The sequence below is a fragment of the Vibrio sp. 10N.261.55.F4 genome (assembly GCF_041470465.1).
Lineage (GTDB): Bacteria > Pseudomonadota > Gammaproteobacteria > Enterobacterales > Vibrionaceae > Vibrio > Vibrio crassostreae_C.
Genome location: NZ_JBFRMM010000002.1, coordinates 403,701 through 519,043 on the forward strand (window position 1 = coordinate 403,701; position 115,343 = coordinate 519,043).

Annotated in this window: 105 protein-coding genes, 1 pseudogene, 1 riboswitch and 1 other annotated feature (1 of these 108 only partly in view); of the genes and pseudogenes, 35 read left to right on the top strand and 71 right to left on the bottom strand. The window is 44.8% G+C overall.

Annotation, left to right across the window (positions count from 1 at the left end; genetic code table 11):
• The 3 genes in view from torA to torE are tightly spaced (at most 51 nt apart) and all read right to left on the bottom strand, a layout consistent with a single transcriptional unit that may run on beyond the window.
• Positions 1-2,010, bottom strand: partial view of a trimethylamine-N-oxide reductase TorA gene (gene torA / locus AB4249_RS02560; RefSeq protein ID WP_102320260.1) — the 5' portion only. It extends 453 nt beyond the left edge of the window; 2,010 of the gene's 2,463 nt are visible here — the first part of the coding sequence; it begins with the start codon at positions 2,008-2,010; its stop codon lies off the left edge, out of view.
• Between the two features lie 24 nt (positions 2,011-2,034).
• The gene (gene torC / locus AB4249_RS02565) at positions 2,035-3,216 is read right to left on the bottom strand and encodes a pentaheme c-type cytochrome TorC (protein ID WP_004734592.1); all 1,182 of its coding nucleotides are present in this window, start codon (positions 3,214-3,216) and stop codon (positions 2,035-2,037) included.
• Positions 3,217-3,267: 51 nt separating this feature from the next.
• Positions 3,268-3,450, bottom strand: coding sequence for a trimethylamine N-oxide reductase system protein TorE (gene torE, locus AB4249_RS02570; protein ID WP_017060298.1), 183 nt, complete (start codon positions 3,448-3,450; stop codon positions 3,268-3,270).
• A 437-nt stretch (positions 3,451-3,887) separates the two neighbouring features.
• Here torE and AB4249_RS02575 point away from each other — a divergent pair, with 437 nt between their 5' ends.
• The gene (locus AB4249_RS02575; RefSeq protein WP_102332942.1) at positions 3,888-4,682 is read left to right on the top strand and encodes an ABC transporter permease; all 795 of its coding nucleotides are present in this window, start codon (positions 3,888-3,890) and stop codon (positions 4,680-4,682) included.
• A gap of 354 nt (positions 4,683-5,036) precedes the next feature.
• Here the strand turns inward: AB4249_RS02575 and focA are convergent, their stop codons facing one another.
• Together focA and AB4249_RS02585 are read right to left on the bottom strand one after the other, a co-directional pair.
• The gene (gene focA, locus AB4249_RS02580; RefSeq protein WP_065583873.1) at positions 5,037-5,879 is read right to left on the bottom strand and encodes a formate transporter FocA; all 843 of its coding nucleotides are present in this window, start codon (positions 5,877-5,879) and stop codon (positions 5,037-5,039) included.
• 362 nt (positions 5,880-6,241) lie between these two features.
• On the bottom strand, positions 6,242-7,549 hold the full coding sequence (locus AB4249_RS02585; protein WP_102332943.1) for an ATPase: 1,308 nt from the start codon (positions 7,547-7,549) through the stop codon (positions 6,242-6,244).
• Positions 7,550-7,806: 257 nt separating this feature from the next.
• Here AB4249_RS02585 and AB4249_RS02590 point away from each other — a divergent pair, with 257 nt between their 5' ends.
• From AB4249_RS02590 to AB4249_RS02600, 3 genes are all read left to right on the top strand, one after another.
• The gene (locus tag AB4249_RS02590) at positions 7,807-8,037 is read left to right on the top strand and encodes a TIGR02647 family protein (protein ID WP_017060280.1); all 231 of its coding nucleotides are present in this window, start codon (positions 7,807-7,809) and stop codon (positions 8,035-8,037) included.
• Between the two features lie 114 nt (positions 8,038-8,151).
• Positions 8,152-9,006, top strand: a complete 855-nt coding sequence (locus tag AB4249_RS02595; RefSeq protein ID WP_017067393.1) for an NAD(P)H-binding protein — start codon at positions 8,152-8,154, stop codon at positions 9,004-9,006.
• The gene (locus AB4249_RS02600; protein WP_372102278.1) at positions 8,999-9,664 is read left to right on the top strand and encodes a YdcF family protein; all 666 of its coding nucleotides are present in this window, start codon (positions 8,999-9,001) and stop codon (positions 9,662-9,664) included. The genes AB4249_RS02595 and AB4249_RS02600 overlap by 8 nt, the downstream gene beginning before the upstream one ends.
• Positions 9,665-9,813: 149 nt before the next feature.
• Here the strand turns inward: AB4249_RS02600 and AB4249_RS02605 are convergent, their stop codons facing one another.
• Positions 9,814-10,392, bottom strand: coding sequence for a thymidine kinase (locus AB4249_RS02605; protein WP_017060277.1), 579 nt, complete (start codon positions 10,390-10,392; stop codon positions 9,814-9,816).
• A 98-nt stretch (positions 10,393-10,490) separates the two neighbouring features.
• Positions 10,491-11,876, bottom strand: coding sequence for a cysteine--tRNA ligase (cysS, locus tag AB4249_RS02610; RefSeq protein ID WP_372102279.1), 1,386 nt, complete (start codon positions 11,874-11,876; stop codon positions 10,491-10,493).
• 189 nt (positions 11,877-12,065) lie between these two features.
• On the opposite strand from cysS, the gene AB4249_RS02615 reads away from it, so the two are divergent.
• From AB4249_RS02615 to AB4249_RS02630, 4 genes are all read left to right on the top strand, one after another.
• Complete coding sequence (locus tag AB4249_RS02615) at positions 12,066-12,560, top strand: peptidylprolyl isomerase (protein WP_017060275.1); 495 nt, start codon at positions 12,066-12,068, stop codon at positions 12,558-12,560.
• A 77-nt stretch (positions 12,561-12,637) separates the two neighbouring features.
• Complete coding sequence (gene lpxH / locus AB4249_RS02620; protein WP_017060274.1) at positions 12,638-13,372, top strand: UDP-2,3-diacylglucosamine diphosphatase; 735 nt, start codon at positions 12,638-12,640, stop codon at positions 13,370-13,372.
• Between the two features lie 123 nt (positions 13,373-13,495).
• Positions 13,496-14,713 (top strand): EAL and HDOD domain-containing protein, encoded by a 1,218-nt coding sequence (locus AB4249_RS02625; protein WP_029235889.1) that lies wholly within the window; start codon positions 13,496-13,498, stop codon positions 14,711-14,713.
• 136 nt (positions 14,714-14,849) lie between these two features.
• Positions 14,850-15,362, top strand: coding sequence for a YchJ family protein (locus AB4249_RS02630; RefSeq protein ID WP_017060272.1), 513 nt, complete (start codon positions 14,850-14,852; stop codon positions 15,360-15,362).
• 257 nt (positions 15,363-15,619) lie between these two features.
• Here AB4249_RS02630 and hisIE read toward each other — a convergent pair whose 3' ends face one another.
• The 9 genes from hisIE to AB4249_RS02675 all read right to left on the bottom strand — a co-directional run bounded on the left by hisIE (position 15,620) and on the right by AB4249_RS02675 (position 24,866).
• Positions 15,620-16,270 (bottom strand): bifunctional phosphoribosyl-AMP cyclohydrolase/phosphoribosyl-ATP diphosphatase HisIE, encoded by a 651-nt coding sequence (hisIE, locus tag AB4249_RS02635; protein WP_017060271.1) that lies wholly within the window; start codon positions 16,268-16,270, stop codon positions 15,620-15,622.
• Positions 16,267-17,040, bottom strand: coding sequence for an imidazole glycerol phosphate synthase subunit HisF (hisF, locus tag AB4249_RS02640; RefSeq protein WP_017060270.1), 774 nt, complete (start codon positions 17,038-17,040; stop codon positions 16,267-16,269). The genes hisIE and hisF overlap by 4 nt, the downstream gene beginning before the upstream one ends.
• Entirely contained in the window at positions 17,022-17,759 is a 738-nt protein-coding gene (gene hisA, locus AB4249_RS02645; RefSeq protein ID WP_171736518.1) for a 1-(5-phosphoribosyl)-5-[(5-phosphoribosylamino)methylideneamino]imidazole-4-carboxamide isomerase, read from the bottom strand. Before hisA ends, hisF begins: the two co-directional genes overlap by 19 nt.
• A gap of 43 nt (positions 17,760-17,802) precedes the next feature.
• Positions 17,803-18,417, bottom strand: a complete 615-nt coding sequence (gene hisH, locus AB4249_RS02650) for an imidazole glycerol phosphate synthase subunit HisH (protein WP_017060268.1) — start codon at positions 18,415-18,417, stop codon at positions 17,803-17,805.
• 9 nt (positions 18,418-18,426) lie between these two features.
• Positions 18,427-19,515, bottom strand: a complete 1,089-nt coding sequence (hisB, locus tag AB4249_RS02655; protein WP_017060267.1) for a bifunctional histidinol-phosphatase/imidazoleglycerol-phosphate dehydratase HisB — start codon at positions 19,513-19,515, stop codon at positions 18,427-18,429.
• A 131-nt stretch (positions 19,516-19,646) separates the two neighbouring features.
• Entirely contained in the window at positions 19,647-20,687 is a 1,041-nt protein-coding gene (hisC, locus tag AB4249_RS02660; protein ID WP_017068074.1) for a histidinol-phosphate transaminase, read from the bottom strand.
• A gap of 9 nt (positions 20,688-20,696) precedes the next feature.
• Positions 20,697-21,998: a histidinol dehydrogenase gene (hisD, locus tag AB4249_RS02665; protein ID WP_017065318.1), complete on the bottom strand. Its 1,302-nt coding sequence runs from the start codon at positions 21,996-21,998 to the stop codon at positions 20,697-20,699.
• Entirely contained in the window at positions 21,998-22,894 is an 897-nt protein-coding gene (gene hisG / locus AB4249_RS02670) for an ATP phosphoribosyltransferase (protein ID WP_017060264.1), read from the bottom strand. The genes hisD and hisG overlap by 1 nt, the downstream gene beginning before the upstream one ends.
• Positions 22,895-22,947: 53 nt before the next feature.
• Positions 22,948-23,083: a sequence feature (His leader region), on the bottom strand.
• A gap of 190 nt (positions 23,084-23,273) precedes the next feature.
• The gene (locus tag AB4249_RS02675; RefSeq protein WP_372102280.1) at positions 23,274-24,866 is read right to left on the bottom strand and encodes a Na+/H+ antiporter NhaC family protein; all 1,593 of its coding nucleotides are present in this window, start codon (positions 24,864-24,866) and stop codon (positions 23,274-23,276) included.
• Between the two features lie 112 nt (positions 24,867-24,978).
• Positions 24,979-25,156, bottom strand: a riboswitch (Lysine riboswitch).
• 364 nt (positions 25,157-25,520) lie between these two features.
• Between AB4249_RS02675 and AB4249_RS02680 the strand changes: the two genes are divergently transcribed.
• Positions 25,521-25,931 carry an H-NS family nucleoid-associated regulatory protein gene (locus tag AB4249_RS02680; RefSeq protein ID WP_017060262.1) on the top strand — a complete coding sequence of 137 codons (411 nt, stop codon included), beginning with the start codon at positions 25,521-25,523 and terminating at the stop codon, positions 25,929-25,931.
• Positions 25,932-26,125: 194 nt separating this feature from the next.
• Here the strand turns inward: AB4249_RS02680 and AB4249_RS02685 are convergent, their stop codons facing one another.
• Positions 26,126-27,430 (bottom strand): inosine/guanosine kinase, encoded by a 1,305-nt coding sequence (locus tag AB4249_RS02685; protein WP_017060261.1) that lies wholly within the window; start codon positions 27,428-27,430, stop codon positions 26,126-26,128.
• A 102-nt stretch (positions 27,431-27,532) separates the two neighbouring features.
• Positions 27,533-27,802, bottom strand: a complete 270-nt coding sequence (locus AB4249_RS02690; protein WP_010439986.1) for a hypothetical protein — start codon at positions 27,800-27,802, stop codon at positions 27,533-27,535.
• A 204-nt stretch (positions 27,803-28,006) separates the two neighbouring features.
• Here AB4249_RS02690 and mnmA point away from each other — a divergent pair, with 204 nt between their 5' ends.
• From mnmA to purB, 3 genes are all read left to right on the top strand, one after another.
• A complete protein-coding gene (mnmA, locus tag AB4249_RS02695; RefSeq protein WP_017060260.1) occupies positions 28,007-29,143 on the top strand; it encodes a tRNA 2-thiouridine(34) synthase MnmA in 1,137 nt (378 codons plus the stop codon).
• Positions 29,144-29,186: 43 nt separating this feature from the next.
• On the top strand, positions 29,187-29,804 hold the full coding sequence (hflD, locus tag AB4249_RS02700; RefSeq protein WP_017060259.1) for a high frequency lysogenization protein HflD: 618 nt from the start codon (positions 29,187-29,189) through the stop codon (positions 29,802-29,804).
• A 143-nt stretch (positions 29,805-29,947) separates the two neighbouring features.
• Positions 29,948-31,318 (top strand): adenylosuccinate lyase, encoded by a 1,371-nt coding sequence (purB, locus tag AB4249_RS02705; RefSeq protein WP_017065316.1) that lies wholly within the window; start codon positions 29,948-29,950, stop codon positions 31,316-31,318.
• Between the two features lie 314 nt (positions 31,319-31,632).
• On the opposite strand, the gene htpX is transcribed toward purB, so the two are convergent.
• Positions 31,633-32,496, bottom strand: coding sequence for a protease HtpX (gene htpX / locus AB4249_RS02710; RefSeq protein ID WP_029235495.1), 864 nt, complete (start codon positions 32,494-32,496; stop codon positions 31,633-31,635).
• A 277-nt stretch (positions 32,497-32,773) separates the two neighbouring features.
• Here htpX and AB4249_RS02715 point away from each other — a divergent pair, with 277 nt between their 5' ends.
• A complete protein-coding gene (locus tag AB4249_RS02715) occupies positions 32,774-32,941 on the top strand; it encodes a hypothetical protein (protein WP_017060256.1) in 168 nt (55 codons plus the stop codon).
• Positions 32,942-33,055: 114 nt separating this feature from the next.
• Here AB4249_RS02715 and bioD read toward each other — a convergent pair whose 3' ends face one another.
• Genes bioD through bioB form a run of 4 tightly spaced genes read right to left on the bottom strand, consistent with a single transcriptional unit; the run spans position 33,056 to position 36,790 of the window.
• Positions 33,056-33,739 carry a dethiobiotin synthase gene (bioD, locus tag AB4249_RS02720; protein WP_372102281.1) on the bottom strand — a complete coding sequence of 228 codons (684 nt, stop codon included), beginning with the start codon at positions 33,737-33,739 and terminating at the stop codon, positions 33,056-33,058.
• Entirely contained in the window at positions 33,736-34,539 is an 804-nt protein-coding gene (gene bioC / locus AB4249_RS02725) for a malonyl-ACP O-methyltransferase BioC (protein WP_017060254.1), read from the bottom strand. The genes bioD and bioC overlap by 4 nt, the downstream gene beginning before the upstream one ends.
• Positions 34,540-35,751 carry an 8-amino-7-oxononanoate synthase gene (bioF, locus tag AB4249_RS02730; RefSeq protein ID WP_372102316.1) on the bottom strand — a complete coding sequence of 404 codons (1,212 nt, stop codon included), beginning with the start codon at positions 35,749-35,751 and terminating at the stop codon, positions 34,540-34,542.
• Entirely contained in the window at positions 35,738-36,790 is a 1,053-nt protein-coding gene (bioB, locus tag AB4249_RS02735; RefSeq protein WP_016792500.1) for a biotin synthase BioB, read from the bottom strand. Before bioB ends, bioF begins: the two co-directional genes overlap by 14 nt.
• A 159-nt stretch (positions 36,791-36,949) precedes the next feature.
• On the opposite strand from bioB, the gene bioA reads away from it, so the two are divergent.
• Positions 36,950-38,227: an adenosylmethionine--8-amino-7-oxononanoate transaminase gene (gene bioA, locus AB4249_RS02740; protein ID WP_372102282.1), complete on the top strand. Its 1,278-nt coding sequence runs from the start codon at positions 36,950-36,952 to the stop codon at positions 38,225-38,227.
• Positions 38,228-38,331: 104 nt separating this feature from the next.
• Here bioA and AB4249_RS02745 read toward each other — a convergent pair whose 3' ends face one another.
• The 6 genes from AB4249_RS02745 to lrp form a co-directional block, all read right to left on the bottom strand.
• Positions 38,332-38,598 carry a DksA/TraR family C4-type zinc finger protein gene (locus AB4249_RS02745; RefSeq protein WP_372102283.1) on the bottom strand — a complete coding sequence of 89 codons (267 nt, stop codon included), beginning with the start codon at positions 38,596-38,598 and terminating at the stop codon, positions 38,332-38,334.
• A 221-nt stretch (positions 38,599-38,819) separates the two neighbouring features.
• Entirely contained in the window at positions 38,820-40,127 is a 1,308-nt protein-coding gene (serS, locus tag AB4249_RS02750) for a serine--tRNA ligase (RefSeq protein WP_372102284.1), read from the bottom strand.
• 142 nt (positions 40,128-40,269) lie between these two features.
• Positions 40,270-41,625, bottom strand: coding sequence for a replication-associated recombination protein A (locus AB4249_RS02755; protein WP_017060249.1), 1,356 nt, complete (start codon positions 41,623-41,625; stop codon positions 40,270-40,272).
• A gap of 64 nt (positions 41,626-41,689) precedes the next feature.
• Entirely contained in the window at positions 41,690-42,286 is a 597-nt protein-coding gene (gene lolA / locus AB4249_RS02760; protein WP_017060248.1) for an outer membrane lipoprotein chaperone LolA, read from the bottom strand.
• 75 nt (positions 42,287-42,361) lie between these two features.
• Positions 42,362-45,532, bottom strand: a complete 3,171-nt coding sequence (locus AB4249_RS02765) for a DNA translocase FtsK 4TM domain-containing protein (protein WP_372102285.1) — start codon at positions 45,530-45,532, stop codon at positions 42,362-42,364.
• Positions 45,533-45,695: 163 nt separating this feature from the next.
• Positions 45,696-46,190 (bottom strand): leucine-responsive transcriptional regulator Lrp, encoded by a 495-nt coding sequence (gene lrp / locus AB4249_RS02770; protein WP_004734558.1) that lies wholly within the window; start codon positions 46,188-46,190, stop codon positions 45,696-45,698.
• Positions 46,191-46,346: 156 nt separating this feature from the next.
• On the opposite strand from lrp, the gene ald reads away from it, so the two are divergent.
• Entirely contained in the window at positions 46,347-47,471 is a 1,125-nt protein-coding gene (gene ald / locus AB4249_RS02775) for an alanine dehydrogenase (protein WP_102332952.1), read from the top strand.
• A 155-nt stretch (positions 47,472-47,626) separates the two neighbouring features.
• Here the strand turns inward: ald and AB4249_RS02780 are convergent, their stop codons facing one another.
• Complete coding sequence (locus AB4249_RS02780; protein ID WP_372102286.1) at positions 47,627-48,829, bottom strand: methyltransferase; 1,203 nt, start codon at positions 48,827-48,829, stop codon at positions 47,627-47,629.
• A gap of 140 nt (positions 48,830-48,969) precedes the next feature.
• Entirely contained in the window at positions 48,970-49,944 is a 975-nt protein-coding gene (gene cysB, locus AB4249_RS02785; protein WP_017060244.1) for an HTH-type transcriptional regulator CysB, read from the bottom strand.
• A 322-nt stretch (positions 49,945-50,266) separates the two neighbouring features.
• On the opposite strand from cysB, the gene AB4249_RS02790 reads away from it, so the two are divergent.
• Together AB4249_RS02790 and miaE are read left to right on the top strand one after the other, a co-directional pair.
• A complete protein-coding gene (locus AB4249_RS02790; RefSeq protein ID WP_017060243.1) occupies positions 50,267-51,031 on the top strand; it encodes a hypothetical protein in 765 nt (254 codons plus the stop codon).
• A gap of 143 nt (positions 51,032-51,174) precedes the next feature.
• Positions 51,175-51,930: a tRNA isopentenyl-2-thiomethyl-A-37 hydroxylase MiaE gene (gene miaE, locus AB4249_RS02795; protein ID WP_017060242.1), complete on the top strand. Its 756-nt coding sequence runs from the start codon at positions 51,175-51,177 to the stop codon at positions 51,928-51,930.
• A gap of 104 nt (positions 51,931-52,034) precedes the next feature.
• Here miaE and pyrF read toward each other — a convergent pair whose 3' ends face one another.
• The 11 genes from pyrF to AB4249_RS02850 all read right to left on the bottom strand — a co-directional run bounded on the left by pyrF (position 52,035) and on the right by AB4249_RS02850 (position 63,625).
• Complete coding sequence (gene pyrF / locus AB4249_RS02800) at positions 52,035-52,730, bottom strand: orotidine-5'-phosphate decarboxylase (protein ID WP_061031782.1); 696 nt, start codon at positions 52,728-52,730, stop codon at positions 52,035-52,037.
• A gap of 124 nt (positions 52,731-52,854) precedes the next feature.
• Positions 52,855-54,030 (bottom strand): lipopolysaccharide assembly protein LapB, encoded by a 1,176-nt coding sequence (lapB, locus tag AB4249_RS02805; RefSeq protein WP_017060240.1) that lies wholly within the window; start codon positions 54,028-54,030, stop codon positions 52,855-52,857.
• A 12-nt stretch (positions 54,031-54,042) separates the two neighbouring features.
• Positions 54,043-54,315: a LapA family protein gene (locus AB4249_RS02810; RefSeq protein ID WP_017060239.1), complete on the bottom strand. Its 273-nt coding sequence runs from the start codon at positions 54,313-54,315 to the stop codon at positions 54,043-54,045.
• Between the two features lie 129 nt (positions 54,316-54,444).
• Positions 54,445-54,729 carry an integration host factor subunit beta gene (gene ihfB / locus AB4249_RS02815; protein ID WP_017060238.1) on the bottom strand — a complete coding sequence of 95 codons (285 nt, stop codon included), beginning with the start codon at positions 54,727-54,729 and terminating at the stop codon, positions 54,445-54,447.
• A gap of 121 nt (positions 54,730-54,850) precedes the next feature.
• Positions 54,851-56,521 (bottom strand): 30S ribosomal protein S1, encoded by a 1,671-nt coding sequence (rpsA, locus tag AB4249_RS02820; protein WP_010439921.1) that lies wholly within the window; start codon positions 56,519-56,521, stop codon positions 54,851-54,853.
• 106 nt (positions 56,522-56,627) lie between these two features.
• Positions 56,628-57,308, bottom strand: coding sequence for a (d)CMP kinase (cmk, locus tag AB4249_RS02825; protein WP_372102287.1), 681 nt, complete (start codon positions 57,306-57,308; stop codon positions 56,628-56,630).
• Positions 57,309-57,587: 279 nt separating this feature from the next.
• Positions 57,588-58,334: a 3-deoxy-manno-octulosonate cytidylyltransferase gene (gene kdsB / locus AB4249_RS02830; RefSeq protein WP_102494312.1), complete on the bottom strand. Its 747-nt coding sequence runs from the start codon at positions 58,332-58,334 to the stop codon at positions 57,588-57,590.
• The gene (locus tag AB4249_RS02835; RefSeq protein WP_004736429.1) at positions 58,334-58,513 is read right to left on the bottom strand and encodes a Trm112 family protein; all 180 of its coding nucleotides are present in this window, start codon (positions 58,511-58,513) and stop codon (positions 58,334-58,336) included. The genes kdsB and AB4249_RS02835 overlap by 1 nt, the downstream gene beginning before the upstream one ends.
• On the bottom strand, positions 58,494-59,501 hold the full coding sequence (gene lpxK / locus AB4249_RS02840) for a tetraacyldisaccharide 4'-kinase (RefSeq protein WP_372102317.1): 1,008 nt from the start codon (positions 59,499-59,501) through the stop codon (positions 58,494-58,496). Before lpxK ends, AB4249_RS02835 begins: the two co-directional genes overlap by 20 nt.
• Positions 59,502-59,514: 13 nt before the next feature.
• The gene (msbA, locus tag AB4249_RS02845; RefSeq protein WP_102321278.1) at positions 59,515-61,263 is read right to left on the bottom strand and encodes a lipid A ABC transporter ATP-binding protein/permease MsbA; all 1,749 of its coding nucleotides are present in this window, start codon (positions 61,261-61,263) and stop codon (positions 59,515-59,517) included.
• A 31-nt stretch (positions 61,264-61,294) separates the two neighbouring features.
• Positions 61,295-63,625 carry a DNA internalization-related competence protein ComEC/Rec2 gene (locus AB4249_RS02850; RefSeq protein WP_372102288.1) on the bottom strand — a complete coding sequence of 777 codons (2,331 nt, stop codon included), beginning with the start codon at positions 63,623-63,625 and terminating at the stop codon, positions 61,295-61,297.
• Between the two features lie 17 nt (positions 63,626-63,642).
• Here AB4249_RS02850 and AB4249_RS02855 point away from each other — a divergent pair, with 17 nt between their 5' ends.
• A complete protein-coding gene (locus tag AB4249_RS02855) occupies positions 63,643-64,155 on the top strand; it encodes a DUF2062 domain-containing protein (RefSeq protein WP_017060232.1) in 513 nt (170 codons plus the stop codon).
• Between the two features lie 205 nt (positions 64,156-64,360).
• On the opposite strand, the gene lolE is transcribed toward AB4249_RS02855, so the two are convergent.
• Genes lolE through lolC form a run of 3 tightly spaced genes read right to left on the bottom strand, consistent with a single transcriptional unit; the run spans position 64,361 to position 67,499 of the window.
• Positions 64,361-65,605, bottom strand: coding sequence for a lipoprotein-releasing ABC transporter permease subunit LolE (gene lolE / locus AB4249_RS02860; protein WP_017072111.1), 1,245 nt, complete (start codon positions 65,603-65,605; stop codon positions 64,361-64,363).
• Positions 65,606-66,298 carry a lipoprotein-releasing ABC transporter ATP-binding protein LolD gene (lolD, locus tag AB4249_RS02865; protein WP_017060230.1) on the bottom strand — a complete coding sequence of 231 codons (693 nt, stop codon included), beginning with the start codon at positions 66,296-66,298 and terminating at the stop codon, positions 65,606-65,608.
• Complete coding sequence (lolC, locus tag AB4249_RS02870; RefSeq protein ID WP_102429154.1) at positions 66,291-67,499, bottom strand: lipoprotein-releasing ABC transporter permease subunit LolC; 1,209 nt, start codon at positions 67,497-67,499, stop codon at positions 66,291-66,293. Before lolC ends, lolD begins: the two co-directional genes overlap by 8 nt.
• 227 nt (positions 67,500-67,726) lie before the next feature.
• Here lolC and AB4249_RS02875 point away from each other — a divergent pair, with 227 nt between their 5' ends.
• The 4 genes from AB4249_RS02875 to AB4249_RS02890 all read left to right on the top strand — a co-directional run bounded on the left by AB4249_RS02875 (position 67,727) and on the right by AB4249_RS02890 (position 73,278).
• The gene (locus AB4249_RS02875; RefSeq protein WP_017065300.1) at positions 67,727-68,296 is read left to right on the top strand and encodes a hypothetical protein; all 570 of its coding nucleotides are present in this window, start codon (positions 67,727-67,729) and stop codon (positions 68,294-68,296) included.
• A gap of 6 nt (positions 68,297-68,302) precedes the next feature.
• A complete protein-coding gene (mfd, locus tag AB4249_RS02880) occupies positions 68,303-71,764 on the top strand; it encodes a transcription-repair coupling factor (RefSeq protein WP_372102289.1) in 3,462 nt (1,153 codons plus the stop codon).
• Between the two features lie 63 nt (positions 71,765-71,827).
• Positions 71,828-72,595: a peptidoglycan binding protein CsiV gene (locus AB4249_RS02885; RefSeq protein ID WP_372102290.1), complete on the top strand. Its 768-nt coding sequence runs from the start codon at positions 71,828-71,830 to the stop codon at positions 72,593-72,595.
• 137 nt (positions 72,596-72,732) lie between these two features.
• Complete coding sequence (locus AB4249_RS02890; protein WP_017060225.1) at positions 72,733-73,278, top strand: GNAT family N-acetyltransferase; 546 nt, start codon at positions 72,733-72,735, stop codon at positions 73,276-73,278.
• A gap of 111 nt (positions 73,279-73,389) precedes the next feature.
• On the opposite strand, the gene AB4249_RS02895 is transcribed toward AB4249_RS02890, so the two are convergent.
• The 7 genes from AB4249_RS02895 to hinT form a co-directional block, all read right to left on the bottom strand.
• The gene (locus AB4249_RS02895) at positions 73,390-74,679 is read right to left on the bottom strand and encodes an NAD(P)/FAD-dependent oxidoreductase (RefSeq protein ID WP_009847154.1); all 1,290 of its coding nucleotides are present in this window, start codon (positions 74,677-74,679) and stop codon (positions 73,390-73,392) included.
• Between the two features lie 512 nt (positions 74,680-75,191).
• Positions 75,192-75,731 (bottom strand): alpha/beta hydrolase YcfP, encoded by a 540-nt coding sequence (gene ycfP / locus AB4249_RS02900; protein ID WP_009847155.1) that lies wholly within the window; start codon positions 75,729-75,731, stop codon positions 75,192-75,194.
• Positions 75,732-75,839: 108 nt separating this feature from the next.
• On the bottom strand, positions 75,840-76,694 hold the full coding sequence (locus AB4249_RS02905) for a phosphotransferase (RefSeq protein ID WP_017060224.1): 855 nt from the start codon (positions 76,692-76,694) through the stop codon (positions 75,840-75,842).
• Between the two features lie 205 nt (positions 76,695-76,899).
• Positions 76,900-77,490, bottom strand: coding sequence for a penicillin-binding protein activator LpoB (gene lpoB, locus AB4249_RS02910; protein ID WP_004736264.1), 591 nt, complete (start codon positions 77,488-77,490; stop codon positions 76,900-76,902).
• Positions 77,491-77,576: 86 nt separating this feature from the next.
• Positions 77,577-77,960 carry a YcfL family protein gene (locus AB4249_RS02915; RefSeq protein WP_017060222.1) on the bottom strand — a complete coding sequence of 128 codons (384 nt, stop codon included), beginning with the start codon at positions 77,958-77,960 and terminating at the stop codon, positions 77,577-77,579.
• Positions 77,960-79,351, bottom strand: a complete 1,392-nt coding sequence (locus AB4249_RS02920; RefSeq protein ID WP_108121520.1) for a COG3014 family protein — start codon at positions 79,349-79,351, stop codon at positions 77,960-77,962. The genes AB4249_RS02915 and AB4249_RS02920 overlap by 1 nt, the downstream gene beginning before the upstream one ends.
• 296 nt (positions 79,352-79,647) lie before the next feature.
• The gene (gene hinT / locus AB4249_RS02925; protein ID WP_017065295.1) at positions 79,648-79,998 is read right to left on the bottom strand and encodes a purine nucleoside phosphoramidase; all 351 of its coding nucleotides are present in this window, start codon (positions 79,996-79,998) and stop codon (positions 79,648-79,650) included.
• A gap of 277 nt (positions 79,999-80,275) precedes the next feature.
• Here hinT and AB4249_RS02930 point away from each other — a divergent pair, with 277 nt between their 5' ends.
• Together AB4249_RS02930 and AB4249_RS02935 are read left to right on the top strand one after the other, a co-directional pair.
• Positions 80,276-82,267 (top strand): methyl-accepting chemotaxis protein, encoded by a 1,992-nt coding sequence (locus AB4249_RS02930; protein WP_372099806.1) that lies wholly within the window; start codon positions 80,276-80,278, stop codon positions 82,265-82,267.
• 197 nt (positions 82,268-82,464) lie between these two features.
• The gene (locus AB4249_RS02935) at positions 82,465-83,631 is read left to right on the top strand and encodes a DUF1887 family protein (RefSeq protein ID WP_019822442.1); all 1,167 of its coding nucleotides are present in this window, start codon (positions 82,465-82,467) and stop codon (positions 83,629-83,631) included.
• Positions 83,632-83,844: 213 nt separating this feature from the next.
• On the opposite strand, the gene udp is transcribed toward AB4249_RS02935, so the two are convergent.
• The 4 genes from udp to AB4249_RS02955 all read right to left on the bottom strand — a co-directional run bounded on the left by udp (position 83,845) and on the right by AB4249_RS02955 (position 89,456).
• On the bottom strand, positions 83,845-84,603 hold the full coding sequence (gene udp, locus AB4249_RS02940; protein ID WP_017065292.1) for a uridine phosphorylase: 759 nt from the start codon (positions 84,601-84,603) through the stop codon (positions 83,845-83,847).
• A gap of 282 nt (positions 84,604-84,885) precedes the next feature.
• Positions 84,886-87,243 carry a zinc/cadmium/mercury/lead-transporting ATPase gene (locus AB4249_RS02945; protein WP_372102291.1) on the bottom strand — a complete coding sequence of 786 codons (2,358 nt, stop codon included), beginning with the start codon at positions 87,241-87,243 and terminating at the stop codon, positions 84,886-84,888.
• Positions 87,244-87,396: 153 nt separating this feature from the next.
• On the bottom strand, positions 87,397-88,860 hold the full coding sequence (locus AB4249_RS02950; RefSeq protein ID WP_372102292.1) for an MATE family efflux transporter: 1,464 nt from the start codon (positions 88,858-88,860) through the stop codon (positions 87,397-87,399).
• 179 nt (positions 88,861-89,039) lie between these two features.
• Positions 89,040-89,456, bottom strand: a complete 417-nt coding sequence (locus AB4249_RS02955; protein WP_017060213.1) for a CBS domain-containing protein — start codon at positions 89,454-89,456, stop codon at positions 89,040-89,042.
• Between the two features lie 301 nt (positions 89,457-89,757).
• Here AB4249_RS02955 and AB4249_RS02960 point away from each other — a divergent pair, with 301 nt between their 5' ends.
• Together AB4249_RS02960 and AB4249_RS02965 are read left to right on the top strand one after the other, a co-directional pair.
• Complete coding sequence (locus AB4249_RS02960) at positions 89,758-89,991, top strand: hypothetical protein (RefSeq protein WP_017060212.1); 234 nt, start codon at positions 89,758-89,760, stop codon at positions 89,989-89,991.
• A gap of 167 nt (positions 89,992-90,158) precedes the next feature.
• Positions 90,159-90,455 carry a hypothetical protein gene (locus AB4249_RS02965; RefSeq protein WP_029235295.1) on the top strand — a complete coding sequence of 99 codons (297 nt, stop codon included), beginning with the start codon at positions 90,159-90,161 and terminating at the stop codon, positions 90,453-90,455.
• Between the two features lie 97 nt (positions 90,456-90,552).
• Here the strand turns inward: AB4249_RS02965 and AB4249_RS02970 are convergent, their stop codons facing one another.
• Entirely contained in the window at positions 90,553-91,539 is a 987-nt protein-coding gene (locus tag AB4249_RS02970) for a glycosyl transferase family protein (protein WP_372102293.1), read from the bottom strand.
• A gap of 167 nt (positions 91,540-91,706) precedes the next feature.
• On the opposite strand from AB4249_RS02970, the gene AB4249_RS02975 reads away from it, so the two are divergent.
• Both AB4249_RS02975 and AB4249_RS02980 read left to right on the top strand, forming a co-directional pair.
• Positions 91,707-92,315 carry a TetR/AcrR family transcriptional regulator gene (locus AB4249_RS02975; RefSeq protein ID WP_017066785.1) on the top strand — a complete coding sequence of 203 codons (609 nt, stop codon included), beginning with the start codon at positions 91,707-91,709 and terminating at the stop codon, positions 92,313-92,315.
• A 123-nt stretch (positions 92,316-92,438) separates the two neighbouring features.
• Positions 92,439-92,933 (top strand): peptidylprolyl isomerase, encoded by a 495-nt coding sequence (locus AB4249_RS02980; protein ID WP_017060208.1) that lies wholly within the window; start codon positions 92,439-92,441, stop codon positions 92,931-92,933.
• A 130-nt stretch (positions 92,934-93,063) separates the two neighbouring features.
• Here the strand turns inward: AB4249_RS02980 and AB4249_RS02985 are convergent.
• The 5 genes and pseudogenes from AB4249_RS02985 to AB4249_RS03005 all read right to left on the bottom strand — a co-directional run.
• Positions 93,064-93,180, bottom strand: a pseudogene (locus AB4249_RS02985) (cytochrome c); the annotation flags it as partial.
• Positions 93,181-93,222: 42 nt separating this feature from the next.
• Positions 93,223-94,089 carry a DMT family transporter gene (locus AB4249_RS02990; protein WP_017060207.1) on the bottom strand — a complete coding sequence of 289 codons (867 nt, stop codon included), beginning with the start codon at positions 94,087-94,089 and terminating at the stop codon, positions 93,223-93,225.
• Positions 94,090-94,199: 110 nt separating this feature from the next.
• Entirely contained in the window at positions 94,200-95,297 is a 1,098-nt protein-coding gene (locus AB4249_RS02995; protein ID WP_372102294.1) for an alkene reductase, read from the bottom strand.
• Between the two features lie 14 nt (positions 95,298-95,311).
• Positions 95,312-95,689, bottom strand: coding sequence for a lactoylglutathione lyase (gene gloA, locus AB4249_RS03000; protein ID WP_017084654.1), 378 nt, complete (start codon positions 95,687-95,689; stop codon positions 95,312-95,314).
• A gap of 236 nt (positions 95,690-95,925) precedes the next feature.
• On the bottom strand, positions 95,926-96,861 hold the full coding sequence (locus AB4249_RS03005; protein ID WP_017070445.1) for a LysR family transcriptional regulator: 936 nt from the start codon (positions 96,859-96,861) through the stop codon (positions 95,926-95,928).
• A 773-nt stretch (positions 96,862-97,634) separates the two neighbouring features.
• Between AB4249_RS03005 and AB4249_RS03010 the strand changes: the two genes are divergently transcribed.
• The 4 genes from AB4249_RS03010 to AB4249_RS03025 all read left to right on the top strand — a co-directional run bounded on the left by AB4249_RS03010 (position 97,635) and on the right by AB4249_RS03025 (position 102,166).
• The gene (locus tag AB4249_RS03010; RefSeq protein WP_372102295.1) at positions 97,635-98,246 is read left to right on the top strand and encodes a magnesium transporter; all 612 of its coding nucleotides are present in this window, start codon (positions 97,635-97,637) and stop codon (positions 98,244-98,246) included.
• Positions 98,246-99,235, top strand: a complete 990-nt coding sequence (locus tag AB4249_RS03015) for an HlyD family secretion protein (RefSeq protein ID WP_372102296.1) — start codon at positions 98,246-98,248, stop codon at positions 99,233-99,235. Before AB4249_RS03010 ends, AB4249_RS03015 begins: the two co-directional genes overlap by 1 nt.
• Positions 99,236-99,545: 310 nt before the next feature.
• Positions 99,546-101,522 (top strand): alkyl sulfatase dimerization domain-containing protein, encoded by a 1,977-nt coding sequence (locus tag AB4249_RS03020; protein WP_372102297.1) that lies wholly within the window; start codon positions 99,546-99,548, stop codon positions 101,520-101,522.
• 155 nt (positions 101,523-101,677) lie between these two features.
• Positions 101,678-102,166, top strand: a complete 489-nt coding sequence (locus tag AB4249_RS03025; protein WP_017060200.1) for a hypothetical protein — start codon at positions 101,678-101,680, stop codon at positions 102,164-102,166.
• Between the two features lie 77 nt (positions 102,167-102,243).
• On the opposite strand, the gene cyoE is transcribed toward AB4249_RS03025, so the two are convergent.
• From cyoE to AB4249_RS03060, 7 genes are all read right to left on the bottom strand, one after another.
• Positions 102,244-103,116: a heme o synthase gene (cyoE, locus tag AB4249_RS03030; protein WP_372102298.1), complete on the bottom strand. Its 873-nt coding sequence runs from the start codon at positions 103,114-103,116 to the stop codon at positions 102,244-102,246.
• A gap of 7 nt (positions 103,117-103,123) precedes the next feature.
• A complete protein-coding gene (gene cyoD, locus AB4249_RS03035) occupies positions 103,124-103,435 on the bottom strand; it encodes a cytochrome o ubiquinol oxidase subunit IV (RefSeq protein WP_017066633.1) in 312 nt (103 codons plus the stop codon).
• The gene (gene cyoC / locus AB4249_RS03040) at positions 103,435-104,070 is read right to left on the bottom strand and encodes a cytochrome o ubiquinol oxidase subunit III (protein ID WP_080967339.1); all 636 of its coding nucleotides are present in this window, start codon (positions 104,068-104,070) and stop codon (positions 103,435-103,437) included. The genes cyoD and cyoC overlap by 1 nt, the downstream gene beginning before the upstream one ends.
• Positions 104,042-106,117 carry a cytochrome o ubiquinol oxidase subunit I gene (gene cyoB / locus AB4249_RS03045; protein ID WP_017066634.1) on the bottom strand — a complete coding sequence of 692 codons (2,076 nt, stop codon included), beginning with the start codon at positions 106,115-106,117 and terminating at the stop codon, positions 104,042-104,044. Before cyoB ends, cyoC begins: the two co-directional genes overlap by 29 nt.
• Positions 106,118-106,122: 5 nt before the next feature.
• Entirely contained in the window at positions 106,123-107,019 is an 897-nt protein-coding gene (gene cyoA, locus AB4249_RS03050; protein ID WP_372102299.1) for a ubiquinol oxidase subunit II, read from the bottom strand.
• A 707-nt stretch (positions 107,020-107,726) separates the two neighbouring features.
• Entirely contained in the window at positions 107,727-110,825 is a 3,099-nt protein-coding gene (locus AB4249_RS03055) for an efflux RND transporter permease subunit (RefSeq protein ID WP_372102300.1), read from the bottom strand.
• 8 nt (positions 110,826-110,833) lie between these two features.
• Entirely contained in the window at positions 110,834-111,955 is a 1,122-nt protein-coding gene (locus AB4249_RS03060; RefSeq protein ID WP_372102301.1) for an efflux RND transporter periplasmic adaptor subunit, read from the bottom strand.
• A gap of 236 nt (positions 111,956-112,191) precedes the next feature.
• Here AB4249_RS03060 and AB4249_RS03065 point away from each other — a divergent pair, with 236 nt between their 5' ends.
• Positions 112,192-112,806 (top strand): TetR/AcrR family transcriptional regulator, encoded by a 615-nt coding sequence (locus tag AB4249_RS03065; RefSeq protein WP_372102302.1) that lies wholly within the window; start codon positions 112,192-112,194, stop codon positions 112,804-112,806.
• Positions 112,807-112,824: 18 nt separating this feature from the next.
• Here AB4249_RS03065 and AB4249_RS03070 read toward each other — a convergent pair whose 3' ends face one another.
• Positions 112,825-113,736: a LysR family transcriptional regulator gene (locus AB4249_RS03070; RefSeq protein ID WP_372102303.1), complete on the bottom strand. Its 912-nt coding sequence runs from the start codon at positions 113,734-113,736 to the stop codon at positions 112,825-112,827.
• A gap of 156 nt (positions 113,737-113,892) precedes the next feature.
• Here AB4249_RS03070 and AB4249_RS03075 point away from each other — a divergent pair, with 156 nt between their 5' ends.
• A complete protein-coding gene (locus AB4249_RS03075) occupies positions 113,893-114,198 on the top strand; it encodes a monooxygenase (RefSeq protein ID WP_102429136.1) in 306 nt (101 codons plus the stop codon).
• Between the two features lie 76 nt (positions 114,199-114,274).
• Entirely contained in the window at positions 114,275-114,649 is a 375-nt protein-coding gene (locus AB4249_RS03080) for a hypothetical protein (protein ID WP_229648059.1), read from the top strand.
• A gap of 84 nt (positions 114,650-114,733) precedes the next feature.
• On the opposite strand, the gene AB4249_RS03085 is transcribed toward AB4249_RS03080, so the two are convergent.
• Positions 114,734-115,261 carry a cytochrome b gene (locus AB4249_RS03085; protein ID WP_372102304.1) on the bottom strand — a complete coding sequence of 176 codons (528 nt, stop codon included), beginning with the start codon at positions 115,259-115,261 and terminating at the stop codon, positions 114,734-114,736.
• Between the last annotated feature and the right edge of the window lie 82 nt (positions 115,262-115,343).

Sequence of the window (115,343 nt, forward strand, 5' to 3'; positions counted from 1 at the left end):
GCCTGGACCACCGTGTGAACGTTCAGATTTCTCGAACCACATTGGGTGTTCTTGACAGTGCTCGTAACCCATGTTGCCAACAGTACGGCTTGTGATTTCGATGAAACCAGAAGGCGTGCCTAGTGCGTTGATCTCTGGATCTTCACGGAATGAAGCGTGACGAGTCCATGGCTTACCTTTGCCGAAGTCTAGGAAACCTTTCTCCCAGAACTCAGCAAACTCAGGCATTTCGAAGCTACCTTCGTTTGATGCGCGACATTCGTCGTACAGAGATTTAACCCACTGCATTTCGTCCATACCACGCGTGTAATCGTCGTAACGACCCCAACGCTTAGTTAGGCTAGACATGATCTCGAAGTCAGTCTTAGACTGGAACAGAGGATCCACTAGCTTGTGCATTGCGATCAAACCACGGCCAGAGTATGCGCCATAACCATCAATATCGTTTCGTTCCCACTGAGTACATGCAGGAAGCACGATGTCAGAGTGACGACAAGTTGCAGTCCAAGCAAAATCAACAGCCACTACAGTTTGTAGGCTCTTGAATGCTTTACGCATCTTGTTGCGATCTTGGTGGTGGTGCCACGGGTTGTTACCACTAAATACCATCATCTTGATATCAGGTAGTGTTACCGTTGAACCATTCGCTTTGATCTTCTTACCAGGCTCTAGCAAGCTATCAACCCAACGAGCAACTGGGATTACGCGGCTGTAGCCGTTGTAATCTGTGTTGGTGTACTTAGGTGATTGACCTTGGTCGATGTTCAGCGGGAAAGAACCCGGAGCAGCGAAGCCAGTTGAAGATACACCGATACCAGAGTAGTGGTGACCGTAAGAGATACCACCGCCCGGTAGACCAATTTGGCCAACCATTGCTGCGATAACTGCACACATCCAGTAAGGCTGTTCACCGTGCTCTTGACGTTGGATACTCCAACCAACAAGAATCTGTGTACGACCGTTAACCAGCATCTTAGCGAAGTCACGAATAGAGTCCGCGCTTGCGCCACAGATAGCCGAAGCCCACTCTGGTGTCTTCTCAACTCTGTCTTTCGTTTCACCTTGAACGTACTTGATGAAATCTTCAAAACCTAGACAGTAAGTTTCGATGAACTTCTTGTCGTATAGGCCTTCGTTGTAAAGAACGTGAGCAACACCAAGCATGAACGCCACATCAGTTTGTGGGTTGATGTACATTTGCTCGTTTTCTAGGTAACGGCCTGTTTTGTTTTTAACAGGGTCAACAGAAACAACGTTGATCTCTTTCTTAGCAACTTTTTCTTTCAGCTGTTCTAGGTATGCGAACGACTCGTGCGTCTCACATGTCCAACCTACTTGCAGGTTTTTAACTGGATCGTTACCCCAAAGAACAATGTTGTCACTGTTTTCTAGGATAAGTTCCCAAGATGTACCTTGCGCGTAAACTTCAGTCGAACCTAGCACGTAAGGCATGATCGTTTGACCAGCACCTGTTGAGTAGTCACCGATTTTCTTCACAGAGTAACCGTGAAGTGCCATTGCACGTTGCATGTGGTTAGTACAGCTGTGGAACTGACCAGTTTGTCTCCAACCAGTTTGACCGGTGTGAAGCGCCCATGGACCGTAATCTTTCTGTACGCGCTCTAGTTCACGGTAAACAAGGTCTAGTGCCTCATCCCAAGTCACACGAATAAAGCGGTTGTTACCACGCGTATCTGCGCTGTATTTATGCTTCTTCAACCAATCTAGGCGAACCATTGGGTAACGCACACGTGATGGGCTGTAGATAATACCTTTAATACCTTTCAACATCTCAGTTGGGTGTTGATCGATTTCTAGGGGTTTAATTTCTTGTACTTTACCCGCATAAACACGAGCTCGGAATGCACCCCAGTGAGAACCAGAGACTTTCCACGCGCCGTCTGTTTCTGCAGCAGACGCTGATGCCGACGCCAATAAGCTTGGACCGATAACCGATGCCGCACTTGTAGTAGCGACACCTTTCAGAAAACTTCTTCTTGTAATTGCCATTGTGTTACTCCAATTGACGTCTTATTAGTGATGGCCTTCAGAAAAATCTGATGAGTGCTTCTGTAGATACTTAAGAACAAGTGCTTCTGTATCTGTATCGAAGTTAACGAACGCAATCATACCATCTAGCATGCCTACCCAACCGTTAGCGCTGAAGTGAGCTTCATCTGGCTGTGAGTGACACGTTGAACAGTTAGATTGGTACGCTTGACCAGCTGCGTTCCAGATTGGATCGAAGTTATCAACCATAGACTCTTTCTTCATCCAAAGTGCTAGGTTAACTTCTTCCCAAGGAAGACCAGTTAGCTCATCTTCTTTCTTCTCACCAACAGTGATTACGTCACTTTGAGATACTTCTTTCGTCAAGATTGCAGTCGAGATGTTCATACCGAAGTCTTCTTGGATTACACGTCCGAAGCCTTTCGCTTTACGCCAACCGTCGATTTGAATCTTAATCATGTCGCCTTTTTCGTCGATCACTGCAACTTTACTTGCAGGGCTTAATAGACCCGCTTCAACTGTTGCTGTCTCATCCGTATACATTGGTAGGTGACGAATAGAGATTACGTCTGAACCATTTGCGTAAGATGTGCTGCTTGCTACATTTTCTAGCTCGCCAACAATACCGCTCGCTGATGCCATATCTAATGGAAGGTTGTGAGCAATACCTTTGTGACAGTCAACACAGCTTTGATCACGCTCTGCCGCGTTCTTCATCTGGATACGCGCTGTTGGGCGCATGTTTTCGAAATCCATTGAATCGTAGTTGTGGCAGTTTTTACACTCTAGAGATTTGTTCGAAGAGAAGCGATCCCATTCGTGTTTAGCCAGTTCGATACGACGAGCTTCGAATTTCTCAGGCGTATCTAGGTCACCAAATACTTGAGCGAATACTTCTTTAGAAGCTTGCATCTTACGAGCGATTTTTGCTGTCCATTCATGTGGAACGTGACAGTCAGGACAAGTAGCACGTACACCAGAAGTGTTTTTCCAGTGAACCGTTTCTTGTAGTTCTACGTATACGTTGTCACGCATGGTGTGACAGCTTACACAGAATTCTTCTGTATTTGTGTGCTCTAGAGCTGTGTTAAAACCGCCCCAGAAAATAACACCGGCGATAAAGCCACCCATAGTTAGTACACCAAGACTGATGTGTACTGCTGGGCGAGTCATTGTGCGCCATAATTTAACTAAAAATGATTTCATGTTTAGCTCTCTTAAATATTGATTTTAAAAAATGTTGTTACTTAGAGGGCATTACATGCCGCCGTGAGCACCTGGAGGTCCGAATACAAACACTTGCAGTGCCCAAACTAGGAAGCCGTAACCGCCTACAAAAGCCACACTTAATATTGGGAAGAGAACCACCGCGATGAAGAGGAAAGACTTCCACTCCAGCGAATGTTTTTCGCTAGTTTCAATTTTATTAACATCACTCATACATTTTGCCTATTTTGTATTTAGTAATTTCGAGTAACCCATTCTATGGGGCTAAAGTTCTTAAGTATCTAACGACAAATTTTAGACCATACTCAAAGTAGGGTTCAATCAAATCTCCCGTTATAACCCTTGCTAATCAATACTTTTTTGAGCTCATCCAAAGTTGTTTTTAGTTAAACAAAGTTATTAAAAAGTATTAACAAATGTGAAGAATTAAGTATATTTCACAAATGTTAAATTCCAACACCTGCGCAACCGTATTGTAACCAATTTTAACGTTTTACCTACTAAGTAGTAGCCAAAAATGCCTCAAAAAACCAATATTTTGTGGTTTGATTGTTAAATTATTGATCGTTTTTCGAATCGATGACTTTGCAGTTGAAATGCATCATTTGGCACTTTCATATATGATAGAAGCCTTATTAAAAGGAAGCATTATGCAAGACGTTATTGATATATCTTGGTGGCAATTATTGTTTTTCAGTTCACTTCTCTTGCTGCCAATTGTAATCAACTACAAGCTAAAACTTGGCCTTGGCAAAGAGGCTTCTATCAGCATCATTCGCATGACTGTTCAGCTATTTCTGGTTGGCCTCTACCTAGAATACCTGTTCACTTTGAATAGCTTGTGGGTCAATTTACTGTGGTTATTTACGATGATTATCGTTGGGGCAAGCTCGATTGTTGAAAAGTCCAAGTTACCCCGAAACCTCTTGTTAGTCCCAGTCGCTGTGAGCCTAGCGGTAACCTGTGTACCCATTGTCTTGTTTATCTGCTTATTCATCATTAAACCAACACCGGTTTTTAACGCACAGTACTTAATCCCTATTGCAGGGATGCTGTTAGGTAATAGCTTAAGCAGTAACATCGTGGCATTGCAGAACTTGTTCGGTGCTTTTGAAACGCAGAAATCAGAGTACGAAGCGGCTATCGCTTTAGGTGCCTCTCCTTCCTATGCTGCAGCGCCTTTTGTGCGTAATGCTATACAGAAAGCGATGTCTCCTATTATGGCCTCAATGGCAACCACAGGCTTGGTAACGCTACCAGGAATGATGACAGGACAAATCTTAGGGGGTGCTTCACCAATGATCGCGATTAAGTATCAACTGATGATCATGTTGGCTATTTTCGTGATGATGAGCTGCTCCTTAGCGCTTGCACTTCACCTATCGTTAAAGACTTCTCTGACCAAAGAAGGGCGAGTTCTCGCTCAAATACAGCCTTCAAAATAACCTCCCGACTCATCTTAGATCTGGTTACTCACTGAATTTGATACAGGTTATCCACAGAAATTGTGGATAACCAAATCAATATAGATCCTTTTTTGTCCATTTCGGCTCGCGCAAAGATCATTGCCATTGATCCTTGGGTTATTTCAAAGACATATACACACGTGCAGAACTGCGTTGTTAAGCGTTCAAATGATAATTTAAGAATTCAACGAGTAAGTTTTCCACAAATAAAAAACGGCCTGCAATGCAGGCCGTCTTGTAAATGTCATAAGTCAGTTCAATGTTTCCACTCTGAGCTTTAACTAATCTTGTCACTGAGCTAGTCACACAAGCTTTGTTGATCCGCCATCTTTATTAATCGCGTAAATAAATCAACCAATACCACATGCCAACAAAGATACCGCCGCCGATGATGTTACCGATAGTAACGGGCAGCAAGTTGTTCATCAGAAAGTCCATCATGTTTAGGTCAACATAGTCTGCTGGATTAGCCCCTGTCATTGTCCAGAATTCAGTTGGAGCAAATGTTTTGATACCGATAGCTAAAGGAACTTGGAACATATTCGCAATACAGTGCTCAAAGCCCGATGATACAAACATCGCGACAGGTAAAATCAGTACTGCAATTTTGTCAGTCAGTGTTCGTCCACTAAACGTCATCCATACCGCGATACAAACCAATACGTTACACATGATGCCAAGCGCGATAGCTTGGATAAAACCATGGTGCATTTTGTGCTGAGAGATGGCCATGGCATTCAAACCCACTTGCCCATGGTCGAACATGTACTGTTTAGTCAGAAGCATGCATGCCACTAGCAATAAAGCACCAATAAGGTTACCGATATAAACGGTCGCCCAGTTCTTTACTAGGGTTCCCCAGCTAATCTTGCCACTTGCACGAGCAACAAGAGTGAGCACCGAACTGGTAAATAGTTCACCGCCAGTAACAACAACGAGGATTAGGCCCAAGCTAAATGCAAGGCCACCTAGGACGCGAGTAATACCCCAAGGTAAATCACCAGCGCCAGTGGTTACAATTGTGTAGAACACAAACGCAATACCGATATGTATGCCAGCTGAAATCGCTAGGAGAAAAGATTTGGTTGGATCTTTGGTTGCTTTACCTACGCCAATATCTGCAGCGCGCTCAGCCATTTGTGGCGGTAATAATGAGTCAAATTGGTTTAGATTCATGATGATTTACATTTTGAAACATGTTGTCGGGAGCGCGATAATCCTCTCTTTCATTTCTGAATTCAAGAGCTATTTGGGACTCAAAATACCTCCCACAACCTTGTGGAAAGGAAATAGCCCAAGTTATTCAAAATTCATACGACTTTAGTAGTAAAAAGAAAACTATGCTGAATGATTAGTTATCAGCATAGAAAATAACACATCTATAAATATCAACAAGTTACGTTAAAAATAAAAGAATAACGTACACTAAAATGGCTCACAGAGCGCTTTTATTTCTAGATTTTGACATAGATCAACAGAACGTAAAAAAGCGCCCTAAGGCGCTTTTAACTCAATCACAAATAAAGAAATTAGTGATGCTAAACCGAAGGTTCAATCACTTCTTCTGATGATTGTTCTAGGGTTGAATCCTCTAGAGTAGATTCAACAGCTGGGGACATCACATCAGAGTCACTTTCGTTGGCCACTTTGCCACCTAAGCTTTTCAAACTATCCACTAACTCTTCTAAGCTTTTAATGTGAGCATCACTCTTGGTAATCTGCTCACCGAGCAACTCACTGTGCTTGGTCGCTTCAACCAATTTCTGTGTTTGTTTCTGATTCTCACTTTCTAACTTAGCGAGTCGTTCAGTCAAAGTTTTAATCTCTGACTTTAATGACGCCGTCATGTCTGAGCCTTTCAGCGCTTTAACACTCGCTACAATTTTTTGAGACTGAAGGCGCAATACAACATCACGGTGATCTTCATCATTAACCACTTGTGAAATGCTCAGCAACTGATTCTCTGCATTCAAAACCGATTGTTCGAACTTGTCGCCTTTTACACTCGCGAGCACTTTTACTTCATGAGCGACACTGCGCACGTGGTTCAACTCAAACTCCGCAGCGTGTACCGCATCTTCAATGATCGACTTTTCACGGGGACTGGCTTTGACTTGGCTTTCTGCCAAAGCAATTTGAGATGCTGCTTTAGCAAACGTCAGTGGAGCAACGTCATCGAAATCTTCATCTTCCAAGAACTCTAATTCGTTCTTCAAAGGTTCGATGTATTTCTTATGTGCCACTTTGACTTCTAGTAAGCGAGCATTGTTAAGAAATTCCACCTGCGCTTCTTGAGCGTCTTCAAGCTCATCGACCAGAACATACTCAAACAACTCGCTGTATTCTGAATACAAACGTTTGTAGCTCGAGGTAAACATGGTATCTGCGCCAAGAAACTTCAGGTAATCCATTTGGACAATCGAATCCGCGAGTACTCGATCAGCCTTCTTCTTTAACACTAAGATCGAGTCATAGTTTGATTTGATCAAAGCGATTTTTTCATCGAAGGCTTCAGCGTAAGTTAGGCTCGAAAAAATGGAGTAACTCTTGGTTATCCGAGTTTCGTCTTTAAGTAAGTCCGCATAAATGCTTTCAGCATCATCCCATGCGTCTAATAGTTCATTGTAATTCTCTGGTGCATAGAGAGATAATTGAGCATGGTCTTCAAGCTTAACTTCCCATTCGGAGTAAACGCTTTGGACAGACTGAAATGAACGGACCTCTATTGTCGATTCATTATTGTTGTTTGTGGTTTGGTTCGCGTCTGTCTGCTCTGAGGGTGTACTTTGACAACCTGAGATAGCAAATAGCATACTGATCGTTAATGCTACTTTGTTCGCTCTCACTTATGCATATCCTTTTTATACAATATTCGCTCAATGCAAATTATTTCTAGTCACAATATATTACAACCACTTAGCAATAAACATCACTGATGATTTAAGTGGGTGCAAATCACCCAATATAACCAAAATAAACTCATCACTCGATGATTAATCAATCAATTTGGTATCACTTATCAATTCTCTTTATTTGCTATTGCCTGAGCCGAGAATGCGCACTAAGGTGAAGGTAGAGAACGTTATGAATATATAGGTCAATTATGAAGTACAACGCTGAACATATTGCTGATTTAAACCTCCTTCTTCAATTTGATGTAAGTAGTGCAGCTACTGGAATTAAAGTCCATCAAGAGGCAGCTCAAGAAACTCAAGACGCTGTTAAGCGCCTATTCGAAAAAAACCTTTGTACTCAGCCAGACGGCGGTTACCTAACAGATGAAGGTATCGAGATGGCAGAGCGCGCAGACAAGCTTCTTCGCGTACTAAACTAAAGCTCCATTGTTCTAGTAAAAACTCCACTTGCTTCGGCCGTGGAGTTTTTTCATTTTTGGGCAAAGCTTTGTTAGGCTTATTGTAAATTCGTCATTTGCAGTTGTGAGGAACACATGGCTTCTATATTTATTGTCGGTGCAGGATGGGTAGGTGTACCTTTATCTGAACATTTAGAAAAACATGGTAACCGAGTAGTGGTCACGAAAACGACCCAAGCGGGAGCAGATGCCATTGGTAGCGAACAAATTCCATGTGAAGTGTTTAGCTTTGATTCATCCGATCCACAACAGACTATCGGGCGACTCTATTCATTGTTACTCGAAAACAACACTGAAATTGTGATTGGCAGCTTCCCTCCTGGCTTTAGAAAAGGAGCAGGACAAGAGTATGCCGACTACTGGCAGCAACTCACCAATTCATGCCAAAAGGCCAACATTAAAAAGCTCATTATGGTTAGTTCAACTACGGTATACCCAACTAAGCCGGGTGTGCTGAACGAGCTGGATGCATCACTCCCTCTTTCGACCTCAGATAACGAGCACGCGTCTTTATTTTCCGATAACGCACGAATCATGCTGCAAGCTGAACAGTCAGTGATTGATTCCGGTATCGACTACACCATTCTTCGCTTTAGTGGCTTAATCGGCCCAAGCCGTCACCCATCACGCTTCGCAAGCAAGTTAAAGCAAGTCAGCACTCAAGCTCCAGCCAACATGCTGCACCTTGATGATGCAATTGGTGCTGTCGATTTCGCTATCAGTCAACTGCACAATGAAATAGTTAACGTGACCACACCAAATACAGTCAGTAAGGCGGAGTTTTATGCCGCGGCACTGAAAAGCGCCAACAGCAGTGAGCCTCTGCCCGCTGTTGTTGATACCCCAGACAAGTTAATCTCTTCGAAGAAGATTCTCGACTTAGGTTATTCATTTAAATTCGAATCCACACTGGACGCACTTCATGACTGAACAATCTATTGCTAACAAAAATCCCAACATAAAACTGCATCGCTCAGTCGACACCCTTTGGAACTTTATGTCGATGGGTCACAAGGTTACGCCTTCCGACTGTATCTTTGTATTGTGTAGCAACGATACTCGCGTAGCTGAATATGCAGCCGAGCTTTATCACCAACAGATCGCGCCTTACATCGTTTTTTCTGGCGGTGTGGGACGCTTTACCGAAAGAAGCTTTGAACGCTCAGAAGCAGAAACATTCGCTTCTATCGCACGAGATTGTGGCGTGCCTGACTCTGACATTATCATAGAGAAACACGCAACAAATACTGGGGAAAATGTACGATTCACTCATGAGTTGCTGACAGAAAAAGGGTTATCGCCGAAAAGGCTAACCTTAGTTCAGAAGCCCTTCATGGAGAAACGTACCTACGCAACCTTCAGTAAACAATGGCCTGACGAAACTTCCGAGATTACCGTGACGTCGCGATGGCAAACTTGGGATGATTACTTTAACGAAGAGTTGCCGTTAGATATGGTGTTAGGCGCATTAATTGCTGATTACGAGCGAATCAAATCCTACCCAGAGAAAGGCTTTCAGATTGAGATGCCGATCCCCGACGACGTTGACCACGCCTATCAAGCATTGAAGATGCTCGGTTTCGAATAAGCAAAAGTTAGACTTTGAACAAAGTAAAAGCTCGGCAGGAAATAAAACAAAAGCTCGGCTTGGAAGAAAGCAAAACACTGGCCCAATAAACAAAAACGGTGACACTTGGTCACCGTTTTTCGTTCTTTCGCGTTAGCAAATAGAGCTGCTTATTTACCTAACGCTTCTTTGTAGTGCAGACGGCAAACAGAAACGTATTTGTCGTTACCGCCAATAGCCACTTGGTCGCCCTCAGCAATCGCCACACCGTGCTCGTCGGTACGAATTACCATGTTCGCTTTACGGCCACAGTGACAAATTGTTTTAAGCTCAACAAGTTTATCTGCCCAAGACAGTAAGTAACGGCTACCTTCAAACAGTTCACCCAGGAAATCGGTACGTAGGCCGTAACAAAGTACAGGGATGTGCAGCTTATCAACCACTTCTGTTAATTGGTACACCTGCTCCTTCGATAAAAATTGGCACTCATCGATCAAAACACAATGACGCTTTTCTTCCTCATTGAGCTTTTTGATCGCATCAAACATGTTGGTGTCATTTTTAAACAGCTGAGCTTCAGATTGCAGACCAATTCGTGAGCTCACTTTACCGATACCATAGCGATCGTCCAAAGCTGCCGTAAAGATCACTGGCGTCATGCCACGCTCTTGGTAGTTGAATGAAGATTGAAGAAGTGTTGTTGATTTACCCGCATTCATTGCCGAGTAATAAAAATACATCTGAGCCACAGAAATATTCCTGTTAATTAAAAGTTGAAGATAGAAAAGGTGAAAATAGAGAATTCGTGCTAGAAAAAAGGGCTGAAAATCAGCCCTTTTTATAAGATTTACTTACGACGCCAAGTCGTACCTTCTGGGCCATCTTCCAGAACAATACCCAACTCGTTTAGCTTATCACGTGCAAGGTCGGCATTTGCCCAATCCTTTGAAGCACGAGAGTCGTTACGCAGTTTGATCAACGCTTCGATTTCAGCCACTTCGTCGTCGTTACCTGCCGCATCACCTTGTAGGAAGGCTTCTGGCTCTTGGTGAAGAATACCGATGATGTCTGCTAGTTCACGCATCAATGCACCCAGTCCGCTTGCTTTTTCAATGCTTTCAGGCTTGATACGGTTGATTTCACGAGCCATTTCAAACAGTACTGAATAAGCTTCAGGTGTGTTGAAATCATCGTTCATCGCTGTAGAGAATCGAGTCACGTACTCTTCGCCACCGGCAGGAGCGGCTGTAAGGTCTAGGCCACGAAGTGACGTGTATAGACGCTCTAGTGATGCGCGAGCTTGGTTTAGGTTATCTTCGCTGTAGTTTAGCTGGCTACGGTAGTGACCAGACATTAGGAAGTAACGTACCGTTTCAGCATCGTAATGTGCTAGCACGTCACGGATAGTGAAGAAGTTACCCAGTGATTTAGACATCTTCTCTTTGTCTACCATCACCATACCACTGTGCATCCAAGTATTTACATACTGAGTGCCGTGCGCGCAGCAAGACTGTGCGATTTCGTTTTCGTGGTGAGGGAACTGCAGATCTGAACCACCACCGTGGATATCGAAGTGGTTACCAAGAATAGACGAGTTCATTGCTGAACATTCGATGTGCCAACCTGGACGACCCGGGCCCCATGGCGATTCCCATGTAGGTTCACCTGGCTTAGACATCTTCCAAAGAACGAAGTCTAGTGGGCTGCGTTTTGCAGATTCAACATCAACGCGAGCACCCGCTTGAAGCTGCTCAAGATCTTGCTTAGAAAGCTTACCGTATTCGTCAAACTTCTTAACTTCGAACATCACGTCACCGTTGCTTGCAACGTAAGCAAAGCCACGTTGAATTAGCTTTTCTACTAACTCAATGATCTCTGTGATGAATTCAGTCGCACGAGGCTCGACATCTGGGCGTTTCATGTTCAATGCATCGAAGTCCGCGTGCATTTCACCGATCAGACGCTCAGTCAGAGAGTCACAAGACTCACCGTTTTCGTTAGCGCGTTTGATGATTTTGTCATCGATATCTGTGATGTTACGAACGAAATTCAAATCGTAACCAAGGTAACGAAGGTAACGAGTTACTACGTCGAAAGAAACGAACGTACGACCATGACCAATATGACAGAGATCGTATATGGTTACCCCACAGACATACATGCCGACTTTGCCAGCTGTAATTGGTTTGAATTCCTCTTTCTGTCTTGTGAGCGTGTTATATATCTTCAGCATGATCTCTATCTATTTTATGGATTAATCAAAATAAGCTCGCAGTATAACAAGTCATACCTTAATAGGTAATCCCTAAAAACAGGAATTACCTCAAACATCCGAGTTAAGTTAATGATTTGGTGATTTGAAAGTCTGCCAACATGCGCTAGAATTCGAACTTCATATTAAAAAGACAGTAAGGTAACAATCATGATCATCCTTCACACAAATTTTGGTGATATCAAAGTTCAACTTAACGAAGAAAAAGCACCAGAAACAAGCGCAAACTTTCTACAGTATTGCCGTGACGGTTTCTACGACAACACACTATTCCACCGTGTTATCGATGGTTTCATGATTCAAGGCGGCGGCATGACTTCTGGCCTTAAAGAAAAGGCAACTCGTGCAACGATCAAGAACGAAGCAAACAACGGTCTAGCGAACAAAGTTGGTACGCTAGCAATGGCTCGTACTATGGAACCGCATTCAGCCAGCTCTCAGTTCTTCATCAACGTTAACGACAACTCTTTCCTAAACTTCCGTAGCGAAAGCCTAGACGGTTGGGGCTACTGTGTATTCGCAGAAGTTGTTGAAGGCATGGACATCGTAAACAAGATTAAAGGTGTTAGCACTGGTTCTATGGGTATGCACCAAGATGTACCTCTAGAAGAAGTGATCATCACTGGTACTACAATCGAAGCTTAATTCATCGCTTTCGGTTAGTATTGATGAGCCGATAAAATCAGGATATAGGGAGCGAATCGCTCCCTTTTTTTAGACCTATGAAAACATATTTTATATCAGATCTGCACCTTTCTCCGTCACGAGAAGACATCACAGACTGCTTCTTAACCTTTATGAAGAAAGAAGCCGTAGAAGCGGATGCACTTTACGTATTAGGTGACCTTTTCGAATTCTGGATTGGTGACGATGATAAGAGTGAATTCGCGACTTCTATCCGCCAAGCGTTTATCGACTTAGTGAAAACAGGCGTGCCTTGTTACTTTACTCAAGGGAACCGCGACTTCTTAGTCGGCAAAAAATTTGCTAAGCAAACGGGCGTACAACTTCTCGACGAAGTTTCTACGATCGATATCTACGGGCAAAAAGCGGTAGTATTGCATGGAGACACTCTATGTACTGAAGATGTAAAGTACCTCGCCTTTCGCGAAAAAGTGCATCAGCCATGGTTACAATGGGTCTTCAACCGAATTCCATTTTTCATCAAGAAGAAAATTGTTTCAAAGGTTCAATCAGATATCAAAGATGACAAGCAGACCAAGTCTCTCGACATCATGGATGTGACACAGCAAGAAGTCGAAGATGTGATGGAACGAAACAATGTCGATCTGATGATCCACGGCCATACTCACCGCCCAGACATCCATACATTTAATGCTAACAATTGCACTAAAACCCGTATCGTACTTGGCGATTGGTATACGCAAGGCTCAGTGCTAGTGTTCACGCCGCAAAGTTTTGAACTACAGAATCGAGCGTTTAGCAATAGCTTTTAACATCACGCTTAAACTTTCACTTTGATTATTATTGTCGGTCAGACTTTCTTAGAAAGTGTATGGTAATTTCTAGTGAATTAGCTATTATCTCTCTACCAGAAATAAACCGAACACAGTACCAAGTTGAAATATTCATACGTAGCGCGTCAACCAATACTCGACACAGGCAAGAAAACCATAGGTTACGAGTTGCTATTCAGGGATGGTCCTAAGAACACTTTCCCTGAAGTAGAGCCGGAGCTCGCTACTAGCCGTTTGCTTTCCGATCACTTCTTATCGACCCACTATAATACGTTGGGTGATAAGCTTGGGTTCGTGAACTTCCCATATGCAAGCCTAATCAACTTAGTCCCTACTCTGTTCCCCAAAGAAAGCCTCGTTGTTGAGGTTCTTGAAGACTGCGAACCAACAGACGAATTACTTGAAGCAATCAAAACCATCTTTGACGCGGGTTATACCATTGCGCTAGACGACTTTGTGCCAAGTAAAGCTTGGAAGCGCTTCTTACCCTACGTTTCAATTATCAAGTTCGATATCCGTTTGACGCCAATTGCCAAAGCAGCGATGTTTATGAACTCTCTCAAAGGGCTAGATATCAAGTTCCTTGCTGAGAAAGTAGAAACGTACGAAGAATACCAAGAAGCGAAAAAAGCAGGCTTCACCTACTTTCAAGGTTATTTCTTTAGCAAGCCAGAGATGATCCAAACGCGTGCGCTCAACCCGGCATTCCTGACGACCGTTCAGCTGTTAAAAGAGATTGCGCACGACCCTATCGACTTTGGTGAAGTAGAGCGTTTGATTACGCTCGATGTGACCATGTCGTATAAGCTACTTACCTACGTAAACTCCGCTGGCGGTTCACCAACAACGATTCGTTCATTCCGCCAAGCGCTTATTTACCTTGGTGAACAAAAGCTGCGTAAGTTCGTTTCACTTGTGGCGATCGCATCAGCGAAAGAAGACAAGCCGGACTCACTCTACGGTTTAGCGGTATTACGCGCGCGTCAATGTGAACTCTTGGTTGAGAAGATGAATGTTAAGGTCGAGCCTGGACAAGCCTTTTTGACCGGTATGTTCTCTCTGTTGGACTCACTCTTTGACCAACCATTGAAACAAGTACTCGATTCAGTGCCGATCGACATCGAGATCAAACAAGCCTTGATTCAACGTAAAGGCGTGTTAGGTGCTGTATTGGCGATGGTGGTTGCGTATGAGCAAGCTCGTTGGGAAGAAGCGACTCGTATTCGCCAGCTTCTCAAACTGAGTGAAGCTCAACTTGGTCAAGCTTATGACGAAGCGACGACTTGGGCTCAAGAGCTATTGTCTCCAGCCTTGAAATAGTAAACTTCGCGCTAACACTTTGATAATTTCAATAACTTCAACAGAAACTAAACTTTGGTGAGCGATCGTTTCTTGGTAAACTCCCACGCATTCACTTATGGCCTCTTAATAGAGGCCATTTTTACAGGATCTGACTATGTCTTTATGCCCATGCGGTAGCAAAAATACTTACCAACAGTGCTGTGAATCAGCGCACCTTCACCACAGTGCTGTTGAAACGCCTGAACAGTTGATGCGCTCTCGTTATTCAGCGCACGTGTTGGGTTTAGTTGACTATGTTGTTGCGACTTACCACCCTAGCTGCAACGCAGAAGCGCAAAGAGAAGGTATTGCCGAATCTATCAACAGTGATTGGGCAGGACTAGAAGTCATCGATACTGCGGTAGGCTCGCACCAAGACGAAGGCTTTGTTGAGTTTAAAGCTTACTTCAATGAAGAAGGCGCACAATACTGCATGCAAGAACGCTCTCGCTTTATACGTGAAGACGGTCTTTGGTACTACATTGATGGTACCTTCCCAGAGCAGGAACAAACTACACAACCAGAAATTGACCCACGCTTAAATCAAACCGTTGAGAGCTTTAAAATCGGCCGTAATGATCCGTGTATTTGTGGCAGTGGTAAGAAATACAAGAAGTGCTGCGGGTAACTCGTTCGACTAAGAAGTCAGATTAAGAGAAGAGATTCCTGATGTCGCTTAGGCTCCTCGGAATGACGCAAAGTCAGAGGTTAGAAAAGTGACGTAGGGCTTAGAAATCTTGAAATCTTGAAATCTTGAAATCTTGAAATCTTGAAATCTTGAAATCTTGAAATCTTGAAAATTAAAAAACTAAAAAGCCCCGTAAACATGTTTGTTTGCGGGGCTTTTGTCTGTCTTTTACGCGGTTCTATTAATCTAAAGAGAGCTTACTTATGACGCTCTTTCAGCTTGTTTACCACATCATCCATCGATAAGCCTTGGTCTTGAAGAAGAACCATTAGGTGGTAAATCAAATCTGCTGATTCACACACTAACTCCGCCTTATCGCCCGACGTCGCCGCAAGCGCGACTTCAACGCCTTCTTCGCCCACTTTTTGCGAAATACGCTTGGTGCCACGGGCATATAGACTGGCAGTATAAGAAGATTCAGGATCGGCGTCCTTGCGGGCAGCCAATAGCTGCTCAAGCTGATGAAGCCACACCATCTGAGACTCTTCTTGCTTGTCTCCATCCCAACACGTTGTTGTACCTGTGTGGCACGTTGGACCAATGGGATTAACTTTAACCAGTAAGGTGTCGCTGTCACAGTCCAAGGCGATGTTTTGCAGTTGCAATACATTGCCCGACGTTTCACCTTTCGTCCAAAGACGCTCTTTTGTGCGAGAGAAAAACGTCACATTGCCAGTTTCACCCGTTTTCTCAAGTGCGGCTGGGTTCATGTATCCCATCATTAGCACTTGGCTTGACTGGTAATCTTGAACAATCGCTGGCACTAAGCCATCTACTTTTTCCCAGTTAATACGCTCTGACAATGCGCCTACTTCTGTTTTTGATAAGCTTACGGGTTCAAAACTCATAGTCGCACCTCTACATCTTGTTGTTTTAAATACTGTTTAAGTTCACCAATATTGATGACTTGTTTGTGGAATACCGAAGCCGCAAGTGCTCCATCCACGTTGGTCTTTTTATAAGCTTCAGCAAAGTGCTCCATTGCACCAGCGCCACCAGAGGCAATCAATGGCACATTACACACTTCACGCACCATGTTTAACTGATCGATATCATAGCCGTTACGAACGCCATCTTGGTTCATCATGTTTAACACAATCTCACCTGCGCCACGCTTCTGTACTTCCTGCACCCAATCTTTGGTTTCCCATTTGGTTGCTTTAGTACGCGCTTCATCGCCTGTAAATTGGTAAACCTGATATTTACCGGTTTCTTTGTCGAAGTATGAATCGATACCGACAACGATACACTGAACGCCAAACTTATCAGCAAGGTCAGTAATCAGCTGTGGATTAGCCAATGCCGGTGAGTTGATTGACACTTTATCCGCACCAAACTCAAGAATGCGCGCTGCATCTTCTGCTGATTTAATACCACCAGCGACACAGAAAGGGATATCGATCACTTCAGCTACGCGTTTCACCCAGCTTTTATCGACCACACGGCCATCACTTGATGCGGTGATGTCATAAAATACCAATTCATCGGCGCCCTCTTCTGCATAGCGTTGTGCTAGCGGAACGATGTCACCAATAATTTCGTGGTTACGGAACTGAACGCCCTTAACCACTTGTCCGTCACGGACATCCAAACAAGGGATTATTCGCTTTGCCAACATGCAAATGCCTCCTCTGCGGTAAACTTGCCATCAAGTAGCGCACGACCCACAATCACACCCGCAACACCGCTGCCTTTAAGCGCTTCGATATCAGCTAGGCTGCCAATGCCGCCCGATGATTGGAATTGCACTTGTGGGTACTGCTTACAAAGATCAACATAGAGCTCTACGTTTGATCCTTCTAGCGTGCCGTCACGTGAAATATCGGTACACAGCACGTGTTTAAGGCCAACCGTGAGGTAGTCTTCAATCAGCGCTTCAATAGTCACACCTGAATCTTCTTGCCAACCTGAAATCGCCACTTTACGTGTGCCGCTTTCATCAATGTTGATGTCTAGAGCCAGCACGATTTTTTCCGCGCCATACTTCTTCATCCAACCTTTCACCAACTCAGGTTGCTTAACGGCTGTAGAACCAACCACAACGCGCTGTGCGCCAGCTTCTAGCAGATCAACGACATCTTGTTCGTTACGCACGCCACCACCAATCTGGATGTTCGCAGGCGTGCTAGCAAGGAGCTTAGCAATCAAGTCTAACTGACGAGCCGTTGTGTCTTTTGCGCCCGTTAAGTCAACAAGGTGCAGCCAGCCAGCGCCAGCTTGGTGGTACAGATTAAACTGCTCTGCTGGGTCTACTTTGTATTCTGTTACTTGCCCGTAGTCTCCTTGGAATAAGCGAACTACTTGGCCTTCAATTAAATCTAACGCGGGAATAATCATTTACATTCCTTATATGGCAACGTTAGCCGCTGCCTAATCCTTATTACAATTCCAAGAAGTTCTGAATCAGCTTAGAGCCAGCTTTCGAAGATCGCTCTGGGTGGAACTGAACACCATAATAATTGCCACTTTGAACCGCCGCAGTGAACGGATTACCGTAATCACATTGTGCGATTGTGTAGTCGCCCACTGGCATTGCGAAGCTATGAACAAAGTAGAAGTATTCGCCTTCTTCAATGTCTTTAAATAGCGGGTGATTAGGCGTTGCTGTTACTGTGTTCCAACCCATGTGTGGTAATGGTAAGTCGCCCGTTTCAAGTAAACGAACTTCGCCATCACACAAACCTAGGCATTCAACTAACTCATCAGCCTTTTGACCTTTCTCTTGAGACAGTTTGCCTAACAGCTGCATACCTAAACAGATACCCAGCAGAGGCTTCTCAACTTGCTTGACAAGGGTAACAAGGTCACGCTCTTGCAGGTTCTTCATTGCCTCACTTGCTGTACCTACACCGGGTAGGAATAGCTTGTCGGCAGCAAGAACAACTTCTGGTTCTTTTGAAATTTCAACTGCGTAGCCCAGACGTTCAATCGCAAACTTCACCGATGAAACGTTGGCACAACCAGTATCAATAATAACGACTTTTTGCTCTTTCATACCGAACCCTTACAGAACGCCTTTGCTGCTTGGTAACTCGTTACCTTCAACTTTGATTGCTTGGCGAAGAGTACGGCCAAACGCTTTGAACAGGCTCTCAATGATGTGGTGATCATTATTGCCATCAGAAGAAAGGTGTAGCGTACAAGCCAATGTATCAGTTAGAGAACGGAAGAAGTGAACCACCATCTCGGTTGAAAGATCACCCACTTGCTCACGGCTGAACTTAGCATCGAACTTCAGGTATGGACGACCAGAAAGGTCTAACGCACACTGAGCCAAACACTCATCCATTGGTAGGCTGAAACCAAAACGGCCAATACCACGTTTGTCGCCTAGTGCATCTTTCAATGCTTGGCCTAAAGCCAGAGCGGTATCTTCGACTGTGTGGTGATCATCAATGTGCAGGTCGCCCTTCACAGTCAGGTTCATTTGGAAACCACCGTGTGTCGCGATTTGATCAAGCATGTGGTCGAAGAAACCCATGCCGGTATCGATCTTGTTGCCACCGGTTTCATCAAGGTTTACTGCAACCTTGATATCGGTTTCTTTAGTAGTACGAACTACTTCAGCAATACGCGCATTAACCGTCAGATCTTTAACGATTTGTGGCCAGTTAAGCGTGCCTTCAGTTTCCGCATCCGGGCCATATTGAATACCGCGGATAGCCATGTTCTCTGCCAGTTGAAGATCCGTCATTCGGTCGCCAATCACAACAGAGTGTTGGAAATCGACTTTACCGCCTTGTAGGTACTCTTTAACCATACCCAGTTTAGGCTTACGGCAAGAGCAGTTGTCTTCGTCAAAGTGAGGGCAAATAAGCACGTCGTCAAACTTAACGCCTTGAGATTCGAAGAACTCCATCATCATATTGTGTGGTGCATCGAAATCTTCTTGTGGATAGCTATCGGTACCTAGACCATCTTGGTTAGTCACCATCACTAGACGGTAACCAGCGTCTTGCAGTGCAAGTAGGCTAGGAATTACTCGCGGTTCGAATTTTAGCTTGTCTAAACGATCTACTTGAAAGTCAACTGGCGGCTCTACAATTAAGGTGCCGTCACGGTCTATAAAAAGTATTTTCTGTTGTTTACTCACTTGAACTTCCTTTTAATTTTAAATCTGGTGGCCTAGCTAAAATCAAACGCTAACCCAAAATATTGGTTTCACTTGCCAATCTGCGATTAATCAACTCAAACTGGCAAATGTTATTACTGGTAAGCCTTTCGTTACTGATAAAAGTTACGAATGAATCCAAGTGTCTTTTCGCACTCTTCGCGGTTACCAATACTAATACGAACACAGTCTTCAATAGGTGAATTACGCAAAATAATGCCCGTATCCCAAGCCGCTTTAAATAACTCATCGCCGTTCGGGAATTTCACCAGTAAGTAGTTACCCCAGCCATCAAAAACCGTCACTTGAGGCATACCTAATAGACCCGCCTGCAAATACGCTCGGTTAGCACTTAAATCCAGAACTTGGAACTTAGCTCGCGCGAGTCCTTGCTCTGAAAGTGCTTGAACGGCAATGTCAGCAACAGGGATTGGCACTGGATAAGGAGCAATCACTTTCAACAGTACATCGATAAGCTCTTTGTTCGCTAGCGTAAAGCCACAACGTAAGCCCGCCAAAGCAAAGGCCTTCGACAAGGTGCGCAGAATCGCTAGGTTTGGATATTGCTCAAGCAAATCAACGGTTGACGCTTCTGGACAAAAATCGATATACGCTTCATCCATCACCACAATCGCTTTGTCTTGTGCCATTTCAAGCAACTTGATGATGTCTTTGCGATCAACCAAATTACCGGTTGGGTTATTTGGGCTACAAACAAACACCACTTTTACGTTGTCGAGCTGAGCTTCGATAGCTGGAAGATCCAATTGCCATTCAGAAGTCAGAGGCACAACCTTACGCTCAACACCAATCGTCTCTGCACTGATTGCGTACATACCGTAAGTGGGTGGGCAGTAAAGAATAGCGTCTTCGTTCGGCTCACAGAAAGCACGAATCAGTAATTCAATACCTTCGTCAGCACCACGCGTTGTCAGAGTTTGCTCTGATTTCACGCCTGCGTATTGAGCGTAAGCATCAATCAGCTCTTTTGGCTGACATTCGCTGTAACGGTTAAGACGAGACAAGTTCAGGTTGTACTCGTTATCAAACGGAGATTCGTTGGCGTTTAGCCATACATCACCAGTACCGCCTATGCGTCTTGCAGACAAGTAAGGTGTTAGAGCCTGAACTTGTTTTCTTGCTAACTTTTCCATGCCCTACCCTTATTTCGCTTTATTTAACTTTTCAACTCGGATAGTCACAGCGCGTTTGTGTGCATCCAAACCTTCGGCTTCCGCCATTGTTACTACTGTTGGCGCTAGGCCTTTCAACCCATCGGCTGTTAGCTCCTGCACCGTCATTCGCTTAGAGAAATCAGCCAAACCTAGGCTTGAATACGTCTTGGTATAACCGTAAGTCGGAAGAACGTGGTTTGTGCCGGATGCGTAGTCACCTGCAGATTCTGGAGACCAGTCACCAAGGAAAATTGAGCCTGCATTATCTAGCAATGGCAGCAATTCACGTGGGTTCTTGGTTTGAACGATCAAGTGCTCAGGACCGTAGAAATTCGAAATCGCAATCGCTTGAGTGATCGATTCAGCAATGATGATTAAGCTTGAAGCCAATGCTTGCTGAGCGATGTTCGCACGAGACAGTTCTTTCAGTTGCTTTTGAACCGCTTCTGTTACTTGGTCTGCAACCACTGGAGATGGAGTTACCAATACTACTTGAGAGTCAGGCCCGTGTTCCGCTTGGCTCAACAAATCCGCTGCAATGAAGTCTGCATCAGCCGTTTCATCAGCAATCACTAACACTTCAGATGGGCCAGCTGGCATATCAATAGCTGCTCCGCGGAAGTCATTACTCACTTGGCGCTTTGCTTCCGTAACGTAGGCATTACCTGGGCCGAAGATCTTATCGACTTTAGCCACACTCTCGGTACCGTAAGCCATTGCTGCAACCGCTTGACCACCACCAACGTTGTAAACTTCGTCGATCTTACAAAGCTTAGCGACATACAAGATTTCATCAGCGATTGGCGGAGGTGAACAAAGCACAACCTTACGACAACCTGCGATTTGAGCAGGAACACCTAACATAAGAACCGTTGACGGTAGTGGCGCACTGCCACCGGGAATATAAAGGCCAACAGTATTAATCGCGCGCGTCACTTGCTCACACACAACACCAGGCTGTGTCTCAACCTTAATTGGCTGCGGCTTTTGAGCTTCGTGAAACTTAGCAATGTTGCTATAAGCTTGCTCTAACGCTTGCTTCATCTCTGGTGTTAGACGAGCACACGCCTCTTCAATCTCACCCGAACTGACTCGGATAGATTCTGGAGTTACACCATCAAACTTTGCAGTCAGCTTTTTAAGCGCGGCATCGCCTTCATTTCGTACTTTTGCAATAACATCAGAAACAGTCGCTGTGATGTTTGCACCTTCAGTAATAGCTGGACGCTCTAATACCGAGTCTTGCTGTGATTCACTTAAAGATTGCCAAACAACGGTTCTCATCGTCACTACCCCATCATTTTTTCGATTGGTAATACTAGAATCGAGCTTGCACCCAACTCTTTCAGCTGTTCCATTGTTTCCCAGAACAAGTTCTCTGTACTTACTAGGTGCACGGCAACTTTGTCTTTGTCTGTAGATAGAGGAAGAACCGTTGGATCTTCAGCACCAGGCAGTAGTGCTTTGATTTGCTCTAGTTGAGAGGTTGGCGCGTGAAGCATGATGTACTTCGACTCTTTCGCTTGTTGAACACCCTGCATACGAGTCAGTAGTTTTTCAATCAGTGCGGTCTTGTCTGCGTCGAAGTCGCCAACACGTTGAATCAGTGTTGCTTTCGATTGGAAGATAGCTTCTGCTTCTTTTAGGCCGTTCGCTTCAAGCGTTGCACCTGTAGAAACTAAATCAGCGATAGCGTCTGCAAGGCCAGCGCGAGGCGCGACTTCAACCGAACCTGTTAGCATACAAGTGCTGAACTCAACACCCTGCTCGTCCATGTAGGCTTTAAGTAGTTGTGGGTAGGTTGTCGCAATACGTTTGCCCGCTAAGTCTTGTGGGCCGTTGTATTCTTCGTCTTTATTAATAGCGATTGAAAGGCGGCAACCACCGAAGTCTAAACGACGTAGTGTGCGGAACTCTGAAGGCTCTTTAAGAGCAACACGATCTAGACGAACTTCTTCTAGTTCATTTTCACCGATGAAACCAAGGTCAACTACACCATCCATGATAAGACCTGGGATGTCGTCATCACGAACGAGTAACAAGTCGATTGGCATATTTAGTGAGTGAACCACTAGGCGCTCACCCATGATATTAAATTTAACACCACATTTTTTAAGTAGGTCTTGGCACTCTTTACTTAAGCGACCTTTCTTTTGAATTGCGATTCTTAGGCGTTGTGTCTGCATTGCTGTATCCCTGTGCAAATATTTGAATTTATTGATTATTTAAAAGCGCTAAAACTAAAAAACCCTCGGGGACTTTGTCATCCCGAGGGTTTAAATCTAAATTCTTTTGACTTAACCTCCGGGAGTAATCTTGCTCCCGGGTATACGTAAATCTCCCCGAAAGACTAGATAGGGTGATGATGGTGATGAATGTTCATTACTAATTTACGCATACTTATCAGCTCTTAGGTTGTTTGCTGTCTTGTCTCCACACTAACTAAGCTGACATCCTTTTTCAACCATTTATTCGAACTTTTTTCACGAAACTTAAAATTAAATTAACAGGCACAAAAAAGGGAGGCAAACGCCTCCCTGATAGTTTACTGATTAACTTTCAATTTTAGCTTTTGCACGTCGCCATTTTGCAGCGAGAGAAGTAAGCCAATGCAAAACATACAGCAACAAACGTTAGAGACGCTGCGCCAAATGCGATGCCAATTGAAGATGTCATACCTAGAGTGATGAAACCAATGCACGATACGAACGCTACAGACAACGCGTATGGAAGCTGAGTCGAGACGTGGTCGATGTGGTTACAACGAGCACCAGTAGAAGACAGAATCGTCGTATCAGAGATTGGAGAACAGTGGTCACCAAATACTGCACCCGCTAGAACCGCACTTAACATAGGAAGAATCAGTGCGATATCCGATGCTGCAGCCATGTCACCTGCGATAGGTAGCATGATACCGAACGTACCCCATGAAGTACCTGTAGAGAACGCCATAACGCCCGCTAGAAGGAACAAGATAACTGGTAGCCAGTGGTAATCGATGCTGCCCGTTACTAGAGATGATAGGTACGAACCTGTTTTCATGTCGCCGATTACAGAACCGATAGTCCATGCGAATACAAGGATTAGGATTGCGCCAAACATAGAGCTTGCACCAATCCACATTGTTCTTGCGATATCGGCCATAGATAGCTTTTGCTTGAATACTGTCGCTAGTGCTACTAGTAAGCCGATAACACCACCGTAAACAAGAGATTTACCAACATCTGTATTTTCGAATGCACCAAGTAGGTTGAATGCTTGGCCATCAGCAGCCAGCGCTTGGCCGCCTGTGTAAAGCATTGCAGCCACTGTCGCTACAATTAGCGATACGATTGGCATAACAAGATCAGAAACTGAACCGTTTTCGCTCTCTTCGATATCTAACTCTTCGTTTAGATCGTGAGCTTGCTTTTGATCGTTGTCACCTTCAAAGCCACGGCCTTGAGATGCTTCGATCTCATGCTCACGCATCTTACCAACGTCTAGACCGAACCATGCTACTGCGAACACCATTAGTAGTGCGAATACAGCGTAGAAGTTCATTGGGATAAGACGAACGTAAGCACCCAGTGCAGAATACTCTGTCACACCGTGTGTCACTAAGATGCCACCAATGATCGTGATGATGTAAGCACCCCAGCTAGAAGCAGGCATGATCACACACATAGGAGCCGCAGTTGAATCTAGGATATAAGCAAGCTTAGCGCGAGATACATAGAAGCGGTCTGTTACAGGACGAGAGATAGCACCAACCGCTAGGCTGTTAAAGTAGTCATCAACAAAGATGAATACACCTAAGAAAGCAGCAAGTAGTTTTGAACCACGTTTGCTCTTAACGCGAGACTGTGCCCACTCCGCGAATGCGCGAGTACCGCCAGACAGTGTTAATAATGCCGTTGTCATTCCAAGAATAATTAGGAATGCAATGATGCTCATGTTCCAAGTGTTGATGCCACCATCTTCGATGAAAACACCAGATGCTTTAGTAAACACGTAACTAGCTGCGTTACCTACTGAGTAGTCAGCAAGTAGAATCGCACCCATGATGATACCGACACCCAAAGAAACCAATACACGGCGGGTAACAATAGCAAGGCTCAAAGCCACAAGGGGCGGAAGCAAAGATAAAGGTGATGTTGCAAAATCTATTAAATTCATGATCTTCAAAAACCAGTTTTTTATTTGGCTAGAGATCTACTGCAGACAAACTTGATACGGCTGACCAAGCTCATGTTGAACTAAGCGAAAGGGAAGTGAACACTTCACCCAACCCTACAGTAGCGCTCCATAGTTTAAAATTAAGACTATGGCAGTGTTGTACCTATTGAGCACAACCCCAGCAAATTGCTTAGATATACAATTTACTTCGGCAATTACACCTTTCATTCCCGTTCATTGGCATCACCCCAACGGAAGTTACTTTTTATAATTGCACCTCTACGTGCGATAACATTATTAACCGTGTAAACCAGAGTTTAACAACAAATTAACTAATACCTCGCATCAGGTAGCCGCAATTGTACTCATCAAGAGCAACAATGCAACATATCATTCCGAGAAAAATAGCTTTTTGCTAATGAACTAATCAATAAGAGAATAGTCTACATAAGTTCACTACTCCACCAGTCACATATCATTTTTTAAGATAATCTTAATAATTATTATAAATTCGATAGAAATACAGCTCTGAATTTTCAACTATTCATCTCACTTTTATATTTAAATATGTAATAGAAGAAATACTATTTGTTTTATTCCTAGGCTCTGTTTATTATTAGGAAGATTATTTAGTTTACCTTGATGGAAAATATCATGTCTGAATTAACAAAAACTCTATTAAATATCCGCAGCCTTCGTGCGTTCTCACGTGAATTAACTCTTGAGCAACTTGAAGAAGCGCTAGACAAGCTGACTATTGTTGTACAAGAGCGTCAAGAGTCTGAAGCTGAAGAGCGTGCTGCTAAAGCAGAGCAAGAAGCTAAGCTTTCTGCTATTGCTGAACAAATTGCAAAAGACGGAATTGATGTTGCCGATCTTATTGCTGCACTTTCTGGTGAAGCAAAATCTAAAACAACAAAAGCTAAACGCGCTCCTCGCCCAGCGAAATACAAATACGTAGACGCAAACGGCGACGAGAAGACTTGGACAGGTCAAGGCCGTACGCCTTCAGCTATCCAAGAACAGCTAGATGCTGGTAAATCTCTAGAAGAGTTTGCTATCTAAACATTTAGTTTACTTAGTGAGTAATCAATTACACGCTAAGCGATAGAATTAATATTTAAGTCGACCAAAGTATTATTTACGACTTCAATATATTCAGAAACAAAAAAGGCTCCTTTCGGAGCCTTTTTTATATTTGTACTATCAGTATTAGAAACCAACTGATACTGATAGTACTACTGATTAAAGAAAGTAACTTATCTTTCCCAGTACGCTTCTTCTAGGCTATCTTCTCTTTCAGGAAGGCCACGAGATAAACGTGGAGAGTGTTGAACCAACACTTCATAGCTAGCACGGTTAGAATATTTACAAACTTGTGAGAACGAAGAGTACGTCAAGAATGAATGTTGGTGTTTACTTGAGTTTGGCACGTTTTCTTTGTGGTACTTATTAGCAGCCATATCATGTAATAAAGCTGATAACGCAGCATCACCTGCACCATTGGTATTTTTGATCTTTTCTGGTCCACCCATGTATGGCGCAATGTGCGAATACACTTTAGTTGGGTTTTCACATAAATCTTTATGCGCAGGACGGCTAAATTCAAAACGGTTGAATTCCGCAATTGAACCTGGAAGTAAAGGCAGTGACGTTTCACGCTTAGCTGCATCTTCTGTATAACCAGCCATAAATAGGCCAACAGGTCCCGCAGTACATAGAACAAGGTCTACCCAGTCTAGCGCTTTATCTGATGCAGCCAGTGGATCGCTTTCACCCGTTAACGCTTCAGCTTCGTCTTCATTCATTGCAACAACCGTTACGTGTTGCTCAAGGAAATCTTTCCAGAATTCTGGATCATCTTGAATAACGAACTTAGTACCTAGTGTAAGAACGACTGGCACATCGTATTTCTTCGCGTATTCGATCGCTTTCATTGTTGCTTCAGGCATCGGGTCGCCTGGCTTACAGCGAACTAAATAAGCCGTTAAAACTAAAGCAGAAGCACTTTTGAATATTTTTTCAGGAATGCTTTCTGGTTTTAATTGGTTCATTTGTCCTTCGCTAATTGCGAAAGTACGTTCACCGTCTTCTGTAATTAATGCAAAGCAGCGACCAATTGCGCCATCTACCCCTTGTAAATGGTTCAGATCCATTCTGCTTGATGTATTACATAAATAGCGATAACCGTAACTACCAATCTTAATATCTTGGCTCATTACACCTAACAGTGTAGAACGGTCATCCGCTAGCACTGAATAGTTGTGTAATGTGTTACCAATTGTGCCACCAGCGTATTCATTGGTAATCAGGCACTGCTCTTTTAATTCTTGATACAAAGATTCAGCGGCTGCGTCGCCAATAACCAGTGAATGTCCCTTGCTCAAACCATACTTCTCAATAAGTTCAGAACTCACCTTTGCTTCAATATCCACCAATGTTTGGTCAATACCGATAATATGAGTGCGTGACATTCTTTTACTGCTTTGAGCTTGGCTCACTAGAGGATCACGAGCGTGAACCGGAAAGTAGTGCTTTGATTTACGTTGTCCAGGGAATTTCATAAGGCTAGTCTAAGTCAAGGGGAAATAGGTGGCGGATTCTACCGCGCTATATTTAACGCGGCAATCTTTCAAACTATAGCAAACGTTTGCTGAAGGTTTTTTTTATTCGCCTTCCATAAAGCTTAAATCAGGCAGCATGCCCAAATGCTCCGCGTAACGTTTTTGATTAAACTCCGCGCCGTTTTTCATAACGTCAAATACTTCAATTGCCAGTGCACATGCCATAGCCGCAATTGCTTCTTCACGTGGAGTGCCTGTCATCATTAAACGCATCAACGTCTCTTTCACTTTCACTGGTTCGCCATCTTCAAGCTGGTTCTCGATGATCTCAATCAGCTCTTCTTCTTGCATAAATTCATTTTGTTCAGACATTTTTTTATCTCAGGTCTTGGATTTCGAGCGACTATGCCACATATACTTCTGACATCCTAGCGACTCACCTCGCTCTCATGCGATTCTCTAACAAAGTCAGCGCACTATTTGTGCAAATGAAACTGTGATTCCGGTCTCGGATCTGTCACGGCGTTTCTCTTTCTGTTAGAATCTGCGACCAAGTAATAGTAACGGTGTTTAGACATGTCAGATATCAGCTCTGGAAACAGCGAAAAGAAAGTAATTGTCGGTATGTCCGGCGGTGTAGATTCGTCAGTATCGGCGTATCTTCTTCAGCAACAAGGCTATCAGGTAGAAGGCCTTTTCATGAAAAACTGGGAAGAAGACGATAACGAAGAATACTGCACGGCAGCTGAAGATCTTGCTGATGCTCAAGCGGTATGTGACAAACTAGGTATCCACCTTCACACTATCAACTTTGCTGCAGAATACTGGGACAACGTATTCGAATACTTCCTTGAAGAGTACAAAGCAGGTCGTACACCTAACCCAGATATTCTTTGTAACAAAGAAATCAAATTTAAAGCATTCTTAGAGTTTGCGGATGAAGTGCTAGACGCAGACTACATTGCGATGGGTCACTACGTTCGTCGTACTTTCCCAACTCAAGAAGAGCTTGATGCTGGCGTAAAACCAGAAATGCTACGCGGTCTAGACAGCAACAAAGACCAAAGTTATTTCCTATACACGCTAAGCTCAGATCAAGTGGCACGCAGCCTATTCCCTGTCGGTGAATTAGAGAAGCCAGAAGTGCGACGTATTGCTGAAGAGCAAGACTTGATCACAGCTAAGAAGAAAGATTCAACAGGCATCTGCTTTATCGGTGAGCGCAAGTTCACTGAGTTCCTAGGCAAATACCTACCAGCACAACCGGGTAACATCGAAACACCTGAAGGCCAAGTGATTGGTCAACACCAAGGTTTGATGTACCACACGCTAGGTCAGCGTAAAGGCCTTCATATTGGCGGCACTAAAGGTGGTGGCGGTAACGAAGAACCATGGTTTGTTGGTGAAAAAGACCTTAAGCGTAATGTACTTATCGCAGTACAAGGTAAAGACCACCCTCTTCTGAAATCAGAAGGCTTGATCGCATCTCAACTTCATTGGGTAAATCGCACACCAATTACTGAAGTTATGACATGCACGGTAAAAACACGTTACCGTCAAACAGATATTCCTTGTACAATCATCCCAATTGATGATGAGAACATTAAGGTTATTTTTGATGAGCCACAAATCGCAGTGACCCCAGGTCAATCTGCAGTGTTCTACCAAGGCGAAGTATGTCTTGGTGGTGGTATCATCGAAAAGCGCATCTAATCAATCAAACGACAAACGATAGAAGACAACTAGGAGTTACTACGTGGCTAATACACTTTATGACCGTACTATTGCTTTCGCCGGAATTTGCCAAGCTGTGGCTTTGGTTCAACAAGTAGCGAAAGACGGCCATTGTGATAAAGATGCCTTTGAAGCTTCACTCAGTGCCATTTTAAATACCAACCCATCGAATACCGTGGGCGTATTTGGACGTGAAGCGAACCTAAAGCTTGGCCTTGAGTGCTTAGTAAAAGGTATCGATAGTACTCCAGCAGGTAGCGATATCACGCGTTACATCATCAGCTTGATGGCGCTTGAGCGTAAGCTGTCTTCTCGCAACGACTCTATGTCTCAGCTTGGTGACCGCATTCAAACTGCAGAGCGCCAAACTGAACACTTTGATCTGTTTGACGAGCAAATGATCAGCAACCTTGCAAGTATCTACCTTGATGTCGTCAGCCCTATCGGCCCTCGCATTCAGGTTTCTGGTACTCCGTCTGTACTTCAGCAGACATCGAGCCAACATAAGGTTCGCGCACTGCTTCTATCAGGGATTCGAAGCGCTGTGTTATGGCGTCAAGTTGGCGGTAAACGTCGCCACCTTATCTTCGGTCGTAAGAAGATGATCGAGCAGGCTCAAATCCTACTAGCTCGAATGTAGTTTATTAGCTCGCGCCCCGTCGCGAGCTTGTTTTTTGTATCAACACAACTCTCACGCAAACGATTGCGCAATGTGCGTGACAATTGAGATTGTTACTGGTATAAACCTCTCAAAATTTAGAAAACTCAATTCAGGAGAACACCATGGAACTGTCAGCATTGACTGCTGTTTCACCAGTAGACGGCCGTTACGGAAGTAAGACTATTGCATTACGCAGCATCTTTAGTGAGTTTGGACTACTAAAGTACCGCTCTATCGTTGAAATTCGTTGGTTACAAAAGCTTGCAGCAACTGATGCAATCAAAGAAGTACCAGCGTTCAGTGCAGAAGCTAACCAGTTTCTTGATGAACTAGCCGCTAACTTCAGCGAAGAAGATGCTCTACGTATCAAAGAGATCGAGCGCACGACTAACCACGACGTTAAAGCGGTTGAGTACTTCTTGAAAGAGAAAGTTGCTGGCGTTCCTGAACTTCACGCTGTAAACGAATTTATTCACTTTGCATGTACTTCTGAAGACATCAACAACACCTCTCACGCGCTTATGCTTAAAGAAGCTCGTGACACAGTGATTCTTCCAGAAATCCGTAACGTAATTGATGCTATCAAAGCACTTGCGAACGAGTACCGTGATATTCCATTACTGTCTCGTACACACGGTCAGCCAGCTTCTCCTTCTACTATGGGTAAAGAGATGGCTAACGTTGCGTACCGTATGGAACGTCAATACAAGCAAATCGAAAACGTTGAGATCCTAGCGAAAATCAACGGTGCTGTAGGTAACTACAACGCACACCTTTCTGCATACCCAGAAGTTGAATGGCACCAGTTTAGCGAAGAGTTCATCACTGAATCTCTTGGCGTAACTTGGAACCCGTACACAACTCAAATCGAACCTCACGATTACATCGCTGAGCTATTCGATGCAATTGCTCGTTTCAACACTATCCTTCTAGACTTCGACCGTGACGTTTGGGGCTACATCGCTCTTGGTCACTTCAAGCAGAAGACTATTGCTGGCGAAATCGGTTCTTCGACAATGCCGCATAAAGTTAACCCAATTGACTTCGAAAACTCTGAAGGCAACCTTGGTCTAGCGAACGCAGTATTCAGCCACCTTGCACAAAAACTTCCAGTTTCTCGCTGGCAGCGTGACCTTACTGACTCTACGGTTCTTCGTAACCTAGGTGTGGGTGTTGGCTACGCAATCATTGCATACACTTCGACTCTGAAAGGTATTAGCAAGCTTGAAGTTAACCGCGCTGCGCTACTTGCTGAACTAGACAAGAACTGGGAAGTATTGGCTGAACCAGTACAAACAGTAATGCGTCGTTACGGCATCGAAAAACCATACGAGAAGCTAAAAGAGCTAACTCGTGGTAAACGTGTAGATGGCGAAGGCATGCGTGCATTCATCGATGGTCTTGAGATTCCTGCAGACGAGAAAGTTCGTCTGAAAGAGATGACTCCAGCAAACTACATCGGTCAAGCAATCGAGCTAACTGACAAGCTGTAATATTCGAATTTCGAATCGCAGAATAGACTAAGGCTTCCCATGTGGAAGCCTTTTTGTTGAGCGGAACAAAGTGTATTGAGCACAAGAGACGTCAGCAAAATAATACAAAGCAACCCAGTATCATTACCCTACTCATCTCAATCCGTGCGATATCAACCAATCAATATCGTAATGCTTCATCACCAGTAACCCTCTATCGCCAGACACCTATTCCTCGAATACTTACTGTCTTAGATGCCAAGATCAAAAAAGACCTCCCGAAGGAAGCCTTTCAAATGTATCTTGTCGATTAGCGACTGAAGAATACGTAGCGATTACATGTTACGTAGAGAAGCAATACGCTTGTCTAGCGGCGGGTGGCTCATTAGAAGCTCTGTTAGAGACTTCTTACCGTTGATACCAAATGCCATCATAGAACCTTCTAGTTGTGGCTCATGGCTCACCTTTAGGCGCTCTAGCGCTGCAATCATCTTCTCTTTACCTACTAGGTTCGCTGCACCTGCATCGGCATGGAATTCACGATGACGGCTGTACCACATCGTAATGAAGCTTGCTAAGAAACCAAATACCAGTTCCAGCACCATAGACACACCGAAGTACACCATCATGTTGCTGCCACCCTCTTCTTCGTTGTCATTCGACGCAACAATGTTGGCGATGAAACGAGATAGGAAGATAACGAACGTGTTCACTACACCTTGCATTAACGTCATGGTCACCATGTCGCCGTTTGCGATGTGGCTCACTTCATGCGCTAATACTGCTTCAGCTTCATCACGCGTCATGTTGTGCAGCAGGCCTGTTGATACTGCTACCAATGAATCGTCACGCTTAGCACCTGTCGCGAATGCGTTGATGTCTGGCGAGTCGTAGATCGCCACTGTTGGCATACCAATACCAACTTGTTGAGATTGACGGCTTACCGTCTCCATCAACCAATGTTCTGTTTCGTTACGTGGGCTTTCAATGACCATGCCGCCTACCGAGCGTAGCGCCATTTTCTTCGACATCATTAATGAAATGAATGAGCCGCCAAAACCAAATACCGCAGCCATCACCAATAAACCTGAGAGGCTACCGGGTTGCATACCTGTAACTGCGTATACAACATTAAGAACAACACTTAGTACCAATACAACCGCTAGGTTAGTTGCAAGGAACAACATTACTCGCTTCATTACTTATCTCCGCATGAAAGCTGTTTTTATAAAACTTATTGTTATAGACAAGGCAGACAGCAATAGATTCCAACCTTGAAGACTTATACTTACTTATACATATAGTCTTAGATTAAGAAAACAAGGTTAAGCATTAAATTGCAACATTTGATTACGAGACCATATCCGAATTAAATCCACTCTATTAGACCTAAGTCGTATGGTGTCGATATAACAATCCGTTTACAGTGACTTCAGATGATTTATTGGCTAGTCCATGTACAAAAAGGAAAGGATCATGGTTGAAGGTACTAACACTCAAATGGCTATCGATTTACTGTGCTGTCACCTAGGGATTACTGAAGAAGAAGCGAAAAAGCAGGTTGGAATCCTAACACCGCAAACGGCACAGACAAAAATCACAGAAACTCAGCAAGCTTTAATGGGACTGACTAAAGAACATTAGTTCTAAGCTTGTTTATTAAAAGACCGGTTGTTTATCAACTCAAGGTCTAAAGGCTTAAAATAGCAAAAGGGCTGCAATCGCAGCCCTTTTCTTATTTAGTACATAACGTGGTAATTAAAGCGCAAGCAAAGGCTGCACATCAATGTACTTACCAATGTTTTTAGACTTCGCTTTTGGGACGTAAGGGATTTCACCTAACTTAGGTGCACCTAACTTATCTTCAAGCATCGCAATAATATCTGCGTAGTGCTCAGTACCTGGATTGATACGGTTTGCGACCCAACCTACTAGGTTTAGGCCATCAGCACGAATCGCTTCTGCCGTTAATAGAGCGTGGCTCAAACAACCAAGTTTAATACCCACAGTCAGTACCACTGGCAGTTGCTCTTTTTTAACCCAGCTAGAAAGATATTCATCGTCTGAAACCGGGACTCGCCAACCACCAGCACCTTCAACTAACACGATGTCAGAGTTTTTCTTATGCTCTTCTAGCTTCGCTGATAATACCGACTCATCAATTACAACACCATCATGCTTAGCAGCGATGTGAGGCGATGATGGTAGCAACAACGCGTATGGATTGACGTCTTCGTAAGCAATATCTTGCGTCGCCGCTTCTTGAAGATGCAGTGCATCACTATTACGTAGTCCTTCAGGGGATTTTTCACTCCCTGCAGCAACTGGCTTGTAACCAATTGTTGATAAATCTTGTGCGGCCAAAGCTTGAAGAATCGCTTTTGAAACCACAGTTTTTCCCACTTCGGTATCCGTACCTGCAATGAATAATGCATCAATCATAATTGAATAACCCCTAAACAAACTTGATATGTTGCTGGTAAGAAACCTTGATGGTTCTTAAACTCTCGATATTCCCGATCAACAAGCTGCAACATGCGACGACTTGTTAAACCTTGTGAGCGACCACTTACGTGATTAGCGCCGATACCTTTAAGGTCGCGCATCAGTTCAAACGCAGTGTCGTACCAAACGGTGATGGTGGGCAAGTCTAGTTGATGAACGGTACAGCTAGATTGCGCTAACGCAATTTTTACCTTATTGATTGTAATAAAATGGTTAACGTGTTGATGTGCGTCAATTTTGGACCACGACTTTTTCAGTTCAAACAGCGACCCATCAAGCAAAGTTGAGAAAATAACACGCCCACCAGCCGCTGTAACACGCTTCATCTCTCTCAAAGGCGACGACAAATCGTCACACCATTGCAACGCAAGGCTAGAGAAAACGATGTCAAAGCACCCATCTTCAAACGGCAATTGTTCGGCATCGGCTTGTTGATATAAAGATACAGATGCACCACACCGCTTCTCTGCTGTTGCTAGCATTCCAACAGAAAGATCAGCGCAAACCACTTCGGCGCCTCGTTTTACAAGTTGCTCGGAGAAATAGCCAGTACCACAACCTAGATCCAGCACCTTAAAGCCTGACAGATCGCTGGGTAATTTATCCAGTAATCGGTGGCCAACATCGCGTTGAAATTCAGCGTGTTTGTCATAGGTTGTTGCCGCTTTACCAAAGGCTTCGGCAATCGCACTCTTATCTTGGCCAACGTAATTATGCACTACTGCTTCTTGTGACATTTACTGAGCCTCTTTATTTGATTCAAAGCTTGGATGGATACCCGGTTCAGTGCTTAAGTCGATGTTTCGTTCAATGGCTTGATGCAACGACCTGGTTAACTGGAGAATCTGTTTTGGGCTATGGTTAGCTGTTAACGTGATTCGTAATCGAGCAGTTCCAGCAGGTATGGCTGGCGGCCTTATTGCGGTCACCCAAACTTGGTTTTGCTTTAACTCTTCAGCTATTGATAATGCCGCTTGTGCTTCACCTATCACAAATGGCTTAATCGGAGTCTGAGTATCCACAAAGCCTTTCAAGCCGCTCACCTTCTCTGCATAGAGAGACCCTAACTCAGTCAGCTTTTCTCGGCGCCACTCTTGAGTTTGAGTCATCTTACAGGCATGAGATAAAGCCACCGCTTGTGAAGGTGGCATCGCCGTCGAGTACACATGATGACGAGCAAACTGAGTTAAGTAATCACCCACTTCTGACGAACAAAGAATCGCAGCACCAGAAACGCCAAATGCTTTGCCAAAGGTCACCACCAAAATATCGGGGGAGATTTGTGCTGCACTGCAACTCCCAGCTCCTTTATCACCTAATACGCCGATACCGTGGGCATCATCAACCGCCAACCAACTGTCGTATTGATGAGTCAGGTTAGATATCTGGCTGAGAGGCGCTTGATCGCCGTCCATGCTGAATACGCCCTCAGTGACGACCAAGGATTGTAGAGATCGGCTTAATAGAGACTCTAGATGCTGCGTGTCGTTGTGTTTAAAGCGTTTCATGGTTGCATGAGAAAGCATCCCCGCTTCCATCAAAGAGGCGTGATTAAGCTTGTCTTGCAGCAGAGAGTCGTCTTTTTCGAGCAGAGAAAACAACAAGGCTTGGTTCGCACTGAAACCAGAACTAAAGAGAATCGCACGTTCAAAGCCCAACCATTCACACAGCTGAGCTTCTAAATTTCTATGAGCAGGACTAAAACCCGTGACCAATGGCGATGCCGCACTGCCAGCACCATAAAGGGAAAGCCCAGCTTGCCACGCCTCCACCAATTCAGGGTCGTTCGCCAAGCCTAGGTAATCATTACTCGAAAAATTAATAAAGCGAGAACCTTCGCAATTAAGCAAAGGACCATTACTGTTTTCGAGCACTTTAAGTTGACGAGTTAGCCCCTGCTCACGGCGTTGAACAAGGGCATCTTTGATACGGGATTTAAACAGTGGCATCGTAGAACATGTCATCTTTCGTTGGACGAGCAGCAACGCGCTCCACTACTTGATCTAACAGTTCGTTTTCTTGAATTTCATCAGGCTTCTGAGCCACTTGTTGGCTGTTGATGCCTAACTTCTTAAACAGCTGCATGTCCGTGTCTTCATCTGGGTTTGGCGTAGTCAGTAGCTTACAACCGTAGAAGATAGAGTTCGCGCCAGCCATGAAGCACATCGCCTGCATCTGTTCATTCATATTCTCGCGACCTGCAGATAGACGAACCGCTGACATTGGCATCATGATACGAGCAATCGCAATCAACTTAATGAAGTCAAAAGATTCAACATCATCGACGTTTTCCATCGGTGTGCCTTTCACTTTCACGAGCATGTTGATTGGCACACTCTCAGGGTGTACCGGAAGGTTCGCTAGCTCTACCAGCAGGCCTGCACGGTCATTGGTACTTTCGCCCATACCAATAATGCCACCAGAACAGATCTTCATACCGGCATCACGTACGTGAGATAGCGTATCTAAACGATCTTGGTAAGTACGAGTGGTGATGATGCTGCCGTAAAACTCGGGAGACGTATCAAGGTTATGGTTGTAGTAATCCAAGCCTGCATCCGCTAACTCGCCAGCTTGATCAGGGGTTAACATGCCTAGTGTCATACAGGTTTCTAGACCCATACCTTTCACACCTTTGATCATATCAGTCAAGTGAGGCATATCGCGTTCTTTCGGGTTTTTCCACGCCGCGCCCATACAGAAACGAGTCGAGCCCGCGTTCTTGGCTTTTTGCGCCGCATCCAAAACACGCTCTACTTCCATTAGGCGTTCTTTGTCGACATCCGTTCGGTAGTGAGCACTTTGAGGACAATACTTACAGTCTTCAGGACAAGCACCAGTCTTAATCGATAGAAGCGTACTCACCTGCACGTGGTTGTGCTCTTGGTACTGTCTATGAACCACTTGAGCTTCAAACATTAAATCCATAAACGGTTTTTCAAGCAGTGCTGTTACTTCAGCAACTGTCCAGTCATGACGAACTTCCACGTGTCGATCCTTTTTTATTATTTGATGTTTCATCTCTATCAATAGAGATTGCATTTATGCTTGGCTAGTCTACCGACAAGCTTTAGACTGTCAACACATTGATAATATCAAAAGTTTACATCTGGTTATTTTGTAACCGCACCAAGAATGGAAGTTACTATGGATCTCGCCTTTGATCGCCAGCATATCTGGCATCCCTACACATCAACGTTAACACCTCTGACCTGCTACCCAGTCACCAACGCAGACGGTGTTTACCTAGAATTAGAAGGCGGAAAACGAATTATTGATGGTATGTCATCTTGGTGGTCAACCATCCACGGCTACAATCATCCAGAGCTAAACGCTGCAGCTCATAGTCAAATCGATAAGGTTTCACACGTTATGTTTGGTGGCATCACCCACCAGCCCGCTATCGATTTATGTAAGAAGTTGTTAAAACTTGCGCCAAGTAATCTAGAGCACGTATTCTTGGCCGATTCAGGTTCAGTGGCCGTGGAAGTTAGCCTTAAGATGGCACTGCAGTACTGGCATGCTAAAGGGCAACCTCGTTCAAAGTTCCTAACGCTAAGAGATGGTTACCACGGCGATACCTTCGCGGCAATGTCGGTGACCGATCCAGATAACTCGATGCACAGCCTCTACAAAGGCTTTTTGCCTGAGCACATTTTCGCTGATTCGCCAAAAACCGGCTTTTGGGATGAGTGGAATTCAAGTGACATCAATAGCTTTCGAGAGAAACTCACAGCCCATCATGAAGAGGTTGCCGCCGTAATCTTAGAGCCTATCGTTCAAGGCGCTGGCGGCATGCGCATCTACCACCTTGAGTTCCTAAAACAAGTTCGCTTGCTGTGTGATGAATTCAACGTATTACTTATCTTGGATGAGATTGCGACCGGATTTGGCCGAACAGGCAAACTGTTCGCCTGTGAGCATGCCGATGTTCAACCAGATATCTTATGCGTTGGAAAGGCGTTAACTGGCGGCTATATGACGCTGTCAGCGACGCTTGCGAGCAAAGAAGTCGCAGACACCGTATGTGGCGGTGAAGCGGGGTGTTTTATGCACGGGCCAACCTTTATGGGCAACCCTTTAGCTTGTGCTGTGGGTGCAGCAAGTTTATCCATCATCGAGCAAGGCCATTGGAAAAATCAGACTCAACAGATTGAACAACTCTTTTCTGAGTTGCTACCACCGTTGCGAGAGCATGATCTTGTCAAAGACGTTCGTTGGTTAGGCGCTATTGGCGTTGTTGAAACACATACACCTGTCGATATGGAAACCATTCAAGCGCACTTTGTAGAGCAAGGTGTTTGGATCCGTCCTTTTGGTAAGTTAATTTATATGATGCCTCCGTTCATTAGCAAGCCTGAGCACATCGAGAAACTTGTTTCCGCTATTAATTGCGCATTAAAAGATCGCCACTGCTTTAAATAGAAGACAAAGCTATTACCTCTCCTTACTGGTTCATTTGCTATCTGCAATATTGAAGTTAAGGAGAGGTGAGTTCATTATTATCGACAATAGAGAACGACCGCCTTCTAACGAAGTTGGCTGTCTTTACTTGCTCTGCGATTGAACAATGAGTGACGATGCGCAACGTGTTCAAATATGGACTGGCATCCAATACAGAAACGCACGCCTTTAATCGCTAGCCGTCTCTTTTCTGATATCTCATCACCGCACTCGTCACAATAATGCAAGCTTTCCCCACTTTGAATGTTCCCTCTTACACGAGAGATCTCATCATCAATGGTATTTTGAATTTGCTGACTGACGCTATCGTCACCTGCCCATCCTACGGCCATAAGTCCTCCTCTGTATTTGCATGAGAAAATTTGTACCTACCGCGGTAAGAGCATATTATAGCCACATTTAAGGATTGTAATAATTATCAAAATCAATAAAACACTATTACACATAGGTAACAAAAATTATTTATTTCTCGCCACTGCACTATTCTATAGGCAATAAAAAACCCAGCCTGTTGGCTGGGTTTTATAAGTAACCTAATGCTTAATCAATCTAATTAACCGATGTGCGTTACGCCGCCCATGTATGGTTGAAGTACTTCTGGGATAGCAATACGGCCATCTGCTTCTTGGTTGTTCTCAAGGATAGCAACCATAGTACGACCAACAGCAAGACCAGAACCGTTTAGTGTGTGTACAAGTTCAGGTTTTTTCTCGCCTTTACGACGGAAACGAGCTTGCATACGACGCGCTTGGAAATCCCACATGTTTGAACAAGAAGAAATCTCACGGTAAGTCTCTTGTGCTGGAACCCATACTTCTAAGTCGTAAGTTTTCGCAGAACCGAAGCCCATGTCACCTGTACATAGAATCACTTTACGGTAAGGAAGCTCTAGAAGTTGAAGTACTTTCTCAGCGTGGCCAGTTAGCTCTTCAAGCGCTGCCATTGAGTCTTCTGGCTTAGTGATTTGTACTAATTCAACTTTATCGAATTGGTGCATACGGATAAGACCACGAGTGTCACGACCGTAAGAACCCGCTTCAGAACGGAAACACGGCGTGTGAGCTGTCATCTTAAGTGGCAGTTCAGCTTCATCAGTGATCGTGTCACGAACCATGTTCGTTACCGGTACTTCCGCAGTAGGGATAAGCGATAAAGTCTTAAGAGGTACGTCACTTACTTGCTCAGTTAGCGGGCTTGTGTGGAACAAGTCTTCGCCGAACTTAGGAAGTTGACCAGTACCGTAAAGGCTATCGTGGTTCACTAGATACGGTACGTACATTTCTGTGTAGCCGTGCTCATCAGTGTGAAGGTCCAGCATGAACTGAGCAATAGCACGGTGTAGACGTGCAAATTTGCCTTTCATCACGATGAAACGAGAACCAGAGATTTTTACTGCGCTAGCAAAATCAAGACCGCCAGACATTTCGCCAAGATCAACGTGATCTTTCACTTCGAAGTCGTAAGTCTTAGGTTGACCCCAACGAGAAACTTCAACGTTATCATCTTCGTCTTTACCTTCTGGCACAGACTCGTCTGGCAGGTTTGGAATAGACATAGTGATTGTTTCTAGATCAGATTGAAGCTCAGCCAGTGCTGCTTTAGCTTGGTCTAGTTCTGCGCCTAAGTTGCCTACTTCAGCAAGGATACGCTCAGCTTCTTCATGGTCGCCTTTTGCTTTCGCTTGACCAATGGACTTCGATCGAGAGTTACGTAACGCTTGTAGCTCTTCAGTTTTCATCTGAAGGGACTTACGTTTTTCTTCAAGTTCACGAATTGTCTCTACATCAAGGGTGAAGCCTCGACGTGCTAATTTTGCCGCTGTTTCATCCAGCTCAGCTCGAAGTAATTTAGAATCCAGCATTGCTAATCCTATGCTTTAGTTATTTGAATATTCAGTAGCTTGCTACTGAATCACTGCTAAACCCCTAAAACTGGTGTTATTTCGACCAATTTATAACGATTTAATTGAAATTTTATGACTAGGTAACGATATCCAAAAAAGACTACTTTTCATAGCGTTTTTGTGGGCTTTTTGCGTCCAAATCCGCCAGATAATCTAGCTTCTCGCCAATTTTGGTCTCTAAGCCTCGTTTTGTTGGGAAATAGTATTGCTTCTCTCCCATTTCAGGAGGCAGATACTTTTCACCAGCGGCGTAGGCTCCTGGTTCGTCATGAGCATAACGGTATTCTTGCCCGTAGCCCATGTCCTTCATCAAAGTTGTCGGTGCATTTCGCAAATGATGCGGCACTTCATATTCAGGAAGATTGTGAGCATCTGTTAACGCTTGCTTCCACGCGGTGTAAACGGCGTTACTCTTTGGTGCACATGCGAGATAAACAACCGCCTGCGCAATCGCACGCTCCCCTTCAGCAGGGCCAATGCGCGTGAAGCAATCCCAAGCCGACATCGCTACCTGCATGGCGCGAGGATCAGCGTTACCGATATCTTCAGAAGCAATCGCCAGCAAGCGTCTAACGATATACAAAGGATCACACCCCGCAGCAATCATTCGTGCTGACCAGTACAAGGCCGCATCAGGGTTTGAGCCACGAATTGACTTATGAACCGCGGAGATTAGGTCGTACCAAATATCACCCTTGTTATCGAAACGAGCGACTTTCTCACCAGCCACTTCAGCCAACAACTGCAAGGTTATCGCTTTCTCGCCTTTATCGTTGTCTTCTGCCATGTCATACAGCAGTTCAAGGTAGTTAAGCGACATACGCGCGTCGCCGTTAACCAGTTCTGCAAGGCGATCTAAAACATTATCAGCAAAATCAACAGGCACATCACCTAAACCACGTTGCTTATCTTCAATCGCTTGGCGAATGACAAGAGAAATATCATCTGTGTTCAGGGACGTCAGTTTGTAGACACGCGCACGTGACAACAAAGCGTTGTTCAGTTCAAAAGATGGGTTTTCTGTCGTCGCACCAATAAAGGTCACGGTGCCATCTTCGATATGAGGCAGAAAAGCATCTTGCTGACTTTTGTTAAAGCGATGGACTTCGTCCACAAACAGGATGGTTCTGCGCCCTGCTTGCTTGTTCTCGCGCGCTTTTTCAATTGCAATACGAATGTCTTTTACGCCCGAGGTTACCGCCGATACGCGTTCCACTTCAGCATTCGCATAGTTTGCTGCAACTTCGGCTAACGTCGTTTTACCGGTGCCCGGAGGCCCCCACAAAATCATCGAGTGGATATGGCCCGCTTCCAACGCTCTGCGAAGTGGTTTACCTGGGCCTAATATATGCTGCTGACCGATGTACTGTTCGACAGTTTCCGGTCTCATACGAGCAGCAAGGGGACGAAAATCTTCGTCCCCCGCAAAATCTAAGCTGTAATTACTCAATTGCAATCTCTTGATTCGTTGATGGCATTAATGCCTATCGACGTACTACCAAACGATCTGCTTGTTTAGATCAGTTTCTTTGGTCGTCGACCTCGACACCTTCCGGTGCCACAAAAGTAAAGCGGTCTGCTGCAGGTTTACCCAAATCAACATTGCTAAAGGTAAACTCACCTTTTTGACCGTCTTGTTCAATCACATTAAAGCCCTGAACAATGCCCTTTTCGGTGATATTAATCTGGAAGTCGCCCTGATTAGAATCGACAGCAGTTGGCGTTAGCGTGAATTGGTTACCCGTTTGCGCCACATTATAGTTATCCCAATCACTTTCTTGGTTACGTGTAAGCAGGACAAAAGGTGTCTGTGATGTCGCTTGCTCTTGCCAATAAATGCTCACTTGCTCAATGAACGGGCTGTAGTACCACAAGCTTTGGCCATCAGATACCAACAAGTTTTCATCAGGGAACGTGGTCTCCCAGCGGAACAGGCTTGGGCGTGCAATCTCTACCGTGCCCTCACCTTCCATAACAACATCACCATCAGGGCTGGTCACGACTTGTTTAAAGTCAGCGCTGAAGCCTGCGTTTAATGCCAAGCGGCTACTCAACTCTTCTTTCGGAGAAGCAAACACTGAGAAGCTCATAAATAAAAGTGCGAATACTTTTTTCATCAATAATCCTGTTAGAACATAAGTCGGTCATATTTTCGATTTGACCGACTGAATAGTTATGAGTTCCTACCGGAACTAATCTTTTGGTGGCGCTGGTGCTAAGACTTCTCGGTTACCGTTATGACCTGGAGCACTTACGATACCTTGAGCTTCAAGTTGCTCGACAATACGTGCAGCACGGTTGTAGCCAATCTTGAATCGACGCTGTACGCCTGAAACTGAGCCACGACGTGAATGAACAACGTGTTCTACCACTTGATCAAACAGAGGATCGACCTCTTCATCACCTTCCATCTTCTCACCCGGAAGCAAGGTTTCTGGGGTTTGTTCGCCGTTGGTGATTTCATCAATATAGTTTGGCTTACCACGCGCTTTCCAGTTATTCACGACTGCGTGTACATCGTCATCAGATGCAAAGGCACCGTGAACACGAGTTGTATGGCTAGAACCAGGAGGCAAGTAAAGCATATCACCCATGCCCAATAGTGATTCCGCACCACCTTGGTCAAGGATAGTTCGTGAATCCGTTTTAGTTGATACCGTAAAGGCCACACGGGTTGGAATGTTCGCTTTAATAAGACCAGTAATAACATCCACTGATGGACGTTGCGTCGCTAGAATCAAGTGAACACCCGCCGCACGTGCTTTTTGTGCCAAACGTGCAATCAGTTCTTCAACCTTCTTACCAACCACCATGATTAGGTCGGCAAATTCATCAACGATAACCACAATGTAAGGCAGTTTCTCAAGCAATGGCGCTTCTGGGTCCATGCTGTCGCCCGGCTTCCACAGTGGATCGTGAATTGGGTGACCCGCTTCCGCTGCCATCTTAAGCTTATCGTTGTAACCTTTAATGTTACGAACGCCTAATGCTGACATCAGCTTATAACGTCGTTCCATCTCGCCAACACACCAACGAAGGGCGTTCGACGCATCTTTCATGTCGGTTACCACTTCAGACAATAGATGAGGAATACCCTCATAAACCGATAGCTCAAGCATTTTCGGGTCGATCATGATGAAGCGAACATCTTCCGGTGATGCTTTGTAAAGCATACTCAGAATCATTACGTTCACACCTACCGACTTACCAGAACCGGTTGTACCTGCAACCAGAACGTGAGGCATTTTCGATAGATCAGCAATAACGGCTTCACCAGCGATGTCTTGTCCTAGAACCACTGTCGTTGGCGATTTCGCTTCTTGGAACTGAGGGCTAGCAACCACGTCTGAGAAGAATACCGTTTGGCGACTCATATTCGGCAGTTCTAAGCCAACATAAGGTTTACCCGGAATCACTTCTACGACACGTACTGCCAATGCAGAGAGCGAACGCGCTAAGTCCATAGAAAGGCCAGAAATACGGCTTACTTTCACACCTGGAGCCAGATCAAGTTCGAATCGAGTGATTACTGGACCTGGGAAAATGTCGACAACGTCTGCTTTGATCTTGTAGTCCGCTAGCTTAGATTCAACAAGACGAGCAATTGCCTCTAGCGCATCACGGTCAATAAAGGTTTCACGCTTTTCAGGGTGGAATAACAATTCAAGCGTGGGTAATGGCTCAGCAGGCTTAGGTAAATTAACATCTTGTTGAACCAAGAACGGATTCTGCGCCGCTGCCATATTCGCTTGTGCTTCAGAGACAATGCTTTGGAATGCGGCGACATCTTGATCTTGATGCGCAGGTTCTTCTTCCGTTACTTCTTCCCAAGGAAGATCAACAGCTGGCTCTAAGCTCTGCTCTGTTGATTGTTCAGGCTCTGAATGTTCTTCTTGGTAAGAGAAAGATTCAAACTGTTCTTCGGTTAATGCTGCGCCAGCTAACTCAGCTTCAGCCTGCTCAGGTTCAAGACCTGAACCCTGTTGGTAGCTTTGCTCTTCCGTCACATCAAACGGTGAAGGTTGTGCAGAGAAATCGTCTTCCACTGTTGCTTCTGGCTCGCCCATAGGTGAAGCGTATAAAGATTCAGGTTGGACATCTTCAGCACCAAATTCGCCATTTACTTGTGGTGAGCTATCTAATTCTGATTCAGCACTTTCAAGGTCAGCATGAGCAGGGCCAACTTCTGGTTGTTCGTTCTGCATGTATTGTTGGTAAGCAACCTGAGAATCATGCGCGTCGACCTGATCTTGTTCTGCTAGGTCATCTTCATACATGGCCGCATTTTCTAGCTGCTCTATCGTTGCATTCAACTGTTTAGAGCGCTCAATACCTTCTTCTAGCGGTTCTTCTGGCGCTTGGTAAACAGCTGCTGCAGGGATCGGTTGCTCTGACTCAATTACCGCTTGAGGCTGAACCTGAGGTTCTTCATGAACAGGAGCTTCTTGTTTCGCAGGAGCATCGACAGGCATATGAATATTGTAATGACGCTTCGGCGATGCAGCATTGTCTCGCGCATTTGTCGCCACGTCTGCCGACTCATTGGTCGCAGAAAAACTCATCGCAGGATCTAGCGGATCATGCTCTGTTGATTCTTTGTTGCCTTCTATAGCAGGAACATCGCGGTAAGTTGGCGCTTGATGCTGCTGATGACGTTCTTCGATTAAATCGCGGTCTGCTGATTCTCTTAATTGAGGCTCAAGCAGCTCTTGGTCTTGTCCACGAGCCTTATTAACAGCAGACGTGAAGAATTTGATGGCACATTCACCCAACCATTCCACAATACTTAACCAAGAAATACCGGTTAATAGAGTAAAGCCAGCCCCCCATAAGAAAAGAAGAACCAGCGTACTACCAAGAACATTCAACGTTGGAAGAGCAAGGCTTGTTAAGACGTCGCCCACTACGCCACCGGATGAAAAGTACCAGATGTCGTCAAAGTTGATATCCGCTAAACCACAACTCGTAAGAATTAGGATAGTCAGGCCAAGTAAGCGAGTGCCCCACAGCATGAAGTCGATCTGCTCGTCTTCATTACGTTTGCGGAATAATACCCACGCAGCAACCGTCACTAAGATAGGCAAAGGGTAAGCCAAAGAACCAAATACGAAGAAAAGCGTATCCGCCAACCAAGCACCTAGGTAGCCACCCGCATTTTGAATGTCACCACCCCACGCCGTTTGCGACCATGATGGGTCTGCAGGACTAAAAGTTAATAACGCAACGGCAAGTAGAATAGAGAAGAGAACACCGAGAATCAGACTGCACTCTTTGAGACGTTGAGAACCACTCAAACGAGGAGGCTGAGGCTCTTCACTCGTTTTAATGATTGTTTCTACTTTATTACTGCTCTGCTTGAACATAAACCAACTTAATAATTAAACGGGATAAAAACATCTCGAGCGGCCAAAGCCGCTCGTTTCAATGAAACTACTGTTGATTTAACCATATCAAACAGAAAAACCCAATTCCAGAAAGCAAGAAAGCGGAACAAATGTCCGCTTTCTTTCATTTCACCAATTGTGACTAACGAGTTTTAATCACAAGTTGATTGGTTTGTTTCACTTCTTCCATTACTACGTAAGTTCGAGTGTCGTTTACGCCCGGTAGACGAAGTAACGTATCACCCAGTAGCTTACGGTAAGCACCCATATCAGATACACGTGTTTTTAGAAGATAGTCAAAATCACCCGACACTAAATGACACTCTTGGATGTCATCCAGTTTCTGCACAGCGGTGTTGAATTGTTCGAACACATCTGGCGCACCACGGTTCAACGTAATTTCAACAAACACTAAAAGTGAAGCATCAAGGTACTGTGGGTTCAGCAACGCTGTGTACCCAGTAATGTAACCTTGACGTTCTAAACGACGAACACGCTCAAGACATGGAGTTGGAGAAAGTCCTACTCGTTTTGAGAGTTCAACGTTTGAGATACGACCGTCTTTTTGCAACTCATTAAGAATGTTGCGGTCAATACGATCTAGTTCCTTGGACGGCTTCTTATAATTGTCTGCCATTTTTTATTCCACCTTATTACTTCCTTGCAAAAAAATATACTACAACTTTTTAATATTCAGTATCAAATTTTATCTAAACCTATCTATACTAGATATTAATTCGACAGAATTACCCTACACATAGATAAAACAACCAAAATAAAATGAGGAGTCAGGATGATCATTGGCGTACCTAAGGAAATCAAGAACCACGAATACCGCGTTGGTATGACCCCAGCTAGCGTGAGAGAACTAATCTCACACGGCCACCAAGTTTTTGTAGAAACCAATGCCGGTACTGGTATCGGTTTTTCAGACGATGATTACATCGCTGTAGGCGCATCCATTCTTCCTACTGCTGCTGACGTTTTCGCGAAAGCAGAGATGATTGTAAAGGTTAAAGAACCTCAAGCTGTCGAGCGAGCTATGCTTCGCGAAGGGCAAATATTATTTACCTATTTGCACCTTGCACCAGATTTTCCACAAACTGAAGAGCTTATCAAGAGCAAAGCTGTCTGCGTAGCCTATGAGACTGTAACAGATAATATGGGTCGCTTGCCACTATTAGCACCAATGTCTGAAGTAGCTGGTCGTATGTCTATTCAAGCAGGTGCACAAACATTAGAGAAATCTAACGGTGGTTGTGGTCTTCTTCTTGGTGGCGTTCCAGGTGTTGAACCAGCAAAAGTTGTTGTTGTTGGTGGCGGTGTTGTAGGTGCTAACGCAGCACGTATGGCTGTAGGCCTTCGCGCTGATGTTACAATTCTTGACCGTAACGTAGATACACTGCGTCGACTTGATGAAGAATTCCAAGGTCGCGCAAAAGTGGTTTATTCTACTGAAGACGCCATTGAGAAGCATGTTCTAGAAGCAGACCTAGTAATTGGTGCAGTACTAATTCCTGGCGCAGCAGCTCCAAAATTGGTTACAAAAGAGCACATCGCTAAGATGAAGTCAGGTTCAGCAGTTGTTGATGTTGCAATCGACCAAGGCGGTTGTTTCGAGACTTCTCACGCAACCACTCACGCAGACCCAACTTACATTGTTGATGACGTAGTTCACTACTGTGTTGCAAACATGCCTGGCGCTGTTGCTCGTACTTCAACTTACGCACTAAACAATGCAACACTTCCTTACATTGTTAAGCTAGCGAACAAAGGCTACCGCGAAGCACTTCTATCTGATGAAGGCTTCCTAGAAGGTCTAAACGTTATTCACGGTAAAGTAACTTGTAAAGAAGTTGCAGAAAGCTTTGACCTTGAATACGTAGACCCAGCAGAAGCAATCGCAATGTTTAACTAATGATGTAATGACTAACTGAACGCAATAATCTTCTCGTTGAAGCGTTCAGTTAACTCATACACATTAAACAAAAAGCCAGTACGACATTATGTCGCGCTGGCTTTTTTGCATTAATGGATTTAGTTCGTAAAAACACGTAACAGTACGGTTTACCACTAGCGCTCGATTTTAACCCCATGAATCAATAGATTTCTTGGCGTAATACTGCGTTCACAGAACTCTTCAATCGTAGCTTCATAACCTTGCTCTTGCAGATAGATAGCGCGATCTAAAGCCAGCCATATCTCTAAAGGTCTTCTAAAGACTTGTTGAACCAAACTCAGCTTTTCCATTTCCCAGAAAAGCGCTTCGCCTTGAACTAAATAAGAGTCAAAATCAATCTCTGAACCCAGCGATAGCTCTTTCACTTCAGATGCCCAGCGGCAAAAGGATTCAAAACCCTCAGCTAACTCTGATTTTTTGATGCTCGGTACAGGGATGTATTCGTCAATATGGAGTTCAGCCTTAAGCAGTTGGCTAAAACCCAAACGGTAACTCATCTCTAGTTGACGATGTCTCTTTACTCTTTCACCACCAGTGACGGTTTCTTGAAGCGGGATTCTTAAATCGCTCTTACTTAACGTTAATACTGATTTTTTCGCGACAGAAGACATCGCTTGGTAGTTTTCGTCTCGAATAAGATGATAACAACAAGGGGAAATCGTGACCGCGGGTAGCCCGTGTGACACTGACTTTTTAACTAACTCAACATGAAGATCGCCACAAGCATGAAGGGCTACGGCATGTTGGTTTGAGTTAAACACGTCATCGGCCTTGTCTGAAAACGCATCTCCTTGAACAAAATTCATCGCTAACTTTTGGTCATCCGCAATCTTTTGTCCGCTTTCGCATAACGATTGCTGCCATTCAAAGCTAGTGACTTTTTGATCCGATTGCTGAGATAGGATTCGACCAAGAAAGCCTTTACCAGAACACCATTCGAGCCACTCTTTGCCATGGTGATGGCATAATGCAGCCTCGCCCATTGCGACAATTTGATGTAGCTTTCGACCAGGAATACCATCAGCAGTACCACGTGGGAGGTCTAAACCAACCAAAGCAGTGTTATCGAACTGGATGTTTTGGGTAGCAGTTTCTAATTCAGGTAGGAAACGAGTCAGTTCCTCAATCAAAAGCTGAGGCTGCTCTTTTAAGGTTTGAATGCTTTCATTATCTAAGCTTTCTAACCAATCAACGAGTGGACGATTGACCTCTTTCCACGGCTGCTGTTGAGTTTGGCATAGGTGAAAAGGCTCTGAACGCCAGTAAATCTGGTGCTCTAGCAAAAATGAATCGAGTATTTTAAATCGTGAATGCATGCTTCCCCCTATGATGCGTGGATTGTAGGGGTAAGAGGTCGAAATGGAAAGGCTCGATAAAGAAAACGAAAACTAAAAGCCCAAAAGAAAAACGGCCTGCAAATACAGGCCGAATAAGAATCTAGATTTACACGACGAGATTAACGAACTGGCAGCTCGATATCTTTAAACATCTCTTCGATCTCTTCATTCGATTTCAAAGAAATAGCTTGCTCAACCACAGGGCGAGTTAAGTGCGGTGCAAAACGCTCCATGAAATCAAACATGTAAGAACGCAAGAAGGTGCCTTTTCTAAAACCAATGCTGGTTGTGCTCGCACCAAATAGATGGCTCGCATCAATCGCAACCAAATCAGTATCTTGCTCGTGGTCAATAGCCATACTTGCAATTACACCAACACCAATGCCCATACGAACGTAGGTTTTGATTACGTCTGCATCGGTCGCAGTAAACACAACACGCGGTGTTAAACCTACTTTGTTAAACGCGGTATCAAGCTCAGAACGGCCAGTGAAACCAAATACATAAGTCACGAGAGAGTAAGCCGCAAGATCTTCGATCGTGATATTACGCTTCTGTGCCAGGGGATGATCTTTGGTCACGACGATCGAACGGTTCCAGTGGTAACAAGGCAGCATAATCGCATCTTGGTAAAGGTGTAGCGCTTCCGTTGCAATCGCAAAATTCGCTGTACCTTTAGCGACGGCTTCTGACATTTGGCTTGGCGTACCTTGGTGCATGTGAAGCGATACTTTTGGATAGCGCGCCGTGAAACCTTTAATCACATCAGGCAGTGCATAACGAGCTTGAGTATGAGTCGTTGAAATATTCAATGTACCCATCTCTGGATGTGTGTGTTCACCCGCTACCGCTTTAATGCTTTCAACGCGCGCCAAAATCTCTTGAGAGATACGAATGATATCCTCACCCGCTTGGGTAACCTGCGTTAGATGCTTGCCGCTACGCTCAAAAATCTGAATGCCTAGTTCGTCTTCAAGTAATCTAACTTGCTTACTAATGCCAGGCTGAGATGTGTACAAACTCTCTGCTGTAGCTGAAACATTTAGGTTATGGTTTACAACCTCAACAATGTACTTCAGTTGCTGTAACTTCATATCTAACCTCGTAATCCTTTACTCATTTCTGTGCTAACTTATTTGCAAAGAGAGCGTTATAGTCGCGTGTAATATAATTAATAGTTATAACGCTTCGAACACAAAAATGACAGGAAAATTGAGTTTTTCTAGCTTAACAAACAAAAACATCACTAACGCTTTGCAACCCAACCCTCATTCTCATACATTAGTTGGTAAGTTTTGATTGCCGATTTCGCTCAACAAGAGATAATCAGAAATTGCAATTTACGAGTGCCGATACACAATGGAATCGTGTATCCTCTCCAGTTAGCTATAGAAAATAATAAGCAGACTCAAATATATGAATATTGGTTTAATAATCGTCTTAGTAGCCGTTCTTTTGGTGTTAGTTTTAGGCTACAACATCATGCTTCAATATAAAGTTAAGGTAGAAACAGCGAAGAAACAGGAAGCTTCTCGTTATCTAACCATTATTGACGGTACAGAAGAACTGATTGGCAACGCTCATCACATGCCGTTTAGCCAAGATCTTCTTGTATGCTTAAACAATCGAATTCTTGATGCATTAGAAAACATGTATCAACTCGATCCAAAAAATAAGCAGCTTGCCCAACGCATTGAAAGCGTAAAACAACAAATCACTCAGCTAAAAGAGAACTACAAAGGTGGCGAGAGTACCGCTTTCCGCGTACCAAGTAGTGACAAGCAAGCGATCATGATGCTTAAGTTAGTTAAACGCCTGCGTGATACGGTGCGCAACGAGCACAATAAAGGCCGTTTCGAGACTCAAGCTTATGTGGTTGAAAATGCTCGCCTAGAAACAATTCAAATCCGTATTAACATTGAAAATGTTATCAAACGTGCAAACGATTCGATTTCTCGCGGACAACCGGGAACAGCGATTCAGCTATTACGCAAAGGTATTGATGCTTTGGCGACTAAGAACGACTCGTACTCTAATCAAGCCAAAGAAAAGCTTCAACAGATGCTTAACGAGCTTGACCAGAAACGCCAAGACAAAAACGCTCAAGATTTACAGCAGATGGAATCTAAAGAACGAGAAGACGATATGGATGCCCTCTTCGGTCAGAAGAAGAAATGGTAACAGTCTAACTCAACACTTAAAGGCCGCCTTATTTACATTAAATAGGCGGCCTTTTTTGTAGCTGTTGAATTTCCTTTCTCTGTATAGGGAGATCTCTTGAGCTGTGATAAAATCCCCGCATTATCAACAAACTTTCCCTGACCATGTATCAAGAATTACTCGCTCCAATCCACTCTTTTCTTAAAGCCGAAACGCCAGATTCATGGATAGATGAAGCCAAAAAGCCAGAAAATCTTCACATCATTCTACGCGATCACATGCTGTGTGAACTTAAGGCGGCACAGAGTGCTTTATTCCTTATTCGCAAGTACGCCGTCGATAAAGAAAGCGCGAAGCAACTGAATGAATGGATTTTGCCATACGAGCAATTTGCTTACCGTCGTATCGGAGACTTAGAGTCTCTGCGTGGTAAAAGCAACGTATCCAAGCAAATCACAGCGAAAGAAGGCTGTAATTACGGTGCTGACCTAATCGATAAGATGGTTTTACTGATCAAAGAAGAGCTGCATCACTTCTACCAAGTCATGGAGTTGATGGAGAAGAAAGGCGTGACTTACCAGCCAATCGAGGCGGGTCGTTACGCTAAGGGCTTGATCAAACAAGTTAAGACTTACGAGCCTGATGCTCTGGTTGATAAGCTTATCATCGGTGCGTTTATTGAAGCTCGCTCTTGTGAGCGCTTCGCTAAATTGGCTCCTTTCTTGGAAGAAGACATGGAGAAGTTTTACGTGTCTCTACTTCGTTCAGAAGCTCGCCACTACCAAGATTACCTTGAGCTAGCAGAACAGATCGCAGGGAAAGATATTTCAGAGCGTATTTCGCATTTTGCTCAAGTAGAAGCTGATCTTATCACTTCAGAAGACAGCGACTTCAAATTCCATAGTGGTGCTCCGGTTTAGGCTCCACACAGAACATTCAGTCCAGTTTAGACTAATCCAGACTAAAAAATTAAGGCCAGCAATTTGCTGGCCTTCTTTATTTATATCTCAATCCAAATATAGACTTAAGCAAGCGTACCGTTGATTTCAGCAAGCACAGCTGCAGGGTCTACAGCCTGAGTAATTGGACGACCAATAACCAAGTAGTCAGAACCAGATTCAATCGCTTTAGAAGGCGTCATGATACGCTTTTGGTCACCAACATCAGCGCCAACAGGGCGGATACCTGGAGTCACTAGTTTAAACTCCTGACCAAGCGCACCTTTCAATAAAGAAGCTTCTTGTGCTGAACACACCACACCATCAAGACCAGAGTTTTTTGTAAGAGAAGCTAAACGCATCACTTGTTGTTGTGGTTCAAGATCCAGACCGATACCCGCTAAGTCAGATTGCTCCATACTGGTGAGTACCGTTACACCGATTAACAGTGGACGATCTTTGCCATAAGGTTCTAAGATTTCGCGAGAAGCCGTCATCATACGCTCACCGCCACTTGCGTGTACGTTCACCATCCAAACACCCAGTTCAGCGGCAGCACGGACTGCTTTTGAACATGTGTTCGGGATGTCGTGGAATTTAAGGTCTAAAAATACTGAGAAACCACGCTTATGTAATTCACGAACAAATTCAGGGCCAAACAGGGTAAACATCTCTTTGCCCACTTTTAGGCGGCAAGATGCTGGGTCAATTCGATCGACAAAGGCTAACGCATCCGCTTGATTATCATAATCCAAGGCTACAATGATTTTTTGGTCGTTCATTTCATCTCCTAACGCAGTTAACTTTCTAAAAATTTCTAATCACCTAAGCAGGTGATAAATAACAGTCATAAAAATGCAGCCCGAAAGCTGCAATTAATAATTTGGTCTTAAAGTGACCACAAATCTATTCACCATCAAGCCCACGAATAGGCTTGATCGTCCCCCACCCTTTACATGAAGGGCAGTGCCAATACAAAGAGTGTGTCGAGAAACCACACTGACGACAACGGTAATGAGGCTTAACCTTAAGCTGTTCACCAACCATAGATTGAAGTGTGGTTAAGCTGTCTTTTGCTCGGCCTTCTTCTGCTTCCGCTAGGTGGTAATCGATTAATCGATAAAAACCTTTCATGGTTGGATTTTTAACAAGCTGCTTTGTCAGTAACTCTTGAGCAGAGCCTACATCTTCATGGTGAGCAACCAATTGCGCCAGCATCAGTTCGGCAGATACACCGGCTTTCTTCTGAATACACGCTTTGAGGAACTCGACCAATTGAGCTTCTTGTCCAAGCTTGTGGTAACACTCTGCAAGGGTTGGCAACACCTCACTGATAAAATCGATATCTTGTTCAAGTACCGATTCAAGACAATCAATTGTCTTTTGGTAATCTTCGTTCGCTAAGTGGAACTTCCCTAGTGCGATACTTGCGCGAACACATTTAGGGTCTTCAGAAAGTGCCTTCTTAAAATGCTGAAGCGCTTTAGAACGATTACCATCGGCTTGTTCTTGCATTGCAAGCTCACACCAGAAATGCGCGACTGTGGCACGCATCTTCATTTTTTTCTTGCCGAGCTTAACTAAGATATTTCCGTAATGGATAGCCTTGTTCCACTCACGGGTCTGCTGATAAATAGCCACCAACTGCTGTAAAGCGCCCTCTTTATGGTCAGGTTCTTCTACAAGTTGTTCAAAGATTTTTTCAGCGCGATCAAGGAAGCCAGAGACCATGTAGTCTTTAGCTAATTGTTGCAGTGCGAGATTTTTCTGATCGAGGGTAAGCCCCGAACGAGAGATGAGATTTTGGTGAATACGAATAGCGCGGTCGACTTCGCCTCTTGAGCGGAACAAGTTGCCCAAAGCCAAGTGAGTATCGATGGTTTCATTGTCTACTTGAAGCAGTTCAATGAAGTGATCAACCGCTTTGTCAGATTGATCTGACAGTAATAGGTTCAAACCCGTCACGTATTGACGGGAGATCTGGTGTGATTGCTTTTGTTTTTCTTGCTGAGCGTTACGATTACCCATATACCAGCCATAAGCGGCTGCGATGGGCAAAAGTAAGAACAGTAACTCTAACATCAAATATAGCCTTTAAGCTTTAGTATCAGCAGGGACCTGCTTTGATTGCTTATTGAGTTGCTTCTTCAAGCGATGAATTTTTAGCTGAGACCGCATGTGCATATTACCAAAGACTAACCAAGCAAGGGCGAAGCCTGAAACGAATACAACACCTAATAAACTTGATAGGTGGAAGTCACCTTGCGCTAGCAGATAGTTGAAATTCACAGTTGTTTGGTTTTGAGAGCCTAAAGCCAGTGCAATTAGGAAAAGTGCGATAACGGCGACTATTTTTATAATTTTCATAGTTCATCACTCATTGGTTGGTTAGCTGTACGATTATGCAGGAAAATTACTAATCAGACCACCATATTATGGTCATAAAAAAGCGGCATACATTATAGTATGCCGCTTTTCTTAATTCCGATAAGTAGGCTACATTCCTGAGTTTACTCGTTCACGCAGCTCTTTACCTGGTTTGAAGTGAGGAACGTATTTACCTTCTAACTCAACCTTGTCACCAGTCTTTGGGTTACGTCCAACACGAGGCTCACGATAATGCAGAGAAAAGCTGCCAAAACCGCGAATTTCGATTCGATCACCACTTTCTAGTGTTGAAGCCATATGCTCTAAAATGTCTTTTACAGCGTCTTCAATTTCTTTTGCAGAAAGATGCGTTTGCTCAGCGCACAGTCTCTCAATCAATTCAGACTTAGTCATAGTTACCCTCGTTGGTTTTCTTTTTAGAAATTATAGACCTATCGGAAAAATAAGCAAAAAAAAAGGAGCCTTACGGCTCCTTTCTTGGCTAGATAGCTATAATTCTCTTAATGAGAAGCTATTATTCGCCTTTAGCAGCTTTGAATGCGTCTGCCATTGCGTTACCGAACGCGCCTTCTTCAGACTTGTTCAGTGAAGCCATTGCTTCTTGCTCATCAGCTTCATCTTTAGCTTTGATAGATAGGTTGATTACGCGGTTCTTACGGTCTACACCAGTGAACTTCGCTTCAACGCTGTCGCCAACGCTTAGGATTAGAGATGCATCTTCGATACGGTCGCGAGAAACTTCAGAAGCGCGGATGTAACCTTCAACGCCTTCGATTAGCTCGATAGTAGCGCCTTTCGCGTCAACTGCAGTAACAGTACCGTTTACAAGAACACCTTTCTTGTTGTCAGCAACGTATGCGTTGAACGGGTCGTTTTCCATTTGCTTAACGCCAAGAGAAATACGCTCACGCTCTGCATCTACTGCTAGAACAACAGCAGAGATTTCGTCGCCTTTCTTGTATTCACGTACAGCTTCTTCGCCGGCAGCGTTCCAAGAAATGTCAGATAGGTGTACAAGACCGTCGATACCGCCTTCTAGACCGATGAAGATACCAAAGTCAGTGATAGACTTGATCTTACCAGTAACTTTGTCGCCCTTAGCTTGCATTTCTGCAAATGACTGCCATGGGTTAGCTTTACACTGTTTCAGACCTAGAGAGATACGACGACGTTCTTCGTCGATATCAAGAACCATAACCTCAACTTCGTCGCCAACATTAACAACTTTAGAAGGGTGGATGTTCTTGTTAGTCCAATCCATTTCAGAAACGTGTACTAGACCTTCAACGCCTTCTTCGATTTCAACGAAGCAGCCGTAGTCAGTTAGGTTTGTAACACGACCAGAAAGCTTGTGACCTTCTGGGTAACGCTTAGCGATTGCTACCCATGGATCTTCGCCTAGTTGCTTAAGACCTAGTGAAACACGAGTGCGCTCACGATCGAACTTAAGAACTTTAACTAGGATTTCGTCACCAACGTTAACGATCTCTGATGGGTGCTTAACGCGCTTCCAAGCCATATCTGTGATATGTAGAAGACCGTCAACACCGCCAAGGTCAACGAATGCACCGTAGTCAGTAAGGTTCTTAACGATACCTTTAACTTCAGTACCTTCTTGTAGAGTTTCAAGAAGTTCGTCACGCTCAACACTGTTTTCAGATTCGATAACAGCACGACGAGAAACAACAACGTTGTTACGCTTCTGGTCTAGCTTGATTACTTTGAACTCTAGCTCTTTGTTTTCTAGGTGAGCAGTGTCACGGATAGGACGTACGTCTACTAGAGAACCTGGAAGGAAAGCACGGATACCGTTAAGTTCAACAGTGAAACCGCCTTTAACTTTACCGTTGATGATACCAACAACAGTTTCAGCTTCTTCGCAAGCTTTCTCAAGTACGATCCAAGCTTCGTGACGCTTAGCTTTCTCACGAGAAAGTTGAGTTTCACCGAAACCATCTTCAACAGCGTCTAGAGCTACGTCTACTTCAGCACCAACTTCAACTTCAAGTTCGCCAGCAGCGTTCTTGAATTGTTCAGCAGGGATAGCAGATTCAGACTTAAGACCAGCGTCTACAAGAACGAAACCGTTCTCGATAGCTACTACAGTACCTTTAACGATGCTGCCTTGTTGGAATTCAGTTTCAGATAGAAACTCTTCAAAGAGTTGAGCAAAAGATTCAGTCATTATTTAATCTTCAATAATTAAACGTCCATGGGTATCCTACCGCATGGGGTTGATAAATTCGCCGGTCATCATCCTTGCGACCAACGTTCGTACTAGCTCGGCGAAATTACCCAGCCAGTTTCGATTCAATATAGTGTAGTGCTTTTTCTACTACCTGCTCAATATTCATTGAGGTGGAATCAAGCACTAGAGCATCCTCTGCAGGGCGAAGTGGCGCCACTGGGCGATTACGATCTCGGTCGTCTCGCTCTTGGATCTCGCTCAAAAGGCCGTCAAATTTAACATCTAACCCCTTCTGTTGCAACTGTTTAAGGCGGCGACTCGCACGCTCTTCAGCACTTGCATCTAAAAATATTTTCGCTTCAGCTTCAGGAAACACAACCGTTCCCATGTCACGGCCATCTGCAACCAAACCAGGCGCAGCGCTGAATGCACGTTGACGACGAAGCAGTGCTTCGCGAACGCGAGGTAAAGCAGCAACTTTTGAAGCCGCCATGCCAGTCTCTTCTTTACGAAGTTCACCAGACACATCTTCACCTTCTAGGATAACCTTAACTAAGTCGCCTTCAGCAATAAACTGCACGTCTAAGTGTGTAGCAAGCGGTACTAAAGCATCCTCTGATTCAGTATCCACACCATGGTGAATTGCCGCTAAAGCCAATACGCGATAGATCGCGCCTGAGTCTAGAAGATGAAAGCCTAGCTTATCTGCTAGCAACATACACAGGGTACCTTTACCTGCACCACTTGGTCCATCAACCGTAATCACTGGGCTTTGAGAAGGCATCTTTTACTCCACGTTTTGTCGTAAGTTTTATTCTGTACTAGCGATTCGCCACTACTTTATAGGCGGCATATTATAGAGAAAAATTGGAAGTCGAGCGAGGTAAATCTCAGATAATTCCGAGTTGATGATGCATAAACCAATGCAACCAGCCCAATATCCGTTTGCTTAGGTCAATGCGCGAGCTTAGATCCATAAGACACGTTCGCAATTTTCTATAGACATAAAAAAGCCTCGCAATAAGCAAGGCTCAGCGGTGTTCTGTAAACAGCTCAAAGAAGCTTAGCCAATAATAGCTCGAACCGCTTCTAGATCTTCAAGCGTATCGACACCAGCAGCTGGCGCTTCAACCGCAACGTCTACATGGATTTTTTCACCATACCAAAGCACTCGTAATTGCTCTAGGCACTCAATACGCTCAAGAGTACTAGGTTCCCAATTAATATAGGTATTGATAAAACCCGCACGGTAAGCGTAGATGCCAATATGACGAAGCAGTGGAGATTCCGCTGCTGTACCGTTGTTCGCGTAAGCATCGCGATCCCAAGGAATAGTAGCTCGGCTAAAATACAGGGCATACCCATCTTTGTCAGTCACAACTTTTACGGCGTTAGGATTAAACACTTCATCAGCATGAGTAATTTCCACACCGAGTGTTGCCATCGGAGCTGTACTGTTCGCAAGATTGTTAGCAACCTGATTAATGATCGCTGGTGGGATAAGTGGCTCATCACCTTGAACATTCACGATAATATGATCATCAGGAATCTTCATAACTTCAATCACTTCAGCTAGGCGTTCAGTACCTGACTCATGATTCGGTGATGTCATACAAACGGTCGCGCCAAATGCTTTAGCCGCTTTTTCAACTCGAGCGTCGTCGGTAGCGATAATAACGTTATCAGCACCCGCTTTCATTGACTGTTCGTATACCCATTGAATCATCGGCTTTCCACCAATGTCAGCAAGCGGCTTCCCAGGTAAACGGCTCGATTGGTATCTCGCAGGTATAACAACCGTATAAGACATTACTTACCCTCATCCATTGAAACGGTGCGAGCTTCAGGTTCTAAAAGAACAGGAATACCCTCTTTAATTGGGTAAGCAAGGCGATCAATTTTACAAACAAGCTCTTGCTTATCCTTGTCAAAAGTTAGTTTACCTTTACATACAGGGCAAGCAACGATCTCAAGTAGACGGTGATCCATAGTATTCCATAACCTCTTTTATTCTTTTTAAAATTTGCTGTTGCGAATCTTCATCAAACTGCGCAGAAACTGGAAGATACCACCAGTTATCTTGCGCATATTCTTCGCATTTTACAGCGTCTTTTTCTGTCATAATCAGATTCATACCTTTATTAGCTAAGGCATGAAGTTCATCTTTATCAAAATCTTGATGGTCGGCGAAGCCCTGTGTGAAAACCACATCACCATCAAGACCTTCCAATGTTTTAAAAAAGCGCGGTGGGTGGCCAATACCGGCAAAAGCCACCAGCTTGTGTAATTTTGCCACAGACCTTTTCTGACCAGTCTTTAGGTTAACTGCTTGGCTTGGAAGCAAAGACATCGAGAACTCTCGACCGTGCGCTTTACCGCCATTGTTTACCAAAAAGTCGACTTCATCTAAACGAGAAACCGGCTCTCGTAATGGACCTAAAGGAATCAAACTCTCACTACCAAAGCGTCTTGCGCCGTCGATAACTGCAAATTCAATGTCGCGTTCAAGCGCGTAATGCTGAAGGCCATCGTCAGTGATAATCACATCAACGCCTTTGCTCAGCAATGCTTTCACTGCGTTAGCTCGCACAGGGTCGACTGCGACTGGCGCACCAGTTCGCTTACGAATCAAGCGAGGTTCATCACCCGAATGCTCAGCTGGGGTATTTTCATCCAACACCAACGGATAGCTTGGTGCTTTTGCACCGTAGCCACGAGATACGACTCCGGGTTTAAAGCCGTGAGCCTGAAGCATCTCAACTAACCAAATCACAACCGGTGTTTTACCATTTCCACCAGCAGTAATATTGCCCACAACAATAACAGGTAAAGGCGGGCGGTAGGTCTCTTTATTCCCTGAGAGATAAGCGTCACGACGCCGACTACTGATCATTTTGAACAGCAGACTCAGTGGCCACAAAAGCGGCCAGAGAAGATATTTCAACGGGTGATTGTTAAACCAAATCTTTTCGATCACAACAAGACCTAATTTATCCGCTGAACTGAATTCGGTGTAATTGTGCATAAGCACCATCATGCGCGATTAGCTCAGCATGTGCGCCCCTTTCTACAATATGTCCATCATCAACCACTAGAATTTCATCAGCTTGCTCGATGGTAGAGAGTCTGTGTGCGATAACTAATACTGTTTTGTCTTTCTGCAGTTCTTCTAGTGCAGATTGAATAGCTCTCTCTGACTCTGTATCCAGTGCAGACGTTGCCTCATCAAGAATCAAAACCGGTGCATCTCTCAATAGCGCTCGTGCAATCGCAATACGCTGTCTTTGACCACCAGATAGACTCGCGCCATTCTCGCCCACAACCGTATCAATGCCATTTTCCATACCATCGATAAACTCACTTGCATGAGCAAGCTTAGCCGCGTATTCGATCTGTTCACGTGAATACTGTTCTTCTGCTGCGTAAGCGATGTTGTTAGCCACCGTATCGTTAAACAGATGTACATTTTGAGAAACGAGCGCAAAGTGCTCACGCAGATTTCTCAATTCGTAATCACGAATGTCGTGGCCATCAAGCTCAATTGAACCAGAGTCTACGTCATAAAAACGAGTAAATAGGTTGGCAATGGTACTCTTACCCGAACCCGATCGCCCAACAAGCGCAACCGTTTTACCTTTCGGTATATTAAAGCTGACCTTATCAAGTGCTGGTTTTTCTGCACCGTCATAAGTAAACGTGACATCTTTTACTGCAACTTCACCCGTTACAGTTTCAGGTTTCAACGTTCCTTTGTTTTGCTCGGTATCTAGATCCATCAAGCCAAATAGAGTCGTACTCGCAGCCATACCACGTTGGAATTCAGACGTTACGTTAGTTAACGCCTTTAGCGGACGTAATAGACCAAACATTGCAGAGAAGACAACGGTAAACGTACCAGGAGTAAGCTCGGCTTTAATAGAATCGACACTAGCAAGGAATAGAACAACAACAATCGCAACTGATGCGATCATTTGAATAATCGGGTTAGCGGCCGCTTGAGCAGTGATTAACTTCATGCTTTGTTGGCGCATTTGGTTACTAACTTTATCAAAGCGGTGTTTTTCTAGATCTTGACCACCGTAAGTTAGAACCACTTTATGCCCTTTCAGCATTTGTTCAGCTGAAGAAGCAACGTGACCCATGCTAGTTTGCATGTTCTTAGAGATCTTTCTGAATCGCTTCGATACGATACTGATCGCCCACGCAACCAAAGGCGCTACAGCAAATAACACCAAAGATAACTGCCAACTATTCCAGAACATCAGCGTCAACAAGCCTATAATACTTGCACCTTCACGGACAATACTGACTAACGCTTTACTGGTTGCTGCAGACACTTGCTCTGAATCGTAAGTAATTCGAGATAGCAATGCGCCTGTCTGTTCTTTATCGAAGAAAGAAACAGGCATGTGCATGAAATGGCTGAAAATCTTACGACGAATTTCCATCACCACATTGCCAGAGACCCAACTCAAGCAATAGGTTGAAACAAAGCCACTGACGCCACGAACGAACATCATGGCAAAGATAATAAGTGGAAGTGTACGTAAAAAGTCAGATTCAGCATTACCAAAGCCTTCATCAAGTAACGGCTTTAGTAAGGAAATCATATAGGTATCAGAAACGGCATTTATAATAAGCGCAATTACCGCAACACCTAGGCCGGCCTTATATAATCGAATATAAGTCCAAAGTCTTTTAAATGTGACCCAGGTAGTTTCATCTGTTTGTGTTGACATAGAATCGCTTAATTTTCTCACAATAATCTATCTATTCTACTCCCTTACGGAGCATCTGCCTATACCACTGCCCGCCTTGTTGTTCTCTAATCGCATGATATTGCCAACCTTCTTTGCTAAGAGTGATGGTTATTTGTCCGCTTTCTCCAGTATCTAGCCAAGTACTCCCCGCTTCCTGATAGCGTTCAATAACAGACTCACTAGGCATTCCCCACTGATTGCCTTTGGCAAGAGAAGCTATCGCTAGCTGAGGGGACACCGCCTCAATAAACGACTTAATCGATGACGAATCGCTGCCATGATGCGGAACCAACATAACATCACTCCTTAGCTGTTCTCCTTCACGAGCAAGTAACCACTCACTTACCAGTTCAATATCACCAGTGAGCAACATTGAGAAATCAGCACTATGATCTGAGACCTTGACCACACACGAATGTGGGTTATACGCCCTCTTTACTTGCTTAGGCGGCCACAACACCTCAAAAACAACATCTTGCCAGTTCCAAACCTCTCCAATAGTACATGTTTGAATATTAGACGGGGCTTGAGTGATAGATTGGCGTTCTTGAATAATGTTCTGACTGGTTCTTATCCACTTTGGCGTATAGTTCTCAAGTAATGCCGGATAACCACCAGCATGGTCAGAATCGAAATGACTCACAATCACGCCTTCTAATTCATAAATCCCCCGCTGATTCAAAGTAGGAATCAACAAAGACTCAACAACCGAGCCTCCTGGCCACGCATTGCCAAGATCATAAACAACAATCTGATTGTTCTTTTCCAAGACCAAAGACAACCCATGCCCAACATCCAAGATATCAATAGTTAGTTTGTCTTGCTGGGGTTTGCTGAACTCCCACCACAGCACAAACACTGCAGTTACCAATATCGATAATGTTCGCTTGAAATACCGACTAACAAAGCTCAAAAACAAGATAAGGAATACTGATAATGCAATCGTCTGATTATCGACTTGGATCCAAAATCGCTCAGAGAAAGGAAGACTAAATACGAGAGGCTCAAGCGATAAGTCGACTAACTTCCACAGCTGACTGACCAAATCATTGTCTAGCGCTGTTATACCAACCACGCCAGACACTGACTCCGATATTAAGCTTAGAAACATTGCCAGAAACAACAGCGGGATCGTCACCATCGATACCCAAGGCAAAAGGAACAAGTTGTAGAAAACAGAGACTAAACTGACTCCTTTGAAAAACAACATCGAGAAAGGTGCGATAAGGAATGTCAGCATCAGTTGAAGCTTAATAAGTTGGAGTGCGTGGTCGATAAATGTAAAGCTTGAAGCTGAGCGCTGAGTATTACAGGCGATATAGAAAACAGCGCCCAATGCACCAAAGGACAACCAAAAACTGCTCGACAAAGCTGAAAACGGCCAAATCAGCAGAACCACGCACAGACTTAAAGTAACATACCGAAGCAAACTGATATTTTGCCCACGCCACAAGAAATAACTCGCGATAACGCACATCACCAAAGCTCTCAAAGTTGGCAGCGTGAATCCAGCAAACCAACTATAGAAATACGCCAAGCCGAGCCCGAATATTGTAGGTAACCAAAGAAATGAAGGGGAAAGTAACCTTAATATCTTGCCAATCTGATAGCCGATACCAAAGGCAATCCCAATATGCAGCCCCGAAATAGCCATCAAGTGAATCAGGCCACTGCTTTTAAGCATATCCCACCGCTGAGGCGGAATAAGGTCTCGATATCCAAAACTCAAAGCGATAATGAGATCTTGATTTGCCAGCAGACTTAACCTTTCAAGGCTGGCTTCAAACCATTGGGCGCGTAAGTTGGTGCTAGAATGAATTCGGTACTTGGTATCTGCTCTGTAAGTTGCATTGGCAACCACGCCAGCACTAAACAAGTACTTTTCTCGGTCAAAGCCGGCTTCATTGAGTTTGCCCCATATCGGCTTTATTGAGGCCGATAAATAGACATCATCTCCAAGCGTTAGCTTGAAAGGAGTAAACAAACGCAATTTTATCAATTGAGGAAAGATTAATTTTTCGCCGCCAATTGATCTGACTACTATTACGCTTTCAAAACCGTGGCTATTTTCACTAAAAAGGCTAACAACCGACGCATTTATGGTAGTATTCTGCCCTGATTGGAATAAGCGACTCGTTTGTATTTCAATCGCATTCCCTAGGCAGATAACTAGTATCAATGCTGTTACTGGACCTCTTGCACTCCGGAAAACGCTATACTTTGTTGGTGCTAGCAGTAACAACAGCATCAATGGTGCCCAAACCCAATGTGGCATCACAGGCCAGAAGCTGGCAGACACAACTGTCGCAGCAAATGAAATCAAGAACCAAGTGTTAAACAAGAGAGTAGCTTCCTCCTATGCCAAGAAAGTTTATCAAACGATTTATGCCTGACCATGATCTAATCAAGCGTCAGAAAGCATTGAAAGTTTTTGGCAATGTTTTGTACAACCCCAACTTATGGTGCCTTAATCGTCGCTCTGCGGCTGGCGCGTTTGCTGTTGGGTTATTCATGGCGTTTGTCCCTCTACCAAGTCAAATGATTATGTCTGCAGGCCTTGCTGTTGCATGTGGCGTTAACCTGCCTTTAGCTGTCGCACTTGTTTGGATCAGTAACCCGGTTACCATGCCTGTTCTCTTCTACTTTGCTTATAAAGTCGGGGCGTTTGTTATGCATGTGCCACCGCAAGCCTTCCATTTCGAATTGTCTTGGGACTTCATCTTGGCGCAAATGAGCACTATAGGGCCTCCGTTCTTATTGGGTTGTCTGATTTGTGGCGTGGTTTCAGCAATGATTGGCTACTTTGGTATTCGCGGTTTATGGCGCTACTCAGTAGTAAGAAGTTGGAAGAAGCGACAAGCAAGGCACTGAACGCCATTTCTTGTTATTCAATCTAACCTTGTATGCGCTTCACTTAAAACGTACACAAGTTAAAATCGGATGAGCTACTTACCTCTGCAAGATTGGCATGTAACGAAAGTCGTAAAGAACACGAATTGAATTCAATAAAAAAGGATCCCACTGGGATCCTTTTTTGTATCGACTGAAAACTGACGGCCTGTTATTTAGGCGAATGCTATTTAGAACTCAGCACTGAGGCTGGATTCAACTTCGCCGCGCGTGATGCTGGGTACCATGTCGCCAGTAAACTCAGCACAATCGCAGTGCCGGAAACCACAACAACATCCGTCATATCAAGTTGTGATGGCAAGAAGTCGACAAAATAGATATCACCGGACAAGAACTGGTGATCGACCAACTTTTCAAGTCCTTTGATTAGTGTCGTGAGATTAAGAGCGACTAGCACACCTATTGCACTGCCCACTAAACTGCCTAACACGCCTGAGAATACGCCCTGCCAAACAAAGATGCGCTTCACAAGGCCGTCTGATGCACCCATGGTTCTTAAAATCGCGATCTCTGATGCTCTGTCTTTTACTGCCATCATTAGCGTCGAGACAATATTGAAACAAGCCACACCAATAACCAGTACCATCACCAGATACATGATGGTACGAACGAGTTGGATATCTCGATACAAGAAACCAAACTTCTGCTGCCAGCTTCGTAGATACACATACACATCAAGCTGATTGCCCACTTCACGCACAATAGAGTTCGCGTTCAGCACATCGGTCACTTTTAAAGAGACTCCAGTTACCGCCTCACCTAAGTTGGCGTAGACCTGAGCATCACCAATCGGAATCAGAGCCAAGCTGTGGTCAATCTGGCCATTAAGCGTCAGCAAGCCAACCACTTTCACTCGAACACGCTTTGGCGCCTGAACCTTCACAGAACCGTTTACCGTTGGAATCATCAAAGTCAGGTAATCACCCACTTTCGCACCCAACACATTCGCTACACCAGAGCCCAGAATGATCTGTTGTTGTCCTGCCTTAAACTCGCTCCAAGCTTGTTTATCGATAAAACTCGATAGACTTGATACCTGTTGTTCAAGTTGTGGATCAACACCGCGAACTTCAATTGCTTTGAGCTCTTTGCCCTTTTCAGCAAGCGCTGTAATTTTTACATAAGGCGCAGCAGCAACGACTTTATCGTGCTTAACCGACTCCTCAATCACGTGCTCCCAACGAGTCACAGGCTCATTCACGCCTTCAAATTCACCATGAGGAATGACAGAAAGTACTCGTGATTGAAGCTCTCGCTCAAAGCCATTCATCGCAGATAAGCCGATAATGATCACCGCGACACCAACCGCAATACCAATGGTCGAAGACAATGAGATGAACGACACCATCTTGTCTCGTTGTTTCGCACGGCTAAATCGGCCGCCTATCAATAGAGATAAAGAGGAAAACACTTAGCTCTCCTCTTTTTCTACGTTGACCAGTAAACCATCTTGCATGTGAAGTTGGCGATCCATCTTACCGGCAAGTTCACCATCGTGAGTCACGACCAAAAAGGCAGTATCGTATTCACGGTTCAGTTCACGCATTAAGTCGTAAATAGACAGTGCGGTGTTATGGTCAAGGTTACCGGTTGGTTCATCCGCCAACACTAGCGCAGGCTTATTCACCAATGCACGAGCAATCGCCACACGTTGCCTCTCGCCACCAGAAAGCTCTGAAGGTCGGTGGTCCACGCGGTGACTCAATCCAACTTTGTCCAACAAACGTTGTGCTTCTTGCTTTGCTTTAGCGGGCTTTTCGCCGCCAATCAATAACGGCATCGCCACGTTTTCTAAAGCTGAAAAGTCAGATAGAAGATGATGGAACTGATACACAAAGCCAAGATGCTGGTTGCGAAGCTTCGCCTGCTTATTCGAACTCAAAGATGCTAAATCTTGACCAAGAAAACTCACACTGCCCGCAGAAGCATCGTCTAATGCGCCTAAGATATGCAGTAAGGTACTTTTGCCCGAGCCAGAGGTACCGATGATTGCTACTAGCTCACCCTTTTCGATGTCAAAGCTGACTCCCTTGAGCACCTCAGTATCTAACGAGCCTTCACGGTACGTTTTACGGATATCATTACATTGAAGAAAATTACTCATAACGAAGGGCCTCAGCAGGTTTCACAGACGATGCACGATAAGAAGGGAATACAGTGGCAATCAGGCTAAGTGCAATAGCCAGAACCACAACAACAGCGATTTGAATTGGGTTAATCAAAATTGGTAACTGTCCACCAAACGAGAATAGAGCAACGCCCATCGCCTCTAAAATAGTATTAAGGTTCATCGCTAGAGCAACGCCTAACACACCACCAGAGAGCGCACCAATCACGCCACTACTTGCGCCTTGAACCATGAAGATCCCCATGACTTGACCATCAGTCATGCCTTGGGTCTTAAGAATCGCGACTTCAGACTGCTTCTCCATCACCACCATGATAAGTGCTGAGATAATATTGAAAGCAGCAACACCGATGATAAGCCCAAGCATTAAACCCATCATGTTTTTTTCCATACGAACGGCTTGGAATAGCTCACCTCGTTGGTCTCGCCAGTCGCTCCACAACCAACCTTCCGGTAATGGCTGAGTTGATAACTCTGCGACTTCAAACGGGTCTTCAAAAAATAGTCGCCAGCCTGAAATAGTGTCTGATTTATAACGCATCAAACGCCCAGCGTCTTGGATGTCTGTCACCATCAGTTGAGCGTCGATATCAGAACCTGTATTGAAAATACCGGCAACGGTGAAATTTCGTTGGCTTGGGATACGACCTAACGGGGTGTACTGGCTCGCGCTGGTCACCATCAGGCGAACTTTGTCACCCATAGATACCTTCAAATTTCTCGCCAAAGTATGACCGAGGAACAACTGATATTGACCCGCTTTAAGTGAAGACAATCTGCCCGCAATCAAGTGGTTCTGAAGAGGGTCATCTGAATTGGGTTCAATGCCAATTAACAAACCCGCAGATAATTGAGCCGGACTCTGAATCACTGCCTCACTGCGGACAATCGGTTCAACGTGACCATTAAGCGAGATTTGCTCTGCAAAATTAGGCGCTTGGGCAGAAAGAGAGGTAGTGCCACCTTGCTCATAAACCACAGCTTGAGGAAGAACTCCAAGAATTCGGTCTTTTAACTGCGCTTCGAATCCATTCATTACCGATAAAACAGTAACCAAAGACAGCACACCAATGGTGATACCTGCCGTCGACATATAAGAAACAAAACGGCTAAAGCGATCACCTGAACGGCCTTTCAAATAGCGTAGGCCAACAAACAACGAAATAGGATGAAACATACTTTGAACCATCTAAAGGGGATGCGGGTTAATGTAACGGGTATTGCTGTTACTGTGTAGGGGTTAATTGAAAATATAGAGTGAATTAACTCAATTAGTTAGGCTTGAAAAACAGAACCTTGTCAAATTGCCAAATTTCAAACAACTATTTGAGACTTTCAATTAACTGACCTTGATTACTGCGGCCACATAGCGATAATCAATAGATCACTTCAAGGAACTAACGCATGACAGAACAAGAGTTTTTCACCGTTCACCATAGCCTTACCGCTAATATTGAACCAATGGACAGCGGCTTCACTTTACCCTCTCAAATTCAATTCGAATCTGAGATCCCAGCACCATTTGTGGTGGCAAGTGAATTTAGCCAATTGGATCTGTTAGCTGACAGCGCTCGAGCGGAACTGAAAAACAGCGACTTGAAGAATGTCACCAGTTTATTGGATGCACAAAACTCAAAATTAAACCTCTTGTTGAGCTTTATGTTATCGCAGCAAGATGATGAGAAATTTCGCACTCACACCTATTCATTTGGTGCGAGTCAGTTTTCCTGCTTTTCAAAAGCAGACATCGAACCGGGTCGCTTAGTAAAAGCCAAACTTTTTCTAGAGCACCCAGCTGCAGCCATTTATTGCTACGCAGAAGTATTTGCTAGCGAGGCGAAAGACTCAGGTTTCGAAATCAAATTTAAATACGCTCATCTTCGCGATACCGACCAAGACCTGCTAATTAAAGCGGCACTTTATCAACAACAGAAACTCTTGCGTCAACGCTCTCTAGACCGAGATAACAAGTAAATTAACATGACCAAAAAATCCATATTTACACTACCTAAACTTAAAGGTGCCGGTGACAAAAAGCACATCGGTAACCTAGTCGGTTCGTCTCTCGCTCTTGCCATTGCCAAACTCGCAGAGCAACACAACAGCCATACCGTCTTGGCTGTACCCGATCCTCAAATCGCACTCAAGCTTCAATCAGAAATTGAACAGTTTACGTCACATGAAGTGGCACTATTCCCTGATTGGGAGACTCTGCCATACGACAGCTTCTCACCGCACCAAGAGATCATTTCTGACCGTATCGCTCGCCTTTATGCACTGCCAACGTTAAAAGATGGCATCACGATCGTACCGATCAGCACGCTACTACAACGTCAGTCGCCACGTGACTTCTTGTTGCAGCACACCTTAATGGTGAAAACGGGTGATCTGTACTCGTTAGAGAAGCTGCGTCTTCAACTTGAAAAGTCTGGCTATCGTTATGTAGACCAAGTGTTTGGCCCGGGTGAGTATGCGAGTCGAGGTTCAATTCTCGACTTGTTCCCAATGGGCAGCAAAGACCCGTATCGTATCGACTTCTTCGATGACGAGATCGACACCATCCGTACTTTCGATCCTGAAAATCAGCGCTCTATTGAAGACATCTCTGAGATCCGTTTGCTGCCAGCTCACGAATTCCCAACCTCGGAAACGGCAATTGAAGATTTCCGTATTCGTTGGCGCCAACAGTTTGATGCCCGCCGCGAACCAGAATCGGTTTATATGCAGGTATCTAAAGGCACATGGCCTGCTGGTATTGAGTATTGGCAACCACTGTTCTTCGATCACACAGAAACCTTGTTTGATTACGTTGCCGATGAAGCGCAACTGCTGATTCTAGGTGATGTCGAGACTGCAGTAGACTCATTCCTAACGGACGTTGCTCATCGATACGAACAGCGCGGTGTTGACCCATTACGGCCACTTCTCACGCCTGAACAACTGTGGCTGAAGAAAGACGAGCTGTTCGCACACTTCAAACAGAAGCCACAAGTCAATCTGAGCTTAGATTCAATTGAAGAGAAAGCTGGACGTACCAACCTTCCGGTTGTGTCTCTTCCTGATCTCAGTGTTCAGCATCAGAATAAAGAGCCACTCGCAAACCTAAGAAAGTTCACTGAAGCCTTCGAAGGAAAAGTGGTCTTTTCAGTTGAGTCTGAAGGTCGTCGTGAAGCTCTGAGTGAATTACTGCGAGGCATTAAAGTTCGTCCAAGCGAAGTTGAAAACCTCGATGCGGCGATTAAAGGTATAGATAAGTTCAGCCTGATCTTAGGGTCAGCGGAACATGGCTTTATCCACGAAGAGCAAAACATCGCCCTTATCTGTGAAAGCGACCTGTTGGGTGATCGCGTTGTTCAGCGCCGTAAGAAAGACAAAAAAAGTGTTAACAGCGACACTGTCATTCGTCACTTAGCCGAACTTAAACCAGGTCAGCCTGTTGTACACATTGACCATGGTATAGGTCGCTACATCGGCCTACAGACTCTCGAAGCCGGTGGTATGAAAACCGAATACGTAACCCTTGAGTATCAAAACGATGCCAAGCTCTACGTACCTGTTGCTTCTCTGAACTTAATCGGACGTTACTCGGGTGGCGCTGAAGATTCAGCACCACTACATAAACTCGGTGGCGAAGCGTGGCAAAAAGCTCGTAAACGCGCCGCGGAGAAAGTCCGTGACGTTGCAGCAGAGCTACTTGATGTTTACGCCAAGCGAGAGCTAAAACCTGGCTACAAATTTGTGCTCGACCGTGGCCAATACGCGACTTTCAAATCTGGCTTCCCGTTTGAAGAAACCGATGATCAAGCGATGGCCATCAATGCTGTTATGTCTGATATGTGCCAAGCCAAAGCCATGGACCGTTTGGTGTGTGGTGATGTTGGCTTTGGTAAAACCGAAGTCGCGATGCGTGCAGCATTCGTTTGTACCGACAACAGCAAACAAGTAGCGGTTTTAGTTCCTACTACTCTACTTGCTCAGCAACACTTCGAAAACTTCCGTGACCGTTTCGCCAACTTGCCGATTCGTGTTGAGGTTCTATCCCGATTCAAATCAGCTAAAGAGCAAAAACTAATCATGCAAGATGTCGCCGACGGTAAAGTGGATATCCTAGTCGGGACTCACAAGCTGCTTTCGAGCGATATTAAGTTTAAAGACCTAGGCCTGCTGGTTGTCGATGAAGAACACAGATTTGGTGTACGTCAGAAAGAGAAAGTGAAAGCGATGCGTGCGGATGTCGATATTCTAACGCTTACTGCGACACCGATCCCGCGAACGCTGAACATGGCAATGAGTGGCATGCGTGACCTTTCGATCATCGCTACACCACCCGCACGACGCTTGGCAATTAAAACCTTCGTTCGCGAGAGTGATGATGCCATCGTCAGAGAAGCGGTGCTGCGTGAAATCATGCGTGGTGGCCAGGTTTACTTCCTACACAACCAAGTCGACACGATTGAGAAAACAGCAGAGTCATTGCAAAAGCTGATTCCAGAGGCGCGCGTGACTGTAGCTCATGGCCAGATGCGAGAGCGCGAACTGGAACGCATCATGAATGACTTCTACCACCAGCGCTTCAACTTACTGGTGTGTACAACCATCATTGAAACCGGTATCGACGTACCAACGGCAAATACCATCTTGATGGACAGAGCCGATAACCTTGGTTTAGCACAGCTGCACCAATTACGTGGTCGTGTAGGTCGTTCGCACCACCAAGCTTATGCTTACTTGTTAACGCCACACCCTAAAGCAATGACCAAAGATGCGATCAAGCGATTGGATGCGATTGCTTCGCTCGAAGACTTGGGCGCAGGCTTTACCTTAGCAACTCACGATTTAGAGATTCGTGGTGCGGGTGAGCTGTTGGGTGATGAACAGAGTGGTCAAATCCAGTCGGTTGGTTTCACCTTGTACATGGAGATGCTTGAACAAGCGGTTGAAGCGTTGAAAGAAGGTCGAGAGCCTTCGCTTGATGATCTATTGCGTGAACAAACTGAAATTGAGATGCGTCTGCCTGCACTATTGCCAGACGACTATATTCCAGACATCAACACGCGTTTATCAACATACAAACGTATTGCGAGTGTGAGTGACACCGACGAATTGGCAGAGTTGAAAGTCGAGCTGATTGATCGCTTTGGCCTTCTGCCTGATGCAACCAAGAACTTATTATCAGTTTCTGAGCTAAAATTAGCCGCAGCGTCTATCAAAGCGAAGAAAATTGAAGCCCACGATAAGGGTGGATTCTTAGAATTCTACCCGGATGCTGACATAAACCCGACCTACCTTGTTAAACTGTTGCAATCTCAACCGCAAAAGTTTTCAATGGAAGGACCAACAAAGTTCAAGTTTACGATACCATTGGTCGACAGACGGAAGCGAATTCAATTTGTTAGTGATTTATTGGGCGAATTCAGACAAAACTTGCTGCCTTCAGCATAAGACCCAATCCACTTGCACATATAAATTATCCAGCCGGTAGTTCGGCTGGAAGACGGAGTAAAAATGAAAAGACTGATCCCACTGCTACTATTGTTCGTCTCACTGCCAAGTTTGGCGCAGAGACAATTTGATATAGAAGTGATCATTTTTAAGCGCGCTGTTGATGCAGAGAAGGTGAACGAATCTTGGCCAAATACACAGCCTAAGATTTCACTTGAACGCGTTGGTTCATTTCAAGATACCCAATACCGAGCAAAGAAAGGCGTTCAAATGCTACCTTACTCGGAATACAAGTTAACGCCTCAGAAAGACAAGCTACGTAAACACGCTGGCTTTGAAGTTCTGATGCATACCGCTTGGCGTCAAGGCGACCAAGGTAAGAGCTCGGCACCTGTTTTCCATATTCAAGCAGGTAAAGATTTCTCTAAACAGTTTAATGCTGATGGCTCTGAAAAAGGCGCAATCACTGCAGGCAGCGCTGATGGGTTCCAAGAAGAGATCATTGATAAGCCACTCTACGAATTAGACGGCAAGCTGCAAATCTACGTTCAGCACTACCTATACGCTGAAACGACATTAGATTTAAAAGCGCCAAGCGTTCGTGAAGTGACTCTACAAGAGCAACAAATTGAGCTAGATTCACCAGTAAGTGGCGCAGAAAGCAACGTCCAGGTGGGCAATCTAACTGAAATTTCTCCGACGGTTGAAGTCCAAGAGTTCCTTAAGAGCTACCGCATGGACCAAAAACGTCGTATGCGCAGTACAGAAACTCATTACCTTGACCACCCACTTCTTGGAATGGTGATTCAAGTTAGACGTGTAGCGCAGTAAATTACTTGCCGATTCGGCTATAATTATATAAATAATTCAATCCGCCCTCCTAGTGAGGGCGTTTTATTAAGTGCTATCTATCTTTATTCTGTACTGACTCTCTTTGCTCAGTACTTACACGTTACTTGGTACGCTCTATGAGCCCTGAATTTCAGATCAACACACAAAATCTTAGCCTTAAAATCATTGAGGCCTCAGATGCTCAAGAATTTTCTCAGCTGGTTAAGTCCTCCCCTAGCTTGCTGCCATGGGTCGACTGGTGTCATAAAGAGTTTTCTATCGTCGAGGCCGAGAAATTTATTCTGGCAACTCGCCTGAACTGGGTGAAAGCCGATGCGTTTGGCTTTGGCATCTTTGAACGAAAAAGCGATAAGTTAGTCGGTATGGTTGCCATTAATGAGCTTTACCACACCTTTAATATGGCGAGTTTAGGTTATTGGGTCGGTGATGACTTTCAAAGGAGAGGGATCGCCAAAGAAGCGATGTTCGCCCTATTTGAATTTTGTTTCGCGCAACTCAAGTTAACGCGTTTGGAGATTGTCTGCGATACCGAGAACCTACCCAGCCAAAAGTTGATCGAGAAGTGTGGCGCTGAGCGAGAAACCATTGCCCAGAATCGATTTCTGTTTAACGGTAAGCCGAAAGATGGCGTGGTTTATTCTGTGCTACCTCCAACGTCTTAACAGCAGAAATGAGTTCAACACCTGCGATAATCCATAATCGACACGATCAAAAAAGAGCTCCGAAGAGCTCTTTTTTATTATCAGCGTAATGCTCTGAGAAGGCTTACCTGATTAGTGAAGCTTTAGGTTTGGACGAAGTACACGGTTAATACGACCAACCAGCATCATCAGTGATGTTTTGATTAAGCCGTGAAGCGCCATCTGGTGCATGCGGTACAAAGAGATGTAAACCACACGAGCAATACGACCTTCGACCATCATCGAGCCTTTCGTCAGGTTACCCATCAAACTACCTACCGTAGAGAAACGGCTAAGTGAAACTAGCGAGCCTTTGTCTTTGTAGATGTAGTCTTTCAGGTCACGACCGTTCAACTTAGCAATGATGTTGCTGAATGCACAGCTTGCCATTTGGTGAGCCGCTTGTGCACGTGGCGGAACGAATGAACCGTCTGCTTGTGTACATTGCGCCAAGTCACCGATTGCAAAGATGTTGTCATCCAGTGTTGTTTGCAGCGTGTTCTTCACAACCAACTGGTTGATACGGTTGGTTTCAAGACCACCGATATCTTTCATGAAATCTGGTGCTTTGATACCTGCTGCCCATACCATGATTTGAGCTGGGATCTTGTCACCATCTTTGGTTGTTAGGCCGTCAGAATCCGCCTGAGTCACCATCGTATTCGTACGAACGTTCACACCAAGCTTGGTTAGCTCAGAGTGTGCTGCACTTGAAATACGAGGAGGTAGAGCTGGAAGAATACGCTCACCCGCTTCAACTAGGTTTACGTTCAGCTTGCTTGAATCTAGGTCGCCGAAGCCGTAAGTACGAAGTTCTTTAACGGCGTTGTGTAGCTCTGCAGAAAGCTCTACACCAGTTGCACCAGCACCAACAATCGCGATGTCTACCGTGCCTTGTCCGTTCTTAGCGTGAAGCTTTAAGAACTGATTGTTCATTTCTGTACGGAAACGGTGTGCTTGCTCTGGGCTATCAAGGAAAATACAGTTGTCACGAACGCCTGGAGTGTTGAAGTCGTTTGACGTTGAGCCTAGCGCCATCACTAGAATATCGTATTCAAGTTCACGGCTTGGCATCAGCAGTTCACCGTGCTCGTCTGTAAGCTCGCTTAGTGCAATCACTTTACGCTCACGATCGATGTCGTTCAGGCTGCCCATTTGGAAATCGAAGTAATGGTTTTTTGCGTGCGCACGGTAGCTTAATGCATCAACACCTTCATCCAGTGAGCCCGTTGCTACTTCATGAAGTAATGGTTTCCATAGGTGGCTTGCTTTACGGTCTACCAGAGTAATCTGGGCACGTTTCTTACGACCTAAAGTGCGGCCTAGCTTAGTTGCTAGTTCTAAACCACCAGCACCGCCGCCTACTACGATAATTTTTGTCACAATGACAATCCTCTACAAAATGAATAAATGGGGTTCGGCTCGATTACTCCAACCGATAAATTCTATGTATCTACTCGGCCTTGAATGCGAAGGCTGTTACAAATTGGGTTACCGCGAAAAAGAATAACGACAGCTCACCGAGTAGTTAGAGGGGTTACAAACAACAAATAATGGTTTGTTGCTTTGCTCACGTGGATATAAAAGGTGACTACCTGAGAGGCAGAACACAAATTATGGGCAAGTTTTTTCACTCGCTCTCAATTTTTTTTGATATTTGTCAAAATATTTTGCTTGGGAACATTATATATAGCAAAAAGATGACCGCAACAAAAAAATCCTTACCCTCAATGAGGATTCGCGACTAATTAGTTAACGTTTGCGCAAACTGATCTATAAATGCACAAACCGACCGATAAAACATATACAACTACTTTATCAATACCAGTCTCTAAGATTCAGATGTGAAAAAGCAGCACTCATTGAGCACTGCTTTTATAAAACATCTGGATTGATTAAGCGTTTTTGAACGCTTTCATTGCTTGAAGATGTTGAGAGATCTTTTTGAATTTATGACTCTCTTTCTCATCCCAGATTACATCATAGTAATCTTCTAGCGCGGCAGCTGTTTTGGTATTGTCGTGAATTTCATCTTCACGAGAAAGCACCACTAAACAGCGTCCTTTGTTTTTCATACGGTACTGAGCAACACATTTAGTTGCGATGTCTTCGTACTCTTCTGGACGGTCAATTCGACCTACCATGTTGTTCTCAGGGTGCAGATTAGGGTTGAACACCACCTGCTTAATCCCACATAAGAAACCAATACGCTCAGACCAAAAACCACCTAAACCTACACCACAAATAATGGGATGCGGATCATCGGATTGCTCTATCACCTTATGCACTTCTTTTAGCAGATGCTGCATATCGTGTTTTGGATGCAAAGTACTGTAGTTGATGAAACGAACGTCATCATCAATGAATTGCAACTGCAGTATTTTTTCGTGATTGCCCGGGCTTGTTGAGTCGAAGCCATGTAGATAGATAATCATTGTACCTCCCCCGTTGAATATTGGTACGTTTTGATCAATCTAACACGAAAAACAAGGTTTTAAAGGTAACAGCTGAGAAATTATATTTTTCACTTCCTAAACGTGATCCTAGCTACATAAAGTGTGACTCAGAGCCTCCGCTTCACGCAGATAACTTTCATCGCCCCAAAGCTGATGAGCAAGTAAATACCATAGCATCGCCATCATCTGGCTTCTTGGTAACCATGCTTCTACACCATCAAGCCAAGGCTGAACATCATGGATTCCTCGCAGCTGACAGTACTTCTCAACCGCTTCTGTGACTGGCGCGCCAGCAACCGCAATGGTTAATGTCAAATCGAGCCTAGGGTCTGCGAGCGCAGCGTATTCCCAATCAATAATCTTAATGCAGTCACTGTTTCTCACTAGGTTATAACCACCTAAGTCAAAATGGCACAAAGACAGGTCAACATTGGTAATACTCGGAGCCACGCGCCACTCTTGATAAATCTTAGTGCAGGCTTCAGTCTTATGAATCGCATCAAGCTGCAGCCAGTAATGGTCGACTCGCGCCGTGAAACTGAATGGTTGCAGTGGTAATCGCGCAGTATTAACCAGATGAACAGAGATCAGCGTTTTCAACAGGTCATCGAGTTCTAGATCTTCGTAAAGTGTCTCACCCGCAATCCACTCAACCAGTAACCCCTGCTCATTCACTACCATTGGGCTTGGCCCGATACCGAGTCGCTCAATGGCAGACAGCACTTGGTACTCTTCATGGCGAGAAATGAAGAACGCTTTGGTGATAGGTGTGGTTGGCCGCCAAACATACGCAGTACCATCGGCATCGACCAACTTCCAACATCGATTGGTCAAACCGCCTGTTAATGTCTGTGCTCTAACTGGAGGCTCAGAAAAGTAACCGTCAAGCGAACTCAAACTGGTATCAAGAAGCTTAGCCTCAGACCAAGAAAAAATTGCCATATTTACTCCCTATAAACGTCTTAACTGCCCTATAAACGTCTTCATTTCCCTACAAAAAAGACACTGACCAAAAGCCAGTGTCTCTTCATAAACAGCACATCATGCACTGCATTGGCGTGTGACCAAGCTATGTGTGGCCAAGCTATACGCTGCCAAGACTAGACGCTGTCAAAACTGGCTGCGTTTAGTTGGCAAGTAAGCGAAATTAAAGGCCTAGTAGGCTCTTAGATTGTTGCTTACGGATTTCAGTCTCGTCAGCCCATTCAATCAAGCCAGACTCAAGATCCATTAGACGCATCGTCATTTTGTAGTAAACGTCTTCGTCGCTACCGTCTTTCTTAACGATGCTTGATAGGTTGCCGTACAGCATGTATTGAGCACCGACCATTTTACCGAATTGAATTGCTGAGCTTTGATTTACAAGCTCATCATTGTTTTGGAAGTTCAATTGGTCACGAACAGACTCTACACGGTCCATATCAACGAAACGGAACTTACCAGAATTCAGCATTTTAGTACTGATAGTGTCAGTGATTGACTCAGTATCGATGTGCTCACTTGTCTTGTTCTTGATTCGCTCTACGAACACGATTGGACGTTGCTCTCGAGTAATGTAAGACACTGAACCAGACGCCATCATGCTATCGACCATTTCACCCGCAATCGTTTGAAGGTCAGTTGAACCGAAATCGATTGTCGTGGTTTCTACTGCTTGTGCATCACCGTAGCTTACCTTGTTTGAACAACCGCCTAAAATAACCGCTAAACCTAGTAGCGCAACGACACTCTTTTTCATTTTGTTTCCTCAACTTATCACTGAGCGGGGTTACCCACACTCTTAAATTCTTGTATTTACGAATCATTAGACCCGTTTTATCAGACTTACTGCTCTCGGAACTGGACTCTGAACTGAGTTGCTTTCGGGTTTACCGACACTTCCGACAACGAAATGCTTTCAAAACCACGAACAATGGCTTGCTTCCAAGGGCCTTGTTTTAGATTGACCTCAAGCCCGGCATCGTCGTACCAGTAAAAACGATAAAGGATATGTTGATCGCCTTTATAGTTACTGTTTAAACGAACGATTCCGCGCGTATGACCGTCGACCAGATCGGTACGGATATCTTCAACCTGTAAACGGCTGCCCAATACCTTGTCACCAAAGAAAACGTTCTGAGTCAGACTATCAACCCTTACGCCAGCTGTATTATCAGCACAACCAGCCAGAGCCATAACCGCTGCTAAACTCACTAACCACTTTTTCATTACAGCCTCCCTAGCTGTTTATGCCACATTGTTGCGTTGTTACCTTGTCGAGAAATCCACACCAAAGTGGTCTGCCCTTCTCGGATATCAAAGTCATACGTTTTAGCGCCCGCTTCTAGCGTATATTGACCGCTGTTTGCTACGAACGTGCTGCTCTTAATCTCAGCCGGTAGAGATTGCCAACTGCGAGTATCTGGTTGTTCGGTGAATGTATTCCACACATTGAACAAGATATTGCCGACATCGTTGCCTTTGGTTGCTTCTTTACGAATGCGATCTTTCGCGACTACACGTAGCGCTTGGCGAATAACAATGCTCGTCATACGTTCAGATAAATCATTCTGAGCCATCGCGTTTACATCCGTGATCAGGTGTTCTTGTAAAGGTTGTCCGCTGATTCGCAAGGCAGAAAAACGCTCTACGTTTTGACTCGGGTAATAGGGCAGCGCAAGAGAGTATATTGCCCCCTGATCGCGACTGTCATAAACAGGTAAATCTAGTCGCCAACTGTCCATAGCTTGTACAGCGCTCTGCTCTTGAAGAACAATCACTCGCCCTTCACCTGTACTAAGTTTAGAAGACTGCTTATAGCGTTTTTCTAATGTCGCTAAATCTTGTCGCATCCCTAAACGTGCGGCAGTTGCCATCGTTCTGTCGATGATTTCTTGGTTATCTGGCATCACAGCCAAAGCACGACGATAGTCAACATAGGCACTGTTTAAATCATTTGAAGCTTCATAAAGCAGACCAGACAAGAACATCAGATACGCATTCTGTACTGACTGCAGCTTTTTACCCGCATCAGGGTAATTAGCAAGGATGCTACCCACATTGGCAGACAACCCCTGCTTCTTCGCATCGCTGGCTGCACGGTCTAACTCAGCTTCACGTTGCTTCTTTGCTTGTTCTTGAACTTGGTTGGCGCGACGCATTTCAATCACCGCACCTTCTAAATCGTTTTTCTTGAGATAATTTAAACCGAGATACAGATGAAGAAACCCCAGTTCATAATCGGCTGGCACATACTCGGTAATATTATCATTCACCGCCAACGCACCCACGCTGGTCGCACTGTCTGAAATCGAGATAACGGCTTTTCTTTGCTGCTCAGTTACCGCCTGATCCGCCACTTCAAACGAAGACTTACTCTCTGGGTATTGCTGATCCAGAAGGTTAATTCTACCTCTTTCAAAGTTATCAAGGATGTCACCCGCAGCGTAATCTGGTAGCTCTTGTTGAGCCTCTGAATAATCTCCAGATTTAACGGCTTGGTAGATCTCTTTGTTTTGCGCGCTGTAATGACTGAACAGGTTTCCTGCAGACATACTTGCACAGCCCACAGTCAACGCCGATAACAGGGCAATGGAAGCGAATCTAAACTGTTGCTTCACTTATCGTCTCCGTGCATGTTTAAAATGCCAACTTTGTTAGGGTCTGTTGACCTTTAATGGTCTCATTATCAAAACGAAACGCGTTGTAAAAAGGATCTCAAGCCAGTTGAAACCCTACTGATTTAGCCTCTGCCTAGGCGATGCCGATATTCAGACAACAGATAGAACTTAAAGTTGGCATACAAACTACAAATTTTCCAACTAACTACTTGTGTTAACCCACTAATGAGCGCGTTTAAACTAGCTCATTAGCTTTCATTAACTCGTTAGCTTTTCATTAGCTCATTAACTTTTTATTAGCTCATTAATAGGGGGCCAAGTGGACGGCCGCCAACCAAGTGCATGTGAATATGATAAACCTCTTGGCCACCGTGAGAGTTACAGTTCACGATAAGACGATAGCCATCTTCTGCAATGCCCTCTTCTTTTGCTAACTTGCGAGCAACAGTAAACATGCGCCCCATCATCGCTTCATCTTCGACTTCAACATCGTTGGTTGTCGGAATCAGCTTGTTTGGGATGATTAGGATATGGCTTGGCGCGCGAGGGTTAATATCGCGAAATGCGGTTACTAAATCGTCTTGGTATAGTAGATCTGCTGGGATTTCTTTGTTGATGATCTTAGTAAAAATGGTTTCTTCAGCCATGTTTCTCTCCGATAAAACATTTATTTTTTAATGCTTTGAGTATGCGCTATGCCGCATCAAACCACAATAAATCTGCTTTAAAGCATAATAAAAAACACCGTTCAAATCAAAGAAAACGAGCCTTAGCTCTCAAGAATGGCATGTTGGTTATAACTGAGCGCTATTTTTGACGTGTGCGTCATAAAATGCGTAAGCCGAGCTCAATAGAATGCTGATAATTTTGTTAGTTTTACTTTGACCTGACATTAGGTCTGAATTTTTATTTAGGGAGAAAGCCATGAAGGGATCTGTGATCAAGCGTATGTACGCTGGTTTCGCACTGATCATCATCATGTTCGCAGTCACGATAACCATCATGATGAACAGCATGAATCAGATACACAGCAATTTTGAGAGTGTCTCAGAAACCTCATTACCACTTGTCGCGCTTTCAAATCAAACAAGTGTTCAATTGCTTTCTGCTGATAAGTCATTCAAAGATTTCTTAACCACACAAAACGCTGAACGCATGTCCGCAATGCGTACAGAATTTGCTGCATCACAAAACTCTTTTTCTGAAGTTCTAAGCAATCTAGAAGCGGCAAGCCAGAACGACTCAACACTCATCGAACGAATTGCACAATTACGAGCGATGGAAGAACGCTACTTTACAGAAGCAGACGAAGCGATGAACAACTACGTCGCGATGTTCGAAGCACAAGAACAAGTGCAAAAAGCCTCTCGTGACTTCCAACGCTTACATTCAGAATTAACCGTTGGCATGAAAGAGTACGTTGCCGACCAAAAAAGCATCTCTGTTAAAGTGATGGCAAAGAGCTACTTCATTAAACTGCAAGACGCAGAGGTCATCACCTCTGATGCACTAGCTAGCTCTGATGTTGCCTTCGTTCAGAAAGCCGTTAACCAAAATAAAAAGGCCGTTACTCACCTTAACTATGCTTATCGCGGTCTATCAACACAACTACCAGCACTTAAAAATGTCTTCGATGAGTCGGTTCAGAAGTTCACCAAAGACGTTGGTCAGAAAGGTGGCGTACTAGACAAACACAACAACTACCTACAAGCCAAGCAAGCGCTGTACGTGAACATCGCCAACCTAGCTGTAGAAGTTGACCAAGCAATGGCTGTTTTGGACTCGTTCAACGTAACTGCTGAAGAGCAACTCAACTCATCACTAGCAGACGCAAGCAGCATCTACGACAAAGGCCTATTCAACGCGATTGCAATTGGCATTGTTGTAACCGTGTTCGCAGCTGCAATTGGTTACCACATTGCACATAGCGTACGAGAGCCATTAACTCGCATCCTCGGTACGTTAGAAGGTCTAACCGAAGGCGATATGACTCAGCGTATCGATATTCGCTACGACAACGAATTCAGCCGCGTGAGCCGTCACATCAACACCTTGGCTGACAACCTACACAACATCCTTGTGAAGCTGAATGACGCTTCAGATGACTTAACTAAGACTGCAAGCGTCAACCAGAAGACGTCATCTGAAACGCAGGCTCAATTGAACAGCCAACGTGAGCAAACCGCGACTGTTGCGACCGCAATGACAGAGATGTCTCATTCTGTACAAGAAGTGGCGAACAGCGCGCAAAGCTCACTCACCATGGTTCAACAAGTAGAATCGGCTTCTGAGTCTGGTCGTCAGATCATGAACACCAACATCAGCACCATTAATCAGCTTGAAGTTCGCCTTACTGAATCAGTGGGCGCTGTAGGCGAGCTACAACAGATGAGTAGCCAGATTGGTTCAATCCTTGACGTTATTCGTGGTATTGCTGAACAGACCAACCTACTTGCACTTAACGCGGCAATCGAAGCAGCGCGTGCTGGTGAACAAGGCCGTGGGTTTGCAGTCGTTGCCGATGAAGTACGAGTGCTAGCGCAAAAGACCACTCAATCGACCTCTGAAATCGAGACCATGATCAGTAACCTGCAATCAAGCTCGAAAACAGCAAGCAACGTTATTGAAAGCTGTATGAGCGATATGGACATGTCGGTTCAACAAGCTTCAAGTGCAAACAGTGCGATGGAAGAGATCCAAGCCTTGATTCTAGAGATCAGCCACATGAGTACACACATCTCTCAAGCAGCCGCTGAGCAGAGTGAAACGTCTGGTGATATTGCACGCAACATCGAAGACATCAACCATATCGCAGATAAGAGTTACCAAGCGATGTCTTCAATTGCAGAAGCCAGCCAAAACCTAACAATTTTGGCGAATCAGCAAGGTGATTTAGTACATCAATTCAAACTATAGATAAATGAAGAATCGATAGATATTTAGTGAGATTGTTGAGACTTCTTACCCAATAGTGGTAACTAATTGAGCTAGGGCAACTTTTATCAAGGGTTGCCCTTGTTTTTTATGAGCTTTGTCATTATATGATTATTAAGGCTTGCTGCTTCCCGTTTTTTCTTTCACCTTTATGAGCGAGCCGCTATTAAGGAATTTATATGGCTGTTCATGTTGGCATTATCGATCAAGACCCCATTCGCTTGCTCACCCCATTACTTGATAACCGAACGGTCAGCACCCACATCGTGTTTATCGGCGACAAGAATCAAGTCAGTATGTACAAACGTTTAGACAGCGTTTTGCATAAGCGCGACATTACGAGTGAGTTTTTCGAAATTCCGACCATCGTAAATACGTCCGTCATTAAAGAATCTATCCAAACCCTTGCCGAAGACCTCAAAGCACGCGGTCAAGAAGTGAAGCTCAACGCAAGTTGTGGCCTTCGTCACCGCCTACTTTCTGTGTACGAAGTATTCCGTACTTACCACTGGCCAATCTTCGTGGTTGAACCAAACAGTGACAAGCTGTGTTGGTTGTACCCAAATGGTAAAGAAGATGCACAAGTTCAAGACCGCATCACCATCGACGACTACCTGACTGTGTTCGGTGCTCGCGGTGAATTCAGCGATGTTCAGCTGTCTCCGCAACTGGATCAGAAACTTTATGAACTGGGTGAACGTTGGGCTAGTAACGCACTCGAACTAGGCCCTGGCCTTGCGACATTGAACTACCTAGCAACGACCTGCCGTAAAGAACAAAAACTTGATGTAGGGCTATCTGAGAAGCAACAAGGCTATCGAGAGCTCAACATGCTGCTGAGCGATTTGGTTGAAGCTAAGATTGCGACTTACGACAACGGTATTTTGACCTTTGCCAATGAAGACGCACGACGCTTCTCAAACGGTGAATGGCTTGAAACATTGGTTCACAGCACAGTTAAGCAGATCCAAGATGACATGCCGACCATTCAAGACCGTTCTTTGAATGTTCAGGTATACCGTCAACTGGGTGAACGTGAGGTTCGTAACGAGCTTGATGTTGCCTCTGTGGTGAACAATAAGCTGCACATCATCGAATGTAAGACCAAAGGCATGCGTGATGATGGTGATGACACCTTGTACAAACTGGAATCGCTTAGAGACCTGCTAGGTGGCCTACAAGCACGTGCAATGTTAGTGAGCTTCCGCCCTCTTCGCCATAACGACATCACACGAGCTGAAGATCTTGGCCTTGCATTGATTGGCCCTGACGAATTGAAAGATCTTAAAACACACCTAACGGCATGGTTTACAGCTGCGGGTGGCAATGAAGATCTAGAGTACTAAAAACCAATAAGCTCATGAGAGCTCAATGCTCTTAAGCAGATTGTTAAAAAGGCGAATGACGATTAAGTCACTCGCCTTTTTTGTTGTCTGTTTTCTCTATTGATTACTTTCAGACGGCACAAAAAAATGGCCGCATCATACGATGCGGCCATTTTCAAAATTTAATGTCACTTGAAGACTTAATGCTCTCTAAAACTCAGAGCACTTTAAGACTTAAAGCATTTTACGAGCGGCTTCTACAACCACTTTGATTGAACGTGCTTCTGTTACTTTTAGAGTGTCGTGATCAGGCGTCTCTTTTTGAGTACGGTTGATGATTACACCAGCAACACAACCTGCTTTCAGACCAGAACTTGCACACATAGTTAGCAGTGTTGCAGATTCCATCTCGAAGTTTAGAACGCCCATGTCTTGCCATTCTTGCATAGAGCCTTGGAAGCGCTTAACAACGCGACCAGAGAACGTGTCGTAACGCTCTTGACCTGGGTAGAACGTATCGCTTGATGCCGTTACGCCCATGTGAACTGTTGCACCTGATTCATCAACTGCCGCTTTCATTGCTGTTGCAACTTCAAAGTCAGCCACTGCTGGGAACTCCATAGGAGCAAAGTGTAGGCTAGCGCCGTCTAGACGAACAGAACCTGTAGAAACAATCATGTCACCCACGTTTACGTGAGGTTGGATAGCACCAGTCGTACCAACACGTAGGAAAGTGCGAACACCAAGTTGAGCAAGCTCTTCAACTGCGATAGAAGTCGATGGACCACCAATACCTGTTGAACATACAACAACTGGTTTGCCGTCTAGCTCTGCGCGGTAAAGCGTGTATTCACGGTGACTAGCAAGGAATACTGGGTTCTCCATCTCTTCTGCAATTTTTTGCACACGAGCAGGATCACCAGGGATGATCGCAAGAGTAGCACCGTTAAGATCTGCTTCAGTAACACCTAAGTGGAAAACAGCTTGAGACATAGTTCGCTCCTTTTGGCTTATTGGGCTTTTTACCCTTATTTAAGCTCATAGTAAATTCGTGGGGTACGAACACACTCTAACCAAGCTCATTACAAAATGAAGTGACACATGTCACATGAATGATCGCAACAATAATTCAAGTTTCACAAAAAACCGATTGGCATCACAAAAATAAGCAATCCGCACGCCTATGTTGCATACTAATGAGACAAAAAGCGCCTTTAACGTATTACCGCTAAAGGCGCTTTTATATTAAGAATGCTCTATGTCGGTGAGCTCGATTTAGTCCGCTTTAGATTTAAATCGAAGCAGACGCAATGCGTTCAATGTCACCAATGCAGTTGCACCACTATCCGCTAAAACTGCCACCCACAAACCGGTAATACCTAACAAGCTTGTCACCAAGAATACGACCTTCAAACCAAGCGCAAGGGCTACGTTTTGACGGATGTTGTTCATGGTCGCTTGCGACAGTTCAATCATCGCTGGCAGCTCAGTTAAACGGTTATGAGTCAGTGCTGAATCCGCCGTTTCCAAAGCGACATCCGTACCACCACCCATTGCGATGCCGACATTCGCCGTTTTCATTGCTGGTGCATCATTAATGCCATCACCGACCATCGCCACGTGCGACTGTTGAGATAACTCCTCAACGTAAGATACCTTGTCGCTTGGCAATAGGCTTGCCTTGTAATGCATACCAATCTTGCTACTGATCGCTGCTGCACTGCGCGGATTATCGCCGGTCAACATGATAGATTGAATACCTAATTCATTAAGTCGTTCAATCGCAAGCTTAGCGTCACTACGTAACGTATCTTGCCAAGCAATCAGACCAATCACCGTCGTAGCTTGCTCTGTTGATTCTTCTTGATCTTTAACCTCAAGAGCAACCACAACCGTCTTGCCCTCACCTTCTAATGCTTCTACCTGAGAAACCACATCGGCACCAAGTTCGAACGTGACTTTAGACGGTGACAGAACCTGATACTTAACACCATCAACATCCCCTTCAACACCACTACCAATCAACGCTTTCTTGTTGTGTGATTCAGGAATCTCAATATTCAGGTCTTTTACTTTAGCGACAAGTGACTGCGCCAACGGGTGAGTAGAGCCAACTTCAATCGCCCCAACCACACGCAGCATCGCGTCTTGTTGCCACCCCGATAGAGGTTGAATATCCGTAACCTGAGGCTTACCTTCGGTCAGTGTGCCTGTCTTATCGAAGGCGATGGTTTGGATTTTACCAAGCTGCTCTAGCGCTGCGCCGCCTTTAATGAGCGCGCCACGTTTCGCTGCTGCTGCTAAGCCAGAGGTAATCGCTGCAGGAGTCGAGATAACCAAGGCACACGGACAAGCAATCAACAATAGCGCTAGGCCACGGTAAACCCATGTTTCCCATGGCTGCGCAAACAACAATGGTGGTGTGATGATGACCAACAGAGCCACTACCATCATTAACGGTGTGTACCAACGGCTGAACTTATCGAGGAATCGCTCTAGTGGTGCTTTACGAGACTCTGCTTCTTCAATCAGATGAAGAATGCGATCGATCGCGTTCTCACCCTGTTTTGAAGTGATGGTGATACGAACCACTTTATCGACCACCACAGCGCCAGCCATGATGCTGTTACCTTCGATATGTTCAACAGGAACAGATTCACCGGTTAACGCACTTTCATCAAAGCTTGCCGCGTCTGTAATCAATTGTCCGTCAGCAGGTAAACGAGAGCCCGCAGCCACTTCAATCACATCACCTGGAACCAGTTCACTGACGGCAACTTCTACACGTTCGCCGTTGATGATCTTAGTCGCGTTTTCTGGTACCAATGCCATTAGCGCTTGAACGCCACTTCTTGCTCGAGATGAAGCAAACGCTTCTAAGCGCTCACCAATCAAGAACAACAATAGAACCATCGCAGCTTCCACAGTTTCGCCAAGGTACAAAGCACCCAGCGCGGCAACACTCATTAAGGTTTCAATAGCAAATGGTGTTCCTGAGCGTGCCAACTGAACCGCTTTTTTCGCCACCGGATATAAACCAAGCAGACAAGTTACCGTAAACAAGCCTTCACTTAATTGAGGTGAGGTGCTTTTCACAAGCACTGCAAACAGCATTGCCGCTGCAATCGCGATAATCTGTAAATTAGGTTGGATATGAGCTTGCCAAAAAGTCTCAGGTTGTTGTTTTTCTTTCTTTGAACCGACTTCCGTAAGAGGGAAACCCGTTTTGATAGAGACCTGTTCAATGGTGTCAGCAATGCTTTCATTATCGAATTTCACAACCAGCTTTTCGGTAGCAAAGAGAACCTTCGCTTGAATAACACCGTCAATATTGCTGATCGCGTTTTCTATTTTTCTTGCACAAGCTGGGCAGTCCATTCCGGCAACCAGCCAACTTTTCGAAAATTTGGCATCGAGAGATAAAGTTGAGGACTGACTGTCTTCTTCTCCACTGTCCGACGAGCTACAACAATCATCTCCAGACGATGACGGAGCAGCAGAAGAGCTACAACAACCAGATGAAGTGCCTGCTGCTGTGATGCTTGAAATTTTAGGGCTAGAGCAACTTGCTCCTGCCGCTTGAGGTTGAACGTCCACTTTTGCTGAGCGGCACGCTGCATGTTTTGCGCACATAATGTATCTCCTTAATACTCAAAAGCCTTGAGGTTGTTGCTAACTTACGAGCAACAGAACCTTAAGTTCATCAAAAGTATAAACCTTGGAGGCTACTCCAAGGTCAAGAAGAAGTTTTCAAGAAAACAAAAATATTATGCCAGCGCCGATGGCTTACTGAGATTTAAGCTCCGCACACTCTTCACGGTTAGCGGATACATCATCAATAAGAACCGCATCGTGTGAACAGAATGGCTGAGTGTTCAAGCTGACAATCGACACATCATCTTCCACTGGATCAACTTGAGATCCTTGCATCAGTTCAGCGATATGATGTCGAAGCACCAAGATACCTAAAATTCCGAACAAAACATTACCCAAAGCTTGACCATAGAGAACACCCAAAGCGCCATACCATTGCGAACCTAGATATACGAACGGCAGAGTACCTAACGTCGCTTTACCCAAATTCAATGCTGTCGAGTAAAGCGGTTTACCTAGGTTATTAAAAGAGGTGTTGGCAACAAATAGCGCACCGTTAAAGATGAAGGTTAAAGCCACATAGGTACAGAAAGCTGCCACAATAATTGCTGCATCACCTTGTAGACTAAAGCCTTGAATGACATAACCTTGAACGAAGTACAACAGAATACAAACAGCGATGGTGTATGCCGTAGTAACCAGCAATGAGTTATTGAGTGTTTCTTTTACTCGGTCCATGCGTTCAGCACCAAAGTTCTGACCAATGATTGGCCCCACAGCGCCAGACAAGGCAAAGATAACCGCAAAACAAACTGGCGTCAGACGACCTATCACGGCAAAGCCCGCGACAAAATCCTCACCATATTGTGCGATACCCGTTGTTACAATCGCATTACCGATAGGCGTTGCGGTATTGGTGATAATCGCAGGCAGCGCAATCGCCAATATTGGTCGAATATTAATGCGCCATTGCACAAAAGAAGGCGGAGCTACCAGCTGATGGCTGCGAATAAGAGGATAAAGCGAAAAGAATAGCACCGAGAAACGAGCGACAACCGAAGCGATAGCCGCCCCTTCGATGTTCCAACCAAAACCAAAAATAAACAGAGGATCGAGAATCGCGTTAACAATGCCGCCAGACAAAGTTGCCCACATCGAACGCTTAGCATCACCTGCCGCTCTTAAGCCCGCACCCGCTGCCATCGCTAACGCCAAAAATGGACCACTAGGTAGCAAAATCTGTAGGTAAGCTTGAGCGCGTTCGGCTGCAATGCCTTTGGCGCCTATCGCGGCTAGCAGCTCTGGAATATAAGCGAACATGATTGCAGTTATGGTTGAACTGATAACAAACGCAGTCAGCATGATACTGGTGCTTAGGTTTCGAGCGTGCTCTTGATTCTTAGAGCCGATGGCTTTGGACACTAATGCGCCCATGGCAATGGAAGTACCGATAGAAACGGAGGTAGAAAAGAAAGTCAGCGTACCTGCAAAGCCTACCGCAGCAGCCAATTCAACCTGTCCGAGCATACTGATAAACAGCATGTCGAGCAGATCGACCACAAATAACGCCATCAAACCGACAGAGCCAGCCCCCGACATCACCAATATGTGGCGCATCGTTGAACCTTCAACAAACTTTGCCGTTTGATTTGACATGAAACCTCCAAAAGTTGGAATACCCAAGAGCTAAAGCCTAATCAGCTGTTCAACTGTTCAACTGGCTAGGGATCCAAAAAGAAAGGATCGACCAAGAAAAGCGCTATACAGAAAAAAGGCGCTAGTGCGCCTTTTTTCAATTGAGAGTATTGAGAAAAATAATCGTTCTTAACACGCTACTATACCTGATGTTTGAAGCATTCTTCCAAGTTCTTGCCAATTGCTCTCAAAACATCAGTTCTGGTGATAATACCCACCAGTTTTCGATTATCGATCACAGGGTATGCTTTAGGTTTTCCAACCTGCATCATGTCCGCCAATTCAATAATGGATAAGTCAGGTGACACCGACAGCACTTCTTGGTACATACAGTCACCCACAAGGTGTGTGTCTTGGCAGAAGTAACTGACCTTCACAAGTTTCTCGAGTAAATCCTGCTCTGAAAGGAAGCCAATCACTTGTTCGTTATCATCGATTACGGGCCCACCCATATGGTGGCTACGCATCACTTTGTCTAACGCTAGACTTAACGGCATATCAGGAGTAAATGTCACAACCTGCTGCGTCATGTAATCTTTCACTTTAATAGAATGCATTGCGTTCTCCCTAAATACTTTGCGTCATATATTTTCTATCTTGTTAAGTTAATTGTTGTCTAAAATCTTGATTTTACTAAATGGATTTCAACAATTTTATTGATAGGCAAAACCTAACAAGACAAAAAAGTGAGACAAACAAAGGGTTGAGCACGTTTTCGAACGCCAGAAAAAAGAAAAAAAGAGCCCTTACAAAGCCTTACTTTCCCTTGCTTAACCTTACTTAGCCAAGCTAGCCTGCGTAAATAAACCCTGTAATCTTCACCTCACTAATAATTAGAAATCCCGTTTTAGGAAGTTTATGCAACACGACAACAACATGTACGCGTATATTTACGCAGGTAACGACGGCACAGAAAACACACTCATCGCCACTATCGATAATCAAGAAAAACCGCTGATATCAAGCTGCGTTGATGAGATAAAACGCATGTCATGCTTAGCCATTGATTTAGCAGCAAAACACGACCTAAAAGTGAAGCTGGTGAAATATCAAAGAGAACAAGAGATCGACTTCGGCCTATTCGTTAAATAGTGAATCCGACACTGATTTGGTTAATCTCTAACTGGCAGCCATAGTAGCATTAGCAAGCGCAATAGCCGTGAATGGCTGCCGAATTCGACCTGACAAGCCTAACGGGTAAAGGCTATAATGATCAGACGGCGCCCTTGCCGATTTTCATTGTCCAAATACGGTTTACTATGTCTTCCCAAACCCCACCTAAAACGTATCTAACGAATTCCTTATCTAAGTTAAAAAGCTACTTTAGTGAGTTATTGGATTTCCAATCACGCATTTGGGTGGTTCATATCTTTGAAGACTCTATTACCGATCAGTCGTTTGTGATTAATGAAGATGGCTTTAAAGAACCGCTAGAGTGGATGAAAAAACGTGATTACCAAGCGAGAATGCTTGATCGTGTTGATAAGATGAAAATCTCACAGGTGATTGAGATTCAGTTCGAAGACAAAATGCATCGCTTGATGCGAGTGAAGTAGCTTTATTGTTTGGGCGTTCACGAAAAGCCCTTGCTAGAAATCAAGTATAAAAAGGCCAGCGCTCGCTGACCTTCTCTCATTGATTACAAACCACCATCTAACGCGCGCAATACCCATGCCACAAACGCACCGCTTTCTGGTATGCCTCAGTTTTATCGTGCGTTTCTGCAAAGAGAATGGCTGTCATGCTGTCGACAACGGTATTCGCCATTAGCGCCATATCTTCAGCCGATGTACCAAGTACACATTGACTAGGAAGTGGCAGCTCTAGGTTCATCATCTCTTCCCAGTAGAACGATTCGACTTTGTCAGGAGAGCTCATCCATACCGTTTGGCTAACTTTAGGATTATATTCCGACTCACCGTTCATCCCTTTGAATGAAATCACCGAGTGGGATTTATTTCCGATAACATGCTCAACTTCCGCATGAAGTTGTGGAAAGCCAGGATGGAAACTGCCACGCAGACCTAAACGGCCACCACCAGGATTCAATGCTCGAACTACCGTGTTAATTGGTGTTCTCAAACCGTAGCGGTGTTTCCAACCAATCATGGTTTGTGCTTCGGGCGCAAAGTTAGCTAGCGGTAAATAAGCAATGCCGTCTTGTTCAAGAATCGACTTAGCATGTTCAGGGCTCTCAGCACTTTGCACACCGACATCTTGCAAATGGCTTTCAACGTGCGTCCTACCGCTCGGCTTATCCATATAGCCATGCATTAACACTTTATAGCCATTGTCAGCTAAGATTTTTGCCGCCAACAAGTTCCAAGGCTTGCCACTGGCGTTATCGTTACGCTTACCTGCATAACACGGCCAATCAATATCAGCGCCTAAATCTGGCACTCGAGATTGAAACGCTTTTACAAAGCCAGCGATCTCTTCATTGGTTTCATTCTGCACACGAATCAACATCAGTAGCATAGCCATTTGGTCGTCACCGACTTCTCCGCTTAAATACTCATCCATGATGCGGTAGGCTTGTTCGAACGATAAAGGCTTACGCCCTCTTTCTCCTCGTCCAACTGTACGAATACACTCTAAAATACTACTCATTGATTGTTTATTCTCTTCCGTTGATATCAATAAAATTCGAATACACTTTCGATTCTATGATACCCACCGTGCATTGCAAAGCGATTCAGTTGCTCTCGACCGAATTACCAATACGCGGATTGGTGTTCTAAAAGTAAACTTACTGGTGTAAAATTAGCGTATGTAATGTTAACCGCGACATATTGAGTAGTATCCCGATGACTGTAAAAAAAACGCTGAGCCAAAGAAAACGTGAATCGATCGTTGCCGCTGCTATCGCAGAGTTTACTGAGCATGGCTACAAGGCCACCAGCATGGATAAAATATCGAGTCGCGCAGAAGTATCAAAGCGCACCGTATACAATCACTTTGCCAGCAAAGAACTGCTTTTAGATGAGATTCTAGACAGCATTTGGAGCAAAACTCTGGCCGCAACGCATTTCCCATATCAAGCAGAACTGCCACTTGAAGAACAGCTTTCCTCGATAGCCAATCAAGAGCTTGAGTTACTTGAGTCTGAAGGCTTCATCGACCTGTCACGCGTTTTGTTCTCAGAGTATTTCCATAACGCAGAACTGGCGCATCAAGCGATGGAAAAATATTCCCAAGCAGAAAGTGGACTTACAACCTGGATTAAAGCCGCGTTGGCAGACGGTCGTTTAGTAGAACTAGACCCACAATTCGCCTCCACGCAGTTCATTGGTCTGCTTAAGTCTTTTGCGTTTTGGCCGCAAATCATTGGTCATGTGCCGTCACCGGATGCTGCACACAAGCAAGTGCTCATTACTTCAAGTGTCGAGATGTTCCTTAAACAATATCAGGCGTGAGTTTGGTGGTTGACGAGAATTCAACCACAATAAAACCATCACTGGTATCCGCTGTTATTTTCCCTATACTGCAACCCACTTTCGTCATTACGACTCAGTAAAACTTCAACTTTAGGTAGCCCTATGATTACTTTCACCACCAACTTTGGCGATATCGAGATTGAACTGAACCTTGAAAAAGCGCCAGTAACGTCGAAAAACTTCCTTAAATACTGCCAAGACGGTTTCTACGAAGGCACGACATTTCACCGTGTTATTGAAGGTTTCATGATTCAAGGTGGTGGTCACACTATCGACATGACAGAAAAACCAACTCGCGCCCCAATCGTCAACGAAGCAAACCGTGGTTTGAAGAATGTGATTGGTTCTGTGGCAATGGCTCGGACTGATGCACCACATTCTGCAACGGCGCAGTTCTTCATCAACCTTGATGACAACGATTTCCTAGATCACACCTCAACAACCAATGCTGGCTGGGGTTACGCGGTATTCGGTAAGGTTTCAGCAGGTATGGATGTGGTAAACAAAATTGCGAAAGCACCAACAACCATTCGCTGGGGACACGAAGATGTGCCTTGCGAAGATATTGTGATTACAAAAGTCACTATTCGCGACTAATTCATTCACGTCCTTTCCCGCCCCTAGTGCATTCGAATTGATGGCATAAAGAAAAGAAGGCTGTGCGATAGGACTATGGTGGTAAGGGTTCGACTTTACCACCTGTATTCAAAGCTCGTTGTTAGAATAGTTACCAGCGAGAACGATAAGTACGGTGACACCCTTTGCACGTCTTATTCGCAGAATTTAACCCTTGCTCTGCACTCGACAAGTCTTGTTCAACACTCGCCTGATAAAGCTCAGAAAAGCACTTGAAGAACAACCCACACTCGGCCTTGCGCCGAGTGTTTTATTTTCGTCTCGACCATTTGATATAGCAAAATAGTGAAGCAATGATCACCGCCCCACCGAGCAGCTTCTGCATCTCTACACTTTCGCCAAGCACACTCACACTTAACAGCAGCGTCCACACAGGCTCAAGAATCATGATCAATGCCGCCACTTCCATGTTCACGGAGTGCTGACCGACCGTTTGTAGCAAGTAACGAATAGACGTTGCGATCACCGCAGAGACAATAAACCAGAAGACTAAGGTTTTGGTGATTTCGAACTCCGGCTGAGCTGTCATAGAAGCAAAGGCTAAACCACTCACACCCACCACAAACAGTTGCACACAGATTGATGCGATAGGCTTGATATTGGTAATCACACGCTTGTTCATCACAAAGTGAACAGACAACAACATCGATGCTAGTAAGAAATAAATCTGACTCTGCTCAACATGCCAGCCGTTACCCAAAGTCAGCAACAGCATGCCAATAATCGCGATCGGGAAAGACATCCAAAACGCGCGATTAGGCTTAACTCGAAACAAAATCCAAGACACAAACGGTGCAATGATCATGGCTAAGCTCATGATGAATGCCCCTTCCGACAAGCTTTCAGTCACCGAAACTGCAAACACCCATACCTGCAATGAGGCAGACAACAACAAACCCACGCCGCAAAGAGACAGAATCTGCTTAAACGAAAGCTTACGAATATGGTGAATACAAAATGGCAGAAGAATAAGACTCGCGACGAGGAATCGCACACCAATGAACACTGGCCCAGGCATTTCTAATACCACCAGCTTAGATGCAATCCATCCCACCCCAGCTAGCAGGGTGGCAAATAGAAGGTAAAGCTCTCCGCGCATCGCTTTCACGTTCATCATTTTACTTAGTCCAATAACAAAAAAAGCAACCCGACTCTGCAAGGTTGCTTTTTATAAACATTCAACAGGATCGAGATACTATCTCAATACTCTGCTTCAGGCAGCTGTTTTTAGCCTGCGTATTCTGGGTAATCCGTTAAACCTTTTTCAGCACCACCGAACAATGTGTTTGGATCGTGCGCTGCAAGTGGGTAACCATTTTGAATACGGGCTGGTAAATCTGGGTTCGCAACGAATGGACGACCAAAACCAACCATGTCAGTTACGCCTTCAGAAACGGCTTTTTCGCCACGCTCGCTATCGTATTTACCCGCATAAATAAGGACACCCTCGTAGGCTTCACGAACTGCTGCTTTAAATGCTTTTGGCGTTTCAGGTGCATCGTCCCAATCAACTTCTGCAATGTGTAGGTAAACAATTTTGTATAGGTTAAGTAGTGCTGCCGCCGCTGTGTAAGTCTCTACTGGTGTAGCGTCAACCGTACCATTCAACGATGTGAACGGAGCAAGGCGTACACCAACACGGTCAGCACCAATCGCTTCAACCATAGCTTCAACCACTTCGCCTAGGAAACGTAAACGGTTTTCAATTGAACCACCGTATTCGTCAGTGCGGTTGTTTGCTTCAGAATCGATGAATTGGTTGATTAAGTAACCATTCGCTGCGTGAAGTTCGATACCATCAAAGCCTGCTTCAACCGCATTCAAAGCCGCTTGGCGATACTGTTCAACCACCTCTTTGATGTCTTGTTTCGTCATTTCACGAGGTTCAACCACATCAACAAAGCCCGGTTCATCAGTACCGTTATCGATGAATACCTTTACGTTTTGTGCTTTAAGTGCAGAAGACGAGATTGGCTGTTCACCACCAATGTTGTCTGGGTGTGTTACACGGCCTACATGCCAAAGTTGAGCGAAGATAACGCCCTCTTTTTCATGTACGGCATCAGTCACTTTTTTCCAACCAGCGATCTGCTCATCAGAATAGATACCCGGAGTCCAAGCATAGCCTTGACCCATAGGTGAAATTTGTGTGCCTTCAGCAATAATCAAACCTGCAGAAGCACGCTGAGCGTAGTAAGCCGCCATCATATCGTTTGCTGAATTACCAGGTTGCGTTGCGCGAGAACGCGTCATCGGTGGCATAACAATACGGTTTTTAAGCTCGATATTACCAAGTTGAATTGGTTGAAATAGTGCGTTTGTCATTGTTATATCCTCGATTAACCTAGTTGAATCAGTTCGATTTGGTAGCCGTCTGGGTCAGTAATAAAAGCGATATGAGTTGAGCCGCCTTTCACTGGACCCGCTTCGCGAGTGACGTTGCCACCTAGCGATTTGATCTTGTCGCATGCTGCGTAAATATCTTCTACACCCAATGCCAGATGACCAAACGCGCTGCCCATCTCGTACTCGTTAGTATCCCAGTTGTACGTTAGCTCGATAGTCGTGCCGCCTTGCTCGTAGCCAACAAAAACCAATGTGTAGCGGTAGTCTTTGTTTTCATGGCGTTCAAGTTCCTTCATTCCCAATACCTTGGTATAGAACTCGATAGACTTGTCTAAATCAGTAACTCGGATCATTGTGTGTAGGAATTTCATATTTCGCCCTTGATACTTTAATCTCAGCCTCGTTCAGAAGCTAAGTAATGTTCGTTTAGGTTGACCTTGAGGCCACCTACTTCTCTGTTGCTAGGTATATTACTGAACACACACAAATCAGTGAAATTATTAAATATTCTCATTTTAATAATTTTTTGTTATTAACATATTGTCTAGTACCAACTAAGCGACACAAAAAAGGGAAGCCAATACTCCCCTTAGATTTAGACTCTCAATTAAAATCGCAACCGCCTATCTTTAAGCGCCTTCGACATTGAATCTGATGTATTGATGACTTGTTCTCTGAACCATTTATGAGCGGGGTCGCTGTTCTGCTTCTTCAACCAAATCAGGTAATGAGATATCGGCTGATATTCAAAGGGCGGCTTGAACAGCTGCAAACTTAACTTTTCTTGGAACTGCACGGCCATAGATAAAGGCACGACAGTGATGTAATCGGATTGGCTACACAGCAAAATATTACTGAACAGCGAGCGCCCGTGAAACACGATTTTACGCTGGGACAGATCCAAAGAAGTGTAGTGATTCAAACTGCGAACTTTACGTCGTGTTCTGTCTAATACAGCATGCTTTTCACTTAGGAACTGAGCTTCGCTGATTTCACCTTGAATCCGTGGATGATCAGCTCGACACACGATCACAAACTCGCCTTCATAAAGTGTTTCACTGACGATACTTGGGTGTTCAGGCACCACAATATCGATCATCGCATCGAACTCTTGAGTCAAAAGATCTTCATAAATGCGCTCATCACTGTCTGGTTGATCAAAGACTTCCAGCGACAAGTTTTGATTAGGAAGCGCCGCGAAACTATTGAGAAGTACCCACTGTAAGTGCTCAGGTGCAGAAATAACAAACTTACGCTCAGAGGATTGCTCATCAAAATTAGCCATCGACTGAAACACGCCATTGAGTTCATTGATCGGCGCTTTAATTTGTTCATACAAGCTTTGCGCATAAGACGTAGGCGCAACACCTCTTCCTTTGCGAACAAAAAGCTCTTGGCCAATCTCTTTCTTTAGACGAGTTAACGCGGTGCTGATGGTCGATTGATTGGTACTGAGTTGATCCGCAGCTTTACTCAAACTGCCCTGCTCCATCACCGCTGAAAACACAGCCAATAAGTTAAAATTCGGAATGTCATTACTCATGATTCAGTGCTCATTTGGCGATAGATTTAATTATCTTATCGTAAAAGCGATAGAATGAAACAACGGATGCTCATTGAGAAAACAAAACTGAGAAGGAAGCATCATATGGTAAAGAGCAAAAATGTCAGAACAACTCACTCTTTCGAATAGCTGCCACATTCGCCAGATTGGAATCTAAATCTCTTCGCTGTGCCAGTAACGCTTAATCCACCCAAACTCACCCTAGACTGGTCGGAGTATTCAATATTTCCGTCCTGCCTTATTGATACTTTTATAGCCACTTCTATGATCCAGGCTAATTAAATAGACATATTTTATAAGCCGAGTTTGAGCCTGTTCAAATAAACCCACCTCACGTTTAAGCAACCACTCAATTCATCGTAATTACGATAATTCAATATCGCAATAATGCGTAGATAGCACCAGTTACACTTCCTATTATTTCGCCAACAAATCAATTCTTAACCTAAACAGAAAACCTAAAAATGTGTAGATGATGGTGTTGCACACATCACGGAAGACGGCCTTAAAACCCAATGCAGCAAACGAACCTATCAATGGTAGACGTTACTTAAGAATGATTTCGCCAGGTGTTTTTAACACTCTATTCGCGAGAATGCGTTGTCTACGTGGTCAAAGCGATTTTTAATTGTCATCTAGTACTTTTGACTCAGTAGGTCTATACGGTTACGTGAGTTCAACACCTCTTTCAGATGTCTTCTAAAAGTCTTGTACCAAGGCTGCACTTTCTCTCTCCTTATTTAGGTTGAGATATGAACTTTATAAAAATCGTTTTCCAGAAAATCTGGGCCGTTGTGATGGTCTTGATTAAATTCTGCCTGTTTATGGCAGTGATGTTTGCGGGAGCATGGGCTCTTGCACCATTAGGCACAATCCATTCTAAAGACATCGACATGTCTCAATTCAACAATCATCCCAATGAAATGATGATGAACTTCTTCCAGATGGAGTCCTTCTCTGGTTACTTGTTCTCAGTGACCATTGCTGTGGTTTTAGCCGGTGTTTACGGCATGTGGCAGTTGCATGAACTGGGTGTGCATAAAGCAAAAGAGCACAAAAGCGCTCACGTTCAAATCGTGTTTGCACTGTCACTTTGCGGACTCTTCATCAGCAAAACATTCTGGGTTATCGCATTGGTTATCGCATTGGCGAACTGGAAACATATTGGTCAATCACTGAGTGATGTGATTCGCCGTGGTGTTCAGCCTAAACAAGACGCGACCAATACAGAGGCCTCCGTAGTCCACGTATCACCTGAAGAACCAGTAACGGAGCCGTCTCAAACCAAACAATCTCCAGTAGAACAGTCTCCAGAAGCTCAGCCTTCAAAAGAAAAGACTCCAACAAATAAAGAGGTCGCATAATGAAAGAGATGATGATTCCATACATCCTAATTGTATGGTCACTATTTGCGACAGGCGCACTTAAGAAGAACTTCAAGAACTACACCTGGGCTGCCATTGGGGGTGTAACGATTCTTGCAGTATTAGCAGTAATCTCTCGCTTGTGGGCACCCGTTGATTTAACCAACTCAACCACAGTCAAAGCACCACACGCGGTGATGTCACCTATCTTTGGTCAGCAGATCGACCAAGTGCTTGTTGAGCACAACCAAATGGTTAAAGAAGGCGACATAATCTACACTCTCGTCGACATCAATTCTGCCGCAGATAAAGCCAAGATCGAATCTTCAATTGTTCAGAAAGAAGAACAAATCAAGCAGATGGATCGCGATTTAGAGCGTGCTGAAACGTCACCTGAAATTTTCAATATGCGTGACGTAGAAAAGTACGACTCTGATCTTCGAGTGCTGCATGCTGAACTGGTGTCGTTAAAAGCCGATTTACAAAAAGTAAATTGGGCGCAAGAGAAAAAGACCATTAGAGCTGAGTTTGATGGTCAGGTATCGATAGTGAATATTGCTGAAGGTTCTGTCATGGGTAACATGCACCTCTACAACACCAACAAAAAGTTTCTTGAGATGCGTATTTCAGACCAAACTTATGGCTATGTTCAAGTAGGAGACTTCGCTGAGTTCTTCGTTGATGCATACCCAGGTCACGTGTTCCGAGCAAAAGTACACAGCTTTAATGCCGGTACTGGTGAGTCGAGTATTTCTCCACTTCAGGGGCCACAAAGCGTCGGTCAACACGTGGTAAGAAACGGCAATGGTTTAGGTCGTACTATCGTACTTGAGATCATTGAACCAGAAGGTTACAACATCCCTATTGGTTCAACTGGCGCGGCTTGGATCTCGGCAGAGAAACCACATCCGTTCTGGGGCTTCATCGATGTAATCGGTGCAGCAACGGTTCGCCTACAATCTTACAAGTCATACTTAGGTGCTTGGTAAACGATTAGCTCTTGATAAGCAATTAAATATTCAATGATTTGGCTGTTATTCACTCGTATCACAGCCACTCATGAACTGGCGACTAATTGTAAAACAAATGCCCTGAATTTCAGGGCATTTTTGTATCTGTTGCAAGCTCATTTACTAATTGATTTAGATCAAAATTAATCGCCAATACAATCGTTTATCAAACAAATCATCGAAAAAACGATAGATTGAAATATTATTAGCGCGTAGATAGCGACCTCCCCCACCTCTATCATTTGGCTCAAGAAATCCAATTCCTGTATCCAAATATAAGGTCACTACCATGACTAATACATTCAAAAAAATGGCGCTTCCTGTTGCTATTGCGAGCACTCTACTTGCTTCTGGTTTTGCATCTGCAACGCCAACTGTAGAAGCGACATCGAAAGTCGGCCAAGAACTTCAGACGGCAAATGCTGCGCAATACCAAAACATTGATCTTGATGCTCGCTACAAGAGCGAGGTTCTATTCGAACACAAATCAAACATGTTCTGGGGAAAAGGCGAACGTATTCAAGTTGTTTCTAAAACAGGCGATTCTCTAGCTTACACTGCTGAGTCTGACCATGTTCACCCAATCCTCACCAAGCATGGTCGTAAAATGGACCAAGCAATCATCAAAGTAGATGACAACGTATATCTTGGTTACGGTTTCGGTCTAGATACACCCGTCATGATTGAAGGTACGGACGGCATCATCATTGTTGATCCAGGCGAGTCGGTAGAAATGGCTCAATCGGTTAAAGAGCAATTCCGTCAAATCACCGACAAGCCGGTTAAAGCAATCATTTATTCTCACAACCACATCGACCACATCTCTGGTGTGCGTGCGTGGGTGACTGACGAAGAAGTGGCATCAGGTGAAGTAAAAATCATCGCTGAAGAAGGCCTAACCGCTGCAGTGGCTAACTGGTCTTCAAACCTAGGTACTCTATTTGGTCACCGTACTTCTTACACAGGTGCTAAGCACGTAGAAGAAGGCGAGCACGGCACAGTAAACGACGGCCTTGGTCCACGCTTCATGCAAGGTGCTATCTCGTTCATCGAACCAAACCTGCTTGTACCAAGCCAAAGCCACATCGAAATCGAAATTTCTGGCGTGAAAATGCACATCGAGAACGTGCCATCTGAAACTAAAGATGAGTTAGTGGTTTACTTCCCAGACCAGAAAATCCTGCACGCGGCTGAAGTACTTCAAGGTGAGAACTTCCCTAACCTTCACACCATCCGTGGTACTAAATTCCGTGACCCATCAATGTGGTTCAAAGGCATCGACGTAATGCGTAAGTTTGATACTGAGATCATGATTAACTCTCACGGTCGTCCTGTTGAAGGCAAAGAAGCGGTATCTGACGTATTAACGGCTTACCGTGATGCGATTCAATACACGCATGACCAAACTATCCGTTACATGAACAAAGGTATGACGCCAGATGAGCTAGTTGAAGTCGTTAAACTTCCGAAGCACCTTGCAGAACACCCGTGGTTAGGTGAGCACTACGGCACTGTTGCACACGCCGTGCGTCAGATTTACGTAGGTTACAACGGTTTCTTCGAAGGTGACCCATGGCAGCTAGAGCCAATGGCTTACGAGCAACGCGCTAAAGCCTTCGTAGAGGTCATGGGCGGTCGTGACAACATCCTTACGACTGCACAAGCAGCAATTAAGGCAGAAAATTACACATTTGCAGCAGAAATTCTTTCTTACCCGATCACGGTAAACAAGCAAGATATGGAAGCTCGCGAAATGAAAGCACAAGCTTACAAAGCATGGGCTGCTGACCAAGTGAACATCAACTGGCGTAACTGGGCACTTAACGCTGCTGCTGAACTTGAGAACAAGCGTGACTTCTCTAATATGATCAGCTTCGCTTCTGTTGACGTTCTTACTGCACTACCAAGCAAGCAGATCTTCGACATGATGACCTCAACGCTTATCGCAGAAAACTCGTTAGACGTAAACATGATGCTAACGTACAACTTCTCTGATACGAACGAAGCATTCACTATCGAAATCCGTAACGGTATTGCTCAGTTACACGAAGAAGCAGTGAAAGGTGCAGACGTTCAAATCGACACTACTCGTGCCGTACTGAACCAAATATTGATTGCGGGTCCAAACGCTCAACAAGTGATTGGTACTAACCTACAGTCTGGTGCATTCAAGTTCTCGAATGGCGACATCAAAGGCTTCGGTCAATTCATGAGCTACTTCGATAAGCCAATGACTCCAGAAGAGATCATGCTCATCGTTCGCTAATAATCAAAGGCTGCTAAGGATGGCGAGTCGATAACTTAGGGACCCATTGTGGTCCCTTTATCGTTTATTTATTGGTACAGTTCGCAACCTTAACTCAACGATCTAGGTCTATTGTTGGAGTAAGGAAACTGCCCTGCTTCTTTTAAGGTTCACACATGCTAAAACGTTTTGTTCTTTTGCTTTCACTCAGTTCTTCTCTGGTATTAGCTTGCGGATTACACCAAGAAACCGGATTTAGTTTAGTGACAGAGCCCGGTTCACTGGAGGTATTTGGCAATGTCATCACAGCAAGGCAAGATGACGAGTTCGGAAACCTAGATAAACCGGATCATTTCAAACTGTTTTCGATAAAGTCAGCACTCGCAAAGGCGCATCCGAGTAAGATTGAATTCAACTTATTTGAAGCGATTAAAGGTCACTACAGCCAAATCAGCATTGAAAAAGGCGTGAACATTTCAGGAAGAGACACTTTGCCGACAGAGAACGATTTATTGCTTATTACAGAGCTCGACGTGTTCGATGCATTAGCGAACGGAACGATCTCTTGGGATCAAGCGACACTGAATGGATTAGTGGTAATCAATGGCCCTCAAGACAAACGAGAGCAGCTTGAAGATTGGCTTAGTGATATTTTTGAAGGGTAATAGCTTAAAGCGGGACAGATAAAAAGTCGTCAAACCCTCGGACTTCAGAACATTGAGGGTTCAACGACAAACTTAAGTCAAAAAAGCGTAGGCAACGGAATCAACTCCAGCCCCAGCACACCACTGATGCTCATTACCACCAGCAGAGAGACCTTGAAGACGGTCTTTGACCACTGGAGGTAGTTGAGGCAATCAACCTTACGAAACGTCACTTTAGTCCACATAAAACAGACTGCCGCCGACACAGCTAGGTATTCATAACCTGCGTCTCCGAGTAGGAACAGCGCCAATGAGACTGCGCCAAACGCCACCACATAGGCTTTCATGTGCTGATGTGCTTTGTCGACGCCCTCTTTCACCGGTAACACGGGAATGCCTGCATCTCGATAATCTTGTATCCGGAACATCGCGATCGCGTACGAGTGTGGCATTTGCCATAAACAGAACATCACAAACAACAATACCGCTTCAAGGCTGATGTAATTAGTCACCGCCAAGTAACCCACCAATGGCGGAACTGCGCCCGAAATACTGCCGACTAAAGTGCCGTACACCGATGTACGCTTGTACCACATGGTGTAGAAAAAGACGTAAAACACATAGCCAAGCAACACCATGACCGCAGAGATCGGATTAGCGAACTGAAACAGAAGCGCTGTGCCTGAGAGCAGTAAAACCAAGGCATAAACGAACGCGACGTCCGTATTGATGTTGCCCTGAACCAATTCTCGATTTTGTGTGCGCTTCATCTTTTGGTCGATGTCTCGATCAAAGATGTTATTCACCACACAACCTGATGCAATCACAAGTCCCACACCCGCTAATGTTGTCAGTAACAACATCGCATTGGCTGGTTCTGTTTTTGCGGCGAGGAAGAACCCCGCCGCAACAGAAATCAGGTTGCCGAAAATGATGCCCGGTTTGGTGATAGACAGATATCTTTTCAGCATACCTAGCCTACAACTTCATGTTGACGTTCATGTTGTAGATGATCCATACCGAGCCAGCGATAAGAATCAATACAACAATGGCGGTAAACATCAATGACACCAAGTTCCAACGCCCATCGGGAGATTTCGCTTCCATGTGCAAGAAGTACTTAAAGTGGACAAAGATTTGCACCAGCGCACAGCCGAACAAGATCACGTAAGTTTCCGTACTTGGTAGCGCATGTGCCCACACAATGTAGAACGGAATAATGGTGAGAATTAGTGAAGCAATAAAGCCTTTCACGTAATCCGTTGCACCGCTGTCTAGATGCTGTTCCATTACATCACCCCCATTAAGTACACGATGGTAAATACACAAATCCAAACGATATCAAGGAAATGCCAGAACAAACTTAAGCACTGGAAACGCATCGACATGTTGTCGTTCAAGCCTTTGGTTGAAAGTTGGTGATACGCCACCGCCATCCAGATAAGACCGAACGTTACGTGCAAACCGTGTGTACCAACCAAGGTAAAGAACGCTGAAAGGAACGCACTCTCTTGAGGACCATAACCTTCTGCAATCAAGTGGTGGAACTCATACACTTCCATACAGATAAAGGCTAAGCCCAATACGAAAGTCACTTTGATCCATCGCTTCAGTCCGGTCACGTCTTTGCGCTTCATTGCAATCATGCCAAAACCAAAGGTGATGCTACTGAACAGCAGCATCATGGTTTCGACAAACACGAACGGCAGTTCAAAGATGTCTTTACCTGTCGGCCCTGCAATTGATCCACTCTCAAGCACAGCATACGTCGCGAAAAGCGTGGCAAACAGGACACAGTCACTCATCAAGTAAACCCAGAAGCCAAACAACTTATTCCCCGCAGCTTCGTGGTGATGATCATGCGAGTGTGCAAGATCATAAGTGTGTGACGGAGTATTAGCTTGCATACGTCGTCTCCAAGTCATCTTTTTTGTCGTTGTTATCAGTGTCAGCGCTGTTACCACGACCAGAATGGTCGCCTTTCACTGACTGTTTCTTCGCTTCTGCAAGCTGTGCACGTCGAGCCGCTTCAATCGCTTTGATCTCTTCAACTTCCACGTAGTAGTCCACATCGTCGTTGTAGCTGTGTTGAATACACGTCACCACGATGCCTACTAAGCTTGCAGCCGCTAGCCACCAGATGTACCAGATCATTGCGAAGCCAAATGCCAACGCCCATGCAGACACATAAATGCCTGTCGGTGTGTTCTTCGGCATGTGAATACGTTCGTATTCTTCTTCCTGAGTTGGATCAAACTCACCACTTTGCTTTTGATACCAGAACGAATCGATCTCATCGCCCTTAGGCAATTTTGCAAAGTTATAGAACGGTGGTGGTGACGATGTCGCCCATTCGAATGTACGTCCGCCCCAAGGGTCACCCGTTAGATCTCGGTTTTGGTCGCGGTCACGAACACTCACGTAAATCTGAACGAACTGACACACCACACCCATCGCAATCACGCCCGTACCTGCAGCCGCAACCGCCAATAGTGGGAAGAACTCAGGGTTAATGTCTTGGCTCAAACGACGCGTCATGCCCATAAAACCTAGAGCGTAAAGCGGCAAGAACGCCATCAAGAAGCCGATGATCCAGCAGTAGAACGCGCGTTTGCCCCAAAGCTCGTTCAGAGTGAAACCGGTCGCTTTCGGGAACCAGTAACCAATCGCAGCGAAACAACCGAACACTACGCCACCGATGATTACGTTGTGGAAATGCGCAATCAGGAATACTGAGTTATGCAGAATGAAGTCTGCACCCGGTACTGCCATTAACACGCCCGTCATACCACCAACGGTGAAGGTGATAAGGAAGCCAACTGTCCACAACATAGGTGTTGTGAAACGGATACGACCTTTGTACATGGTGAACAGCCAGTTGAAGATCTTAACCCCGGTCGGGATAGAGATAATCATGGTTGCGATGCCAAAGAAGGCATTCACATTGGCGCCTGAACCCATGGTAAAGAAGTGATGCAGCCAAACCACAAACGCTAAAATAGTGATAGCCACCGTCGCCCATACCAGTGAGGTATAACCAAACAGTTTTTTGCGAGAGAAGGTTGCAGTCACTTCAGAGAACACACCGAAGATAGGCAAGATTAGGATGTACACCTCAGGGTGTCCCCATGCCCAAATCAAGTTCACATACATCATCACGTTGCCACCAAGGTCGTTGGTGAAGAAGTGCGTGCCGATGTATCTATCCAACGTCAGAAGCGCGATGGTTACCGTTAGGATTGGGAAAGAGATGATGATCAGGATGTTGGCACACAGAGATGCCCAAGTGAATACTGGCATCTTCATCATTGGCATAGAGGGAGTACGCATGCGCAAAATGGTCGCAAAGAAGTTCACACCCGTTAGCGTAGTACCCACTCCGGATATTTGCAGCGCCCATATCCAATAATCGACCCCGACTCCCGGGCTCGCCTCAATACCAGACAGCGGCGGATACGCCAACCAACCCGTACGGCCAAACTCACCTAAGCCAAGCGACATGTTGGTTAGGATAATACCCACCACAAATAGCCAGAAGCTCAAGTTATTCAGATAAGGGAATGCAACATCACGAGCACCGATTTGCAACGGCACGATGATGTTCATCAAACCGATAACCAAAGGCATCGCTACGAAGAAAATCATGATCACGCCGTGAGCCGTGAAGATCTGGTCGTAGTGATGTGGCGGCAAATAGCCCGTTTCACCGGCTGCAGAAAGCAATTGCTGGCTACGCATCATGACCGCATCAGCAAAGCCACGAACTAACATCACCATCGCAACAGCAATGTACATGAAGCCCAATTTTTTGTGGTCTACCGACGTAAACCATTCATTCCAAAGGTATTGCCACTTACCGGCTTTGGTTACCGCGTACACCACTAAACTGCCCACTAAAGCGATCATGGTTAACGTGACCAAAATAATGGGCTCGTGGTAGGGAATTGAGTCTAGAGTTAATCTTCCAAACATGACGATTATCCTTGGGTTTCCGGCAAACAGTTCATTGAACCAGGGTGCTGGGTCACGACATCGGTGAATAAAAATGGTGGGATACTGGAGAACAGAGTGACGGGTTCAGCCACACTTGGCGCAGCCAATGAACGGAACTGCTCCCAATCTTCAATGCGATCAGGGCTTGCTTTCACTTTTTCCACCCAGTTTAGAAATGCCACTTGATCAGGCATGGCTGATGCAGTGAATTTCATCTGTGAGAACCCTTTGCCACTGTAGTTCGATGCAAAGCCTTTGAAGTCACCTTCGTGGTTTGCAATCAAATTCAACTTGGTCACCATTCCCGGCATCGCGTAGATCTGCGAACCAAGACGCGGGATAAAGAATGCGTTCATGATGTTGTCTGAAGTCAGCTTAAACGTCACCGGAACATCTTTCGGGAACGCAACATAGTTAACCGTCGCAATGTTTTGCTCCGGATAGATGAACAGCCACTTCCAGTCCAGAGAGACCACTTCGATCACCATAGGTTGCACATCACTTTCCAGAGGCTTTGATGGCTCTAATTCGTGTGTTGTTCGCCAAGTGATGGTGGCTAGAATCGCGATGATGATGATTGGAATCGTCCATACCACCACTTCAATCTTGGTTGAGTGTGCCCAGTCAGGTGCATACTCTTCCGTGGTATTGCTCTCGCGGTATCGGTAAGCAAAGTAGATGGTCATCAGAATCACTGGGATGACGACAATCAACATCAGCAACAGAGCCGTGATAATCAGCTCTTTTTCCTGAACGCCAACGCTACCTTTTGGGTCGAGCAATGCGGAGTTACATCCTTCGAGCATCAGAATGGTTCCCAGCAAACCAATCTTCGACAAACTTGTCCTCGATAAAATGCGTTTATATCTTGAAGCTTCCATTAACTTTCTCGATGGTTATCCAGCCTCAGAACGAATGCCTAAGTACTGGTTGTCATGATCATTAGAATATTTATGTGTTGAGCATGTGAAACGCCGCATCTCAAAAAGCAATGCAATAAGGTTCGTTACTGCTGGGTTAAAACCACACAGAAAACATGACTTAATTGTTACACTTTGAAATACATTGTTACATTTGGCGCATTATGAAGAGTTGAAATTGAAAGCTCACCAAACAAACTTGGAAACTAACCTTCCATTTATGAAGACGAAAACTAAGAAGCAGTAAGCGATTAAGACACACATCAATAGCGTGCTACACAGATGGAGCCAGTACTGACAAGGGATTTAGAAAAAGTAGATAAACACTCGATCGTCACCACAGCTCGGGGCAAGTTCAAGGTACATTAGAAAGAGCGAATGAATAGAAGTGTGACGCCCGTCAAAATTGTGAATTCACATACCATTTACAAGGTATTCACTGGTTAGATTATTCAAAACACCCACTCATTCACCAACAAGATAATCAAGCATTCATCGATGCACTAATGTGACGAATTGAGAGTGTAATAGCGGTGAAAAGCACAACAAAAAGGTAGGAATTGGGATGAATTTATCGAGAATAACCACACCATAATCGAGCCAGATACGGCTCGATTATGGGCAATTAAAGAGTAGCCAAATTGAAGAGACGTTAAATTGAAAAACAGTTATGCCGCTTGAGTAGTCATGGATTTTCTCTGATTTCGAGTCATCAAATGATAAACCACAGGTACAAAGTAGAACGAGATAAGCGTGGTTAATACCGTTCCGCCAACAATCGCGACCGCGAACGGAGGCCAGAAACCACCGCCAGCGATGATCAATGGCATAAAGCCGCCAACAGTCGTTATCGTGGTTGAGCTGATATGGCGAGTACACGACATCACAGCTTCAACGACTGCATCTACATTCCCGGAGGAAGCCTCTTTATCGAGTTTCAATTCGGTCAAAATCACAATGGCCGCGTTAATCGCTAAGCCCGCAATCCCAAGCATCGCGATAATCACCGTAAAGCCGAACGGATAACCGAAGATCCATACCGACAACAGCCCTAGTCCACCAGCCAACCCTGCTACCATGAAGATGATGCTGCTCATTCGGAACGAGTTGAATGACATCACCACCACCAGCACCATCAATACCACCACGACTGCGACATTCGAGATGAGGCTGTTGACTGAATTGTCTCGCTCCGCTGATTCGCCACCAAAACCAATGGTGTAACCCGATGGCATCTCATAGCTTGCTAAGCGTTTTTGGAATTCATTAAGTACGGTTTGAGGTAAGACACCCGCTTCAATGTAACCCTCGATGGTATTCACACGCTGCCCGTTACGACGAGTAATCGCACCGCGACTGGTCGTCAATTCCAGTTCTGCCAGCGTCGAAACATTGATCCCTGTTGAGTAGACATCAGAACTGATTGGCAGACGAATATTGCTTAAGTGAACCAAGTTTTCACGCGCCTCATCTGCCACACGAACACGGATTGGTACCGACTCACTGCCTTCAATCACAGAGCCACTTTCACGACCTGTCAGAGTAGTTTGCAGCATACCTGCGAACTGGTTCAATGAAATACCATTCAGCTTTGCGGTGTCTTCATCAACCTTCAACCACACCTTCGGAGTACCTGGTTGCAGGGTTTCCCTTGTGTGCGTCACATGAGGAACACCCGCCAAAATCAATCGCACATCCTCACCAATCGCTTTCAACGTATCGAGGTTTTCACCATAGACACGCAGTTCAACGGGCGCGGTAAATGGAGGCCCTTGGTTAAGCTTACGTACCAAGATTTGTGCTTCCGGCACCTCTTCATCCAACACCTTTTGCAACTGTGGAATTAGCGCATTGGCTTGGTCAAAGTTCTCTGTTTTCACCATCGCTTGCGAGAAGTATGGCGCATTATTTTGCCTTGCTTGCAGGTTGTAATAGAAGGATGGGAAGTTAGCGCCCACGAGCCAATCAATGCGCTCCACTTCAAGGTAACGATGAATGATATCGTCTATTTTCTCAGAGGTATTCTTCGTCGCATAAATGCTTGCTTGCGGCGGCATGTACACCTGAATCTCAAACATATCTCGGTCTGATGGCGGGAAGAATTGCTCAGTCAGCTGAGACATACTCCAGTAACCAGTAAACGGAACCAACAACACCAAAGCAATCGTGATGATTGGATGCGTGACGCCAAAGCGAACAGAAGATGAGAACCAGCGCGTCAAAGCAGGAATTCTCAAACCCGTCATGTACCAATGGTGCTGCCCTTTCTTGTCGACATCACTGAGTTGTTTCGGCAGTAGCTTGGTCGCTAAACCTGCGATTAAGGTGTGCGAGATAATGTAAGAGCCGATCAATGAGAAAGAAACGGTAATCGCAATACCACCGACAAATTCACCCGATGCTCCCGGCATCAAGATAATCGGGGCAAACGCCAACACGGTAGTTAAGGTTGAGCCTAATAACGGCACCCATAAATGCTTCAATGCATTCATGGTCGCTTCAGCTCGCTGTTGTCCTTTCAAACGATAAGCTTGAATGGTATCGACCATCACCACCGCGTTATCAACCATGATCCCGAGCGCCACAATTAGGCCTGTCACCGACATTTGGTTAATCGGCACACCGGTCATTTTCATGATCGACAGGGTCAATAATGAGGTTAACGGCAGAGAAATGGCGACTAAGATCGCGGCACGCACGCCTAAAGTGACAAACAACACAATCAAAATCAGACCGAAACCGATCATCAAGCTTTTGCCTAAATCGTCTAAGCGAGTTTCGGTATAACCTTGCTGATTAAAGAGCACCGTCACCTTAACGTTACTTGGTAACTCTTGCTCAAATTTACCAATCAGAGCATTAGCTCGCGACGTCCAGTTGTCGACTCGCAGATCAGGATGCATTCTTGCCGCGACAATCACACCCGGCTCACCATCAATAATGGCAATCTGGTCTTGTGGGGTTTTCTCACCACGTTTCACAGAAGCAATGTCTTCCATACGGATGATGTGACCATTGCTATCAGTGGCTATTGGCACTTGCTTAATACGTTCAATAGAATCGAGTTCAGATTTAATTTCTAAGCCAAAGCGAGAATAAGCACTCACTAACTCGCCGGCGGAGTTCTTGGCGTCTGCCCCTTCGAGCGACTCAGCAATATTGGCACTTGAGCGCCCTAGAGCAGCGGCATCGGCCGTACGTAAACTGATTTGAATCTCTTCTTGCGGCATCCCGTATTCATCAACGAATTCAGTACCCGACAAAGTTCTTAGTCGCTTGGCGAGCTCTTTGGCATAACGGCCCAGCGTTAACCTATCAGGCTCGCCTGCACCAGACCAAGTTAGAGATGCGATGGTCGTGAAAGCATAAGTATGGTCGCTATCGAGATCAGGCGATTGAGCACCCGCAGGCAAAATGGATTCGATATCAGATAACTTGTCGCGAGCTTGGGACCAGACGGGTTCTGGCTCGGTGATGGTGTCATTAAGTTCTAGCGTGACAATCGATACGCTCGGCCTAGAGGTTGAACTCACCAATTTAACTTCACTCAGCTCACGCAGCTTGTTCTCGATTACCTCAGTAACCAAGGTTTCAACACGCTCGGCACTGGCGCCGGGGAAGCTGGTTGTGATGTTCGCGTAACGGTTGATGATTACTGGGTCTTCTGCACGTGGCAACGTCATGAACGCCGAAATACCACTCACCATCAGCAGCGCGGTCATCAAGATAAGCAGTCGAGTGTTGGAAATAGTCTCTATTATTTTCATACTATTACCTACTCAGCCGCACTGACTGGTTTCACGATTTGGCCCGGAACTAAGCGATGTAAACCACTGGCGATGACCTGTTCACCGTCTTCAATCGCCCCACTCACATACGCTTGTTGATTGTTGGCAAACAACACCTGAACACTTCTACGTTCAACCTTATTGTCTTCACCAATCACAAAGATGTTCCACACACCGCGCAATCCATCAATCAAACCCGTTAATGGCACCCAGTAACCTGAGTCATCAATCTGCTCATCAAATTTAAGGTAGGCAAGTTGCCCTTCCAATACCGATGATTGTTCAGGGAATAGGTAACGCAAACCGACACTGCGAGATTGGGTGTCGACCATTGCGCCGGGATTCAATAGCTCCACGGCATAATCTGTTCTCCCAACTCGGATGTTAGGCGAAGAAAGTGAGGTGACTTTTTGCATTTGGTGAGCAGGAATACCGATGAAGGCCTCTTTGCCCTCAGAAGCGAGCAGTGTAAGAGTTGGATTACCCACATTCACCACATCTCCGAGCGAAACAAAGCGCGTCGCGATGGTTCCAGAATAAGGCGCAAGCACTGTCGACTTCACCAATTTCAGTTCATTGCCTTTTACCGATGCATCGATGCGCAACAAGTTCGCCTGCAATACGCGTTGCTCACTGGTGAGAGAATCAATCTCCGCTTCGGCACTGAAGCCTTTCGCTTTCAATGAACGTTGACGTTTAAGGTTCGCTGCCACCAAACTCAATTGAGCTTTGACTTCTTCAGCCTGCGCTTTCAGTTGGCTAGACTCGGTTTCCAAAAGTTGGGTATCCAATCGGATCAACGGCTGACCTGTTGTGACTGTGTCACCGACATCCACTAAAATCGCATTTACTTTTCCGGCCAACTCGAAACCTAAATTGGCCTGCTGACCCGCCTTAACCACACCGACATATTCACGCTGTACCGCATACGATGGAGAGCGTTCCAAAGCGACAGTTTCTACTGTTAAGACTGTCGACGCTGCACTACTCGATTCCACTGCAGCATTATCTGCATCGGATGCTGTCTCGGCTTGTGTATTTTCACCACACCCGACAAGAAGAGTCGACAACGCCACTGCTACTGCGCTTCCCTTCATCAATTTATACATACTTCCTGTTCCTATGCGGTACTCAATTATGTTCTTTTTTTAGACTAACCAAACCAAACTAGACTGTCTAGTTTGATTATGTTAAAAATAAGTTTCATAGTTAGTGTTTGATAAAACCATCACAAAAAGCATAATGCTTAGCGCCAAATGAGACACCTATAGCGGAGTATCAATAGGCACTAAGCAAAGAGACAAGCTAGGTAACGACCCAACACCAAGTAACGAGAAGCAAGCACGTGACAAAAATCATCAAGAGTGAACAGAAGAGATCGCAGATCTTAACCGCAGCCAGCCAACTTTTCTCTGAACATGGCTTCAAGATCAATATGGATCAAATAGCCAAAGCAGCGAACGTTTCCAAGCAAACGGTCTACTCTCACTTTAAAAACAAAGACGAACTTTTCGAAACCTGCATGCAAACCAAGTGTGCGGAGCGAGAACTCAGTCCTGCTGCCTTTGATATGGATGCTGCGGTGGGTGATGAGTTGGTGAAATTTGGTGTGAAGTTTCAAGATTTGTTACTTGATGAGCAGTCCAGACAGACCTTTCAAAATGCTGTGAGCCAATCCAACACGCACCCAGAGATCGCCTCTATCTATTTAGAAACTGGGCCTCAGAAAACCACCAAATTACTTGCTGATTATTTGCAGTCGAAAATAGACTCTGGTGATCTCACACTGTCGACATCAAGCTCACCAGTCATTGCAGCACGCCAACTGTTGCTGATGTTTCACGGCAAATCGGCGTATTGGTCATTCTTCGGTCACGAAAGCGGAGAATCCGAAGAAGAAAGGCTTCACTACACTCGCGAATGTGTCGCGCTATTCTTGAACGGCAACCAGCCTCGTTAATCTTAGAATATTTAACCGTTAGCTCGCATTTGAAGCTGACTCAAGAAGTAACTCATAGAAACGTTTAGCAGCAGGGCCTGTCTTGGCTCCTTTTGGTAAAGTCAGGTGCAGCGGAACGTGATACCCACTGCCATTTTCGACATTCAACACCATTAGCTTGTCGCTACCTCGACTTTCCACAATGTGCTTTGGTAGTCGACAATACCCGACTCCCTGCTCTACCGCGCCAAACGCATGGTCGAAATTATCCACCGTAATACGCTGACTCGACTTCAACCAGCCTACATCCTTTTTGTTCCCTTGCTTTTTACTGCCTTGAATAGCTTGAGCACCTAAATCTCGCACCACAATTTGTGGCAAAGACGACAGTTGATTCAACGACACTGAAACGGCACTTGCTAACGGGTGTGAGCTAGCAACGACAGGCTCCATCATCGTAAAACCAAAGGTTTCGGCTGAGTAATTAGTAATAGGCAAGTTGATGATAGCCACATCAGCCAGTTCTTGAGTCACCATTTCCGTTGTTTTAGACAATGACGTTTCCATCACTTGAATCGATGTGGTGCTGTTCTCCGTCAAAAATGTAGCCATCGGTTGATAAAGGCGTTCAAGGCAGCACAAGTGATCAACAGCAACCACAATTTCAGACTCAACACCTTTCGCTAGCTGTTCACTGATCAACTCTAGCTCGCGAGCTTGTTCCAACATACTGCTTGCACGGCGCAACAGTGATTTCCCATCCTCCGACAATACCGCCCTACGACCTTCAACCTGCACTAAAGTCACGCCTAATTGGTCCTCCAATTTTCTCAGCGCATAAATCAGCGTGGTGTGGCTCTTGTTCAATTGCACTGCCGCCGCCTGAATGCTGCCTGCGCGGTCAATCTCGTAAAGGGTTTGCCATTGGTCGAGGGTGGTTTTCAATCTCATCGGTCTAAAATCCTGATAGTTAATAACTATATTATGAACTTTTCTGTCTGTTTTTTACAGGTAATATCTATTCCAACAGGCAATCAAGCCCCCTACGTTTTGCGAAATGACCATGAGTCTCAGCGCAATACCAAGTAACTGTTTGGAGAAATAACCATGAAATTATTACAAGTCGATTTTGAATTTTCAGGCCCATTTGGTGAAGAGATGTCGAGCGCGCTAGTTGACCTAGCAAAATCTATTAACAACGAACCGGGTATGATCTGGAAAATCTGGACAGAAAACGAAGCTGAAAAACTGGGCGGTGGTGTCTATCTTTTTGAAGACCAACTCAGTGCAGAGACGTACCTAGCGATGCATAGCGCTCGCCTTAAACAGATGGGTGTCGACGAAGTACGTGGTGTAATTTTCGACGTGAACCAGCCTTTAACTACCATTAACAAAGGCCCAATCAACGACTAGTTAATTCGCTGAATGAAAACAAAGCGATTGGAATGAATAAAGAATTAGCGAAAGGCACGAGATAGAGAGATAACAAATGAACAATAAAACGTTTTTAAGCCTACACGGCATCATTTACGCAGGGTTTGCTTTGGCGTTGTTTTTCCTACCAACGGTCATGTGGCCTATGTACGGCGTAGAAATTAATGATAAGTACGCTTATTTTCTCTCTCAGCACACCAGTATCTTCCTTGGTGGTATTGCCGCGATAAGTTGGTTATTGCGAGACATTGAGCCCGGAGTCAGTGCCAAAAAGCTCATCCAAGGTTTGGTTGTGACCAATATGCTGGGTGCCATCATCACACTGTATGCAGCGTTTACAGGAATCTTTGTTGGCTTTGGCTGGAGTGATCCTGCGTTCTTCCTGTTTCTATCAATACTGAGCGTGTTGCAGGTTCGCAAGCAAGCTTAACCAATGAGTTCAGATAGCACAAACAAAAAAACACTCGGTATATGCCGAGTGTTTTCGTATTAAATCGTTAACTTTAACGTCAGGCTATGAGCGACCAAGCATACGACTTAGCGTGCCATCTTTATCGACAAACTGATGCTTCAATGCGCCTAATACATGCAGAGCAAGTGCCACCATAATCAGGTTCACTGAATTGACATGAACAAAAGAAGCCGCAGACTGTAACCATTCGGTTTTTTCACCAGCAGCGATAAGCTCGAAACCGAACACGTCTAATGCACGCCCACCAGCAACACTCATCACAGCACCAGAAATTGGCATCGCCAACGTCACCAACAATAAGAAGTGGTGAACACTTTTCGCTGCGATTTCTTGTGCTCTCGTCAATACGGCAACACTCTCAATTGCGCCCTCTTTAAAACGCAATACCAAGCGTGAAAGTGCGACAACTAAAACAATCAAACCCAACGATTTGTGTAGCCCCATCAACTCACCTTTTTCGGGGCCTCGCGTCATGCCTTCAAATTGAAGTCCAATCACAAACACGACAAGGAACAAAATACCGGTAAGCCAATGGAAAACAACAGTCTTTTTCGATAACGAATTACTCATAATGACCACTTTATGTCTCTAAACTTGATGCTATTTTCGCCTAATATCATTACGTTTTATAGGGTAAATACGTAAAGTTAGG

Coding starts and splice junctions, on each gene's coding strand:
- torC (WP_004734592.1), bottom strand. CDS start 3,216: ATGAAATCATTTTTAGTTAAATTATGGCGCACAATGACTCGCCCAGCA.
- torE (WP_017060298.1), bottom strand. CDS start 3,450: ATGAGTGATGTTAATAAAATTGAAACTAGCGAAAAACATTCGCTGGAG.
- AB4249_RS02575 (WP_102332942.1), top strand. CDS start 3,888: ATGCAAGACGTTATTGATATATCTTGGTGGCAATTATTGTTTTTCAGT.
- focA (WP_065583873.1), bottom strand. CDS start 5,879: ATGAATCTAAACCAATTTGACTCATTATTACCGCCACAAATGGCTGAG.
- AB4249_RS02590 (WP_017060280.1), top strand. CDS start 7,807: ATGAAGTACAACGCTGAACATATTGCTGATTTAAACCTCCTTCTTCAA.
- AB4249_RS02595 (WP_017067393.1), top strand. CDS start 8,152: ATGGCTTCTATATTTATTGTCGGTGCAGGATGGGTAGGTGTACCTTTA.
- AB4249_RS02600 (WP_372102278.1), top strand. CDS start 8,999: ATGACTGAACAATCTATTGCTAACAAAAATCCCAACATAAAACTGCAT.
- cysS (WP_372102279.1), bottom strand. CDS start 11,876: ATGCTGAAGATATATAACACGCTCACAAGACAGAAAGAGGAATTCAAA.
- AB4249_RS02615 (WP_017060275.1), top strand. CDS start 12,066: ATGATCATCCTTCACACAAATTTTGGTGATATCAAAGTTCAACTTAAC.
- lpxH (WP_017060274.1), top strand. CDS start 12,638: ATGAAAACATATTTTATATCAGATCTGCACCTTTCTCCGTCACGAGAA.
- AB4249_RS02630 (WP_017060272.1), top strand. CDS start 14,850: ATGTCTTTATGCCCATGCGGTAGCAAAAATACTTACCAACAGTGCTGT.
- hisIE (WP_017060271.1), bottom strand. CDS start 16,270: ATGAGTTTTGAACCCGTAAGCTTATCAAAAACAGAAGTAGGCGCATTG.
- hisF (WP_017060270.1), bottom strand. CDS start 17,040: ATGTTGGCAAAGCGAATAATCCCTTGTTTGGATGTCCGTGACGGACAA.
- hisA (WP_171736518.1), bottom strand. CDS start 17,759: ATGATTATTCCCGCGTTAGATTTAATTGAAGGCCAAGTAGTTCGCTTA.
- hisH (WP_017060268.1), bottom strand. CDS start 18,417: ATGAAAGAGCAAAAAGTCGTTATTATTGATACTGGTTGTGCCAACGTT.
- hisC (WP_017068074.1), bottom strand. CDS start 20,687: ATGGAAAAGTTAGCAAGAAAACAAGTTCAGGCTCTAACACCTTACTTG.
- hisG (WP_017060264.1), bottom strand. CDS start 22,894: ATGCAGACACAACGCCTAAGAATCGCAATTCAAAAGAAAGGTCGCTTA.
- AB4249_RS02675 (WP_372102280.1), bottom strand. CDS start 24,866: ATGAATTTAATAGATTTTGCAACATCACCTTTATCTTTGCTTCCGCCC.
- AB4249_RS02680 (WP_017060262.1), top strand. CDS start 25,521: ATGTCTGAATTAACAAAAACTCTATTAAATATCCGCAGCCTTCGTGCG.
- AB4249_RS02685 (WP_017060261.1), bottom strand. CDS start 27,430: ATGAAATTCCCTGGACAACGTAAATCAAAGCACTACTTTCCGGTTCAC.
- AB4249_RS02690 (WP_010439986.1), bottom strand. CDS start 27,802: ATGTCTGAACAAAATGAATTTATGCAAGAAGAAGAGCTGATTGAGATC.
- mnmA (WP_017060260.1), top strand. CDS start 28,007: ATGTCAGATATCAGCTCTGGAAACAGCGAAAAGAAAGTAATTGTCGGT.
- purB (WP_017065316.1), top strand. CDS start 29,948: ATGGAACTGTCAGCATTGACTGCTGTTTCACCAGTAGACGGCCGTTAC.
- htpX (WP_029235495.1), bottom strand. CDS start 32,496: ATGAAGCGAGTAATGTTGTTCCTTGCAACTAACCTAGCGGTTGTATTG.
- AB4249_RS02715 (WP_017060256.1), top strand. CDS start 32,774: ATGGTTGAAGGTACTAACACTCAAATGGCTATCGATTTACTGTGCTGT.
- bioD (WP_372102281.1), bottom strand. CDS start 33,739: ATGATTGATGCATTATTCATTGCAGGTACGGATACCGAAGTGGGAAAA.
- bioC (WP_017060254.1), bottom strand. CDS start 34,539: ATGTCACAAGAAGCAGTAGTGCATAATTACGTTGGCCAAGATAAGAGT.
- bioF (WP_372102316.1), bottom strand. CDS start 35,751: ATGCCACTGTTTAAATCCCGTATCAAAGATGCCCTTGTTCAACGCCGT.
- bioA (WP_372102282.1), top strand. CDS start 36,950: ATGGATCTCGCCTTTGATCGCCAGCATATCTGGCATCCCTACACATCA.
- AB4249_RS02745 (WP_372102283.1), bottom strand. CDS start 38,598: ATGGCCGTAGGATGGGCAGGTGACGATAGCGTCAGTCAGCAAATTCAA.
- serS (WP_372102284.1), bottom strand. CDS start 40,127: ATGCTGGATTCTAAATTACTTCGAGCTGAGCTGGATGAAACAGCGGCA.
- lolA (WP_017060248.1), bottom strand. CDS start 42,286: ATGAAAAAAGTATTCGCACTTTTATTTATGAGCTTCTCAGTGTTTGCT.
- AB4249_RS02765 (WP_372102285.1), bottom strand. CDS start 45,532: ATGTTCAAGCAGAGCAGTAATAAAGTAGAAACAATCATTAAAACGAGT.
- lrp (WP_004734558.1), bottom strand. CDS start 46,190: ATGGCAGACAATTATAAGAAGCCGTCCAAGGAACTAGATCGTATTGAC.
- ald (WP_102332952.1), top strand. CDS start 46,347: ATGATCATTGGCGTACCTAAGGAAATCAAGAACCACGAATACCGCGTT.
- AB4249_RS02780 (WP_372102286.1), bottom strand. CDS start 48,829: ATGCATTCACGATTTAAAATACTCGATTCATTTTTGCTAGAGCACCAG.
- cysB (WP_017060244.1), bottom strand. CDS start 49,944: ATGAAGTTACAGCAACTGAAGTACATTGTTGAGGTTGTAAACCATAAC.
- AB4249_RS02790 (WP_017060243.1), top strand. CDS start 50,267: ATGAATATTGGTTTAATAATCGTCTTAGTAGCCGTTCTTTTGGTGTTA.
- miaE (WP_017060242.1), top strand. CDS start 51,175: ATGTATCAAGAATTACTCGCTCCAATCCACTCTTTTCTTAAAGCCGAA.
- pyrF (WP_061031782.1), bottom strand. CDS start 52,730: ATGAACGACCAAAAAATCATTGTAGCCTTGGATTATGATAATCAAGCG.
- lapB (WP_017060240.1), bottom strand. CDS start 54,030: ATGTTAGAGTTACTGTTCTTACTTTTGCCCATCGCAGCCGCTTATGGC.
- AB4249_RS02810 (WP_017060239.1), bottom strand. CDS start 54,315: ATGAAAATTATAAAAATAGTCGCCGTTATCGCACTTTTCCTAATTGCA.
- ihfB (WP_017060238.1), bottom strand. CDS start 54,729: ATGACTAAGTCTGAATTGATTGAGAGACTGTGCGCTGAGCAAACGCAT.
- rpsA (WP_010439921.1), bottom strand. CDS start 56,521: ATGACTGAATCTTTTGCTCAACTCTTTGAAGAGTTTCTATCTGAAACT.
- cmk (WP_372102287.1), bottom strand. CDS start 57,308: ATGCCTTCTCAAAGCCCAGTGATTACGGTTGATGGACCAAGTGGTGCA.
- kdsB (WP_102494312.1), bottom strand. CDS start 58,334: ATGTCTTATACGGTTGTTATACCTGCGAGATACCAATCGAGCCGTTTA.
- AB4249_RS02835 (WP_004736429.1), bottom strand. CDS start 58,513: ATGGATCACCGTCTACTTGAGATCGTTGCTTGCCCTGTATGTAAAGGT.
- msbA (WP_102321278.1), bottom strand. CDS start 61,263: ATGTCAACACAAACAGATGAAACTACCTGGGTCACATTTAAAAGACTT.
- AB4249_RS02855 (WP_017060232.1), top strand. CDS start 63,643: ATGCCAAGAAAGTTTATCAAACGATTTATGCCTGACCATGATCTAATC.
- lolD (WP_017060230.1), bottom strand. CDS start 66,298: ATGAGTAATTTTCTTCAATGTAATGATATCCGTAAAACGTACCGTGAA.
- lolC (WP_102429154.1), bottom strand. CDS start 67,499: ATGTTTCATCCTATTTCGTTGTTTGTTGGCCTACGCTATTTGAAAGGC.
- AB4249_RS02875 (WP_017065300.1), top strand. CDS start 67,727: ATGACAGAACAAGAGTTTTTCACCGTTCACCATAGCCTTACCGCTAAT.
- mfd (WP_372102289.1), top strand. CDS start 68,303: ATGACCAAAAAATCCATATTTACACTACCTAAACTTAAAGGTGCCGGT.
- AB4249_RS02885 (WP_372102290.1), top strand. CDS start 71,828: ATGAAAAGACTGATCCCACTGCTACTATTGTTCGTCTCACTGCCAAGT.
- AB4249_RS02890 (WP_017060225.1), top strand. CDS start 72,733: ATGAGCCCTGAATTTCAGATCAACACACAAAATCTTAGCCTTAAAATC.
- ycfP (WP_009847155.1), bottom strand. CDS start 75,731: ATGATTATCTATCTACATGGCTTCGACTCAACAAGCCCGGGCAATCAC.
- AB4249_RS02905 (WP_017060224.1), bottom strand. CDS start 76,694: ATGGCAATTTTTTCTTGGTCTGAGGCTAAGCTTCTTGATACCAGTTTG.
- lpoB (WP_004736264.1), bottom strand. CDS start 77,490: ATGAAAAAGAGTGTCGTTGCGCTACTAGGTTTAGCGGTTATTTTAGGC.
- AB4249_RS02915 (WP_017060222.1), bottom strand. CDS start 77,960: ATGAAAAAGTGGTTAGTGAGTTTAGCAGCGGTTATGGCTCTGGCTGGT.
- hinT (WP_017065295.1), bottom strand. CDS start 79,998: ATGGCTGAAGAAACCATTTTTACTAAGATCATCAACAAAGAAATCCCA.
- AB4249_RS02930 (WP_372099806.1), top strand. CDS start 80,276: ATGAAGGGATCTGTGATCAAGCGTATGTACGCTGGTTTCGCACTGATC.
- AB4249_RS02935 (WP_019822442.1), top strand. CDS start 82,465: ATGGCTGTTCATGTTGGCATTATCGATCAAGACCCCATTCGCTTGCTC.
- udp (WP_017065292.1), bottom strand. CDS start 84,603: ATGTCTCAAGCTGTTTTCCACTTAGGTGTTACTGAAGCAGATCTTAAC.
- AB4249_RS02945 (WP_372102291.1), bottom strand. CDS start 87,243: ATGTGCGCAAAACATGCAGCGTGCCGCTCAGCAAAAGTGGACGTTCAA.
- AB4249_RS02950 (WP_372102292.1), bottom strand. CDS start 88,860: ATGTCAAATCAAACGGCAAAGTTTGTTGAAGGTTCAACGATGCGCCAC.
- AB4249_RS02955 (WP_017060213.1), bottom strand. CDS start 89,456: ATGCATTCTATTAAAGTGAAAGATTACATGACGCAGCAGGTTGTGACA.
- AB4249_RS02960 (WP_017060212.1), top strand. CDS start 89,758: ATGCAACACGACAACAACATGTACGCGTATATTTACGCAGGTAACGAC.
- AB4249_RS02965 (WP_029235295.1), top strand. CDS start 90,159: ATGTCTTCCCAAACCCCACCTAAAACGTATCTAACGAATTCCTTATCT.
- AB4249_RS02975 (WP_017066785.1), top strand. CDS start 91,707: ATGACTGTAAAAAAAACGCTGAGCCAAAGAAAACGTGAATCGATCGTT.
- AB4249_RS02980 (WP_017060208.1), top strand. CDS start 92,439: ATGATTACTTTCACCACCAACTTTGGCGATATCGAGATTGAACTGAAC.
- AB4249_RS02990 (WP_017060207.1), bottom strand. CDS start 94,089: ATGATGAACGTGAAAGCGATGCGCGGAGAGCTTTACCTTCTATTTGCC.
- AB4249_RS02995 (WP_372102294.1), bottom strand. CDS start 95,297: ATGACAAACGCACTATTTCAACCAATTCAACTTGGTAATATCGAGCTT.
- gloA (WP_017084654.1), bottom strand. CDS start 95,689: ATGAAATTCCTACACACAATGATCCGAGTTACTGATTTAGACAAGTCT.
- AB4249_RS03005 (WP_017070445.1), bottom strand. CDS start 96,861: ATGAGTAATGACATTCCGAATTTTAACTTATTGGCTGTGTTTTCAGCG.
- AB4249_RS03010 (WP_372102295.1), top strand. CDS start 97,635: ATGAACTTTATAAAAATCGTTTTCCAGAAAATCTGGGCCGTTGTGATG.
- AB4249_RS03015 (WP_372102296.1), top strand. CDS start 98,246: ATGAAAGAGATGATGATTCCATACATCCTAATTGTATGGTCACTATTT.
- AB4249_RS03020 (WP_372102297.1), top strand. CDS start 99,546: ATGACTAATACATTCAAAAAAATGGCGCTTCCTGTTGCTATTGCGAGC.
- AB4249_RS03025 (WP_017060200.1), top strand. CDS start 101,678: ATGCTAAAACGTTTTGTTCTTTTGCTTTCACTCAGTTCTTCTCTGGTA.
- cyoE (WP_372102298.1), bottom strand. CDS start 103,116: ATGCTGAAAAGATATCTGTCTATCACCAAACCGGGCATCATTTTCGGC.
- cyoD (WP_017066633.1), bottom strand. CDS start 103,435: ATGGAACAGCATCTAGACAGCGGTGCAACGGATTACGTGAAAGGCTTT.
- cyoC (WP_080967339.1), bottom strand. CDS start 104,070: ATGACTTGGAGACGACGTATGCAAGCTAATACTCCGTCACACACTTAT.
- cyoB (WP_017066634.1), bottom strand. CDS start 106,117: ATGTTTGGAAGATTAACTCTAGACTCAATTCCCTACCACGAGCCCATT.
- cyoA (WP_372102299.1), bottom strand. CDS start 107,019: ATGGAAGCTTCAAGATATAAACGCATTTTATCGAGGACAAGTTTGTCG.
- AB4249_RS03055 (WP_372102300.1), bottom strand. CDS start 110,825: ATGAAAATAATAGAGACTATTTCCAACACTCGACTGCTTATCTTGATG.
- AB4249_RS03060 (WP_372102301.1), bottom strand. CDS start 111,955: ATGTATAAATTGATGAAGGGAAGCGCAGTAGCAGTGGCGTTGTCGACT.
- AB4249_RS03070 (WP_372102303.1), bottom strand. CDS start 113,736: ATGAGATTGAAAACCACCCTCGACCAATGGCAAACCCTTTACGAGATT.
- AB4249_RS03075 (WP_102429136.1), top strand. CDS start 113,893: ATGAAATTATTACAAGTCGATTTTGAATTTTCAGGCCCATTTGGTGAA.
- AB4249_RS03080 (WP_229648059.1), top strand. CDS start 114,275: ATGAACAATAAAACGTTTTTAAGCCTACACGGCATCATTTACGCAGGG.
- AB4249_RS03085 (WP_372102304.1), bottom strand. CDS start 115,261: ATGAGTAATTCGTTATCGAAAAAGACTGTTGTTTTCCATTGGCTTACC.